Source organism: Lysinibacillus sp. UBA5994 (genome assembly GCF_002429725.1).
GTDB lineage: Bacteria > Bacillota > Bacilli > Bacillales_A > Planococcaceae > Lysinibacillus > Lysinibacillus capsici.
The window spans coordinates 1-115343 of record NZ_DJAU01000057.1 but is presented as its reverse complement, the minus strand read 5'-3'; the positions used below and the strand labels follow the sequence as shown (position 1 = coordinate 115343).

Genomic DNA, 115343 nt, shown 5'->3' with positions numbered 1-115343 from the left:
GGCACATTTTTAAGTAGTATTGCTACTGCTATTGCGATGTATTTCCAAGTATCACAAACAGTAAGTGCTTGGTATAACACAAAGGTACATATGGTAAATATGGATATGCTGATTCTTTCTATTCCATTTGGTTTAACTGGGTTGATCTTGGCTTTATTATCGGCAAAAGCGATTACCATTACTTCATTAGGTGAAGATATTGCCATGGGGCTAGGACAGAAAACAAAAGTAGTTCGTATTATTAGCATGCTAGCTGTCGTATGTTTGACAGGGACAGCGGTTGCACTTGTAGGGAAAATCGCCTTTGTAGGGTTAGTCATACCACATATTACACGCTTCCTTGTTGGTGTTGATTATCGCTATATTATTCCTTGTGCAGCTGTCATTGGAGCCTTTTTCTTAGTGCTTTGTGATGTCCTGAGCCGCGTTGTCAATTATCCATTTGAAACGCCAATTGGTGTCTTAACCGCATTGGTCGGTGTACCATTCTTCTTATATTTAGTTCGTAAGCACGGAGGTGAAAAACGTGCGTAAAAAAACCTCAAGTGTATTCTTTTTAACCATGCTGATGCTTGTTTTAATGATTTTAGTTGCGAGCTATTTACATATTACAAATGGTGTTTTTGATATGTCTGTAATGGATGTTATCAAAACATTGCTGCGGATCGAGTCAAATTCAAAGTTTGATCTTGTTATATTTGAATTCCGTTTACCTCGGATTGTCATTGCTGGACTTGTCGGTATTGGCTTAGGTATGGCAGGAGTTGTATTACAGGGGATTACACGCAATGGACTAGCAGATCCAGGAATATTAGGGATTAATGCTGGAGCTGGTGCAGCAGTCGTACTATTCATGTACTTCTTTCAAGTAAAGCTAGTGAGTGCAGATATGAACAGCTGGATGTCAATTTTAATGATGCCACTATTCGGTTTTATCGGTGGAACAATTGCAGCTATCCTGATTTTTTCATTTGCTTTAAAAAATGGTCATCTGGATATGCAGCGATTAATCTTAACTGGTATAGCTATCAATAGTGGATTTGGAGCTTTGTCCTTGTTCCTATCCTTAAAAATGAGTGCACAAGATTTTGAATCAGCTGCTATTTGGATGGCAGGTTCAATTTATAATGCGAATTGGATCTTTGCGCTTACGATGCTACCTTGGCTTTTGATTTTAGGAATATATGTGCATAGAAAATCATATTTACTCGATTATTTTCAGCTTGAAGAGGATAGCATCACAAGTTTAGGAATAGCTGTTGAAAAGGAGAAAATGAAGCTGTTACTAGCCAGTGTAGGTCTTGTCAGTGCTTGTGTGTCTGTATCAGGGAGTATTGGCTTCATAGGTTTAATGGCCCCCCACATTGCCAAGCAGCTTGTTGGTATTCAGCACCGTTACGTTATGCCAGTGAGTGCTTTAATTGGTGCAGGTCTGTTAATCCTCGCTGATTTTATTGGTAAAACCGTTTTTGCACCATCGGAACTGGCTGTAGGTATTGTTGTTTCAATTATTGGGATTCCATATTTCTTGTATTTACTGGTGAAATCTAAGGCATAGGAGGAAATGGCGTGCAAACTGCATTTAGAATGGAAAATTTGGCTTCAGGTTATGAGCAGGTACGTGTCTTTGAAGGGTTAAATTTAACGATAGAAGAGGGCAAAGTGACTACAATCATCGGTCCAAATGGTTGTGGTAAATCTACACTCCTTAAAACGATAGGACGTATTTTAAAAAAACAACAAGGTACGGTATATTTGCAGGAGCAAAATATGCAAAATTTATCGACCAAAGATATTGCCAAGAAACTAGCAATATTATCTCAAACACCGATAGCTCCTGGTCAATTGAAAGTGGAGGAGTTAATTGCGTATGGTCGCTATCCACATCGCAACAATGTCAATCGTTTAACCAATAAGGATGAGGAAATGATTGAATGGGCTTTAACAGTTACTAATACGATGGAATATCGAAATAGGGAGCTTGCCCAGCTTTCAGGAGGTCAGCGTCAGCGTGTTTGGCTAGCTATGGCCTTAGCACAAGAAACAAATATCTTGCTATTGGATGAACCTACTACTTATTTAGATATGGCGCATCAGCTAGAGGTATTGGACATTGTTAAAAGTTTAAATGAGCACCACAGCTGTACAGTAGTGATGGTTCTACATGATATTAACCACGCGGCCAGATATTCAGATCATCTTATTGCAATGCGTAAGGGTATTATTATGCAAACTGGCACGCCACAGGAAATTTTAAGTGCTGAGGTAATGCGTAAAGTATTTAATATTGATGCACGCATTATGGAAGATCCTGTAACCAATACACCTGTATGTTATGGCTATGAAATTTTGAAGGAGGATATCTAATGAATACAACTAAAGTAGACTACATTACACAACATATGACTTCAAAATTGACAAATTATTTGTACACGATTAATATCTATGTGCCAGAGGAGGAAGCGCCACAAGATGGCTTTCCAGTTTTGTATGTACTTGATGGCTCATCCTATTTTAACCTTGTAAAGGAAGCGGTGCGTCTACAAAGTCGTAATGCACCAAAAACAGGTATCCTTCCAGCTATTGTTATTGGAATTGGTCATGGCGACGATATGCGTGAAAGAAGATTTTATGATTTTACAGCACCTGCGGAGTCTTATATTTATCCAGCAAGATTTAAAGGAAAAGGTCATGAGAAGCTTGGAGGAGCAGTGGATTTTAGTCTCTTTATAGAAGAAGAGCTAAAGCCGACGATTGAGGCACAATATCCAGTAAATCAAGCACAGCAAGCTTTATTTGGTCATTCCCTAGGAGGTTACTTTGCACTGTGGCAACTATTTCACCACCAATCCAGCTTCCAGCGCTATCTAGCTATTAGCCCCTCCATTTGGTGGAATGAGCATGAATTAGTGCAGTGTGCTTCAGTATTTCTGAACGAGCATCAAGACATGAACGAAACTTTGTTTTTGAGCGCTGGTGAACTTGAAACCTTTATGGTGGATGATGCGCGCCAAATGGCGACAGTATTAGAAAAAATAATGAATGTTGAATTTTATGAGGCTTTAAACGAAAATCATGCTTCGATCGTACCAACTGTTATGAGTAGAGCCATACGTTTTATGCATAAATCACATTAATAGTAGACCGCATTGTCTTTTGATAATGCGGTTTCTTTTTTATTTATTAATAAAATTAACGAATGATACGCATAATAAAGGAAATTTGGTCATCTGTCTGGGATAAATGGAGGCGCTGTATGCAAAATAAAATTTTAAGAAACCCAGTATTTCTTATTTCAAGTGGAGCAATTTTTCTTTTGGTCATTATCGGAGCAACGATACCAGAAAAATTTAAGAACGTAGCAAACAGCGTATTTCATATGACAACGGATTATTTTGGCTGGTTTTATTTAATGTCAGTCTTTATTATCGTTATTTTTTTATTTGGCTTGGCAATTAGCAAATATGGTACCATTCGCCTTGGATCGGAAGATGGTCGCCCTGAGTTTAGTTTTATAACTTGGATTTCCATGCTCTTTTCAGCTGGACTTGGTGTCGGTTTGGTCTTCTGGGGAGTAGCTGAGCCAATGAGTCATTATTTTTCACCACCCTTCAGTGACACAAAACCGCTATCAACGGATGCAGCCCGACTGGCGATGGGATATTCATTCTTTCATTGGGGATTAAGCCAGTGGTCTGTTTATGCCATATTGGGCCTTGTTATGGCCTTTGTACAATTCAATAAAAAAAGAAATATGCTCATCTCCACTGCTTTAGAGCCTGTCACTGGAACAAATCGAGTCGTTAAAGGAACGATCGATATTCTTGCAGTAATTGCTACCGTCATGGGGGTAGCAACGTCTATAGGGCTAGGCGTATTACAAACAAATGGAGGTTTGACATTTGTTTTTGGTTTGCCAGATACATTTATCTTGCAAGTGGCCATTATTCTTATCATGTTTATTGGCTATATGTTATCAGCCACAACAGGTCTACAAAAAGGGATGAAGATTCTGAGTAATGTCAATATGACTTTAGCAATCGTCTTACTCTTATTTGTTTTTATTACAGGCCCAACAATCTTTATACTTGAAACCTTTACATTAGCTATTGGTGATTATATTTCAAATTTTATTCAATATAGTTTAAGGATGCAGCCATATGTTGGTGGAACTTGGGTGAAGGATTGGACAATCTTTTACTGGGCATGGGCGATTGCTTGGTCACCATTTGTAGGCTCCTTTATAGCTCGTGTATCCAAAGGCAGGACTATACGAGAATTTATTATAGGTGTATTAATTATTCCGCCCCTCATTGCCTGCTTTTGGATCGCGACCTTTGGAGGAACTGCGATGTGGTTTGATTTACATCAAGATGCACAAATCGCTCAATCTGTTCATAATGATGTAACGGTTGCTCTTTTCCAGCTTTTTGAACACTTACCACTTTCAGTGATTGCATCCACAATTGGAATACTTTTAATCATAATATTTTTAATTACCTCTGCTGATTCCGCCACCTTTATTATGGCAAGTATGACGACAAAAGGATCTTTAAATCCCACCATTTTATCAAAGTTTGTATGGGGTGTTTTGATGGCAGCTATTTCAGGTGTTTTATTGTATACAGGAGGTCTTGAAGCATTACAAACGGCCTCGTTAATTGCTGCATTACCCTTTACAGTGGTGTTACTTTTATTAATGATTTCTTATATTAAGATGATGAAGGAAGAGATTATTCCTCTTAAGAAAAAGGATATCCAACGTTTGAAAATAGCGAGAAAGCATATTGAAAAGGAAGCAAAAGTGAAAGATAAACATACTAAGTAGTAGGCCGTATTCGAAATAATACGGTTTCTTTTTGTTTTAATATGCACTATTATGAATAAAAAACGATAAGAGGTGCTTTAGGATGGAAATTGTTTTAGCACAGAGCAAGGATGCCCCAGTTATACATCAGGTGATGCTACAGGCGTTTCAAGAATATGAAAAGGCTACTCCACCATCCAGTGCACTAAGTGAAACGGTGGATTCTATTGAGCAGGCAATGCAGCAAAGTGAACAAGCGTTTATTGGCTATATCGAAAAACAGCCAGTTGCCATGGTAAGGTTTACCCTCAGTACAAAGGGAATTTATTTTTTTAGACTTTCAGTTATCCCAGAAAGACAGGGACAAGGTTTAGCTAAAACACTAATTTCTTGGCTTGAACAATATACACTATCGAAGGGGATTACAATTAGTCAGTGCAAAGTACGTATGAGTGTTCCACGTAATATTGAGTTATATCGTTCTTTAGGTTATGTTGTAACGAAAGAGGAAATGGTGAAGAATCGTAATGGTAACTCTCTAGTAATAGCAACAATGGAAAAGAGACTTTCCAATGAGGAGGAGTTTAATTGAGAAAAAAGGTCGCCTGCTTGCATGCTCATTATTCCAATATACAATACATTGAGCAGGCTTTTCAAAGCGCTGAAGACATAGAGATACTCCATTTTGTAGACCCTGGCGTGATACAGCACGTGTCTAAAGGTAGTGATGGTTTAGCACGTAAAGTTAAGGAGCAAATTGAATGGATAATTAGCTGTGATGTGGATGCCATTTTAATAACGTGTACAAATTATATTGCTTTATTAGAGGATGAAACTTTGTTCGATCCCTCGATCCCTATCATAAAGATAGATGAGCCCTATTTTGAAAGTATATGTAAGCAACAGCCTCAATTTATTCTTTTTACAAATCCTGCAACTGTCGAAGGAACGATGGCAAGACTTCACCAATATGCTAAGCATCAAGGAGTATCAGTAGATGTAGAGGGAAAAATTATTGAGCATACATTTAATCTCATTATGCAGGGGAAAAAGGAAGCATATGATGATGCTATTTTAAGGGCTTTACATACTTTGTCAGCTGAAGAAAAATCCATATCAGTTGCCCAGCTATCGATGGTGGATGCAGCGCAACGATTTCAAGATCACACGGCAATTACAATTCTCCATCCATTAAAGTCATTAGTTGATATTGTAAAGAGTAAGATAAAATGATAGTTTCATAATTTACAGAATTATCTGTAACAATCTGGTTAAAACAAACGTTTCATAAGAAAGGGGGATGTTATGAAACGAGTTGTATTTGTATGTATATTGCTATTATTTTTAGTGGGTTGTACAGACAAAGCAAATGTTACAATGCCAGAGGATCTACCTGATTTTGTGCAAGAAAGTGATATTGCATCAGTTGATTGGAATCAAAAGGCAGTGGAATTTGGTGATAGAGGCATTATTGGTAATGCTGATAAGTCGGGTGTCATTGGTGCAGATATGCCAAGTTTAAGCACACAAAAATGGATGTGGCATCTATGGGGAATAGATGAAGTACGAGATACAGAATTAACGGTTATTGGATACCATAGAGACTCTAAAGTCATACAACCGATTTTAGTGAATGGTTGGAGCATAGGACTCGGAGGACCTGTTAATGGAGCAGATGCCCATACACCTTCTCATGTGAAAGTTCCTAAGCCTGGTGAATGGGCTATTCTACTGTATACAAATGAAAAATACTTTGATACGTTGATATACGATATCCAGGAATAATAGTAAACCCTTATTTTATAATTATTTATACTTATAAAATAAGGGTTTTTGATGTTTGTATATGTATTGGGAAAGGAGGTGTATGGTGTGCGCATGTAAGCTTGCATTGTGTATTGCTTTCATATTTCTGAAATGCACAAGATGCTGAAGACGCCATTCAGAAAGAATATGTAAATACGAAAAGCTATTGAACATAGATAATTACAGTGCAAGGTTGTAGCAAGAAAAATATTAAATTGGTAAGATAAAAAGTAAAATGGAGGTCAGCAATATGAAAGATTTACGTTATCCTATTGGACAATTCCAATTTCCCAAAGAAATGAATTCACAGCAAGTACTAGAGTGGATTAATGAAATTCGTTTGTTACCAAAACAACTTGCAGAGGCATTAAGTGGTGCAAGCGAGCAAGACTTAGTAAAATCTTATCGTGAAAATGGCTGGACAGTGACACAGCTAGTCCATCATATTGCTGATAGTCATATGAATAGCTATATTCGTTTTAAGCTAGCTTTAACAGAGGATGTACCAACCATTAAGCCATACAATGAGGCAGAATGGGCACAGCTACCAGATTCTGAAATGCCAGTAGCAATTTCTTTTAATTTAATTGAAAGCTTACATGAACGTTGGGTTTATTTACTGTCAAGCTTATCGGATGAACAATTACAAAGAGCCTTTAATCATCCTGATTCAGGCCTGACGACTCTTGAGCATGCAATTGGCCTTTATGCATGGCATGGTAAGCATCATTTGGCACATATTCAGAATGCTTTGGTTAAATAAATATGGATGTTTTATGAAAAAACAAGTGATTTCTGCTAATAAGGAAATCACTTGTTTTCATTTTTTATTTAAGTTTATTTTATACGATAGTAATACCAGCACTTGCGTTACCAGCAAGTGTAGCAGCAACTCCTGTAGTAGTCATAGAGAATACCATTAGTAAACGATCACCAGTACTTACAGGTACTGAAACGTTTGCATTACCACTTGCAATCGTACCTACTGCTAATGCTATTAGTGGTAAAGCTGGTAATAAATCAACAAATGCTGCAGTAGGGCTGAATACATTGCTTCCTTGAACTGCGCGGTAAATCTGTGCTCTGACAGTCGCTGTTCCAGTTAGAGTTAAAGCAGCAGTTGCTGAGATTGTAGCAGAAATAGATGTAATTGTACCTGGACGTGGAACCGTAAATGCTTCAGTAGCAAGACTAGATGTTAAATCGATATTAACGCCAGCAAGAGCAACTCCTGGAACAGATGTACCAAATCCAACAAGACTTACAGTACCAACTAAACCAGTAGCAAGAGACACTAAAGCAACAGGAGTTATTCCTGATGAGAATGGGATAATAGAACCAGTAGCTACTGGTGGAGTAATACATGCAGCGTCAATTGCAACAAAAGGTCCCAGTGCAGTACACTCCCCGTTACCATGACCGTTACCTGAACAGCCACACATTGAGTTATTCAAACACATTTTTACACCCCCTTTCTTCATTATTCTATTCATTTCAGATTAGGGGTTAAGGGCAATTATCTATTTCACCTATAAATTCAATGATTTCTTAATGACTGCTTTTATTTGACACATAAAGACATCCACTATGTATGTTTTGACATAGTGGATGTTTAAGATAATGTTAACTCCATCTTTTAAAGAAATCGAAAAATGAGTTTTTTCCCTTTTTATGGTCTTCCTCAATCGGCTTGTTTACAGATTCAAGTTGCATGATCTCTTCTTCAAAGGACAGATGAACCTCATAGGTTGCATCAGCATGATACACTTCAACATATTCTTCTGTTTCCAATGAAGGAGAATGATCTATAGCTGAAGGTTCTGCTACTGTTTCTGCAATGATTTGGTTGAGAGGCTCACTAGCTATTGCTTCAATGTCTTGACTAACAGGTTCGCTAAGTTGCTCCAAGATAACTTGTTCTATCGATTCATTCGTTACAATGGGATTCTCAAGATTGTTATGTTCATTCTCAATTTTCACAGCCTCCATAGGATTATTTAATGTTTCAGTTTTAGTGCTATCTGATTCATTAACTATAGAAGATTGTAAAGTATCATTCTCGATGTTTTCTTCTCTTGAAGCAGGCTGTACGGCAGATGGATCATATACACTTACTGGAACTTCCTTTGCATCCATGGCATTTTTAAAATGGAAGGTGGATTCAACTGTCGTGTTTCTGTATAAACCATTGTATATTTGGCTGGGGTGCGTATTGATTGATTGGAAATATTGCTGATTAAAATGCCGTTCTTCAGGTTTAGTTTCCGGTAGACCATTCTGAGGAGAGGGACCCCCGATATTTACATTTGGTTGGTGGTTTTTGGCTTTACCTGCCACACTTTGTAGTAGTCTATAAGAAGGTTGTGCTGATGTAATTGTAGTTTGATCTGCTGTCTGTGTCATTCTAGGTTGTCTAGGTAAAAGATTAGAATAGGTTTGAGCAGGCATGTCAATGGAGGGCATTATGGTTTTTGCATCATTTCCTTTAACTGGTAACAGTTTATTTAAAATTGATAAAATCTCTTGGTTCATTCCTTCAATGGTTTGATTCAAAGACTCAAGCTGTGTTGAAAGAACCCTAATTTGATCGTCGTATCCTTTTATATATGAATTTTGTTTAGTATCCAATGTCTCTGTAATCCCTTCTAAATGGGCCATCTGTGTTTTTAGTCCATCAAACTCCTGCTTCATATAAAGGAAATCTTCAATTGACTTCCCCATTTTTAACGAGGTTAACGATTCTCTATAAGATTCAATTTTTTTCTTTAAATTTTCAATTTCTTGAGTGGTATACAATTTTGACTCTTCCATTGTAGTTCACCCCTTTCAGTCCATTATTAGTTTATTAAAAATATTGACTTTCTGTTACAAATATAACGGTTCTTTCAACATTTTGATTCGTCTCGTTAATGAGGGAGGAGTATGAAAACAAATCTTGATTGATTTTAATAAATATCCAATGTAACTATTTGTTAGCCCATGCACTTATAGCTGAAAAACATATGCTACAAACGAAAGATAAAAATTTTATGGAGGTGTCAAAAGGATGCAAGAGCATATGCCATCCCAGGCGCAGGAACTAATCTGTATAAATGTTGATAAGGTATACGACTGGATTGTAAAAGAAATGTCGTTTGATATTTCACCTACTGGACCAATTACATTCCCAGGTGTTACAGCAACTACTGACTTAACAGGTGCTATTGTTACTTGTCGAGTAATTCCAGCAACTACAAATCCAATTGTGATTCTGAACCGTGAGAATCGCCAATTCTCTATTGATGGATCAACTGTTTGTCTGCAACATCTAAATGTTCAAAAGAACTTCATTCTAACAATTGTCGTTACTTTACCTAATGGTACTGTTTTCACAAGCAATAATATTCCAGTTTCTCGCTGTGAGCAAGTGACATTATGTGCACCTAAGGGAACAGACGTTGAAATTTTATACACAGATTTAGATTGCTTCGTTTGTACAACTGGAACACTTAGTGTTGGAACAGGTGCTGCAGCAGGTACAATCACGTTCTCTGCGTTGACAATTACTGTTGCTGTTTGTCAAAGTATTCAATCTACATTCCCAGTTACTGTGGAATTTTTAGCAACTTTCTGCGAACCAAGAGCAGACTTACCATTCTCATGTCCAACTGCGGTTCGTCCACAACAATGCCCAGTTATTTTCCCAACTGTTGGTTAATTGTGATAACAAAAAGAAGAAAGTCATACTATGAAGAGAGGGTAATCCTCTCTTTTTTTAATGGAAATAACAAGGAGGTTTAAAGTGGCAGATCGTATTGAAGACAAGATACAGGCACTAAAAGAACAAACAAATGCCTATGTTCATGATATTAAAAGGTTGGTTGAGGAATTAGCAATTCCGAATAGGATTAACCTCATTAGTTATTTTACAACTGCACTTAATATTTCTTATGATCCTGAGCAAGAGAGTTTATGTTTAGGCTCCTATCATATTCGTAATATTGGTAGTGCAGCCGTCACGAACCCATCTTTGTGTATAACAATACCCAAGGAGTCACCGTTTTATTTTTCAGGGAGATATGTTCATGAAAATTTCACTCCGAATTTTAAAACTCAGGGGCAGAGTCAGTGGGAGCGTTTTAATGACAAATCAAGCAAAGAGGAGTATTGGCTGAGACCAGTTGGTAAATCAACAATCGAACCGAATGAAACCATTTCATTTACCAATTTTCAAATAAAATGGTCCCATAATTTATCATATTCAGGCACGATTATGGGTTTTACATATTGCGATCAGCTCACAGAAGGTGTTGTTGTTTTAAATCCAATTAATCTAAATGGAATGGGCCAAACACAGGAGGAAGACAATGGGTGACAACGAAAAACAAGAGTTTGGTAGTGTAATTCAACAATTAGTAAAGGAACAGCTAAGTCGTCGTAATGAACAAGATAATAGCTTTGCCTTTCTTGAAAAAAGTACATTACAGCTATTAATAGCCTATCTTGTTTCAGACGAAAAGAGTCATGTTGAACAAATAGAGAATTCAAAGTTAGAAGAAAAATGGATGAAGCAGCTGGATGATTTACTAGAGGAAAGTAGAGAGCAGCTTGAAGAGGTGGTCGATTTACTAAAAAGATATTCAGGCTAGGGGGTGTGATGATGGACAATGATATTGTGAAAAACAATGATCCAATACAGCTCCAACAAATGATTATTTTTTTAAGGGCCGAGTTAGCCAAGTACAAAAATGAAGTAAAAAGACTTAGAGATAGTGATTATTATGCTTTGGTTCTTCGACTTGAACGAGAAAATGTTCAATTAACAAGGCATAAAAAAGAACTTTCGATGGAACTCCTAAAGTTGAAAAGAGACTTTGATAAAGAATTGCAAGCTTACGATGAAGAAATTCAGAAGAGAGAAGCGCAAAGAAAAAAGCAAATTGCATCCATTGAGGCATTATTAAAGGAATTGGCAGAATTGCGGGCTGAAAAAAAGTCATTGATGGACAAATTTCAAGCATCAAAGGAGGCTTCGATCGATTCAAATGAAAGGTCTATTGTGGAAGGCATAGATAAAAAGTTAAGTGACTATACAACCATAGCAAGTAAACAAATGGAGAATATTTTAGAGACACTAGAAAAATACCATAGAGAGAAAGTAGAATCAGACAACCTTCATCGACATTTACTAAGTGAGTTAGAGACGAAAAATCTAGATATTGAGAGATTATCCAATGAAATCGTTGCATTAAAGAAACAATCTAAGGATGGTAGCACATCAATGAAACAAGGAGTTAATATTGACGAACAAATAGATTTTAGATTACGCATGCTCGATGAATTAGATGCGAAATTGAATGAACTAGCGTTAGAAATCAATAGTGAGCAGCTTTAGCTATAAAATTTCATCATGACTGTTTCAAAGATATGCCTTTGAAACAGTCATTTTTTGATTTGCATAAAAAGCTTATAAGAAGGTTCAACCGCTCACAAAGAAGAGGAAGGCGCTCCAAAGCAGGTTAACCCCGCTCACAAAGTAGAAGACACCGCTCTAAAACAGGTCAGACCCGCTCATGAGGATCTCATCATGACCCCCCATTCCAATATTATTTTGTTTCTCTATGCAGGGTTACACGCTTTAGGCGAGGGGAGTACTTTTTAAGCTCCAATCTTTCGGGATTATTGCGTTTATTTTTAGTAGTAATATAGTTTTTATCACCTGTTTCAGTACAGGCTAGTGTTACTTGTACACGCATTGAAGGACCTCCTTTTAAATAGTAATTATTACGATTTAAACAATATATTTCTCACTGGAGATTGTCAAGTTTAATTTCACTAGTAATAAAAAGCTTTGCATTTTCCAAAGTAATATGATTTAATTACAAATTGTAAATAGTAATGATTACGATTTAAGGAGTTGTAAGAATGACAAAGAAAATTCCTGTTACAGTATTGAGTGGATATTTAGGTTCTGGTAAGACAACAATGATGAATCATGTATTGCAAAACAAAAAAGATTTACGTGTCGCTGTTATTGTGAATGATATGAGTGAAATTAATATTGATGCGGAGCTTATCGCAAATGGTAGCGGTATATCACGTACAGAAGAGAAATTTGTGGAGCTATCGAATGGTTGTATTTGCTGTACATTACGAGAGGATCTATTGCAGGAGGTGGAACGTCTTTCGAAGCTAGGCAATATTGATTACATTTTGATTGAATCGACAGGGATTAGTGAGCCGATTCCAGTTGCACAAACATTTAGTTATTTAGACGAGGAGCTTGGCATTGATTTAACGAAGTTTTGTCGATTAGATACAATGGTTACTGTCGTAGATGCCCATCGTTTTTGGCATGATTTTCAGTCTGGGGAAAGCTTATTGGAGCGGAAGGAAGCTGTTGGTGAATTAGATGAGCGTGATGTTGCAGACCTTCTCATTGATCAAATTGAATTTTGTGATGTCCTTATTTTAAATAAGTGCGATTTAGTATCCTCAGAGGAGCTTGAGCGATTAGAACGTATTTTACGTGCATTACAGCCTGAGGCAAAACTTATACGTACAACAAATGGTGTTATTGATCCAGTTGAAATTTTAAATACGGGGCGCTTTGACTTTGAACGTGTCTCTGAATCGGCTGGTTGGTTAAAGGAGTTGGAGCTTGGTCATGAAAACCATACACCAGAGACTGAGGAGTACGGGATCTCTTCTTTTACCTATAAACGCAAAAGACCGTTTCATCCGATGCGCTTTGTTGAGTGGTGTGATCACATGCCAGATTCAATAGTACGAGCGAAGGGTATTATTTGGAGTGCAAGACATCAGGAAGTTGCGCTATTATTATCGCAAGCGGGGTCATCTGCAAAAATTGAACCAGTCTCTTATTGGGTAGCGGCACTTTCTCAAGCCCAGCAGCAGGATGTATTCCAGCAAAGCCCTGAAGTATTGGAAGATTGGGATGAAGAGTTCGGAGATCGAATGACACAACTTGTGATTATTGGCATTGATCTAGATCGAGAAGACATCACTAAACAGTTGGACAACTGTTTGTTAACAAATGAAGAGTTTCGGAACCCTTGGGAACGTCTACAAGATCCCTTTAACTGGGAATGGCAATAAAGAAGAAAAGAAGATTTCGGCTAAGACTCCGAAATCTTCTTTTGAAATACACGATTATAATTAGTAGCATCTCGTAATGCTTTTTCTTCTATAGGTATTCGGACAGAAAGCATTGTAATATTGAGTAATGTAAAACAAAATGCTGTAAAGTAAGCCTGAAACATGAGTGGTAGCAAAAGGATTTCTAAACAAACTACCGCATAATTGGGGTGGCGCATATATTCATATGGCCCTTTACGAACAACTTGTGCGTCAGGTAAAATGAGGATTTTTGTATTCCAAAAAGTGCCTAAAGAGCGAATACACCAGATCCGCAAAGCCTGCACTGCTAAAAATAATATAAAAAATAACGGAAATAAGGGCGAGATACCATTGTTGTTTGTGACGATTTCCACTATTAAAAACAGAAAAAAGCTAATATGCATGGCTACCATATAGGGGTAGTGTGAAGCACCTACTTCATAGGCTCCTTGTGAAAGCATCCATTTCTCATTGCGCTTGGCAATCACAACTTCTGTCAATCTTTGTAGAACGACAAGGATAAAAATAAAATAGAAGATCATGTTACTCCCTCCAGTTTAATAATACAGCTTCTGCACAAAAACCAGGGCCAAGAGCTACGAGCAAGCCTGTATCCTCCACTTGTCCTTCATTTAACATAAACTGCTCTAATACGTATAGCACTGTCGGTGATGACATATTACCATGTCGTCTCAATATTTCCCGAGAAATGTCGGTTTTTTGGGGAGATAGATAAAGTGTATCTTCGTAAGCTTTTAATACCTTTTTTCCTCCAGGATGCGCAATAAAATGAGTCAATTGTTCGCTGTACAGTCCTTGTTCCATTAAAAATTGCTCAATGAAAGGTCCGAGCCAATTGGTAATAATAGAAGGAATACTTTTTTGGAAAACGACATGAAGCCCGTTGTTTTTCACATCCCAACCCATTACATTTTCCGAATCTGGCATCCATTTAGAACCTGTAGCTAGAATATTAGGGGTTGGCCTTTTTGTTGCGATAGCTACTTCATCCCCACAAACAAGTATGCATGCTGCACCATCGGCAAAAAGAGAAGCACCAATTAAATTACTTTTAGAAAAATCATTTGGCTGAAAAGTGAGGCTACATAACTCGACACAAACGACAAGTACCTTTGCATGTGGATGGGCTTTACAAAAATCATAGGCTCTGCTTATACCAGCGGCTCCTCCTGCACAACCAAGACCCCATAGAGGAATGCGTTTAAGTCGATCTGAAAAGGGAAGCTTGTTCATAACACGTGCGTCAATGCTAGGTGTTGAAATTCCTGTACTGCTAACAAAAATGATGGCATCGATGTCCTCAGTAGGAATAGGTGAGGATAAAAAAGCTGTATTAGCTAAACATGCTTGAATGACACTTACACTGTATTGTGTAGCTAACTCAATATATAAATTATTACGTTCTTCAAAGGAGTGATTCGTACGATGCCATTCAGCTGGCACACAAAAATGGCGTGTGTTGATGCCACCATTTTCAAAAACCTTTAAGTAGCGCTCTAGTTTTGGAATTTTTGCATAAAAAAGCTCTTTCGTTAGTTCCTCTGCGTTATCTTGCTGTAATGTGTAAGGTGGTTGATATGTGCTAATTGAAATGATTTTAGGCAATCCAACATCTCCTCGCATTTAATGGTTTTGTTCATTGTATGCGTGGATGATTGGAATAAATGCTTATAATATTGTAATTGACAATTTCTGAAAATTTAGCTATATTGATAACAACTAAATGGAAAGTAGGTGATGTGACATGATGAATAGATCTGTAATTAGCGAACTGCAATCCGGTTTGTTCAATTTCACACGCCTAAAATATACAAAGTGACGCCGTGCCATAACTCGGGGTATTTGTGTATCTTTTAAACGTGCCTGTGAAACCTTGTAACTGCCGAATTGCAGCTACAAGGTTTTTTATTGTAGTTCCAAAAGGTGAATTGCGATAGGGCCTCTTGCGGATGACAACTATTTTCGCTGAGGCATCATACGTTTAGGAGGAAAATAAATTGAATTTAACAACATTAGGTTTTACAACATATTTTGAAGAGCAAATGATAGAAATGAAAAAACAGGCTAAATTAAAAAATTGTGTGCCTGCAAGGGTTACTTTAGAGCATAAGCATTCTTATCGGGTGTTAGCTGAAGAGGGAGAATGGCTTGCGACAATTGCTGGTCATTATGCGTATACATCTTTAGCGAGGGAGGACTATCCAGCAGTTGGTGATTGGGTGCTAGTGGAGAAAATGCCCGGAGAGGCACGAGCAATTATTCATCAGCTATTCCAACGAAAATCTGTATTTTCACGTAAAGTTGCAGGAACGGAAATTCAAGAACAGATTGTCGCATCAAATGTCGATATTGTGTTACTTGTTATGAGCTTGAACGCAGATTTTAATATTCGACGTTTGGAGAGATATTTAGTGGCTGCTTGGGATTCAGGGGCAAAGCCCATTATTGTCCTGACAAAAGCTGATTTATGCGAAGATGTTTCGAGCTTAGTACAAGAAGTGGAGTCTGTAGCCTTTGGTGTGGATATCTTTGTAACGAGTGCTCTATCGGGCGAAGGTCTAATGGAAATTCAGACGCTATTCACAGAGGGGGTCACGGGGGCACTATTGGGGTCTTCTGGAGCAGGGAAATCCACATTAACAAATGCTTTATGTGGTGAGATACTGATGAAAGTAGCGGGTATACGTGAGGATGATGCCAAGGGACGACATACAACAACCCATCGAGAGCTAGTAGTATTGCCTGCTGGTGGCTGTCTAATTGATACGCCAGGGATGCGTGAGCTTCAATTGTGGGATCAAGGGGATAGTTTAGCTTCTAGCTTTCAAGATATTGAGGAACTAGCAACAGCTTGTCGTTATCGTGATTGTACACATCAAAAAGAGCCTTATTGTGCTGTCCAGCAAGCTATAGTAGATGGGGACTTGGACCAATATCGCCTACAAAGCTATTTTAAGCTGCAAAGAGAATTGGCTTATATGGAGCGCAAAACAAATACGCAAGCAAAACTTGAGGAGCAGCGCAAGTGGAAGCAAATAGCCAAGGGAATGAAAAAGGGGAAGAAATAATCAATAGGAGCACAACCATGACAATTCAAAACATCAATCATTTATTGTTTTCAGTTTCTAATTTAGAGGAATCCATCACTTTTTATGAAAAAGTATTCGATGCCAAGTTGCTAGTAAAGGGGAACAGCACAGCCTATTTTGATGTAAATGGACTGTGGCTAGCTCTGAATGTAGAAAAGGATATACCCCGTAATGACATCCATCATTCCTATACACACATTGCCTTCACAATCGCTGAGGATGACTTTGATAAGGTGTATGACAGATTGGTGCAGCTAAAGGTCAATATTTTAGCAGGTCGGCAAAGAGATGAAAAGGATAAAAAATCAATTTACTTTACAGATCCTGATGGTCATAAATTTGAATTTCATACAGGAACTTTGCAGGATCGTTTGGATTATTATAAGCAAGAAAAGCAGCATATGGCGTTTTTTGATAACTAATTAAGGAGAGATTTTATGAATAAAGCGTTTATTTTTGATATGGATGGAACATTATTTCAAACCAATCTTATTTTAGAGCCTGCTCTCGATGCAACATTTGATGTGCTGCGGACAAACGGCTTGTGGCAGGGGGAAACACCTATAGAAAAATATAGAGAAATAATGGGGGTTCCTTTACCTGTTGTGTGGGAAACATTATGTCCTATGCATGCTTTAGAGATACGAGAAGAGAGCAATGTATTATTCCATGTAAAGCTGATTGAGCAAATACGTGGACATAAAGGTGCTTTGTATCCAAACGCTGAACAAACCCTTGCAACATTGTCAGAGAATTATCCGTTATACATAGCGAGTAATGGACAGGTTGACTATTTACAAGCAATCGTCGAAACCTATCAGTTGGAGCGTTTTATAAAGGGAATCTATAGCATTCAAGCAATTGCAAGTGGGCATAAATCGGATCTGGTCAAAAGAGTTGTAGATGAAAATAAAATTGATTATGGAGCAGTGGTAGGAGATCGTTCTTCGGATATCCAAGCTGCACAGGACAATCAATTACTATCAATAGGTGTTCGCTTTGACTTTGCACAAGACAAGGAGTTAGAAAAAGCAGATATAGTAATTGATGATTTAACTGCATTGGTAAAGGTTACATTAGATTAACTTAAGAAAGTGTATCAAAATAAGGGATGATTTAGAGACAAACATTGCATTTCCTCACAAGAAGGCGTAAAATAATGCCAATCCTATAGAAAAAGCATTGAGAAGGAAAAGTAAATTGGATTAGCATTTTGTAGAGAGCCTCTGTTGGTGGAAATGAGGTAAGTGAACCCTTTTGAAAATGACCTTTGAGCTTCGTACCGAAAGCTTTTTAGCCAGTAGATTACGACGAGATGGGCACTCGTTACAACAGCGGCAGTATCTCTCTTTTTGAATGAAGACGTACTGATAGAGGCAAATAGTGTGAGCTATTTGTAAATATAGGTGGTAACACGGGTAGACTCGTCCTAATCAGATTTGATTAGGGCGATTTTTTTTTACCATTTTTTCTGTGAGGGGAGCAATTTAGAATGACGATTGTTATTGGAGGCGCTTGGCCGTATGCAAATGGCTCTTTGCATTTAGGGCATGTTGCCGCATTATTACCAGGTGATATTTTGGCTAGATATTACCGACAAAAAGGCGAGCAGGTTTTATATGTATCAGGCAGTGATTGTAATGGTACACCCATTTCTATACGGGCCGCACAAGAGAATACAACGACAGAGGCTATAGCTAATCACTATCATGATGAGTTTACAAGATGCTTTCATGATTTAGGATTTACCTATGATTTGTACACAAGAACGGATGCGGAGCACCACCATGAATCCGTTAAGGCCCTTTTCTTACAGCTACTGGCTAATAATTTCTTATACAAAAAGAAAATTGAACAGGCTTACTGTGAGACGGATAATCAATTTCTACCAGATCGATTTGTCGAAGGTCTTTGTCCAAATTGTGGAGCGAAAGCAAGGGGAGATCAATGTGATAACTGCTCAGAAATTTTAGACCCATTGGACTTAATTGATAAGCGCTGCAAAATTTGTGGGAACGAACCTGTTATTCGGGAAACTGAGCACTTTTATTTTACCTTTAGTCAATTTCAAGGAAGGTTGGAGTCTTATTTAGCACAAGCAAAAGTCGAGAAACGTTGGCGTGACAATGCTTTAGGGTTAACGGAGCGATACTTGGCAGAGGGAGTTCCCGACCGAGCAGTAACAAGAGATTTACCGAATGGCATAGATGTTCCAGTGCCAGGTTTTGAAGGGAAAAAAATATATGTATGGATTGAAGCTGTAGCAGGGTACTTAACAGCAAGCTTAGAATGGGCAAAAGAACATCAAATAGCTATTGAAGATTTATGGAATGAAGAGACCATTTCATACTATGTACATGGGAAGGATAATATTCCATTCCATACAGTTATTTGGCCAGCCATTTTAATGGGAATTGGATCCAAGGCATTACCTACCCATATCGTATCTAATGAGTATTTAACATTAGAAAAACGCAAATTATCTACTAGTCAGAATTGGGCTGTATGGGTTCCTTATATTTTAAGCCGTTATGATGCGGACTCTATTCGTTACTTCTTAACGATGAATGCGCCAGAAAATCGTGATACTGATTTTTCATGGCGGGAATTTATTTATAGCCATAATGGCGAACTACTCGGAGCCTATGGCAATTTTGTAAACCGTACATTGAAGTTTATTGAGAAATCATTTGCTTGTCAGGTGCCACAAGCGGAGGTGGATAGCGACATTCGAAAACAAACCGTACAATTGTTTAATGAAGCGGGTGTTCTTATAGAAGGTGGTCATTTCAAGCAGGCGTTAGAATCCATTTTTGAGTATATTCGCGGTGCTAATCGTTATTTTGATGAACAACAGCCATGGCTACAGGTAAAAGAAAACGTAGAGGCAGGTAATCGTACATTAGCAACTTGCGTCTATATCATTGCGAATTTAGGACAGCTGCTGCATCCTTTCTTACCGTTTTCAGCAAAGAAAGTAAGAAATATGTTAGGTATAAATGAAATGATGTGGCATGAACAGGTAGATCTCCCTAAAGTCATTCGAGAGGTGACACCATTATTTGAACGTCTTGATATCGAACGAATCGATGAGGAATATCAAAAACTAGTTAGGGATAGTCGCTAGGATTGAAAAAGCAGTATGGCGCAAGAGCCATACTGCTTTGCTATTTTCATTTAATTCATAACAGGTGTTAATTTTGTCACTACAATGCTATTAATCGCATTAATATAGGCTAATGCACTTGCCTTAAGAATATCTGTATCTGCTGCTTTTGCAATATACTTTTCGCCTTCATGCTCAATCGTAATTTTTACTTTACCTAAAGCCTCTTTGCCTCGTGAAACACTATTGATATTATATTCCACTAGTTTTACATCCATATTTGTAATTTCTGCAATGGCTGAATAGAGGGCATCAATTGGACCAGAGCCTACTGCACTAGCTTTAAATACTTCGCCGCCTTTTCGAACCTTAACACTTGCTGAAGGGAAGCTTGTATTGCTGACGACTTGGAGATCATCAAAATCAAAGAATTGCTCACTATAATGTGTAGCATTTTTATTATTGGCATCATGTTTTTCATAATAGCTTTCAACAATAACATATAAATCGTGATCATATACTTCTTTCTTCGCATCGGCTAGCTTTAAGAATCCTTCGAAAATACCTTCAAATTCCTCTGTTGAAAGATTAGTAAAACCTAATTTTTCAAGAGCATTTTTCACTGCATGGCGACCAGATCGAGCTGTTAGTACTAGCTCCATATCATCAAGACCTACATCCTCAGGATGGACGATTTCATAAGCATCACGCGATTTTAACAAACCATCTTGGTGAATACCAGAAGAATGGGCAAATGCATTATCTCCTGTAATGGCTTTATTGACCTGTACATCTAAGCCCATAAAGCTAGAAACAAGACGTGAAGTATTCATAATTTCTTTTGTATTAATACGTGTTTCTGCATTGTAGACGGAGCTACGAGTTTTAAGTGCCATGACAACTTCTTCTAATGCAGCATTACCTGCGCGTTCACCGATACCATTGATTGTACACTCTACCTTATCTGCACCATTTTTAATTGCAGCTAGCGTATTAGCCGTTGCCATTCCAAGATCATTGTGACAATGAACGCTTAAAAGAACACTATCATCTAAGTTTTTCATACGGTCATTTAATTTAAAAATCATTTCTCCAAATTCCTCTGGCTCTGCAAAGCCAACCGTATCAGGAACGTTAATCATCGTTGCGCCAGCTCTCATAACAGCTTCAATTGTTTTCCAAAGATATTCAAAGTCAGAACGAGAGGCATCCTCTGTGGAATATTGAACTTGCGGCAATAATGTTTTAGCGTATTTCACAGCATCCACGCCAATTTGTAAAATTTGATCTTTTGACTTGCTGAATTTTTTCTCCACATGAATATCAGAGGTTCCTAGTACCATGTGAATCATCGGGTTTTGAGCATACTTCACAGCATTATAGACAGCATCAATGTCAGCCTTTACAGCACGTGCTAATGCTGTAATCATAATGTCGTTTGTATTGCCAACCTTTTCAGCTACAGCTTTGACGGCATCAAAATCACCTTGAGAGGAAGCGGGGAATCCAGCCTCAATAATATCGACACCTAATTTTTTCAGCTGCTGAGCGATCTCTACTTTTTCATAAAGATTTAGCTTTGCTCCAGGCACCTGTTCGCCATCACGTAAAGTTGTATCAAACACCCAAATTTTTCTTCCCATTTTCAAACACTCCTTTTTAGTGATTAGTATCTAAAATCTACACTTAGGCCAATAAGTCATTAAAAAAATAAAAAACCCGTCTCTATTTAAAAATAGAGACGAGTTTATGCTCGCGGTACCACTCTAATTGACCTTCTCTTTATAGAAAAAGTCCCCTTATCGACAGCTATCACTGTCTATCCTGTTAACGGAGGAAACCGACATCCCTTACTAAAAAGTTCAGGGAGTAGCTCATGGACGAGTTCAAAATGTGTGCCTACCGATTTACACCAACCATCGGCTCTCTACAAGTACACAAACACTTTTACTATTTCCAATCTTGGCCTGCAATGTGTTGTTGAAAGCAATATTACTTGGATATTAACTGCCTGTCAATAATATTCTAAAAATTTATTTAATTCTGTCTTAAGTAATGTCTATTTTATTAAAAATTTGATATTTGGTGAAGTGTAAAATAAAGTAGTGAAGAATGTATTTACTAGGAGAAAATGGTGAGTAGGGTTAGCATACGATAGGTAGAAAAATCATGATATTTTTCTTTGTATGAAGAAACTGCTCGTTTTCTATAAACCTAAAGAAAACGAGCAGTTTTTTATTCTACCTTAAAACGAGAGACTTGCGTGTGAAGTTCTTCTGCCATATTTGAAAGTGTTGCTGCTGAAGCAGCTACTTCTTCGATAGTAGCTAATTGTTCCTCGGAAGCAGAAGCAACATTTTGTAAATTAGATGAGGACATCTGTGCAATAGTTGCAATTTCATCAAAGGAAGCATAGATTTGCTCTGCACTAGAGGACATCTCCTCTGACACTGTCGTTGCTTCTTGGATTTGCATGGATACTTGCTCAATCAGCTCAACAATCTTAGAGAAACCTTCTTCTGCTACCTTCACTACTTGCATACCAATTTGAACCTCTTGAGTTCCAGTATCCATCACCGTTACAGCACGGTTTGTATCCTGCTGTATTTCAGAAATCAAGGTAGCGATTTGCTCAGCGGATTTTTTTGATTGCTCTGCTAGCTTTTTCACTTCATCTGCTACGACTGCAAATCCGCGTCCATGATCGCCTGCACGAGCCGCTTCAATGGCAGCATTAAGTGCTAATAAGTTTGTTTGTTCTGCAATATCAGTAATAATGCCAATGATATTACCAATTTCAATGGAATGCCCGTCTAGATTTTTAACAACACTTGCTGACTCTAAAACAGCCGTGTTGATTGTTGTCATCTGAGAGATAACACGATGTAAAGAATCATTCCCTTTCTTAGCCTCTGAATTTGTTTCGATTGCCAGTTCAGAAACAGCCGCAGTAGTAGAAGCTAATTGTTGTATACCCTTTGTCATGTTTTTCATTGCTTCTGAGCTTTCAGTTGCGTTTTTCCCTTGAGCCTCTGAGCCACTAGCAACCTCTTGAATAGAAGAAGTGATTTGTTCTGTAGCCTGTATAGTTTGCTCTGCACTAGCTGTTAACTCAGCAGCAGAGCCACTTACTTGTACAGTGTTTTGGCGCACATTCGTAATTAAATCCTTTAAATTTGTAGCCATTTGATTAAACGCAAGCGCTAGATCACCTACTTCATCACGATTCTTTATACGAATTTGTTCAGCTGTTAAGTCACCCTCAGCTATTTTTTTCGCAGCTTTAGCCATACCGTTAATTGGACGAGACATTAGACTACCAACAACCATAGCAATTATCAGACTTATGACAACAGCAAAGACTCCAAGAAGCATCATTTGGAGCTTGATGTCTTGAATTTGATTGGATGTAGCAGCCATTTTACCTTCTACATATTCATTTTGATAATTAGAAAGGTTTTCAACACGTTCATCGAATTGTTTAATAATTAAGCGTCCTTGAGTACTATCCAATTTTTCGTACTTCTCTGTTTCTCCAGCAGCTTTTAACTCAAACATACGATCTGCAAATTCTTGCACATTTTGCTCACTTTTATTAATAGCTTCAAGCATCTTAATTGATTTTTCCGAATCTAAAGTAGCCATTAATTCTTCAGATTTTTGTTTGAATTCCTCGCGTGAGGCTTGATTACTTTGAAAGTTTTGTTTGTCACCAAGTAGTAAGTAGCCTCGCATGCTGACAATTTCCTGTTTTGCAATCACCCGTAATTCCTGAATACTTATAGATTTAGTAGTTTGTTCCTCCAATAATGTACGATAGGTCTTATTTACAGAATCAAGCTGTTTTATATTTAAGCCGATTGTTGTAACGAGTACCAAAATAACTATAAAAAAACCGAGTAATAATTTCTTGTAGATAGTAAATCGCATAGTTGAAATATCCTTTCTCAGTAATTAGTAGAAATGTTACAAAATAATGAAATATGTATATATATCATTTATATCAGATTATATGAATTTTACAAAGTATTATGAGTATTTCTACAGTAATTAGCAGTTTGAAAATGGGTATAAATTATATATGAAGTAATAAAAAAAGTAGATTTTATCGCTATAATGCTACTAATAATAGGGATAATTAATGGTGCATGTTGAATATTAAGTCAATTTTCATAAATTTTGAAACTTTAATAGTAGTCATAACGTAGATGTAGTAAAGGAAAAGAACAGGGGTGGAGAAAATGTATAGGCCAATTTTAAAGTTACCTAAAACAAGATCAGAAAAGATATGGGACTATATTGGTGGTAGTATATTTATTTTATCCATCTTTTATATTATATTGGCATGGGGTAAGTTGCCTGATGAAATACCTGGTCATTTTAATGGATTAGGTGAGGTGGATCGATGGGGATCAAAAATAGAATTATTCATTCTTCCGTTCATCGGTTTATTTTTATGGATTGTTATGTGGCTGCTAGAAAAAGCACCTCATATGCATAATTATCCGTCACGTTTGGATGAAAGTAATGTAAAAGTATTTTATTTGAATAGCAGAAAAATACTAAATCAAGTAAAAAATATCTGTCTCATTTTATTTGCTTTTATATCGATTCAGATGGTTCGTATTGGTCTTGGTGAGGTAAATTCATTAGGATGGTGGTTCCTACCCATTGTATTGATAGGAGTATTTATCCCAATTATTAAAGGGTTTATAACAAGCTACAAAATAAAATAGTGAGACTCAAACGCTTAGGTTACCCTTAAGCGTTTTATTTTTGTGAAAAATTTTTATAGTGTGTCACAAATGGCTGTTGATTTCAGTTATATAGGCGAAGAAGGGAAGATATAAAAGATTTCTCCAAGTAACTCGATGACATTCAATAATATTTTTAAGATTTTTTATCTAGTGTCACAAACTTCTAATAATTTCAGTTATATAGATTGGAGAGGGGGGACAACATTGACTACACGAGAACCATCAAAAGAGCGAGCTGATATAGATATTCAATCAATCGTGGAGCAAGTTCAATCAGGGGACACGCATGACTATGCAGAAATCATTCGTTGTTTTCAAAAGCAAATTTATATTTATTGTTACTATATGCTAGGAACCAAAGAGGAGGCGGAGGATGCTTCGCAAGATATTTTTATTAAAGGACTAGAGAATATTCATAAATTTTCTTATACGGTTTCCTTATCGGCGTGGCTTTATAAAATCGCTCACCACCATTGTATTGATGTCATAAAAGCAAAAAATAGGGGCTATAAATTTTGGCTAAGTGTGAAGCGAGAACAGGTGAAGCAGACGCAAGCACCGATACCTGAATATGATGAGATGGTGCATAGGCTACTGGAAAACTTACATGTAGATGAAAAAAGGATTTTACTGCTTCGTTCTATTGAAGAATATAGCTTTGAAGAGATTTCTGAAATTATGGATATGAAACCAGCTACAATAAGAAAAAAATATGAACGATTACGCAAAAAATTAATAAAGGAAAATAAGTTAGGAGGTGGATTTTATGAGCATTCATTCAAAGCAGAAGGATAAAGAAATGGCACGAATAGAGCTGCTAATTCGAGAAACACCTGTAGAAATTGATTTGGTTGATCGTGTAATCAGTAAATATGAACGTAACGAGCAGCCACAAGTAGTAAAGCACCAGAAGAAATGGCACTATAAAGTTGCTTTTGCAACAGCCATGCTAGTTAGCTTACTATTTATTACATCATTTATTTCACCAACAATGGCTGCAACGCTTAAACAAGTGCCTGTACTATCCTCAATTTTCCGTCTCGCTGGTGATTTGGGGTTGCAGATGGCTGATGAAAAAGGACTTTCTACAAAACCACAGACAAGTGTGACACAGGAGGGGTTTACATTAAGTGTATCGGAAGTAGCGTATGACGGTACACGTGTTTCAATTGCTATTGAACGCCCCTATAAAGAAGATCAGAAAGAAGCTTTAATGGATTGTATCAGTAATTATAATTTGTTTATAAATGATGAGCCTATTAATTCTTTTGCTCCGAGTGAGTCCAATTCTATTAGTCGTTTTATGTACCCTGGTAAAGATAATGCTTCTGTTATTATTGAATTTTCGGATCTGAGAAATCAGGGGGGGAAGCCTTTCCCAGAGCAATTTGATTTAACCATTCAAGCTTTTGTCAAAGGTATAGAAAACCCCATTGAAATTGATATTCCTGTGAAAAATAAAGTGAAAGACTATGTAGCTTTAGCACCAAATATAAGTCGACAATATGACAATATTCATTTGACTCTTGAAAAGGTCAAGCTAACACCAGTTACAACAAGTATCACAACACGGATGGTTTTAACTGATAATTCAACGTTCACTGATAATTTAACACTACTAACAATGGGGATAGTTATTATTGATGAGCATGGTCGTGAAATTGAATTAATTGGAGGAAACGGTTGGAACGCTACCAATGGAAACATTCATCTTGATGATCTTCGGTACACTCCTTTTGAATCTGTTCCAAAAACAATAACCTTAAAACCCTATATCCATCTTTTCAAGGAAAACGAAAAAGGTATGTTTCAATTGGATAAAAACGGTTATCCGAAAATTCAATATATACCTGAACTAGAGATCACTATACCAGTTCAACCATAAAAATAATCGAGAAAGTGTAGTAAAAGCTCACTTTCTCAATTTTTATTTTTCTATATTTATATAAAGTAGATGGATATTCAGTTATACTAGCAAAACAAGGCTTTTGAATAATCTATAGTATATGGAGTATATATAAAGAATAAGTTTTCAATCCTAAGAAATAAAGGGGAATAGAAGATGGCAGTAACGTTAGTAAGGCATGATGTGAAGTATGCTGAGGCTATGCATGCGTTGTCTTCTATGCCACAGGTTCGAGATGCCCTAGGCTTACCTGCTGGCAAGGTAGAAGACACAATTCATTTTATTAAGCGTGAACGTATAGATGAAGAAGAAGGTAAGACCGTCCCTCGTGTGATTTTAGATGAGGAGGGGCAAGTCATTGGTGTGACATCATTAATGTTTATCGATCGTCATAAAAAGAGCTGTCATATCGGCTCTTGGCTTGGCTATCAATTTTGGGGGAAGGGCTATAATCTTGAAGCAAAAACGGCTATTTTAGATATTGCGTTTTTTGAGCTGGGATTATCACGTGTTTTTGCAGGAGCCCGAAAGGTTAATATCCGTTCACAAAAAGCACAAGAAAAGCTACCTTTTGTTCGATTAGGGGTGGAAAAAGATTATCCTGAGGAGCATTCGTGGTTAGAAGTGAAGGAAAAGCAACCATGTGTGTTAAATGTTTTTGAACGAGAAGATTATGTCCGTTATCGAACATCCCTAGAAAAGGTAGAAGGAAACCGAGAAGCCTTTTTACCTCAGCTTTTATTAGCTGATGAGAGTGAAGTGGCAGTTCGGAAATATTTAGATAAGGGTACATTATATAAAATTAATTGTGGAGAACTGTTGGTGGGAGTGGCATTAGTCATTCCTCAAACTAATACTACAATTGAATTGAAGAATATTGCTATTGTACCAAAGTATCAAGGGAAGGGAATAGGCAAAGAGATATTGCGACAGCTCACTGAAGAATGTCAAAAGGATGGTTATCAAACGGTATTAGTTGGAACGGCGAACTCAAGTATTGATAATATCGCTTTTTATCAAAAAGCAGGCTTTCGCATGGAGGCTATTGAAAAGGACTACTTCAGTCATTACCCAGAACCAATTTATGAAAATGGTATTCGTGCATTGGATATGATTTTCTTTTCAAAGCAATTATAAGCAAACTTCTAAAAAAAATACCCGTTCAACAAATGTTGAGCGGGTATTTTTATTTACCGAGCAGTAGAGCCATTAATTTTTCCTTAGAATGAAGGAAATCGTCCAAGGTGTATTGATCTAATACTTTCAAATAGGCTTGCAAAGCTTCATACAGTACACCCTTTAATTGACATTCTGGAGCTATTTTACATAGGTTATTTTCTTTATCGAAACATTCTACAAGATGAAAATCCTCTTCTGTATGACGAACAATTTCACCGATGGTAATGGTTTTTGGATCGATAGCAAGGCGAATTCCACCGCCACGTCCACGGATTGTTTCAATGTAACCTAATAACCCTAGTTGGTGTGTCACCTTCATTAAATGGTTTTTCGATATATTATAAGCATCTGAGATCTCTTGAATAGTCGATAATTGACCATCTTCCTTTGCGCCTAAATAAATAAGTGTGCGCAAAGAGTAGTCTGTGTATAAAGTTAAGCGCATCTAAACACCCTACTTTCTATAATTCAAAATAATTATAGCATTTTTACATTGAAGTATAATATCTACAACCTATTTTTAAAGATGTATTTAAAATACATTAATTATGTCTATTTTGTTAAAGATGTATTTTATATATTGCTTTAAGAGAATGAAAGCGTTATATTGTAATCACGAAAGGATGGTAAGCGATATGTTAAAACAAGAAACAATTCAAATTATTAAAGCGACAGTACCTGTATTAGAAGTTCATGGTGTTGAAATCACAAAGACGTTTTACAAAAATATGTTTCAAGCTCATCCAGAATTACTAAATATTTTTAATCACACGAACCAAGAACAAGGCCGTCAGCAAACAGCATTAGCAAATACTGTTTACGCTGCAGCAGTTCATATTGAAAACTTAGAAGCAATTTTACCAGCCGTAATGCTTATTGCACATAAACACCGTAGTTTAGGAATTTTACCTGAACATTACCCAATTGTGGGTGAAAACTTATTAAAAGCGATTAAAGAAGTACTTGGTGATGCAGCAACTGATGACATTATTGGTGCATGGGCCGAGGCTTATGGCGTTATCGCAGATATTTTCATTCAAGTAGAAGAAGAGTTATACCAAAAAACTGAGAACAATGGTGGTTGGCGTCTATTTAAACCATTGAAAGTGGCAAAAAAAGTTGTAGAAAGTGACTTAGTAACTTCTATTTATTTTGTAAATGAAGATGGATCACCACTACCAACTTATGAACCAGGTCAATACATCTCTATTCGAGTGAAAGTGCCAGGAGAAGAGTATTTAATGAACCGTCAATATACACTTTCACAAGCGAGTGCAGAAGATGGCTATCGTATTTCGGTGAAACGTGAAAGTGATCATACGCCAAATGGTAAAGTGTCAAATTATATTCATGATCAATTACAAGTTGGAGATTTGGTAGATGTAAGTGCTCCAGCCGGATTATTTGTGTTAGAAGAAACGGCTGCACCAATTACATTTGTAAGTGGCGGTATCGGTGTAACACCTTTAAACAGTATGCTGCAATCTCTAAATGATAATGCAGTGAATGAAGTGAACTTTATCCAATGTGCTCGTAATGAGAAGGTTGTAGCGTTCAGTGATGACATTCAAAAGAAAGTAAACGTCTTACCGAATGCATCCTATACAGCTTTATACTCTGATGAAGACAAGCTTATTACAAAAGAATTGTTGGCTGAAAAAGTAGCTGATAATGCAGATGTATATGTATGTGGCCCTGTAGGCTTTATGGAAGCGGTTATTAAAAATTTACAGGAAATTGGCGTGAAAGATGAAAAAATTCACTATGAATTCTTTGGGCCAGCCATGCAATTAGCTAAATAAAAATAAACTCCCTGCTATGAGTAATAACTCGTAGCAGGGTTTTTTGTTGAAATAATAAGGAAGCAGATAGATGAGGTTAAAGCGATAGGGAGAACATTGTAACTCGCAATTGCAGCATTTTAAAAAAGATAGAAGCTTTATGTTGACAACATACCTATAGGGGTATAATATAAATCTCGTAAGGAAGTTCAATCTATCGTTTGAAAGGGGGCATAACAGAATGGCGTATGGCTCAAACACTGCAAATCGTGTGAAACGTATGGAAGGTCAAATGCGGGGTATTTTACGCATGATGGAAGAAGGTCAAAGTTGTAAAGATGTGATTACACAGCTATCTGCCGTGCGTTCTGCTGTTGACCGGACGATTGGTGTCATTGTAAGTGAAAATTTATTAGATTGTGTATCGACTGCTGAAGGCAATGCTGAAAAAATGAATGCTGCTATCCAAGAGGCGATGGACTTGGTCGTGAAAAGTCGATAACTTGATATACCCATAATCGTATAAAAAGGAGGACTGGTCATATGGAAATATGGATTATTATCGCGCTTGTGGCAGCCTTTTTCGTTTGGCGAATGAAGCCAGCGAAGGGCGTTCAATCAATTTCTACAGCCCAATTAAAAGATATGCTGAATGATAAGGATAAGATATTTATCGATGTACGCACGCCTGCTGAGTATAAAGGTCGGCATATCTCGCAATTTAAAAATGTTCCGCTTGGGTCGAGCTTTAAAAACCTTCCGAAGGATAAAGAGATCATAGTTATTTGTCAGAGTGGTATGCGAAGTAGTCAGGCTTGTAACCAACTTAAAAAGCAAGGTTTTGAGCGTGTTTCTAATGTTCGTGGTGGAATGAGTGCATACTAGGAGGAGAAAAAAGTGAAAGAAATTACAGCAAAAGAAGTTCAACAAACGATGGAGCAAGGAGGGAAGCTGAATCTTATTGATGTGCGAGAGGTAGATGAAGTAGAGGCTGGCCACATCCCGGGCATTATTCATATCCCGCTAGGTTTATTAGAGTTTCGACTACCTGAATTAAATAAGAGGGAGTCGTATATTATGGTTTGTCGATCAGGTGGACGAAGTGCTCGGGCTACTCAACTATTAGAAAGTAATGGCTTTAATGTAACTAACATGATTGGTGGTATGTTAGCTTGGGAGGGAAAAGTACAGTAATAGGTTAAATCTATATTTTTTTGATTAAAATAATACCCTTATAGGTATATGGAGGTTGTGAAAAGTATGAAGGCGGATTTTCAGCTAGATGCCAAGGGTCTTTCTTGCCCGATGCCGATTGTGAAAACAAAAAAAGCGATGGCTGATTTAGTAGATGGTCAAATTTTAGAAGTAGCTGCGACTGACAAAGGATCTAAAGCTGATATTGCGGCATGGGCTGAAACTGTAGGTCATCAGTATATTGGTACTTTAGAAGATGATGGTGTACTGAAACACTATATTCGTAAATGTACAAACGACCAAATAGAAGAAATGACGTTTGATCAAACAATTGATTTAGAGCAAATCACAAGTCGTAAAGGATTAATTCTAGATGTACGTGAGGAAGCGGAATTCGCTTTTGGGCATATTGCGGGAGCAAAATCGATACCAATGGGCGAACTGGAGACACGACTTTCTGAGCTTGATAAAGAGCAGGAGATATATGTTATTTGTCGTACTGGAAAACGCAGTGACATGGCTGCGCAAAAGCTGGCTTCACATGGTTTTACGAAAGTATTTAACGTCTTACCAGGTATGACATCCTGGTCAGGCGATTTAACAAAAAACATTTAAATTGGAGGAATTTTATTATGTCGAACAAAGTAGCAATCATTGCAAGTAACGGTGGTTTATTTGATGCGTATAAGGTATTTAATATCGCAACAGCTGCGGCAGCTTCTGAGAAAGAGGTAGCTATCTTCTTTACATTTGAAGGTTTGAATTTAATTCATAAGCAAGGTATGCATGCATTACCAATGCCAGCTGGAGCAGAACACTATGCTGAAGGGTTTACAAAAGCAAATGTGCCAGCTATTCCTCAACTAGTGGAAATGGCACAAGAATTAGGTGTGAAATTTATTGCTTGTCAGATGACGATGGATGTTATGGGTTTAACTACTGAAGATTTCATTGAGGGTATTGAAGTGGGAGGAGCCGTAACGTTCCTAGAATTCGCGAAAGACGCAGCACCGTCACTTACATTCTAGTGACCTACCTATAAAAGCGGAGAGGGCACCCCTCTCCGCTATAAAAAACATAAAAACAATACCAATGGGGGTAAAAGAGATGTCAATTCAAAAATGGAGCGCGTCACAAGTAGCTAAAAAGGTTATTCACAATGAAGAGTTGTTTATTTTAGATGTTCGTAATGCGGATGCATTCGAAGATTGGAAAATCGATGGACATCGTTTTGAGTACTTAAATATACCGTATTTTGAACTGTTAGATGGTATTGATAATATTTTACCGAATATCCCAACTGATAAAGATGTATTAGTCGTTTGTGCTAAAGAAGGATCGTCTTTAATGGTTGCTGAAATGTTAGCTGAGGCAGGTATTGAGGTTGCCTATTTAGCTGGAGGTATGAAATCCTGGAGTGAATATTTAGAGCCAATTAAAGTAGGTGATTTAACAGGCGGTGGTGAGCTTTATCAGTTTGTTCGCTTAGGAAAGGGCTGTCTGTCTTATATGGTCCTTTCTGAAGGTGAAGCAGCTATTATTGATGCTGTACGTTTTACAGATGTGTTTATAAATTTTGCAGAACATAAAAATGTCCAAATTAAACATGTTTTTGATACACACTTACATGCTGATCACATTTCAGGTGGGCGCCATATTGCAGAGATGACAGGCGCAACCTATTATTTGCCACCTAAGGACGCTGAGGAAGTTGTGTTCCACTATACACCATTAGTTGATGGAACGACTGTTCAAATCGGTGCATCAAAAATAGATGTAGGAGCTATCTATTCTCCTGGTCATACGATAGGCTCTACTTCATTTGTTGTTGACAGCAAATATTTATTAACAGGAGATATTTTATTTATCGATTCAATCGGACGTCCTGATTTAGCTGGCCTTGCTGATGACTGGGTTGGAGATTTACGAGACACGCTTTACAAGCGTTATCGAGAATTGTCTGATGAACTTATTGTCTTACCAGCACATTTTATGATTATTGATGAGCTGAGTGAAGATGGGACGGTTGCTAGACGACTAGGGGATTTATTTGTACAAAACCATGGATTAAATATTCAAGATGAAGAAGAATTTAGACGTGTGGTAACAGATGAATTACCTCCACAACCAAATGCTTATCAGGAAATTCGTCAGGTGAATATGGGGAAAATCACACCTGCGTTAGATGAGCAAACAGAAATGGAAATTGGACCAAATCGCTGTGCAGTACGATAAAACATGCTAAAGTGCAATGAGTATGCATGTATGCTTATTATATGTAAATTTCGTGAATTGAAGGCGCTCATCCTTCATGAAGATATAAAACAAGAAGAACCGGCAAAATCGCTTACAACTTTTGTCGAGTTGAAGGAGAATATGATGAAATCAAGTTTACAACTAGATGCAAAAGGCCTTTCTTGTCCAATGCCTATTGTGAAGACAAAAAAAGCAATAGATTCCCTAAAGTCTGGGGAAGTTTTAGAAGTTCAGGTGACAGATAAAGGAGCTTTAGCGGATATTCCTGCTTGGGCAAAAGCAGGAGGTCATATCATTTTAGATCAATCTGAAGAGGCTGGCGTTATTACATTTTTCATTCAGAAAGCATAGGGCTGATTGAGGGTTGTCTATTACAGTAGAACAACCCTTCTTTCCTTTTGTTGAATACAGCCAGAAAGAAGGAAAACTAAATGGATATTGCATGGATCTTAACCATTTTACTTATTGGTTTTCTCGGTTCATTTGTATCAGGGATGTTAGGTATTGGCGGTGCCATCATTAATTTCCCGATGCTACTATATATACCGCCATTACTAGGATTTGCGGCCTTTTCTGCACATGAGGTGTCAGGAATAAGTGCGATTCAGGTACTTTTTGCTGCTCTTTCAGGTGTTTGGGTCTATCGTAAAGGTGGGTATTTAAATAAATCACTCATTATCTATATGGGGAGCGCCATATTAGCAGGAAGCTTTGTGGGTAGCTTCGGTTCAAAATTTTTATCTGAGTCTGGTATTAACATGGTCTATGGAATCCTTGCATTGATTGCAGCTGTGATGATGTTCATACCGAAAAAGCAAATTGATGATAAACCGATGCAGGCTGTTACATTTAATAAACCATTGTCGGCCCTATTAGCTTTCGTTGTTGGTATCGGTTCCGGGATAGTAGGGGCAGCTGGTGGATTTTTATTAGTACCAATCATGCTTGTGGTCTTAGGAATCCCTACTCGTATGACCATTGCGTCAAGCCTTGCTATTACGTTTATCTCCTCAATAGGAGGAACTATTGGTAAATTAATGACTGGGCAAGTGGAATATTATCCAGCGCTCATCTTGATTGTAGCTAGTCTAATAGCTGCTCCTCTAGGTGCGAGAATAGGGGGCAAGTTAAATACTAAATTCCTACAAATTATTTTAGCGGTTCTTATATTAGCAACAGCTATTAAAATTTGGATGGATATATTATAAGGGGGTATGGTAATGAAAATTGAAGTTTTCTCTGATTTTACATGTCCATTTTGTTATATTGGCAAGCGAGAACTGGAACGGGCGATTGGCATCGCAGGCTATACAGGATTAGTGGAAATAGAATATAAAGCATTTCAAATAGGCCCAGATATCCCGAAAGTGAATGCACCCTCTTTTTATGAGGCGCTGGCTAAAAAGTATGATGTCACGCTAGATGAAGTGAAAGATATGGTCGAGGGTATAGCTACGAGAGCAACGGAAGTTGGTTTGCATTATGATTTTGCTAAGATGAAAACAGCGCATACAGAAAAGGCTCATCGTTTAGCTAAATGGACGCAGCAATTTGGTAAAGCGACAGCTTATACGGAAGCACTAATGGCTGGTTATTTTAAAGATGGTGAAGATTTGAATAAAGATGAGTTCTTATTAAAAGTTATTGCGCAATTAGATTTGGATAGAGAAGTTGCAGCGGGAATATTAGCTTCAACTGATTTTAGTGAAGAGCTAGACAAGGATCGCTATGAAGCACAGCAACTTGGCGTACAAAGTGTACCGTTCTTTGTATTTGAAAATCGTTATGGTATTAAAGGGGCTGAGCCGAATGAAGTGTTTGTGCGAACTTTGCATCAAGCTGCAGAAATAGCTGGTATTCAGCCAACGATAATGATAAATGGTAATGGAGAATCGGTATGTGCTGATGGACAGTGTAAACTATAAAAGGCTTTAAAGGTGTCGAGTGCGTATGTGTACTTGACGCTTTTTTTTTCGAACAAATGAATACTGCAAGAGGTATTAAGTCTTGTTTTCTGTGTTATAGAACAAAATAAAATGTATAATTTATCCTTTTTTATCATCTGAATGGTTCTATTTTATGGTAGTGTGAGAAAAATCACATCCAATAAATTGTTATGTTGCTAAAATATAAGTGAGAATACAAAGGGGGGTATTATAGATGAAACCTATAGTAGCAGGAGTAGCAGGAACAGTACTGTTAGCAGGCGCCATTTTTGTTGGGACGTTTGTCAGTGACAAAATTACAGTTGATTCGAATGTGAGTGAGAAAGAAGCGACAGTGCAAACACAAATACCAACAACAGCAGCTGCTCAGTCAGTGGTCTATGCTCCGCCAAGTATTGAAGAAGTACCAGATGGTCCAATGAAAGAAGCAATATTAACGGGCTATGAACTTGTTAATAACACACATGTTGCGGCAGATGAATATGTGGGCAACCAATTATCTTGCACAAGCTGTCATGCCGGTGCTGGCTATGACGAGCAAGCCTCATCATTAGTAGGTGTAATGGCAAATTATCCACAGTATATTGGACGCTCAGGTGGTGTAGTTACAATAGAAGAACGGATTAATGGCTGTATGGTTCGGAGTATGAATGGTAAAAAATTCGAAATGAATAGTGATGAACTAGAGGCTATGGTGGCGTATTTCGCTTATATTTCTGAAGGTGTTCCGATTGGAGCAAAACGTGAATGGGCGGGCACAAGTGATATGAAGAATGTGCCGATTCCAAATGTTGCAGATGGTGAGGAGCTTTATGCACAGTCCTGTATAGCCTGTCATGCAGCTGATGGCGCAGGAACTGGTGCTAATACTGGCCCAGCTTTATGGGGAGATAATTCATTTAATGATGGCGCAGGTATGGCACGTATGTCAAAAATGGCTGGCTATATTCAAAATAATATGCCGATAGGTGCAGCGGGAACATTAACAGATCAAGAAGCTGCAGATTTAGCTGCCTTTATTTTATCGCAAGATCGTCCAGAGTGGGCAAACCATGAAAAAGATTGGCCAAAAGGCGGGCGTCCAAATGACATCATGACTAAGGAAAAACGTGAACAAGTTAAAAATGGTACGATTGACTGGGAAAAAGTTTTGTCTACAAATTAACGAAGAAAAGGGATGCTGATAATTGGCATCCCTTTAACTTATTTAAAATTATAAGCAGTTACTATTTTATCTCTGTTCGTTGTGATATCTGTAAAATATTCGTATAAGCAAATCCCTAGGAATGACCCACTTACATTAAAGACGTTAGAAAAACCGCTATTTTGAAGGGCCATAACAGCATTATAGCTACGTTGACCAGATCGGCAATGCACATACACTGCTTGATCCTTCGGAATTTCATCCATTCTTTCCCGAAGTTCACTTAGAGGAATATTGTGTGCATTGATAAGGTGACCGGATTCAAATTCATTTTTTTCACGAACGTCTAAGAAAAAGGCTTGATTTTCAATGAGTTCCCTTACTTCATCAACTTTTACCTGCTTAAAGTGTCCGTGTAATAGATTTTGAGCTACAAGAGCTGCCAAATTAACAATATCACGGGCAGTGTTAAACATTGGAGAATAGGATAACTCTAGCTCCTTTAAATCTTCTAATGTACCGCCCATTGTGATGAGGGTAGCTATAACATCAATCCTCTTATCTGCATTACCTTTACCTATTGCTTGAGCCCCTAGTATTTTACCCGTCGGTGTTTCATAAACGAGCTTAAAGTGAAGTGGATTACTATTTGGCATTAGTCCTACTTTGTCTGGAGCTATCAAATAAACACTTTTTGCTTGAAAGCCATTTGCTAGGGCTGTTTTTTCGTTCAAACCTGTTGTCGCGCATACGAGATCGAAAATTTGTACGCTTGAAGATCCAATGACTCCTTTGTTGTGATGAGGGATGTTATACATATGATTAGCTGCTGCACGTGCTTGTCGTTGAGCGGGACCGGCTAAAGCAAGGCGCGTCTGTTTATGGGTAAGCTGATGGAATACTTCAATCGCATCTCCCACAGCATATATGGAAGGATCAGACGTCACGTAATTTGCATCAACTTGAATACCTCCGAGTTCACCAATTGTTAGCCCGGCCTCTTTGGCTAAGCGGATTTCAGGTCGAACGCCAATTGCTAATACTACTGCTTGGGCTTTCAATTGTTTGCCTGAGTTCAACGTCACATTATTTGGTGTAACCTTTGCAAGACCGTCATTGACAATAACTTGAACCCCTTTATCAGTCATTTCCTTGTGTAAGATTTGAGCCATATCATAATCAAAAGGGACCATAATTTGTTGGCCAAATTCAACTAGAGATACATTATAGCCTGCTAGCTTCAAATTTTCTGCTACCTCTACACCAATGAAGCCTCCGCCGACCACGGCAATATCCTGTACATTATCTGTTTGTAGATACCAATTTAAACGGTCAATATCAGCCACGTTTCTAATGGTAAAGACGTGCTTAGAATGAATGCCCTCTAAGTCAGGGACGATAGGACTTGCTCCTGGGGATAAAATTAACGTATCGTAACTTTCCTCATAATCTCTATTCGTTTTTAAATCCTTAATGGTGATGGTTTTTTGCTCTCTGTTAATACGTACAACTTCTTGCTGAACACGAGCCTCTATATTGTATTTTGTTTGGAAGCCTTGAGGCGTCATTAAAATTAATTTGTCGCTATTTTCAACAATCCCGCTTAAATGGAAGGGGAGAGAACAATTAGAGAATGAAACATTCGGCCCCTTTTCAAATATAATAATTTCTGCCTTTTCATCTAGACGACGAAGACGAGCCGCTGTGGATGCACCACCTGCAACGCCGCCGACTATTAAAAATTTTTTACTCAATGTAAACACTCCTTTTCATAGTAAATACATAATGGGGTATTTAGAGTCTCTTAAATAAAGGTTTTGTTTCTAAAAATAGGAGAATTATGTAGTTTGAATACTACAAATAAATAATATACCCTAAAGGGTATATTATCAAGGTGCCAAATTAATAAATTTTCTGTGGTGTTCCTCGTTCAAGAAAGTTGATGCACAAATTTGCTATACTAACGGTAGTAGGAAATGGAAATGGCACAGGGGGTGACATATTGATCTTTTTGAAATTTTTAACCCAAATCCTCATAGTATCGGGTTTGATTTATATTGTGAGTGGACGATTAATTGGCTCGAATATTAATTTTGTGCGAAGAGTGCTGTCAGTCGTTATTAGTGTGACATTAACCTCTTTTGTGTACTGGTATTCTTATCTACGCCATACAGATTTTTTATCAGAAACGATGATGCAAACAGTAACTGAGGTAAGCACACTAATTTGGATCGGTAGTATGCTACTAATTTCGATGTTGCTTTATTTGGTATTTGAGCTTTTTGACCCTAGTGGCATTACGAATGGAGATCGCCGTCACGGCCAAAAATCTTTACTATTGCGATTGCGTAGCTATTGGCGACAGCAGAAACGCCTGCGTCAGGTATTAAAAATTGCTGTTACAAACGGTGTCGTACAAACGATTAAATTTGCGAGGCAACGAGAAAATGAAAAAGAACTTGCAATTGCTTTGCGCGCAACGTTAGAACAATGTGGTGGGATTTTCATCAAATTTGGCCAGGTACTTTCCACACGAAAAGAGCTTTTTTCACCTATTTTTATTGATGAATTAGAAAGGCTTCAACACCGAGTAAGGCCTTTATCAGAGGAGCAAGTGAAACAAATTTTAGAGAGATCTCTTCCGCAATCAATGGACGAAATATTTAGCCAATTTCAAATGGAACCCATTGCAGCAGCCTCTATTGGCCAAGTGCATAAAGCAAGGCTTAAAAATTATGAAGAGGTGGTAGTCAAGCTATTGCGTCCAGAAGTAAAGGGAATTATGCGCGATGACCTTGAAATTTTAGAGGAATTTGCTAATTGGCTATCCACAAAATCAACCTGGGCAGAATCATTAGGCTTTCGAGAGTTGGCTGGGGGATTTGCAGAGGGGCTACGTGAGGAGATTCATTTAGATATTGAAGTACGTAATACGCTACAGGTGAAGAATGCACTGGCGAAAAGCGATTACAAGGTTCGAATTCCTAAAATATTTACGCCTTACAGTAATGAAAATGTTATTGTGATGGAGTATATTCGTGGACAAAGTGTGGCAGAGGGGGCATCTGAATTTAATCGTTTGTCGATTGATCGTAGGCAATTTGCAAGAACCGTACTCTACTCATTTTTTGAGCAGATGCTATTCTCTGGTATTTTTCATGCAGACCCACATCCGGGAAATATCCATATCGATGAAACAGATGGAACACCAGTCTTGCTTGACTTTGGCGCAGTAGGACGTTTAGGTGCAACACAGCAAGAAGGCTTAAAGTTATTTTTGATGGGCATTCAACTAAATGATTCAAGCGTTTTATATGATGGTTTAACATTATTAGTGGAAAATGCTGATCATGCAGAACGTGGGAGAATGGAGCAGGCAATCGACCAAATTTTACTGAAAATTTCCTATGTTGACCGTATACCTACTGAAGAATTAATTCACGCGCTATTTACAGTGGTAAGAGATTTTGGACTTGCATTCTATCCAGCAGTGGGATTAGCTCTCCGTTCCTTAGTGACGTTAGATGGCACATTACGGGTAATAGATCCACGTTTTGATATCTTTACTGAGGCAAAGGATTTTTCTGCTACATATATGCGTGCCTCTTTCCTTAAGCCTTTTAAAGAACCGATGGCAACTAAGGAGCGGCTGCAAGAAGAATTATCTATGCTAATACCGACTTTGCGTAAAATGCCTAGAAGAGTCGATCAGCTCATTCAGCGAGTTGAGAGCGGAAAAATCATTTTACATCATGATGTCTTTTCGGATGAACATAATTCACGTTTTATTACACATTTGTTTTCTCAATTTGTTTTGCTGCTGGTGGGTATAACTTTTGGTATTATATCTGTCGCTCTTTTAGCTATTTCACAATTTATCCACGATTCTTATGCGGTCTATTTGAACACAGCGGCATATTTAGGTTTATTTTTATGTGCTATTTTGTTAGTGAGATTATCTATACAAGCATTAAGGTCGATGAAGCAATAGGTAGGGAATTTTTTCCCTACCTTTTTCTTTGGCACCCTCAAATATTACAAAAACATTACAAAAGATCTGTTAGGTCTAATGTCGAATTAGCTAATAGTTTCTCTGTGTAGAAGAAAAATGTATTATGTAGAATAATGTAGTTTAAGTGCGAATGTTACAGAAATATTTCGAGTTTTACTAATGTATTAAATAGACATGAAATAGTATAAAAGTTATGTAGAAAATGCTAAACTTTAAAAGGCTAAAATAAATATAAGAACATTTAATTAAAATAGAAATCGTTCAAGTGATTACATAGAATATCGAGAGCGAAATTGATAGATGAAGGGAAATGAAGGTAACGTGGCTAAGCGTAACAAATGGCGTAAGTCGATGGTGCTAGCATTAGCACTAGCTGGCGGCTTATTATTTAATACAATTCAACCAACAGAAGTACATGCCGAAGAAACTTCTCAACAAATGATTGAGAAAAAGGCTGAAATAGATGCACAAATTAAAAAATTACAAGAAGAACTAACGAGACTACAACAAGAGATCGACGCAAAAGTAAAGGTATTTAAACAAGTACAAGCAGATATTAAAGAAGTGGATGCTAGTATTGTTGAAACACAAAAACGTATCGAGCAACGTTCAAAAATTTTAAGTGAGCGTATGGCTGCATATCAAGCGCAAGACAACACTGTAGGTGTTTATTTAAATGTAGTGCTTGAGGCAAAAAGCTTTGCAGATTTAATGGATCGTGTCGTAGCGGTAAAAACATTAATGGATGCTGACCAAGAATTAGTGGATCAACAGGAAGCAGATAAAGCAAGCTTAGAGCAACAAAAAGCTACATTAGATGAAAAACAAAAGGAACTTCAAAAACAATTCCAAGAGCTTCAGCAAAAAGAAAGCGAAATGGAAGTGAAGAAAGCTGAGAACGAAGCGAAATCACTTGCATTAAAAGCTGAAATTGCAACGAAACAAGAAGAAGAACGTTTAGAAGCAGAGCGTAAAGCAGCTGAAGAAGAGGCAGCTCGTTTACGTGCACTTCAAGCAGCTACACCAGTTATACAAGCAACTCAGAATAATGGTGGAGGCGAACCACAAAAAATTATTGTTGGGTCAGGAGCTGGCACTGTTTCTTCAGGAGATGCCATTTCAACAGCTAAACAATTCCTAGGACGTCCTTATGTTTGGGGTGGTAGCAACCCATCGACAGGTTTTGACTGTTCAGGTCTTGTACAATGGTCATATAAGCAAGCGGGTGTTTCTTTACCTCGTACAGCATCACAACAATATTTAGCAACACAACGCATTTCAGCAGGTGAAGCACGCGTTGGGGACTTAGTGTTCTTCAGCTATGGTTCAGGTGTAGCTCACGTAGGTATTTATTTAGGTAATAACACAATGATCGACGCTCAAAACAATGGTGTCGTAATTGAATCACTTGATTGGTGGAATCAATACTTAGTAGGCTTTGGACGTATTCAATAGGCCTCACTAATATATAGACGGTTGAGATAAGAAAAAGGTCATCTTTGTAGAGAAAAATATACAAAGATGACCTTTTTTGTTTTTGGAATGCTATTCTTTCAAAAGAAACAAGACGACTACTTCTATTCTTGAAAAGAGACTTTCCTGCATATTAAATTGATATTAAATTTTAAAATTTACTTTGATGACACCTGTCTCTTTCAAGGCAATAAAGAAAATAATAACGAATGGGCCGACAAGTAAACCGATAATACCAAATAACTGTAGACCTATGAACATGGAAATTAATGTTGGTAAAGTGGATAAACCGATATGGTCTCCCATTAATTTAGGCTCGACTACTCGACGAATAATAAGTAAAATAGCAGCTAAGATGAATAATTTTACAGCTATAGAGGTGTTTCCCATCAACAGGTGGTAAAGTCCCCATGGCGCTAGAATAATGATAGAGCCTAGGAATGGTACAATATCTATTAACCAGATAATAATCGTCATTGTTACTGCATATTTCGGTTGGATTAATAGCAGTCCAATGAGTGTGACGCCTCCAATAATAAAGCTTACAAATAAGTGAGCCTTCATATAGCCAAATGTTGCATCTTTTAAGCGATTTAAAATAATTTTTATCTTCTTTGCTGTATTGGGCTTTAAATATTTATAAGTGATTTGCTTTAACTTAGGCAAATCAAGCATAAATAGGAATAGCGCAATCATATAAACGAGAAGACTGATAAATAGGCTGGGTATCTCTGAAAAGAAGGCAGAAACTTTGCTATAATTAAAGAAGCTTAAAAAGGATTCTTCGACTTTCTTTATGAAATCCATAGTGGTTTTTTGAAGCGAAGCACTTACTTCAGGTGGAAAGTCTTCTGTGTATTTAGAAATATTTTCTTGCATATGAAGCCACATATCTGATAGCTTGGAAATATAATAGGGAGCTTGCTTAGATAGTAAAATTATTTGTGTCATTATTTGTGTAATAGAAAGATAACAAATAATAGATATAACAATAACACTCACTATGTAAATAAAAGCAACTGCTATTTTCCGTGACATTTTCCATTTCCGTTTAAAGAACATGACAATTGGTTCTAAGAAAAATGCACTAATCCCAGCAAGTATTAAAGGCATGGACACTGGGATAACAAAATAGGCAGCTAGAAGTAGTGATATTATCACAATCAACCGAAAAATCAATTTCCTAGCATTAAATTTATTCATAAACTCACCTTCTTTGCGAAAAAATTAAGTTAAGTGTAACCATAAATCAAATTTTATTACGTTCTGAAACAATAAAGGTAGGGATGAATTATGGAAAAAGAGATTTTGCAACTTTTTAGTAATCTAACAGAGCATGATCGCGATATTCAATATGAATCTTACGAGGAATTAATAAAAATTATGCAAGAACCCGTAGATTGGACATATGCAGTTTGGGAACAGCTAATAAAAGCTCTTACATACAATAATGGTTATTCTCGTGCACGTGCTGCACAAATTTTATGCGCTTTAGCTGCAAAAAGTGATCCAGAAGAAAGGGTCTTGGAGGATTTTTTAAAGATTTGGGCTGTGACTTACGATGAACAATCTGCTACGGCAAGGCATGCATTACAAGCAATTTGGAAAATTGGACAGGCGGGTCCAGTACAAAGAGATTTGGTTGTATCGTATCTAGCTAAAAGATTTCAAACATGTATAGATGAAAAACAGCCATCTCTTATTCGTCAGGATATTATAATGTCATTTAAAAAGTTATATGATCAAACAAATGACTCGAAATTATTAGATATTGCCCATCGTTTAATTAATGAAGAACAAGATGCTAAATATAAAAAGAAGTATAAGTCAGCCATCCGTTCAAAGTAGCGAGGTGGTGTTTTTTTGTGCAAATTCTTTGATGAACGATAGAATAGTCAACTATAATGAATGAAAAAAGGGGATTATGCATGAGCATTTATAATTATCTAGTTCGGAAGCCTAATGGCGAAATTTTATCGATGGAAACATATCGTGGAAAAACAATGTTAATTGTTAACACGGCAAACCAATGCCGATTTACATATCAATTTGAAGACTTACAGAAAATGTATGATAGATATGGAAAAGAGAATTTTGTAGTTCTTGGATTCCCTTGTGATCAATTTGGCCATCAAAATCCTGAAGATGGGGAGGAAACTAAGCATCTATGCAAGGTAAACTATGGGGTCACATTCCCGATTTTTGAGCTTGTACAGGTAAATGGAGAGGCTACCCATCCACTCTTTAATTATTTAAAGCATGAAGTGGATTACCGAGAGTTTGGGAAGGCAAGTATGCAGGAGAAAATGTTGGCAGAAGCAATTGTTCAACTTGCCCCAAGCTTTTTAGATGGTCGTAATATTCGCTGGAACTTTACAAAATTTCTAGTAGATGCTAATGGTAAGACCGTCGCACGCTTTGAACCAACAGATTCACAGCTCGATATTGAAAAAGCAATTGAAACACTATTATAGTAAATTTCTTAATAATGTAAAAATTTGTTAGGGTTTTCTCTTCAAGTAGAAATAATGCTATATTTTAAAACTGTGTACAGCTATTTTTTCTGAAGCATATATGATAAACTGCTTTACAAATGAAATATTCTTGCAGAATAAAGGTGCTAATTAGCATAATCGGGAATCCGGTGAAAAACCGGAGCTGTTTCCGCAACTGTAAGTGCAGCCATTATAAAGATTTACCACTGTCTCAAAGAAGATGGGAAGGTCCTTTATAACACATTCGTTTCATGTGACGAACTGTACAAGCCAGGAGACCGACCTTTATTTGAACGTATAAAAACTTCTCGGAAGCTAGGAGGATATACGGCAAATACATAGGCTTTGTCCAGTTTGATGGCTCATTATGTTATTTTTGTCGTTCCTTTGCAAAAAGGAGCGACTTTTTTATGCCTTTCAAATAAGAATTTTTCATTATAGAAAATAGGGGGGAAGCAAGTGAAAAAAGATGCCCGTTATTCTTGTTATCCATTTATGCGTGAGAAAGCTTCAACGGTCGATTTTGAAATTCGAACAGATAGCCTGACAACACATCTAGGAGTTGCATTAGCTGCGGTAAAAAAAGAGGATGTTCAAGTTGTTGCTGAGGATTTATTGCTTATGTTACCTATGGCTTATCATGTGAATGGCTCAGTACGTGGGAAATTAGCAGTAACTGAAGAGGATTTATCTTGGTTAAGTGAACGTTATGATTTTTACGTTCGCCATGTGAAGGAAGAGATTCAAAGTTTTGTTTTACCTCAAGGAACAGAGGCTGCTGCAGCCTTACATCTTTGTCGCAGTGAGGCAAAAAAATCATATCGTACTTTACACAAAGTATCAGAAGAACGAGAGGTTCCAGCTATTCTTTTCGATTACCTTGGTTTATTAGCTAATGTATGTTTTGTCATGGCTGTTTTTATGAATCAGCAAGCTGGAATAGCGGAAATACCGTTTATTAGTAAATCCTACCCAATGAAAAAGAAAAAGGAGAATAACAATGAAAAAAGTATTTAATTTCCAATGGCTATCAGTGCTCTTACTTGCACTGGTATTAGCAGGCTGTGGCACTGCTGAAGATACAAAAAATAAAGATGCTTCGCAAGATACACAACAAGCAGAGAAAACAAGCTATAAAGTGACAGATGACCGTGGAGTGGAAATAGAGTTTAAAGAAGTACCAAAAACAGTTGTATCTTTACAACCAAGTAATACTGAAATTTTGTTTGCTTTAGGTGTTGGCGATAAAATTGTAGGAGCAACTGAGTACGATACTTACCCAGAGGAAGCACAAAAAATTGAACGTGTCTCTGATACTACGAACTTTAACAGTGAAAGAATTATAGCGTTAAAGCCAGATGTTGTCATTGCTTATACAATCGGTGATAAGGATGCCCTAAAGCCGCTTGAGGACGCAGGAATTAAAGTGTTTGTTATTCAATCTGCGACTACTTTCGACGATGTTTATGGAGATATCGAACAAATTGCTGCTGTGATGGATGTTCCTGATAAAGGAAATAAATTAAACGAAGAGATTAAAGCGAAAATTGCTGAAGTACAAACGAAGGTGAAGGATGTAAAAACGCCGAAAAATGTTTATTTAGAGGTTAGCCCTAAGCCAGATATATATACAGCAGGCTCTAGCACTTTCCAGCAAGAAATATTAGATGCAGCTAATGTTAATAATGTTTTTTCTGACTTGAATAGCTGGGCAAAAGTGAATGAGGAAGATGTTATTGCGAAAAATCCAGATGTTATTTTAACAACAGTAAACTATACAGAAGATCCAATAGGAGAAATTCTTGGACGTGATGGTTGGAATACTGTGAAAGCTATTCAAAACAAAGCGGTATTGTCCATTGATACAGATATCTCTAATCGACCTGGTCCGCGTATTGGTGAAGCTGTAGAATTAGTAGCGAAGGCTGTGTACCCAGAGTTATTTAAATAAGAAATGTTTCCATGCTAGCTGTCAGCCATTCAGCTAGCATTTTTTATGTGGTTTAAATTATTACCTAGCGTGAAAATTGGAATTAATGTAGTTTGTTCTTTAAAATAAAAGTAAGTATGCTTGATAATCTTAGGAGGTGTAGTGATTGGAGCAATTAGAGACAAAGGTAATTCCATTTGAAGCAGTCTATAATTTCCGAGACATGGGTGGATATAAAACAAAAGATGGGCGTAGGGTAAAGAACGGTTTATTTTACCGCTCAGCTGCCCTTGGAAAAATGACACTGTCGGATAAAGAGCTATTTGAAACGTTAGGGATTAAGACCATTTTTGATTATCGCGATAACAATGAGGCGTATCATAATCCTAACCCAGTGTTCTCGCATGCTCAATATATACAAATCCCAGCGAAGGGTAATCATGCTTTTGAAATGCCAACCAATGCTGGTGGTAGAGATTTCTATAAAGTGGTAAGCCCTGAGATGTTTCGGGATTTTTATGCACAAATGCCTTTTAACAATCTTTCATTTAAAGAGTTAATGCAAACGATTCAAAATCCTAATAATCTAGGTCTTGTACATCATTGCGCAGTTGGTAAGGACCGAACGGGTATTGGAGGAGCACTTATTTTACTAGCTTTAGATGTACCCGTGGAGACTATCATGGAGGATTATTTAGATACTAATATACATTTACGTCCAATGGTAGAACGAATGGCTCAGGCTATTCAGCATCAGTATAATGAGCAAGAACTACAGCAATTTTATGCATTAATGTCCGCCCGTGAAGACTATTTACAAGCAGCATTGGATGCGATGGATCGTCGCTATGGTTCTAAGACTGGGTTTTTAGAGCAGGAATTTGGCCTAACAATTGAAAAACGAGAGCAATTACAATCTTATTGCTTAATTTAAAAATGAGCCCTTTCACACGATGTGAAAGGGATTTTTTATGTGGAAGCACTGTCTTCCTATAAATCTCTTTACAGTCTGAATATTTGTGATAAGATACAATAGATTTTTAAGAAAAAATAGGAGAAGTGAAAGTATTGGCAGACACAATTAAAGAGACAAATAAGTTAAGTCTATTCCATTTAACATGGCCAATCTTCTTAGAAGTTTTTCTATTTATGTTGATGGGACTAGCCGATACTTTTATGCTCAGTGCTTTATCAGATAATGCTGTATCAGGAGTAGGTGCAGCCAATCAATATATCCATATTGCCATCTTGATTCTGGAGGTAGTGGGCAATGGTGCATCTATTGTTGTTTCTCAGTATTTAGGCTCCAAACGCTTTTTTGAAGCGGCCAAGATCTCGGCGTTAGCGGTCACGATGAATTTGGTCGTTGGGCTTTTAATGAGTATTTTATTTTTCTTCTTTGCGAGACATTTAATGACAATGATGAACTTGCAGGGAGAAGTACTCCACTATGCACAAAGTTACTTAGCCATCATTGGGAGTTTTATTTTCCTACAGGCTATTATTAATGCACTCGCTGCAATTATTCGTGTACATGGTTGGACAAAACAAACTATGTACGTTTCGCTTGGCATGAACGTCTTACATGTTGTGCTAAACTACGGTCTTATTTTTGGGAATTTAGGTTTACCAGAGCTTGGTGTGAAAGGAGCGGCTATTTCCTCTGTCATTAGTCGCGGATTAGCCGTCCTAGTATTTTTCTGGTTGCTGTATCAGGTAATGGAAGTGCGCGTAAAGTTACAATATTTTTTTGAGTATTCAAAGGAATATGTGAGAAAAATATTAAACATTGGTTTACCATCTGCGTTTGAACAGGTACTTTATCAATTTTGCCAAATCATCTTTTTATATTATGCGACTTACTTAGGAGCAGAAACACTAGCAGCACGACAATATGCTATGAATATTTCGATGTTTACGTATTTATTTGCAATTGCCATTGGTACAGGAACAGCCATTATTATTGGTCGTCATGTAGGTGCAGGAGAAAAAGATGAGGCGTATCATCAGCTATGGAAAAGTGTTCGTGCAGCATTTGCTTTTACGATTATTATGGTCGCAGTCGTTACGCTATTCCGTAAGCCACTTATGCAGGTATTTACTGATAATCCAGAAGTCATTAAGATTGGGGCATCCGTGTTAGCATTAAGTATTTTGCTAGAGACTGGTCGCACAATGAATATCGTTGTCATTAACTCTTTACGCGCTTCTGGGGATGCTAGATTCCCTGTGAAAATTGGTTTTCTATCAATGGTTTGCATGAGCCTGCCGCTTGGCTATTTATTTGTCTTTGTATTGGATTGGGGCTTGGTCGGAATTTGGCTAGCCATTTCAGCAGATGAATGGGTGCGGGCAATTATCGTATACTTTAGATGGAAAAGTCGTAAATGGGAGCGTTATGCTCTTGTATCACCGAACGACAAAAAGGAGGCATAGAAATGGGCGCATTATCGAAACGTGCTATCGGGGCGGCATTAATGGATCAACATATCACCCTTTTTGCTTGTCCAATCTGTCAGCAATCAATGCATGTATATGAGCAGGGGAGATTGGTTTGTACTTCTAACCATTCCTTTGATATTGCGAAACAAGGCTATGTCAATATGCTGACACATAACGCCGCTTCTAAATATAGTAAGAGCCTTTTTGAATCCCGCAAGGCTGTTATTGATAGTGGGATTTATGATGCTGTAGAAGCCCGAATCGGTGAGCTTATAAGCTCTGCAAAAACGGTGCTCGATACTGGTTGTGGAGAGGGCTCACATTTAGCTCGCATTATGAATGATAGAGATCATGGTATTGGCGTTGGAATTGACATAGCGAAGGAGGGCATTTTGGCTGCAGCACGTCATTATCCTCAACAAATTTGGTGTGTAGGGGATTTAGCTAAAAGTCCATTTGCTCAAGCGAGTTTCGATGCCATTTTAAATATACTATCACCAGCAAATTATGAGGAGTTTAAACGACTTCTTACACCGAATGGCTGTCTTGTGAAGGTTGTACCGCAAAGTGGTTATTTGCGGGAACTGCGTGCTCAATTATATGCAGATTCAAACAAGGAAACTTATTCTAATGAACAAATTGTAGCTCGTTTTCAAGAAAGTTTTTGTGAGGTAAACGTAGAACGTGTAACTTATACTTTACCGCTTTCAGAAGAGCTAGTACCCGCTCTATTAGAGATGACACCAATGGGTTGGCATAAAGCAGAACAAACAGCCGTTGAACTAAATGAAATCACGATTGATGTGGATCTATTAGTAGGGAAGGTTTAAGTTGGTCACCTGCAATTGCAGTATACTGGTATTTTCGATTACAATGGGAATAACTATTGAATAAGGTAGGAATGTAACAGTGTATAAACTAGCAGCAAATGTTGTCAAAGTAATATTAAAATTAATGGGTTCAAAGGCTCGTGTATACGGAGAAGAAAACTTGCCGAAAGAGGGTGGGTTTATTATAGCTTGTACACATACTGGCTATGTGGATATTTTAAACCTTGGTGTAGCCATGTACCCTCGTGAAATTCACTTTATGGCGAAGAAGCAATTATTTGAAATGAAAGGGCTTGGCTGGCTTGTTAAGCATTTAAATGCTTTTCCGGTAGACCGTGATAATCCTGGACCAAGCGTGATTAAAATTCCTTCGCAGTTATTGAAGGAAGGTAAAATTGTAGGGATTTTCCCCTCTGGGACACGTAGTGCAGAAGGAACAGATTTAAAACAAGGGGCTATTACCATTGCACAGTTGGCAAAGGCGCAAATTGTTCCAGCTGCTTATGTTGGTGCACGTAATGTGGGTGATGTAATGAAGCGAGGCAAAGGCTATTTAATTTATGGTGAGCCTTTTTATGTAACAGGCAAGGGTAAAGAAGGTCGTGAGCAGTTTACTCAACACCTTGAGCATGAATTAGTTGCTCTAACAGAAGAACTACAGAAACGTATTCCCGTAAAATAAAAGCAAACGGCACTCAGAATCAAATTGATTTTGAGTGCTTTGTTGTAGGAGGAAAATAAAATGATTCGAGTACTTTTCGTATGTTTAGGTAATATCTGTCGCTCACCCATGGCTGAGGCGGTCATGCGCGACATGGTGAAGAAAGAGCATTTAGAAGATAAAATTGAAGTGGATTCCGCTGCTACTAGCTCATGGCATATTGGCGAACCTCCACATAGAGGTACACAGGATAAGCTTAGGGAATATGGTATTTCTACAATAGATATGCAAGGTCGACAATTACAAAAGTCTGATTTTGAAAAGTTTGCTTATATTATTGGAATGGATGAAAGCAATATTCGTAATATCCGCACAATACTAGGCAATCCAAACTCGCCAAAGATTTTTCGTTTTTTAGATTTAACAGCGCATCGTAAGGATGTCCCGGATCCTTATTATACAGGTGATTTTCAGGAAACCTATGAATTGGTGCAAGAAGGCTGTCGGGCATTGCTAGCAAAAATTAAACAAGAGCTGTTGTAAGATGGCGCTAAAATCGTAAATTTTAACAGCCATTTTTTTAGAAAAATGCTACCTTAAACATTGGTATATCTAGCTTTGTAAGCATCATTGTGTTATTATTTGCAGAGTAAAGATACGATAAGTATTTAATTACCATTTACAGATATACAACTGTGTATCTATTATTTTTATAAATTTATCTTTTGAAAGAGAGTGGAAACAATGGGTCGTAAGTGGAACAATATTAAAGAAAAGAAAGCGTCTAAAGATCAAAGCACAAGCCGTATTAATGCAAAATTTGGGCGAGAAATTTATGTGGCAGCTAAATCGGGCGAACCAGATCCAGAGTCAAACCGTGCACTTAAAGTAGTGCTTGAACGCGCAAAAACATACAGTGTTCCAAAACATATTATAGAAAAAGCCATTGATAAAGCAAAAGGTGGCGGTGATGAAAGCTTTGATGAATTACGTTATGAAGGCTTTGGACCAGCCGGCACAATGATTATCGTGGATGCTTTAACAAACAATGTAAATCGTACAGCATCAGATGTACGTGCAGCATTTGGTAAAAATAACGGCAATATGGGTGTCAGTGGATCTGTAGCTTATATGTTCGATTCAACAGCAGTTATTGGCTTAGAAGGTAAAACCGCTGATGAAGTACTAGAGATTTTAATGGAAGCTGATATTGATGCTCGCGATATTCTAGAAGAGGAAGAAGCGGTAATTATTTATGCAGAGCCAGACCAATTCTTTGCGACACAAGAAGCATTAAAGGCTGCGGGCGTAGAAGAATTTACAGTAGCAGAGCTTTCTATGTTGCCTCAAACAGAAGTGACTTTAACTGGCGACGATGTAGCGAAGTTTGAAAAACTAATTGATGCATTAGAAGATTTAGAAGATGTACAGAATGTTTTCCACAATGCAGATTTAGGCGAATAAATATTAACAAAATGAGTAAACCAGTAGCATTTAAGCTACTGGTTTTTAATTAGGGAGGAAAACGATGCAGACTGCTTTAGCCATTATTTTATTTTTAGTCACATTATTTTTTGTCATAGTGCAACCACGAAAACTATCAATTGGCTGGTCAGCCTGTATAGGAGCAGCTATTGCGCTATTAATAGGTGTAGTAACCTGGCATGATGTGTTAGAGGTAACGGGGATTGTTTGGAATGCAACGCTATCATTTATTGGTATTATTTTAATTTCACTCATCTTAGATGAAATTGGCTTTTTCGAATGGGCTGCTCTACATATGGCACGACTTGCAAAGGGAAGTGGAATTCGCTTATTTGTTTATATTAGTTGCCTTGGAGCTGTTGTATCGGCTTTGTTTGCGAACGATGGGGGTGCTTTAATTCTAACGCCGATCGTTTTAGCGATGGTGAGAAAACTGAACTTGAGTGAAAAAATGATCTTTCCATTTATTATTGCAAGTGGATTTATAGCAGATACAACCTCGTTACCGTTCGTTATTAGCAATTTAACGAATATCGTATCAGCTGACTTTTTCGATATAGGCTTTATAGATTATGCAGTTCATATGCTTGTACCGAATTTCTTTTCGTTAGTGGCAAGTATAGTAGTACTTTACATTGTTTTTCGCCGTTCCATACCACAACATTATTCTCTTGAGGCCGTTGAGCAACCAAGTCAGGCAATCCGAGATCCCAAATTATTTTCGATCGCTTGGTATGTAATTGGGATTCTATTAGTGGGCTTCGTAGCTGGTGAGGTTTTACACATCCCTGTATCTTTTATTTTATGTGGGGTCGCTGCAATATTCTTATGGCTAGCACAGCGTAGCTCTGTGGTAGATACAAAAAGAGTTGTAAAAGGAGCGCCATGGAATATTGTGTTCTTCTCAATTGGCATGTATGTGGTTGTCTATGGGTTAAAAAATGTAGGGATGACAGGAATGTTAGCAAATTTATTTGAACTAGCTATACAACAGGGCTTCGTAGTAGCAACGATGACAATGGGATTTGTCGCTGCCATTTTGTCTGCTGTCATGAACAATTTACCTACTGTTATGATAGATGCTTTGGCGATTTCAGAAACAAGTGCATCGGGCATGATGAAAGAAGGACTGATTTATGCAAATATAATTGGTACGAATTTAGGTCCAAAAATGACACCGATTGGTTCACTGGCAACATTGCTATGGCTTCATATATTAGCCCAGAAAGGCATTAAAATTAGCTGGGGACAATATTTTAAAATCGGTGTTATTCTTACCATTCCGACACTGTTCGCCACTTTAATTGCATTAATTATTTGGATATGCTTAATATCATAGATTTATTGTCGAAATAGTTGAAAAAATAGTACAATAGGAACTATTAAGATATTAGTATATCAGTATATTAAAGGAGGAAAGTATGCGAGCGACAGGCAAATTAAGCAATAAAATAGTGTTAATGTTATTGGTAATGTTAGTGGCTTTGTTATCTTTTTTCGTTATAACAACTATCTACACAGCAAAATCATCTGTTAATAAAACCATGGGGTCACAGGCAGTTGCAGTTGCTGAGAATATTGCAAAACATCTAAATGCTGCTGAATATGAACAACTCTCAAAGGAACCAAAAGAATCTGAGTTATATTGGCGACTTCGAGAAGAGCTCAACGAATTACGTGAAATAAATGGTGTTCTCTATGCCTATACTTTCGCAGTACCACAGGAAGATAAAAAGGTACGTTTTTTAGTGGACGGTATGCCAGCAGATGATCAAGAAAATGCTGGAGCTATAGGAGATGAGTCCTCCACCACATACTACAAGGATATTGAAAAGGTAAAGAATACAGGAAGTTATTATTCCGCTATTTTACATAGTGATTTTGGAGATTATTTATCTGGTACTGTTCCATTAAAGGATGAGGCAGGGAATACTGTTGCCTTTGTTGGGGTCGATATAGAAGCAACAGAGGTAAGCAATGTTGCGAATGCCGTATTAACGGCTATTTTACCTGCATTAATTATTGTCATATTAGCTTTAACAGGTATTGTTATGTTCATCCTATATCGTTATATTAATGGAGCGTTAAAACCTCTTGCACATTTAGGTGATGCAGCACAAAGTTTTGCTCAAGGTGATATTGCTAAGGCAACGATAGCAGTGGAGAAAATCCAGCTAAAAGGAGCAAATGAAATTACAATATTTGCACAATCCTTCAGAGAATCACTACAAAAATTAAAAGAAACTTTCCATACGATTCAACAACGCACATTTGCTTTACAAAATGTTGTTCAAAAAATTGATGAGACTTCTCAGCATGTGGAAGAATCAAACGCTCAAATTGCAGATCGAATTATTGAAATTGCTGCTGGTAGTGAGCAACAGCAGCAAAATAATCAAGAGGTTGTATTAACTATGAATGAGATGTCGATTGGTATTCAACGACTGGCTGATACAACTTCAGAAATTGCAGAGTCATCATCAGCAATGACGGGACTTGTGGAAACAAGTGTTAGTCATTCTCAAGAAGTTGTATCACAAATTCAAAACGTAGAATCTTCTGTTTTACGTACGGCTAATCATGTCGAGGAAATGGGTGATAAGTTCCGATCAATTGAAGAGATGGTGACCATCATTACGAGTATTGCGGATCAAACCAACCTACTAGCTTTAAACGCGGCAATAGAAGCAGCTAGAGCAGGAGAAGCTGGTAAAGGATTTGCGGTCGTGGCAGATGAAGTTCGTAAACTTGCAGAGATGTCTAAAGCATCTGCTGACGAAATACACATGCATTTAGAAAGCTTTAAGAAAATTACTGATCGAGCGTTACAAGAGATGGCTAGTAGTACCATAGATGTACAAGCAGGCAATAAAGCAGTGCAACACATAGGTGAAAGTCTAGAGAAAATATTGCAATCTGTCCTTGAGGTGAATAATAAAATTCAAGATGACTCTGCTGTCATTGAAGAAATGTCAGCAGGCTCTGAGGAAGTATTAGCTACTACCGAACAGATGAATGCTATTGCGAAGCATAGTGTCCTAGGAACAAAGGAAGTAGCAACTGCCTCAGATTTACAAGTAACGATGGTTTCTGAATTAAATGAAGTTGTAACAATATTAGATCAAACATCGAAAGAGGTTATAGAAACGATTAATACATTTAAATTATGATTAGTTTAGAACTATTTCTCTATAAGCTTATGTCTTGTGGAGAAATAGTTCTTTTTATTTTTGGCATTTAAAAATTTAACTGGAGATTAGCATAAAACAAACCATATTAAGGGAAATAAGAAAATAATTTGTGCTTTACCCATTGTGAAAACTTTCAAACCATAACATAATATAAAGTAATATATTGTTGAACGAAGAAAATAGGGGGGGCTAAAGTATGAAGTTTTTACGTTCAATACAGGGGAAATTGATTATTATTTCATTGGCACTACTAATTATTCCAAGTTTAATAATTGGTATAGTTAGTTATGGTAAGGCTAAGAATGGGATGGAGGATATAGGAGAACAGGTACTTTACAATAGTGTTGAATCTGCTTTGCAATTAATCGAGCTCGCAAACGAGAGTGTTGAAAAGGGTGACATACCCTTAGAGGTTGCACAGGAACGAGTACGTGAAGCATTTCTTGGTCCGAAAGATAGCGAAGGAAAACGGCCTATTAATTATCCGGGTGATTTAGGGGAATATGGCTATATCTATGTGTTGGATGATAAGGGAACATTAACAACACATCCAACACGAGAAGGAGATAATCTTTGGAATGACCAAGATAGCAGTGGCAATTACTTTATTCGAGAAGTAACTGAAAAGGCACTTGATGGTGGTGGTTTTACACAATATGAATTTGAACTACCAGGTCAGGATGTCTTAGCGGATAAAATTATTTATTCTGAGAAAGATCCACATTGGGGATGGATTATTGCATCAGGTACATATATGCAGGATTTTAATGCAGAGGCGAATTCTTTATTGCTAGTAATTGGTTTGACATTAGTAGGTGCCATAATTATTGGGACAATCGTTGTCATTCTTGTATCAAGACATCTGGCATTACCAGTTCAAAAATTATCTAAACGTGTACGTGAAGTAGCAAAAGGGAATTTAACGGTTGAAATTGAGCATTTACAGCGCTCGGATGAAATAGGACAGTTAAATGATGGCTTTAATGAAATGGTACAACAACTTAAAACACTTATTTCAGATGTGGAGGAAGCGATTGTAGAAATACAATCAACTTCAGCAAATTTAACCGCAGTAGCTGAAGAGACAAATGCCTATGGTGATGAAATCGTCAAAGCAATCAATGAAGTATCCAAGGGTGCAGTCAAGCAAGCATCTGATGCAGAGGATACAAACCGAACGGCTATCGAGTTTGCGCAGCAAATAGAAGGATTGCATGATAAAAATGAATTAATGTTAGATGCCTCACAGCATATGAAAAAATCAAATGAAGAAGGCCTAGTTAATCTAGAAAGCTTAAAGGATAAGTCGCGGGAGTCTTCAACTCTCGTTCAGAATATTCAGTCTGTATTTGGTAGTCTAATTGTCAAGGTACGTGAAATTGAAGGCATCGTGGGGACGATTACGGAGATTTCAGATCAAACGAATTTACTTGCACTTAATGCCTCTATTGAAGCAGCAAGAGCGGGTGAACATGGTAAAGGATTCGCAGTTGTCGCGGAAGAGGTACGTAAACTTGCTGATCAAACCTCTGTAGCAACTGAGCTAGTACGCACGACGCTAAAAGGCATTGAAAGTGAAACAAACTTAGTCAATGGTGAAATGCAGAAAACCCATATCATTGTAAGTCAACAAAATGATTCTGTCATGGTAACAGAATCATCCTTTAAAGAAATTAAATTAGCTGTTGAAAAAATCATAGCCATTATAGGCGATACAACAGATAGCGTAGAATATTTAAATAGCTCTAAGAATACGATTATGCAATCGATTGAAAGGATTGCGATGATTAGTGAAAAGAATGCTGCTGCGTCTGAAGAGGTAACAGCATCTGTAGATGAGCAACAACGCGCAATACAACTCGTTAGCGAATCTTCCAATGATTTAACTGATGAAATATCTGCCTTACAGGAGTCTATTAAACGATTTATATTGAGATAATATCTTTCAGGGTGCTTGCTTAACAAGCATCCTTTTCTTTTTATCATCGTTAATAAAAGGTAAAGGAGGAATGATTTGTGAGAAGGTGGCTGATGACAATTGGTGTTATTTTAATCGGTATTGGAATCGTTCTTTATATTTGGCTGGGAAAAGAAATTGATCAGGGTATGGAACCGAATGCCAATGGTTCAGCTGATTATATGATTATATTGGGAGCAAAAGTAAGGCCAGGTGGTGTACCATCGCTTTCATTAAAAAGTAGATTAGAGGTGGCTGTTCCATACTTAACAAAATACCCACATGTTAAGGTCATTGTGTCAGGTGGACAAGGACCTGATGAAGATCGTACAGAGGCATCTGTAATGCAAGACTATTTGGAACAGCATGGCATCGATGTCGCGAGAATTATCATAGAAGATCAATCTACATCTACTTATGAAAATTTAGTATTCTCTAAAGAATTATTACCAAAAGAGACAAAGAAAATTACCATCGTTTCAAATGACTTCCATTTGAAACGTGCAAAATATCTTGCTGAATCGTTAGATTTTGAAGTAGATGTTCTATCAGCAAGAACACCAAAATCAGTAGAAGCAAAATTAAGAATAAGAGAAAGAGCGGCGTTATTAAAAACATATATTGTGGGCTATTAAAACAACAACGCCATTATATTTAGGAACTGCTTCTTTCTCAAAAAATCATGGAACAGAAAAGAGATAATTGTTTCTTAATAGATTCTATTTGGCATATAATAGAAATATTACGGGGTATAGGACAGAAAGAGGGGACTTTTATGACAACGTTTAAAGAATATCAATACAGCCGTCCAAATGTGGCATCAATGAAAGAGCAGCAGTTAGCACTCATTGAGCAATTTAAACAAGCACAATCGATGGACGAGCAAAGTAATATCATTGAAAAGCACAATGCAATTAGTAATGACTTTGCGACAATGGCTAATTTAGTATATATTCGTGCTTCAATCGATACGAACGATGAATTTTATCAAGCAGAACGTGACTATTTCGATGAAGTAGGTCCTGAGCTAGAAGAAGTAACGACGGAATACTATAAAGCTCTAATTGATTCACCATTTCGTGAGCAATTAGAAGAAAAATGGGGACAACAATTATTTGATCTAGCAACTTATCAAATTAAAGGCTTCTCACCAGAAGTTATTGATTTGATGCAAAAAGAAAACAAACTTGTTTCTGAGTACAATAAGCTTGTTGCATCTGCACAAATTGACTTTAATGGGGAAACATTAACACTCGCTCAACTTGGTCCGTTTGCAGAGTCAACGGATCGAGAAACACGTAAGGCGGCAACGGATGCTCGCTTTGGCTTCTTTGCACAGCATGAAGATGAATTCGATCGTTTATATGATGAACTTGTCAAGGTACGCCATGAAATTGCAATTAAACTTGGCTATAACAACTATGTTGAACTAGGCTATATTCGTATGAATCGGATTGATTACAATGCTGATATGGTTAAAAAATTCCGTGATCAGGTACGTGATTTAATTGTGCCTGTTGCAACGAAGCTTTACGAGCGTCAGGCAAAGCGAATTGGCATTGAAGATTTTAAATTTTATGATGAAGCACTTAACTTCTTATCAGGTAATGCTACACCAAAAGGGAATCCTGAGTGGATTGTAGCAAACGGTAAAAAAATGTATGAGGAACTTTCACCTGAAACAGGAGAGTTCTTTAATTTCATGATTGACCATGACTTAATGGATCTTGTAGCGAAGAAAGGGAAAGAAAGTGGTGGTTATTGTACGTTTATTGAAAACTATCATTCCCCATTCATTTTCTCAAATTTTAACGGTACTTCAGGTGACATCGATGTATTAACACATGAAGCTGGACATGCTTTCCAAGTTTATTCAAGTCGTAACATTGGCATTCCTGAGTATTTATGGCCTACCTACGAATCTTGTGAAATTCACTCGATGAGTATGGAATTCTTTACTTGGCCTTGGATGGAGCTGTTCTTTGAAGGTGATACAGAGAAATATAAATTTACACATTTAAGTAGTGGTCTTTTATTCTTACCATATGGTGTGGCAGTAGATGAGTTCCAGCATGTTATTTATGAAAATCCAACAATGACTCCTGCTGAACGTAAAGCTGCATGGAAAAAAATTGAGGAAACGTATTTACCACACCGTGACTATGATCATAACAGCTACCTAGAGGCTGGGGGCATTTGGCAACGTCAGGCTCACATCTATGCAAGTCCGTTCTACTACATTGATTACACGTTAGCACAAATTTGTGCCTTCCAATTCTGGAAACGCTCACGTGAAGAATTTGAAGCGGCTTGGAAAGACTATATTCATCTTTGTGGTTTAGGTGGCTCTATGTCCTTTACAAAGCTTGTAAAAGAGGCAGGTTTAATCTCGCCATTTGAGGATGGCTGTGTTGAATCGGTTATTGGAGAAATTGAGACATTCTTAAATTCCATAGATGATTCTTCTCTATAATTGATGACTTAAATTCGTTTCACTTCCACGATAACTATTATTGGGGAAGTGAGCGAATTTTTTAGTTTGTCAGAGGAGTTCTGTAAAAAAATACTAGGATACTTGCGAAATGGTTAATATATCAGTAGTATTTTCAGTAACTGCTATTAAAGGAAGTGAAAGAAAGTGACAAGGAAAGTTTGGTTTCAAGTAGGGGTAGGGATACTACTTACACTATTAATCATTAAATATTTTATAGAAATTCATTGGATTTTTTCACCGCTTGTCATCATATTAAAAGCCATTTTTGTGCCTTTACTACTTGGTGGTGTTCTCTATTATGTGACGGAACCAATTCAGAGATTTTTAGAAAAACGTAGATTTCCTCGATGGGGAAGTATATTGACGATTGTGTTCGGACTAATAGCAATGGTAGGTATTTTTGGCTGGATTATTGGTAACCCGATTGCCGAGCAGGTCAATAAATTAGTGAAAAATGCCCCTATGATTAGTACGAGTATTAGTACGAGCATCCAGCAATTAACAGACTATGTAACGCAAAATAAGGATAACTTCCCTGAGCAATTAAATGATGTTATCGAAAAAATGGCGAATTCGGTTCAAGATATTGCAGTAGTGGCGAGTAAAGGTTTTGTGTCCTTTTTACAATCCATTGTATCTGTGTCGTTATTAGCCATTTTAATTCCGTTCTTCTTTATTTTTATGCTGAAGGATCATGAGAAGTTTGCTCCATCCATCTATAAATATTTCAGTGGTGAACGTCAGCAATGGGTAAAGAAAACGTTAAGTGAAATTGATGATGTATTACGTACCTACATTCAGGGCCAACTGCAAATTAGTTTTTTATTAGCACTAATAATGTATGTAGGCTATTTAATTATAGGTTTAGACTATTCGTTATTACTAGTGATTTTTGCATTCTTTATGAATATGATTCCATTTATCGGGCCTTGGATTGCCTTTGCGCCAGCCCTGATTGTGGCAGTTATTCAAGATCCAATTTTAGTGGTGTGGGTTTCGGTTGTGACGCTGGTTGCTCAGCAAATAGACAGCAACTTTATTACACCTAATGTCATGGGGAAATCACTTGATATCCACCCCCTTACCGTTATTACAATTATTTTAGCGGCAGGTAATATAGCAGGTTTTATTGGTATTATTATCGCTGTACCATTTTATGCAGTCTTAAAGGTTATCGTATCCAATATTTATGATCAACGTAATGCAATTAAGAAAAAAGCGACGAAGTCAGTATAGGAGTCGAAACAATGGAACAAGAAATTGTAAAGGTATTTAATGAACAGCATGAGCAAATTGGGACAGCTACGAGAGCGGAAGTGCATGAAAAGGGGCTTTGGCATGAGACTTTTCATTGCTGGCTTGTAAATGAAGACTATATTTATTTTCAAGTACGTAGTTCACAGAAAAAGGATTATCCAGGGTTACTCGATATTACAGCAGCAGGACATCTTTTAGCGATTGAGACAGTAGAGTCAGGCATTCGAGAAGTAAAAGAAGAATTGGGACTTAATATTGATGTCCATGAAGTTGTCAAAATGGGCATGACATCTTGTAGTATCGTTTCTGAAAATATGATCGACAATGAATTTTGCCATGTCTACATATATCCTTTCAAGCATGATTGGGATTCCTTTGCTTTGCAGTATGAAGAAGTATCGGGTGTAGTTAGAGCGAGGCTAAATGAGGCGGAGGCTTTCTTCTTGGGAGAAACGACGACACTTAATATTGAAGGGTATGAATATTTCCCTGATGGTCAACGTGTGAGAATTGTCAGACCAGTAGGTACTGCACAATTTGTTCCTTATCGGGAATTGTATGTTGCACAGGTGATAAAATTCACACGTGAAAAAATATTTAATCAAACCTCATAAGTTTAAATAGGATAAGCTAATATTAGCTTGTCCTATTTTCTTGCGCAAAAATGATTTAGAAACGACACGATACAATAGGAAAAAATGAGTTATACTGATAGATAGATTGTAAAGAAAAGGAGCATTTTTTATATGCTAACATTTGAACAAAAACAAGCGATTATTGAATCGTTTTCTGAGCTAACAAAAAAAGAAATTTCTTTAAAGCGCCTAAATTATCATTACATGGACAGTCTTTACGAAAAGACGATTGTAGTTGAGAAATTACATCCAAACGGCAATGGCTTTGTCTTTGTAGGAGATTTATTACGCTATGAGAATGAGGCTAATGATAAAGGATTAGTAAATATCCGTGATTACGATGAACAACAACTTCGTGAAATTATTGAAGACGCAATCCAATATTTATCTGAAGAAGTAGAAGAGCAGGAGCCAATTGTAGAGATTTGGCATAGTCGCGATGGTAGTCAGTTACAGCTAGCTTTTGAGCAACGTTCGTGGAACGTGTATCATGGAGACAATCTGGAAGAGGCATTTGGTACGTATGAGGCAGCAAAGGAATATTTACTAGAAGAAGGCTTTCGTACAAAGAAATAAGAAATACGGGGGATCATGATAGATGAACGGAAAAAAATTAGTGGGAATTGTTATTGTTGTTGTGATTGCGGCATGTTTATTTTCAGTTTATACCATTACTAATTTTTATAAAAATCACGAAGAACAGCCAAATCGTGAAAATCGTGAAATTAATAAGTCAAAGAGCTTGAATTTAATTTTGCCACAGGCTACAATTATCTCGAATTCAAGATAATTGAGAGGTGACTGTCAGTGCAACATATTTTTTATAAAGGTACAGACGAAACAAAGCCGACATTATTATTGCTACATGGTACAGGTGGTAATGAGGAAAGTCTTATTGGGCTGGCAAAAGAAATAGATGAAACAGCCAATATTTTAAGTGTTCGCGGAAATGTACTTGAGCATGGAATGCCACGATTTTTCCGCCGATTAGCCGAAGGTGTCTTTGATATTGAGGATTTAATCTTTCGTACAAAGGAGCTTCATGAATTTTTACAGACGTCAGCACAGCAATATGGCTTTGATCGCCAACGAATTGTAGCAATAGGGTATTCGAATGGTGCTAATATTGCAGCAAGCTTATTATTCCACTACGATGATGCGTTAGCCGGAGCTATTTTGCATCACCCAATGGTACCAAGACGTGGTATTGAATTACCGCAACTTTCTCCAACACCTGTGTTTATCGGTGCGGGTACGAATGATCCGATGTGTACAGCACAGGAATCTGAGGATTTAGAAACCCTTTTAAGTTCTGCAGGCGCAACAGTAACGACGAAATGGTTTAATTTTGGTCATCAACTAACAATGCCGGAAGTACAAGCTGCAAAAGAATGGTATAAAAGCATCTACGCTTAATTGAAAAATCCACCTCTTTTATAAGGGAGGCGGATTTTCTTTATGTTATTTACTTTTCTTTGAGAAAGGAAGCCACCAGTTCCAATCACCAAACAGCTTCATGAGACTAGGCACAAGCATAAGACGAATAATTGTTGCATCAATGGCAACAGCAATAGCGATACCCACACCAATTTGCTTCACAGGCATTACATCTGTGAAGGCAAATGCACCTGTAATAACAATCATGATAAGCGCTGCCGATGTAATTATTCGGCTAGTGGATGTTAAGCCATCAATTGTTGCACGCGTATTATCGGAGCCCTTTAAATATTCCTCTTGGATACGAGAAATTAAAAAGACTTCGTAGTCCATACTTAAGCCAAATACAAGACAAAAAACAATAACTGGAATGATTAGCACGATGGAGCTTGCTTCAATACCAAAATGACCATATTGGAAAATATAAACGAGTATCCCGAATGCAGATGAAAGTCCAATAATGTTCATGATTATTGCCTTTAACGGAATTAAGATAGAACGGAATGCCAACATTAAAATAAAGAATGTAGAAACGATAATAATTGCTATAGCTAAAACAATTTTATTAGCAATTTCATCAAAGATTTCTTGGTTGAATTTAGCTGGTCCACCAAGTGCAAAATCCACGCCCAGGTCTTTGTCCATCCATGTTCGGGCAAATTTTTGAGCTGTAGAGGAAGAACCTGCTGCATCAATTGTAATTGGAACAAATAGCTGTGTATCCTTTGAAAATGAATTAATAACAGGTTTTAATTGTTCAGCAACCTGTGGAATAGCTAAAGAAGCAGAAAGCTCCTCTGGTGTTTGAATGTTAGCAGCTGTATAAATAGTTGAAACATTAGTCACTAATGGGTCCTTTAATAGCTTTTCTTGAATAGTATAAATTAGCTCTCTACCCTCAGTATCCTCCCAGCCATCTTTTCGTTCAGCCAACAAATATAATGTAGAAGATTCACCTAGTCCAAACGTTTCATCTAATTTATCGTATGCTGAACGAGCATCATATTTCGTAGGTAAGGAGTCCACCTGTGGAATGGTTAATTGGATATCCTTTAAAGGGATCATGCCGATGCCTAGTAATAATAATGCTGAAATCACTATAGCTACTGGATGCTTCATGACAAAACCTGCAAAGCCACGCCAACGATTTGCCCCACCTGGTTTAACGCGTATTAAGCGCCATTTATTAAGTCTATCTCCTAATAGCATCATAGTGGCAGGAAGTAATGTTAAGCCAGAAAGAACGGCTAACAGGACGACTATAGTGCCTCCTAGGGCGATATTATGAAAAATTTCTACATCAATGACAATCATCGCACCTAAGCCAATCATGACACAGACTGCGGAGAAAATGATAGAACGACCTGCTGTCTGAATAGCAGTTTGAATGGCTTGAGCAATAGAAGTATGTGTGCGTTCTTCTCTGTAACGATTAATAAACAGCAACGCAAAATCAATACTTAAAGCCAGCCCAAGCATTGGAACAATATTTAAGACGAAAATAGATAGATTTACATTAGCACTGAGCAGTGTCATCATACCAAAGGCGGTAACCACTGTCACAACACCAATGACGATTGGCAAAATAGAAGCAACAACTGTACCGAACGCTAATAAGAGAACCACGATGGCAATTGGCAATCCAATGGCCTCAGCTGATGCCAAATCCTTTTGACTAGCAGTATTTATGTCAGCAGAAATAACAGGCCCTCCAGTGATACTAATTCCGTCTTTTTCAATTAATGAACGGAATTCCTCAACAATGTCAGGAAGGTTTTCTACATCGTTCTTTATGTGAACCATAGCATAGGCAATACCATCTTTCCGTAAAGAGGAGTCTTCTAAAGGTGATTGAATAGAATGAATCTCTTTTATGCTATCTAATTTTTTTAAAGTGTCTTCAATTTTCTGATCTTCAGCTGGATCAAAGACAACCAAAATCGTATTAGATGGTAAATCAAATTTTTCTGCTAGCTCGTTGGTAACATAGGTATGATCTGCTTCGACAAAGAAACCATCACCTTGAAGTTTGCCTGGAAGCTGTAAAGCAAAGTACGCCATTGCTAGAAAAATAATAAGCCATATGACTACGATTGCTTTCGCATGTGCTGTAATAAAAGCTGAAAAAGTTTTCATAGTTGTTTATACATCCCCCTTTTCAATTAGTGTAAAGGATGTGTCACATTTTGTCGTGTGACAAAGTAAAGACTCCCATCCACTTTTTGGACAGGAGTCTTACTATTAAAAGAATAATGATAATATGAAATAAATAACAGATGCCATAACGGCAGAAATTGGCATTGTAATCACCCAAGTAGTAACAATCTTTCGAGCCATACCCCAGTTTACACCACGCACACGCTGTGCTGAACCGACACCCATAATGGAGGAAGAAATGACATGTGTTGTTGAAACTGGTAAGTGGATTAGCGTAGCGCCAAAAATAACAGTAGCAGATGCTAAATCTGCCGCAACACCATTAACAGGGCGGATTTTCATAATCTTACCACCAACCGTTTTAATGATTTTATAACCACCAATTGACGTACCTAGCCCCATTGCTGTAGCTGCAGCAGCACGCACCCAGAAAGGTATTTCATCTCCAGTGTGCAAGCCACCAGCGATTAACGCCATCGTCATAATCCCCATCGCTTTTTGCGCATCATTTGTACCATGGGTGAACGATTGGATGGCAGCAGTAAAAATTTGCATTGTACGGAAACCTTTATTCGTCCTATATAAATTTAAATTTTTAAACCATAGTTTAAAAAGAGTCATCATAATAAAGCCTGCACAAATAGCAAGTAAAGGTGAAAACACTAAAGCCATGATGATTTTAGTAAAGCCGCCATAGTTTAACACATTAAAACCAGCGGATGCGATTGCAGCACCGGCAATAGACCCAATCAATGTGTGTGAAGAACTTGACGGAATACCGAAATACCATGTCAATAAATTCCAAATTATAGCTGAAATTAATGCAGCTAAAATAACGACTGAGCCAGTTGTGTCTCCTTCAAAAGCATTTAATGCAAAAGGATCTACAATATCTTTTGTTAGAGCTTTTGCAACCCCTACAAAGGTGATAGCACCAATAAAGTTCATAGTTGCCGCCATAATGATTGCCGTGCGTGGCGGCAATGCTCTAGTAGAAACCGAAGTTGCAATAGCATTTGCTGTATCATGGAAGCCATTGATAAAGTCAAATGTTAGGGCAAAGATGACGACCAGTACGGTTAATATAATGATTGTGTTCATTGTAAAGTGCCCATCTCCTAATTATGCGTTACGCATGATAATTGTTTCCATAGTATTAGCTACGTTTTGACAATGATCAGCGATATCTTCAAGTTGTTCATAAATATCCTTAAATTTAATGAGGCGGATTGGATCTTTTTCATTTAAAAATAACTTCTTAATAGAAGTACGTTGTACCTCATCACATTCACGTTCATAGTCTTTAATAAGAATTGCGTGTGGACGCATGCCAATTAGATTCTTTTTCTTTAACTCTTCTGTCGCTTTGACTATTTCATCAGCACTTTTTGAAATAAACCCTAAGAAAATGCGCATAGATTCATCAATCTCAGTGAGCGAAAACATTTCAAAGTGTGCAATACAGTGTTCTGTTCCATCTAAAACATCATCCATACGAATGGCGAGCTCTAAAATATCCTCACGTTCAATAGGTGTCATGAATGATTTGTTTAACATGACAATCAGTTCATGAATAAGCTTATCACCAGCAGTTTCATAATTTTTCATTGTAATGCTAATCTCTTTTAGGTCAGCTACACTGTTAATACGAAAATCATTTGCGTAATGTACAGCCTCTCTCATATTTTCTGCAATTTTATGCAATGCAATAAAGAAAGGGTCTTGTTTTTTTGAGTTAAGCATGTAAATCGAATCCTCCTGGATATAAATAAATTAATCGACCTCTAAACTTTACTATCATAACAAAATCTTTAATTTATCTACATAAAAATTTACTAATCGACATGAAAATTTACATTGCTGTAATATACAATTCGTTCACAAAATATAAGGTAATCCAGCTGTATTTATTTTTATGAGTACAGATAAAACCTTGTTATAAATGGCTATTCTTCTGTAATGGTGACTTATTAGTACAGATTAAGACACGAAAGATAATAGAAGGTAATAAAAATAGCGCATTCGAATTGTAAAGGTATTGTAAATTCATTTGATAACCAGAAGAGTACTTCTTATTCTTAAGAATATCTTCATTTTTATCCTCCCTCTTTATTAAGAATTGTTTACTACAATGGAAAATGAATAGGAAAGGAGCGTTTATTAACTAATGATTCAGGTTGAAAACTTACAACATACATTTTTAATTGGAAAACGAGGGAAGGAAAAGCAAGTGCCGGTATTGAAAGGTGTGAACTTCGAGGTCCATAAAGGAGAAATTGTGGCCATTGTAGGTAAAAGTGGCTCAGGAAAATCGACCTTATTACAAGTTCTAGCTGGTTTTATGAAGGCTGAACAGGGCTCTATTAAAGTAAATGGAAAGGAAACAGCCCATCTAACTGAAACAGAAAGTGCTGCCTTCCGTTTACGTCAATTCGGTTTTATTTTTCAAAACTTTCAATTGATGCCTGGTTTAACTGCTTTTGAAAATATCGAATTACCTTTAAAGCTACAGGGTTTGCGTAAGGCTATGCGCAAAGAAAAAGTGAAGAAATTAATGGACAAGGTTGGTTTGACAGAAGTAGCAGACCATTATCCCAATGAATTGTCAGGCGGACAGCAACAGCGTGTCAGCATTGCACGAGCCCTTATTACGAATCCTCCTATATTACTTGCTGATGAGCCAACAGGGAGTCTCGATTCAGAAACCGAGCAGGATATCTTATTGCTTATTCAAAGTTTAAATCGGGAATTAGGGCTAACTTTTGTCATTATCACGCACGATGAAGAAGTAGCTACTATCGCACATAGACGCTTCCGCATGTACGATGGAGAACTTGTAAAGGAGGAAGCTTAACATGTTATTTAAGGATCAATTAGATTTTGTAACACAGCATATCAAGAAAAATAAGCTGCGTGTGTTTATGACGATACTAGCTGCAACGATGGGCTGTGCCTTTTTAATCGTGCTAGCATCCGTTGGTTTTGGTTTACAGGAATCTTTACGTAATGAAATTCTTTCAAACGAAACAGTTACAAAAATTCAAGTATATGGCGATAAGCAATTAACTGAAGAACAAGTACAAGAAATTAAAAAAATGGAACATGTAGAAACGGTGCTTGAAACAATTAGTGTCAATGCTACCGCACAATCATTTTTTGAAGATCGTGATACTACTTCTAATTTAATATTGTCAGATATGCAGGACTTTGAACAGGTAAATGGAAAGCTTGCAAAAGGGCGTTATCCAACGGAATCTAATGAAATTGTTGTAGGGTATCATTTTGCTCAAACATTATTGAATGAAAGAGAACGTGATGTCATTGCGGAAAAAAGTAAAAAGGCTGAAGCAGAGGGTACGTATTATGATGGTAGTGAAGAGGGCTATAAAGAATCATTGATTGGAAAGAACATAGATCTGTCCTTAGTTCCTCACACGGGTACAAATGATGAAACGCAAAAAATGAGCTATACAATTGTTGGCGTAATGGAGAAACCTTCTTATGATTGGATGGTTGATAACGCTATTCATATGGACAAAGAGCAAAAAGCAGTATGGGTTGAAAATTTATCTACAGATAGTAACATGGCAGAGGATGAGCTGTTTTACTCTGAATTTAATATTTATGCGGATACATTAGAAAACGTAAAGTCGATTTTAGAGAAGTTAAAAGATAAGGGCTATAGCGTATATTCAGTAACAGAGCAACTAGATCAAATGAATGTATTTTTCCTTGTCTTAAAAATTGGCTTAATCTTTGTTGGTACAATTGCTGTGTTGATTGCTTCCATTGGTATTTTTAATACAATGACAATGGCTGTGACAGAGCGAACACGTGAAATTGGTGTATTAAAGGCAATTGGGGCAAGTCCGAAGCTTATACAACGGTTATTTTTAATGGAAAGCACATTTATCGGTATTTTTGGTACGCTAATTGCTGTTGTCATCTCGTATGCTATTAGCTTTGCGGCTAATGCAGCATTACCATTAATTCTTAAGGCGGCAACAGGGGAGGAAGCTTTTGCAACAAATGATATAACATTTTCTCTTATTCCATGGCAACTAGTCATTATTGCAGCAGCCATTAGTGTTGGTGTAGCGATGATTTCAGGTTATCGCCCAGCACGTAAAGCAACAAAAATCGACGTTATTCAAGCTTTACGACAAGAGTTATAATAAAAAAGGCGGTCCAATCAACATTGGATCGCCTTTTATTTGGATTGAAGTACATCTGTATGTTATAAATACTCTTTTAACTCATTCGCTAAAAATGGTGTTGCATTCAATAATTTTAAGAAGGCATCATAGCTGGCACGTTGCTCTTCATTTGGTTTTTTACCTGTTTGATAGGCTCGAATTAATATGTTTTTAGGTGTATTCTCCATATCGATAAACTCTAAAAGCTGTGCCTCATAGCCAACAAGCGATAAAATTTCAGCTCGAATAGCATCTGTAGCAAGTGCCGCAAATCGCTCTCGAACAAGTCCATGTTGCAACATAATATCGAGAGCAGGTGTATTTAGTTGACGATTTAATTCATGCTGACAGCAAGGCACACTTAGAATGACACTTGCTCCCCATTTCACAGCACGAGCCAAGGCCATATCTGTCGCTACATCACATGCATGGAGTGTCACCACCATATCCACAGCACTTTCATCATTATAATCATTGATATCTCCTACAAGAAATTCTAGCTGATCATAGCCTAGATCCTGTGCTATTCTTGAGCACTCTTCAATAACCTCTTTTTTTAAATCTAAACCAGTAACACGAATGTCTAAGCCTTTTTCAATTTTTAAATAATGATACAAAGCAAAGGTTAAGTAGGATTTTCCTGAACCAAAATCTAAAATCCTCACCTGTCGATCCTGAGGTAAATAGGTTAAGGCATCATCTATAAATTCAATGAAGCGGTTAATCTGTTTAAATTTATCATACTTTTGTTTCTTAACCTTTCCTTCTTCTGTTTGTACCCCCAGTCGAATTAAAAATGGATAGGGTTGATCATCAGATAGTAAATAATTTTTTTTACGATTATGGCTTAGATGGACTTGTTTAGGTGAAGCTGTTTTATCTGATTTCCAAAGGACTTTGTTCTTTTTTGATAATTGTACTTGTACCGTTTCATCTACGAAATCAATATGAGCTTGACGATAATCCTCAAAAAACGCGTCAAGCTTGGAAGGTAAATGAGCCAATAGAATATTTTCATGTTTTAAAATTCGTTCATATTGGTATTCAATTTGTATATGGTACTGATTTTTTAACATTAATGGTTTTAATTTTATACGTTTTATTTCATTTGATTTCATACGTGGTTGACTGATTGTAGCTGTCACAAGCTTTTGTTGCAAAATTTGCTCAGTGAGCAGAGCTTTCATTTCTTCAAATGTCATACATTTTCGCCTACTTTATTGTGTTATAGATGGCACTAGTTTAACACATTTTATAAAAGACAATGGCATCTTTGGTATTCGGAATAAATTTAATAAAAATTCCGAGTATTTATAGGTTGAATTGTATATTCGTGGTATCTTAAATACAGTAATTCTTTTTAAATTGGTGATACTAAGGATTAATAAGGAGGAGAAAATATGTCGGATAACATGTATCAATTATTAGCGATTGTTATTTATATGATCGCCATGCTAGCAATTGGCTGGTATGCATTTGTTAAAACATCTAATTTAACAGATTATATGCTTGGCGGTCGTTCCTTAGGTCCAGCGGTTACTGCGCTAAGTGCGGGTGCTGCGGATATGTCTGGCTGGCTCCTAATGGGCTTACCAGGTGCGATATTTTTATCAGGTCTTGTGGAGGCTTGGATTGCAATTGGATTAACAATAGGAGCTTACCTAAACTGGCTACTTGTGGCACCACGTTTACGGGTATATACACAGGTTACAAATGATTCCATTACTATTCCAAGTTATTTGGATAATCGATTACGTGATCATACGAAGCTTATTAGAATTGCTTCAGGTATCATCATCCTCATATTCTTTACATTTTATGTATCGTCAGGAATGGTAGCAGGGGGCAAGTTTTTCGATAGTTCATTTGGTTATGAATACCATACAGGCTTATTAATTGTGTCAGCTGTAGTTGTAGCATACACTCTTTTTGGCGGATTTTTAGCGGTAAGTTATACAGACTTCTTACAAGGTCTTATTATGTTTTTAGCACTTATTATGGTACCGCTATTTGGTTTATTTGTAACAGGTGGTATAGGTGAAACCATTTCATCTATTAAATCTGTTGATCCAGATCTTCTAAATTTATTACCAGCCACTGCGACAGCAGCAGGGATCATTTCTTCAGTTGCTTGGGGATTAGGCTATTTTGGACAGCCTCATATTATCGTCCGCTTTATGGCGATTAGTTCCGTTAAAGAAACGAAGCAAGCTCGACGCATTGGTATTGGCTGGATGATGTTAAGCTTATTTGGAGCTATTGGAACTGCCTTGGTGGGTGTAGCCTATTATCAGCAAAATGCTGGTGAGCTAAAAGACGCTGAAACAGTATTTATTGTACTTGGTCAGATTTTATTCCATCCATTTATAGCAGGTATTATGCTGGCGGCTATTTTAGCAGCTGTTATGAGTACAATTTCTTCTCAATTAATCGTAACTTCTTCAGCACTTGTAGAGGATATTTATAAAGCATTATTTAATAAAACAGCAGACGATAAGCATTACGTTTTTGTTGGGCGTATGGCTGTATTAGTTGTTGCAATTATTGCAGCAATTCTAGCGTGGAATCCAGATAGTTCTATCTTAAGCTTAGTTGGCTTTGCTTGGGCAGGATTCGGTGCAGCCTTCGGACCTGTTATTTTACTTTCTTTATATTGGAGAAGGTTAACGAACTACGGAGCACTTAGCGGAATGGTAACAGGGGCTGCAACTGCGTTTATTTGGGGTAAAGTAGATGCTTTATCAAGTGCGTTGTACGAAATTGTTCCTGGCTTCATTGTTTGTTTAATTGTTGCGGTTGTTGTCAGTATACTGACATATAAACCAAATAAAGAAATTGAAGAAGAGTTCACACGCTCAGAAGCCCTGCTAAAAGAAGAAAGAAAATAGTTGAGATGCGCCTTTACATGAGGCGCATTTTTTAGGAAAGTTAACGATGATCTTCAAATACGAAAAAGGGTATATTATGGTAAGATGAAGAAAATTTGTCGTAGCGACACCAAGCTTTGGTGGGAGGTTTCTAATGGATAGAATTAAGGAAGTTGATGTATTAATTGAAAAGGCCATACTAGTTGGCGTGAATTTACGAAATGATGAGCACTTTGACTATTCTATGGAAGAGTTACAAAATTTAGCTGAGGCCTTGCATGTAGAAGTGGTTGGGACTGTCACGCAAAATTTGGAACGTGTGACACCTTCCCATTATGTGGGTACAGGTAAAATAGAAGAAATCAAAAATTTTTATGAAGAAGCACAAGCAAACCTCGTGATTTTTAATGATGAACTGTCTCCTTCGCAAATCCGTAATTTGGAGCGTGATTTAGCAACGAAGGTCATTGATCGAACAATGCTTATTTTAGATATTTTTGGAAGGCGCGCAAAAACACGTGAAGCCCAAATGCAGGTGGAATTAGCACAGCTTCAATATATGCTACCTCGTTTAGTGGGTTTGCATGCCTCTTTAAGCCGTCAGGGTGGAGGTACTGGGGGAGGCTTTAAAAACCGTGGTGCTGGTGAGACAAAGCTGGAATTGGATCGACGAAAAATTGAAGATCAAATTGCTAAAATTAAAAAGGATCTAGAGCACGTTAAGGAACAGAGAGAAACGCAGCGTAAACAGCGTCGTAAAAACGCTCTTCCAGTTGTATCGATTGTAGGCTATACAAATGCTGGGAAATCAACGATTATGAATCAACTGCTTACACAAATAGGACAAGAAGAGCACAAACAAGTCTTTGAGAAGGATATGCTTTTTGCTACCCTTGAAACTTCTGTTCGTCAGATTGAACTACCTGATAAGAAGACCTTTTTACTGACAGACACTGTAGGCTTTGTTAGTAAATTACCTCACCATTTAGTGAAGGCATTTCGCTCCACTTTGGAAGAGGCGCGAGATGCGGATCTTTTACTCCACGTGGTGGATGTTTCGAATACAGAGCACGGATTTATGATGGATGTAACGAACGAAACACTTAAAGCAGTTGGTGTTGAGGACATTCCTACAATCTATGTATACAATAAAGCAGATATAGCAGATGTTCCATATCCTGTGGTAAGTGGAGATAATATTTGGATTTCAGCAAAGCAGGGGGTTGGTTTAGAAGAATTAGTACAGCTAATTCGTCAACACATCTTCTCGCATTACGTAACGTGTGAAATGTTAATACCTTATGATCATGGGAACGTTGTTTCTTATTTAAATGAGAATGCCTCTGTTTTTAATACAGCCTATGAAGAGGGTGGGACATTATTGTCTCTTGAAGTAAAAGCAGCAGATTACGCAAAGTATCAGCACTATGTAATTAATTAAAAAATGTACTTCCCAAAGCATGCCAAAAGATTTTTGGCATGCTTTTTGTGATTAGAGGGAATAGTAGAATCTAGAACAAAGGTAAAACATGTAGTCAAGAAATTGTATTAATTTTCAAGTAAAGTAAGGAATCTGAATTTTAAATATTTTAGAATAATTCATTGTAAATTTAAAAATCTTTTAGGTATAAAGTGTGAGAAAACTTAGATATATCAAAGGATTTAATAATTTATCTAATAATCAATCAGAATTTATAGAAAAATGACAAATTTTCAACATTTTTTAAAACTCTTGCTAAAGTGTATAAAACGCTTTAGTATGATGAAACAAAGTTTTTTTATCCTTATATTAGGGTAGTTGTGTTTTTGTAGAATAATTTTTTATTGGGAGAGGGTATTGTATGTCTAGTAAAGATGAAGTTGTAAAATCTGTCCCTCAAAATGGTTTTGTTGGACACCCTAAAGGGCTCTTTACTTTGTTTTTCACAGAATTTTGGGAACGTTTCTCGTACTATGGTATGCGAGCAATTCTTATCTTCTTTATGTATTACGAATTACATGACGGGGGCTTAGGTCTAGACCGCGGAACAGCAAACTCTATTATGGCCATCTACGGCTCACTTGTTTATATGTCTGGAATTATAGGTGGATGGATTGCCGACCGAGTTTTAGGAACACGAAAAACCATTTTTTATGGTGGCGTGTTAATTATGATTGGTCATTTACTGCTAGCATTGCCTGGTGGTGTGAGCATGTTATTTGCTTCCATGGCATTTATCGTTATGGGTACTGGTTTATTAAAACCGAACGTTTCAAGTATTGTTGGGGACATTTATGCTGAAACAGATAGCCGTCGTGATGCAGGTTTTTCTATTTTCTATATGGGTATTAATATGGGAGCATTTATTGCACCTTTTATTGTCGGAACAATTGGACAAAAATATAGCTTCCACCTTGGTTTTGGTTTAGCGGGTCTAGGTATGTTTATTGGTTTAATTGTTTATAAATTAACAGAGAAAAAATATTTAGGCTTAGCGGGCTTACAAGTAAACAACCCATTAAAGCCTGAAGAACGTAAAAAAGTCTTTACGCAATTCGGAGTTGCAGCTTTACTTATTATCATCTTGGGTGCTATCGGTATTAAAACTGGTACTTTAACAATGAATGTATTTAGTTTAATCATCACAGCTCTAGGTGTATTAATTCCAACTGCATTCTTTATTTATATGTATCGCAGTAAAAAAACAACAAAGGATGAAAAGTCTCGTCTACTTGCTTATATTCCTTTATTTTTATCAGCTGTAATGTTCTGGGCTATTCAAGAACAAGGAGCAACTATTTTAGCGACTTATGCAGATGAGCGTACACAGCTAAGTTTTGGTGGTATTCAGCTTCAATCTTCTTGGTTCCAGTCATTGAACCCATTATTTGTTATTACAATGGCACCATTATTTGCGATGCTATGGCTTAAATGGGGAGACAAGCAGCCAACAACACCACGTAAGTTCTCATATGCATTGTTCTTTGCGGGTCTATCGTTCTTAGTGATGATGATTCCAGCACACCTGTCTGGTGGAGATACATTAGTGAGTCCTTTATGGTTAGTATTGTCATTCTTCTTAGTGGTTGTTGGTGAGTTATTATTATCACCAGTTGGTCTATCTGCCACAACGAAATTGGCACCACAGGCATTCGCAGCGCAAACGATGTCTTTATGGTTTTTAACAAGTGCGGCAGCACAAGCAATTAATGCGCAATTAGTTAAGGTCTATGAAGTTGTAAGCGAATTCACATACTTTGGTTTCTTAGGTACCTTATCTATTGTAGTCGGGATTATTATATTGGTGCTTTCACCAATTATTTCAAAAGCGATGAAGGGTATTAATTAAATGAAAGATGCAAGTACAGTTATTAAAAAAACTGTACTTGCATCTTTTTTTGTATCTAAATAAAAGTCTATCTAAGAGGCTGAGAGCGAAATATATTATCGTAAGTAGTTATTTTGTTGAATGTGGGTATAAGTTTCTATGTAGAAAATTATCATTTTCGTTATAATAATTTTAATAATATGAAAATTTAAGGGGTTGGAATCTATGAAGGAAGAGTTAGATTATTTGAGGCCAAGATTAATGGAGATTTTTACGTATTTACATGCAAATCCAGAAATCAGCTGGCATGAAGTAGAAACCACCAATTATATAGTGGAGCTATTAACGCAGGAAGGCTTTTCCCCTAAACGATTTAAAAATTCCACAGGATTATATGTTGATGTAGGCAAAGGTAACCCCAAAGTAGGACTAAGAACAGACATAGATGCCTTATGGCAAGAAGTAGATGGTCATTTCCGTGCGAATCATTCATGTGGACATGACGGTCATATGACGATGGCCATTGGTACACTATTACTTTTAAAAGAACTACAGCAATCTATTAATGGTACAATCCGCGTTATTTTCCAACCTGCTGAAGAAAAAGGAACTGGAGCGTTATCTGTATTAGAAGAAGGTGTTATTGATGACTTAGATTATTTATTTGGTGTCCATGTAAGACCTGTTCATGAGCTAGAGGACGGCACTTATTGTGCAGCCTTATATCATGGTGCCTCTCGTTTACTTGAAGGCGAAATTATCGGAGAGGATGCTCATGCTGCAAGACCGCACCTAGGTATTAATGCCATTGAAGTAGGTGCAACAATCATCGAAGATTTGCGAACCATTCATACAGATCCTATGGTTCCTGTATCTGTAAAGATGACGAAATTCCATGCTGGGGGAGATTCGGGCAATATTATCCCAGGTAATGCCTCATTTACGATTGATATTCGTGCACAACAAAACAAGGTGATGGACGATTTAGCACAAGGCGTAAAGCGTGTGATCGATTCCTCTAAATTGTTGCATAAAGTACAAATTGAATTACGTACGGTGGCCAATATCGTAGCTGCTGAAGTTGATACAAGTGCTCAATATTTAATGGAGCAGGCAATTATACAGGCTGCTGGATTATCAAATTTAAGAAAGCCTGTTCATACACCTGGAGGAGAGGATTTTCACCATTATGCTGTACAACGGCCGCATTTAAAAACAACCATGCTGGGCTTGGGTTGTGGATTAACACCAGGCTTGCATCATCCGAAAATGAAATTTAAACAAGCAAGACTTGTCACGGGAGTGGAGATACTTACAAGAGCAGTTTTATTAGCTTTGGAGTCAGGGCATAAAAAGGAGGCGTCAGCGTAATGTTAGAGCAAGTGCGAATTCACAAAGTAACGACACCGAAAGAAATTGCAGAGATCCAAAAATTAAATGCTGAAATATGGGGCAGTCAAGCAATCCCCTCCCATCAATTACTAGCTGCTGTACAAAATGGGGGAATCGTATTAGGAGCGTATTTAGAAGAAAAGCTAATTGGCTTTAACTATTGCTTCGTTGGCTATCGGAATAGAGAAATGTACTTACATTCGCACATGATTGGTGTAGAAAAAGCATATCGTGAACAAGGTGTGGGTGAATTATTGAAGCATGCCCAACAAGAATATGCAAAAGAGCATGGTTTTCAACTTGTCCGCTGGTTAATTGACCCATTAGAGGCGCGTTTAGCGAATCTAGCATTTCTAAAACTGAACGCCACTAGTTATCAATATGAAAATGATTATTATGGTCCACTTCGAGATGACTTTAATGAAGGACTACCTTCAGATAGACTTGTCGTTGAATGGTGGATCGAGCGTGATCAAATGGCAGATAGCCTTGATGAATTAGAAGAAGTAGCACAGGAAATTGTACCTTGGACATTAACAGTAGACGGATTACCAGTTCTAGATGTAGAAAATACATTTCAGTTAAATCAATCTTTTTATAAAGATGCCTATCTTTTACCGATCCCTCAATCTCTACAGAAAATGAAAGTGGAAAGTCCAAAACTTGCAGAGGACTGGCGTTATAAAATTCGCACAATCTTAACAACATTATTTAACCAAGATTATGCCATCGTACGCATGAAGAAACATCCAGAATATGTTCATAGCTATCTGTTAGTCAGACGCTCCTTATTAGCTTTATAATAATGATAAGGAGTGAACAATGTGAGATTAGAAAAGATTACATTAAGGCATTTAAAAATGCCTATGAAAGCACCATTTACTACGAGTTTTGGCACAGTTGATGAAAAGGAAATGTTACTGATAGAAGCAAAAGATGAATCAGGGACGACGGGGTGGGGAGAAACTGTTGCTTTTGTAGCACCATGGTATACGGAAGAAACATTAAAGACAACATGGCATATGCTACAAGATTTTTTGATACCCATCTTGTTACATAAAAAGATTGGGCATCCAGATGAGGTAACCTCATTATTTGCACCTATTCGGCGAAACTGCATGGCGAAAGCTTCAATTGAGGGTGCTGTATGGGATATCTATGCTCAGCAAACAAAGCAATCACTTGCACAGGCGTTAGGTGGTCAAAAACAACGTATTGAAGTAGGAGTCAGTGTGGGTATTCAACCCTCTATTGCTCAGTTAATTGCATTAATAAAAGGTCATATTGAAAAAGGCTACAAAAGGGTGAAGATCAAGATAAAGCCTGGAGAGGATGTAGAGATAGTACAGGCAATTCGTGCGGAATTTCCAAATTTACCCTTGATGGTTGATGCAAACTCTGCTTATACATTAGAGGATATAGAAATACTACAGCAGCTTGATGATTTTAATTTATTAATGATCGAACAACCATTAGCTACTGATGATATTGTCGATCATGCAGCATTACAGAAAAAGTTAAAAACGCCTATTTGCTTAGATGAAAGCATCACATCATATGAGGATGCCAGACGAGCAATTGAACTTGGAAGCTGTGGTGTCATAAACATCAAGATTGGACGAGTAGGTGGTTTAACGGAAGCAATACGAATCCATGACCTATGTAAAGCAAACCATATTCCAGTTTGGTGTGGTGGTATGTTAGAGGCTGGAATTGGACGAGCACATAATGTTGCCTTAACGTCTCTTAGTCAATTTATTTTACCTGGCGATACAGCAGGTTCTAGTCATTATTGGTACGAGGATATCATTGATCCTGAAGTAAAAGTTAAAGATGGTTATATTGAGGTACCCCAGTCGGTAGGTATTGGTTATAAGCCTAATATGGCTGTTATTGATAAATTAACAATTAGCAAAGAAATCTATCAATAAGGGAGTACTTAGTCGATCATTTAGTATAAGGAAAACGAGGAGAGAACTGATTGAAAAAAAGCTTGCAAATCGGTGGTGCCTATGTGGGGATTATCGTTGGAGCAGGATTTGCATCAGGGCAGGAAATTGTCCTTTATTTTACAAGCTATGGCTTTAAAGGAATATATGGAGCATTGTTAGCTATGGTTGGTTTCTCAATTGTTGGAATGTGTGTTGCTCAAGTGAGCTCTAAGCTTCGCACATCGTCCCATAAGGATTTGATTTATCAAATTTCAGGGAATACTATGGGCTTTGTCTTGGATTTAGTGCTATCACTCTTTTTATTTGGTGTAGCTGTCATCATGTTTGCTGGCGCTGGTGCAACATTTCAGCAAATGTTTGGACTGCCTTTTTGGCTAGGGAGTATTTGTATGATCTTGCTTACAGTAGCCACTGTCATGATGGATGTGAAAAGCATCATTAATATTATTGCACTAGCAACCCCCTATCTACTAACCGTTGTCTCCATCATCGCTATCTATGCTATTGCAACGATGGATTTTACCTTTGCAGAGCAAGCTGTTATTGCTCAACAGGCTCAAATAAGTGAGAAAAGTTGGTGGGTAACGGCTTTATTGTACATGTCGTTCAATGTAGGGGTTAGCTTCTCTTTACTGACTGTTATGTGTGGATCCATACGCAATCATAAGGTAGCTGGCATGGGTGGTATAATTGGTGGGATTTTGTTAGGTGCTTTAATCTTACTTGTGAATTTCTCCCTTTTAGCAAAGATGAATATCATTGTTGGATTAGACATTCCGATGCTAGCGTTAGCGAATGAAATTCATCCGATTGTTGGAGTATTAATGACTATTTCTCTTTTGGGAATGATTTATAATACGGCAGTAGGGATGCTATATTCCTTTATGGTAAGGTTTTTCGAGCCTAGTAGAGCAAGCTTTAGGATTGCAGTTATATTTATAGGTGGTCTCGGTTTTCTAGCAAGTCTTGTAGGGTTTACAACGCTAGTAGCTAAACTATATGCAGTGATGGGCTATGTTGGGTTAGTATTAATCATATTCATTATTTCTGCATGGTTAAGAGGCACTAAAAAAATTATCTAATATAGAAATGGTAATTGAGGGATAGATTTTATTCTCAATTACCTTTTTATTTGGATAAAAATATTGTAGAAATAGTGAATTATTTCTGTTGATTAATTTACGGTAATGCTGATATTTCGTTAATTTGGCATATTTTTTAGTTAATCATTAATAAAACGAGAATAATTCTCATTTGCTGGTTGACTGAGAATAAAATCATGCTTATAATGGAAATCGTGAGTAATGATAATCATTTTCACTAATAAGTGAGTTACACACAAAAATGAAATCTACCGGGGATTACTATGAAAATAAGATATCTTTTAACAGCAACTGTTTTGCTGTCTATTGTGTCGCTCTTTATCGGAGTAGTAGATATTAAGCCTAGCGACCTATTAGACTTCCAATCAGAAGAAGCTAGACTATTTTTAATTAGTCGTGTACCTAGACTTGTTGCAATCTTGCTAGCGGGTGCAGGTATGAGTATTGCTGGTTTAATTATGCAAAGCTTAAGTAGGAATAAATTCGTTTCACCAACAACAGCTGGTACATTAGATGCCACACGGTTGGGTGTATTGATTTCCATGATGTTCTTTACGAACGTTACGTATTTCCAAAAAATTTCCTTCGCTTTCATATTTGCTTTAGCCGGCACATTACTATTTATGCAAATATTAAACCGAATTAAGTTTAAAGATGCGATTTTTATACCGCTTATTGGCTTAATGTTTGGGAATATTTTGTCCTCTGTTACAACATTCTTTGCATATAAGGCGAATATTATCCAAAACATTTCTGCATGGTTACAAGGAGATTTCTCATTAATCATGAAAGGCCGTTACGAACTGTTATACGTAAGTGTACCAATACTCATTTTAGCTTACATTTACGCAAATCGTTTTACAGTAGCTGGGATGGGAGAGGATTTTGCAAAAAATCTTGGTCTATCCTATAAATTTGTAGTCAATTTAGGCTTGGTGTTGGTAGCTCTTATCTCCACGACAGTGGTGTTAACAGTCGGTATCATTCCATTTCTTGGTTTGATTATTCCGAACATTATTTCTCTGTTTAAAGGTGATAATCTGGCAAAAACCTTGCCGCACACAGCATTACTTGGTATGTCATTCTTGTTATTCTGTGATATTTTAGGACGAGTACTGATTTTCCCTTATGAAATACCAATAAGTATGACTGTTGGTGTAATTGGAAGTGCCATCTTCCTATTCATGTTGTTTAGGGGGAGAGCATATGCGTAATCGTACAAAAATGTTCATTTTACTAGGTCTCGCTGTTATAGCAGTTGTCCTATATTTATTTTGGGAACTCAATGGTAATTATCACTATGCTTTTCCACGCCGTGTCATAAAGGTTGTGGCAATGGCATTAACGGGTATAGCGATTGCCTATTCAACAGTAGTTTTCCAAACAATTACACATAATCGAATTTTAACGCCAAGTGTCATGGGTTTAGATGCTTTGTATATGTTAATTCAAACATGCATCTACTTCTTCTTTGGCTCTACATCCATATTAGTTATTAATATCTACTATAATTTTACGCTTGCAATTGGAGCGATGATTCTATTCGCTTTAATTTTTTACCGAGTATTGTTTAAAGAAGGAAAGCGACCGATTTATTTTTTACTGCTTGTTGGGATGATTGTTGGTACGTTCTTAGGAAGTATTACAACGTTCTTCCAAGTATTAATAGATCCGAATGAGTTTTTAGGCTTACAAAGTAAAATGTTTGCAAGTTTCAATAATGTTAATTCAGATTTAGTTTGGCTAGCAGGCGTTATCATTTTAATAACATTTATCTACGGTGCTCGTCATATGAATCAATTAGACGTCATGTCTTTAGGACGAGACACAGCTATAAATTTAGGTGTACCTTACGATAAGCTGGTACAACGTATGTTAATTTTAGCTTCAATTTTGATTGCTGTTTCAACAGCGCTTGTTGGTCCGATCACGTTCTTTGGTTTAATCGTTGCAAATTTATCATATCAGTATTTCAGAACATACAAGCATTCCATCTTAATTACTGGCTCCTGTGTAATGAGTGTTGTAGCTTTAGTCGGTGGACAGTGGATGGTTGAACGTTTATTTAGTTTCACTACTACACTTAGTGTCATTATTAATTTTGTGGGTGGGGTTTACTTCATCTACTTATTATTAAGAGAAAGTAGGTCAGCAGGATGATACAAGTCAAAGAAATTACAAAGTTTTTTGGTAAAAAACCTGTCGTTCAAGATGTAAGTGTTGATATTGTCTCAGGAAAAATCACATCGTTTATTGGACCCAATGGTGCAGGGAAGTCCACGCTACTTTCTATGGTGAGTCGTTTACTGAATGCAGATACTGGTGAAGTACTACTCGATAAGGCAGATGTACGTAGCTGGAAATCAGATGATTTCGCTAAACGTGTATCGATTTTAAAGCAATCAAACTTTATGAATGTTCGTCTAACGATTCGTGAGCTTGTATCTTTTGGCCGTTTCCCTTACTCAAAAGGACACTTAAAACCTGAAGACGAAGAAAAAGTGGATGAAGCTATTCGCTATATGAATTTAGAAGATATGCAACATAATTATTTAGATGAGCTTTCAGGTGGTCAACGTCAGCGTGCATTTATCGCAATGGTTATTGCCCAAGATACTGAATATATCTTACTGGACGAACCATTAAATAATTTAGATATGAAGCATTCTGTCCAGATTATGAAGATTTTACGTAAGTTGGTTGATGAGTTAGGCAAAACAGTGGTTATCGTTTTACACGATATTAATTTTGCTTCTGTTTACTCTGACCATATTGTTGCATTAAAAGATGGCCGTGTTGTTAAAAATGGTCCTACAAATGACATTATTAACTCACATGCATTGAAGGAAATTTATGATATGGATATTCCTGTTCAAGAGCAGGATGGCTGTCGAATTTGTGTTTATTTTAATTCGTAAAAATAGTCCAGATGATGAACATCTAACTATCAAATCATTTAATTAAAGGAGAAATTTCACAATGAAAAAATGGAAATTACTTACAGTATTAATGGCAATGATGCTATTAGTATTAGCTGCTTGCGGTTCGAAAGATGAAGCAAAAGAAGATGATAAAGGTACTTCAACTGACAAACCAGCTGAGGAACAAAATGAAGAATCATCAGTATATCCACTAACAATTCCAGGTAGCACAGTTGAAGGTCGTGACGGTAGTACAACATTTGAAGAAGTAACACTTGATAAAATGCCAGAAAAAGTTGTCGTTTTTGATAATGGTTTCTTAGATACATTAGATGCTTTAGGCGTTAATCCTACAGCAGTGGTACAAGACTCATTACCAGCATATTTAAGCAAGTTTAAAGATAGTACTTATGTAAACGCAGGTACATTATTCGAGCCTGATTATGAAAAATTATCTGAAATTAACCCAGATATTATTTTCATCTCTGGCCGTGCTTCAGCAGCTTATGCTGAATTATCTAAAATTGCTCCTACAGTATACATTGGTGTAGATAATACTAACTTCTTAGAGTCATTCAAAGCTAATACAGAATTAGCTGGTAAAATCTTTGGTAAAGAAAAAGAAGCGGCAGATGCAATTGCTGCATATGAAGCAAAAGTAGAAGAAGTAAAAGCTAAGGCTACTGCAACAGAAGAAAAAGCGTTAATCGTTTTAGGTAGTGAAGGTTCATTATCAGTATTCGGTCCTGGTTCACGTTTCGGTGTGATTCATGATGTATATGGTGTAAAAGCTGTAGCTGAAGCTAGTGGCTTCAAAATCGAATCACATGGTGATAATGCAAGCTTTGAATTTGTACGTGAGAAAAATCCAGATATCTTATTCGTTATTGACCGTGACGCTGTTGTAAATGAAAACGGTGAATCAGGTACAAAAGCTGCAATTGAAAACGAAATTGTAAGTGCAACAAACGCTGTGAAAAACGGTAAAGTATTCTACTTAGATCCAGAAATTTGGTACCTTTCAGGTGGCGGTTTACAATCAGAAACACAAAAAGCTGAAGATGTATTAAAGGCGTTCAACTAATATGTTTGTACAAATTAAACGTATTGTTGTGACAGAAGGGAATTCGGATAAGGTTGTGGAACGTTTTGGTGCTAAGCCAAATGGTCCCTCATTACTTGAACAACAACCTGGCTACATTGATAAGCAGGTACTTGTAAAGAAAGTTCGCCGCGGTGATGAAGAAGTGCTAGTGATGGTTCGTTGGGAATCAGAAGAAGCATGGAAAAATTGGGAGAAGAGTCCTGAGCATATTGCAGGCCATAAGGCAAGTGCAGGTAAACCGAAGCCTGATCATATCATTGAAAGCGGACAAGAAGTTTATTATGTAAAAGGTTAATCATCTAAAGGTGTCTCAAGGGATTGAGACACCTTTTCTTGTTGTTGAAAAAAGAATGTCACTAGCAGAAAAAGCCCTTTTAGCAAGGTGAGGGGTTGATTTCCGTTCCGCCAGCGTCCTTTCCAGGGGGCGTCCGATGAGCCGCTTCACTCACTTGCGCTCGCTCCAGGGTCTCCTCAGTGACGCTAAATCCCCTAGGAGTGACGCTGGCTCCACTCCAATCAACCATTCTGCAAAGTGTCTTTACTTTTTTCATAGTAGCATAACAATCAAATAGCCCATTATCTGTATTCTTAGAGGGGATAAGCTCTTATTTTCAATGTGGAGAAGTGATGCGTGACAACACCTCTTCATAAAGAGTAATGAACACCTTCACTTTATTTGAATACCTTTGCTAAAAAGCGGTTTATAGTGGTGGGCTACTGGACTACCATGGAATAGCGAGACAGGCAAAACTTTAAACGGAGCAGTAGCGGAGGAAGCGATTCGGCGCTCGCCTACAGGAAAGCAAGTAGCCTGCAACGGAAATTCATTTTCATCTTTTATAAAAATGCTATTGATTGCTTTGTTTATCAACACTATGTAGAGATGTCGTTTTATTACTCAAAAAGCAGGTCACAATCAGTGTGACCTGCTTAGCTAGGGGTATAGGTTAATGTGTAATAGATGGTTTTCTCCATTTACTAAATGTCGAATCCATATTAAAGGATATGGTGTTCTCATTAATGGACAAGCCTGAGATACTGGTATTACAGAGCTCATCCAAACTATCAGAATGATTGTTATTATTAGATGCATTAGCCGCTATTACTAGCCCTCTTGCATTAATAATTGTGTCATGTGGCGTTACATACACTATAGGGGAATCTATATTTAATCCAAAAGTGAAAGGATTGACTAATGACATAGTAGAAATACTTTCGTTTGATATTCTAATAATGCCATATTGCTCAATATAATAATCTCTTTTTTGTTGAAATGTATCCTCAAATCCAGGAATATCACTAATATATTTTGAATAGGGTGAAATATTTTTATATGCAGCCAGTGTATCTTGATAGGCTTTTACTTCAGATTGAATAATAATTTGTTCAATTCGTCGTTGATCATTGCTAGGCTGTTTAATTGTAATTTCTTCAGCTGAGACAGAGATATTACATGAAAAAGTAGCCGTAAGTATGAAAACAGTTTCATTCAATTTTAAGTCACTCCCAGTACAAAAAGATTTCATGTTCATCAATCTATCCTGACTTTATAAATATATTTTATTGCTAATCTAAGCGTAACATCTGTTAGAGCGCCATTTCAATGGTAAGTTTACGCCACTTTAATGGCGGTACTTGGTTCTCTACCGCCATTTTTTTAGTAATAATTAGCAAAAATCTGGCGTGATTTGCATGAATAACGCCATTTTTTGGCGGTCTCTCTCTTTATAAAGGAATTAATGGTATTTAATGTATTATAAAACGCTGTGACTAGTATTAATTCCCACTAATCTATATAATATCTAGTAATACACCAGATAGGAGAGAGGACTATTGAAGGATTTAGATGTACACATCAATGAATCATTAGACATCCTTATAGAAAATGAACTATTACTTGGACCAGAGCTAAAATTAATGCTAAAAAGCTTTAAAGAAGAAAAAACAACAGTAGGTTTTTCCTTTGGTAAAATGTGTTTTTGGCATTATGAAGCATTTTCAAGTAGTATAAATCCAGATATCTACAAGGTAGCTGCTGCAATTGAACTTTTAATACTGTCTTTTGATATTATTGATGATCTGCAGGATAAAGATTCAGACTATAGTTGGAACAAAACACCTGAATTATCATTAAATGTTGCTTTAGCTATGCTGGTCATGGCATCTAAAACAATAGATGAAACCTCTTTTGAACATAAAAGAGCGGCTATAAAGCTAGTTGATGAATACGCATTAAAAAGTATAAATGGACAGCAATTAGACTTATTAAATAGTTGTCGCGATGAAGATTCCTATGTAAAAATGATTACCTTGAAATCCGGCTCATTAACAGCGATGGGTTGCTTGGTTGGCGAAGTACTTGCAAAAGGAGAAATATCTCAAGAAGTAGAGGAATATGGGAAATACATAGGGATCATCCAACAAATTAAAAATGATATTCAAAGCTTAAAGGAGTGGGGTCCTAAAAATGATCTGCTAAATAAAAGGTATTCTCTTCCTATTATTTATCTATTATCACAGAAAAATGATGTTTCAAAATCTGTTTCTAGCTATTATAATAATGATATAGTTACAGATTTGGATAATAATGCAACAGAAGACGCGTTGACAAATGGTGGGGCGATACGTTATGCCATTACCATAAAAAACGTCTATAAATTTAAAGCATTGAATTACCTGGAAAATGTAGCTATAAATCAGGTAGGTAGAGAATACCTACAAAAACTATTGAAATGAGGAGAGATAAGAATGATTAATGTAATCCAATATTTAGAGCAAAATCCAAGCCTAGTTGCACTATTAAAAGATCAAAAAGCCTCATTAGTTGGAATTTCATCTGTAGAGCAAACAGCAATTTTAGAAGCGTTTAACGGTGAAATGAATACAGAAAGTGATATTTGGAACTAAGAAAGTTGCGAAGTAAGTTGTTTTGGCCCGCTATAATTCTCTATTTAATTATTGGTTTTTATTTAAATTATGTGAATTATAGCGAGCCTTATATACAGATTGGGGTAGAAGAAGAGAATGACAAATGGGTCATTTCTCAACTTTATTATAAAGACTGGGCAGAGGGTCAAAATATTTCTGTTGGTGATGCAATTTTAACTGTAGATCATGAACCCATCAATGAATTAAATCAACTGAGATATAAATCTAAAATTTTATCAGCTAATGAAATAACAATACTGAAGCCCGATGGAGATCTAATCAATATACATATTAAGCATTTGGATATCCCTCAACAATTTATCTATGTATTAATCATTCCAGCTTGTTATTATTTATTAACATTATTTATAGCGTTTTATTTACATTTCAAACAAAGGAATACAAAATTAGCTGACTTACTAATTCTTTTTATGTTAACGGTTTCTTTGGCCTATGTAAGTAGTGGTGTCTCTGGTAGAATGGATACGATTGGCATTATCGTAAATCGAAGTAGTATGCTGTTATGTTTAGTTATACTGTTACATTTTTTGAGAAATTATTATTCATTTGTGAAAACAAATTGGGTGTTTACAAATAATATCAAGCTCTTTTATATACTTCCTTTCATAGCTTTTGTATTAGGATGTATGGGTACTATTTATCCTGCTTCAAATGATATTCTTTCCAATGTTATATTGGCTATTTTCTTTATTCTCCTAGTGATCATCCTTAGTATTTTATTAATAAGCTATTTTAAGTACAGCTCACCTCAGTTGAAGATTTTATTAAATAGTATATTAATTCCGTTTCTACCATTTCTTTTTTTATATGCACTCCCTAAAATTTTTTTTCATACGTATATACTTTCATCTGAGATAAGCTCATTATTTTTATTGCTTATACCCTTTAGCTTTATTTTTACGCAATTAGCAGAGAGATTATTTGATATTGAGTACCATATTACAAGATTACGTTATTATGTTATATTCTCTTTAATCTTTACTGTATGGTTTACAGTGGGACTATATTTTATTGCAGGGCGTTATTTAACCATGACGGTTATGTCAGGGGTATCTTTCTTTACATTTTCTTCATTAGTCATACTTTTTTACGTAAAAGAGAAGGTCGATTATCGCAAGCGGAAAATATTATTTTCCACAAAGGGTGACTATATTCATCAGCTATATACAGCCGTAGATAAAATTGGGAAAACAATTAAAATTGACGAACTTTTAGAAAAGTTTGCTTATGAGGTTTCCATGCATCTGGAGTTAGAGGATGTTTTTGTCTTAACATATAACTATGACAAAAATGAATTCATACCAATAGCTGGTGAAAGTATTACGATAGATCCTGACATAATGGAAGATATCAGATTAGGTGAAATACGCAAAATTGACAAAGTTTATATAGCATTCCTCCATCAGGATGCACATTTTAAAAGAGCTTTAGTGCTAGGGCATAATAATACGATTCATTTAAAAGATGAGGAGCTTTTATGGCTTGAACTGCTCTTATTATATGTAAATAATTTTATTGAAAATACCAAGATGGTGGAAGAACTGCTAGAGGAACTAAAGCATATGAAGCAAGCTGATGATGGTCAGTTACCATGGCTGAATAAGCTATTATGGCTAAGATTTGAAGAAGAAAAATACCAGTTAGCTCAAGAGTTACATGACACCAATTTACAGGAGCAACTTCATATAGCCCGCGAGGTGGATGTCCTAGTAAATGCAAAAAATACAACGGATATTCAAGAAAAGCTTGCGAAAATTCATAAACAAATGGTTGCATCCTTACATGAATTACGTACTTATTGTGAAAACCTAAAACCACCGTTATTAGATACATTAGGTTTAAATGCAGCTTTGGAAAAATTGATTCGGAAAGTTCAAGAAAGAGCTAACTTCGTGCTTATTTACACCATTGACCGCCTTTATTTAGAGGATGAGCGTATGAATTTAATGATTTATCGTTTATTCCAAGAGTTACTTAATAATGCGTTGAAGCATTCTTATGCAGCATCAGTTGAAATTCATTTAAAAGAAATGAACGATGGTTTCGAAATCATTTATAAAGATGATGGTGTAGGCTGTAATGTAGAGGACATTATAGTAGCCGAATCAATGGGCATTCAAGGTATGCAGGAGCGTGTAAAAGCGTTTAACGGACAATTTACTATTGACTCGAATATCAATGAAGGGATGTTTATTAGAATCATGGTGAAAGAAGGGAGTGAAACACTTGATTACGATGCTCATAGTGGATGATCACCCTATAGTGTTAGAGGGAACTAAAAATTTATTTCAAGAGAATGAAGATATTATCATCGATACGGAAAGTGATGCAACTTGTGTCATTCAAAGGATAAAGAATAAACCGTACGATATCTATCTAATAGATATCAATATGCCATTAGAAAATGGAATTAACCTAGCCCGTAATATCAAGGCTATTCAGTCAAATGCTTCAGTTATTCTTTACACAGGTGATGATATTACGGATTATTATCCACTCATTTTAGAAAGAAAAATAGAAGGTATTTTAGCTAAAACAGCTTCGAAAGAGCAAATATTAAGAACAGTAAGGGCAATTGCAAACGGTGAAATTGTTTTACCTAAAAATTTCTTAGATTTTCTGGATGATAAATTTAAACTGCAAGGTGCTAAAGATATTCACTTAAATGAAAAGGAAAAGAAAATTCTAAGACTCATTGCAGAGGGCCATACAAATAAAGCTATCGCTATTGAATTAAATATTCCTCAACGTACAACGGAAAGATATTTAACTCAACTCTTTTCTTTGTTAAATGTAGATTCACGAACAGAAGCTGTAAATCTTGCAGAGAGAATGAATTTACTCTAAACTATTTCTATGTTATACTGTTGGTATATTTTTCAATTAATAGGGGGCATTATGGGAATTAAATATCCTATATATTTCCTTAGTAAAATAAAACCATATCCCTGTACTAAATTACCTATAAAATATGATAGACACCGCCAAAAAAGTGGCGGTGTTTTTTTGTAACCGCCAAATCACGCCAAAAACTTGTCTGAATCACGCCAGAAAATTGGCGTAAACCCGAAGTTGAAATAACGGTATAACTACTGGTACGCTTAAATTAACAGTGGTTAAGTAGATTTGCTTTAGTGAGTAATATATAAATCATTTTATTAAATAAGCAGCCTGACTATCTATGAATAAAGTAGCGTTAGTAGATTGTAGAATGTTACTAGCTAGTCAATATACTTCACCATAAAACTTTATAAAGGTAGGCGTGTATTGTGAAAGTAGAACTTGAAAATTTGTTTTCCATAGATGAAACTAGTCAAGATCAAGTTATTAACGTTTATAATCGTCATGGTATTGCTATTGGTGCGCCTGAATTGAGAAAAAGAAACTTAAAAACTAAATTTAATCCTATTTTTACATTAAATGAAGATGTAACATACGAGCAGGTAACAGCTTTATATGAGTCATTAGAGCGTGAATTTGGAATCGTTTCAATTGGAGAACGTTTTTATTTTGAATTTTCAGATTTAGAGTATGAACGAGCACCATTATTTACTTTAAATTCAACAGGTAATTCACCAGAAATGTTCTTAGAAGATAAGGGGACACTATTTTCTTTGAGTACACATTGTAAGTGTTGTGGGCTCATGGATAAAGAGCAGTTATCACCAATAGTTATCGATACTACGCAGATGAAAGATCGTCATTTAGTGCATGTAAATGGTTATTGGGTAGCTTCTGAGGAACTAGTATCATTAATGAAAAGAGAAAAACTAGAAGGCTATGAGCTTTTAGAGGTGATCCATCAAGGTCCGGAAGAAGGCAAACAGCCAGCTTATCAAATTATTCCTATACAAATGCTCCCTGAGTGTAGTAAGGACAGGGTTAAATTATACTTTGCAACTGAGCAACCTCCGTGCAGTTGTGGTTTAAATGGTGTCATTAATGGTCCTGATATTTATCATCATGAAGATTTGGAAAACTTAAAAGGGGATGTTTTCTACTCAGCCGAGTGTAGTCATGATGGAAGATATCTATATAGAAAGACTTTGTTTAGTAAAAGATTTAGAGAAACTATTATAAAATATGGTATTTCACGTGAGGTTAGAGGAGAAAAGGATGCAAACTTTGGTCCAAAAGATTGGCTTTTTGATCCAGTGCTAATTAAGTAGTCAAATTTGGACTAGTAAAAGAATAAGGGAGTGTTTAGGATGTTTAGAAGAATACTACCTATAGTAGCCATTTTATTCATTGTTGCATTGGCCGTTTCCAATTACTTTAACAAACCAGAAGAAGAATCAGTCACTATTTATCAAGAGGTCAATGGTGTATACCTTTCTTAAAATGATGGCCTATATTTCATTCAGAAAAGATTTATTTGTGTTATGATGTGAAGGACATAGCATGAATGTTTTTTGAGGTGAAAAAATGAAAAAATGGGCATATCCATTAGCAGTCTTAACGTTAATTGTCTTTATTGTATTAAGAGCCACCTATCAAAGTCAGCTGATGAATACATTTGATGCAAAGATGGCAGAGCTTTTTTTTGGTAATCGATTTATTGAGATTTTTCATTATATAGGTGAGCCTAAATTTGTTGTTGCTGTTGCAGTAGTTTTAATGGTGTATTTAGCTTGGAAGGAAAAAAATTATCGAGGTATGCTATTTGTTGTCCTAACTTTTGCGGCAGGCAATGTTCTGAACCAATTGCTAAAAAAATGGGAGCAGCGTCCACGACCTGAAATTGAGGATCAACTGACATCCTTTAGTTTTCCATCTGGACATTCGATGACTGGTATACTTTATTTATTTACACTTGCTTATATTTTAGCGGAGAATAGTAGTAAAGGACGTAAAATCCTTCTGTGGCTTGGGGCAACAATTTTAATGGTGCTTATTGGTTTATCACGTATTGCAGGAGCTCGACATTTTGCTACAGATGTACTTGCTGGTTGGAGCATCGGCTATACTTGGTTTATCATCTGTGTCATTTGGTACGAACGTCGTAAACGTTTATTTCAATCTAATCATAAATAAAAAGACAGGCAGTATCTATTTCTATAATAGATACTGCTTTTTTACATTTTACCGAGACATTGTAAAGAATGATATTTGCCTCATAAAAAAGAATTGCGTATAGGAAACTTCTACGTTAAGATGAGTACAATAAGAAAAAGAGCAAAGGAAGAAGGGTATGGACGGAAATGTTTTACTGGCATTAGGATTAACTCTGTTTGCTGGACTTGCAACAGGTGTAGGTAGTTTAATAGCATTTTTTACATCAAGAACAAATACAAAATTTTTATCATTAGCATTGGGGTTTTCAGCAGGGGTGATGATTTATGTATCCCTTGTAGAAATATTTGTGAAAGCTAAAGATGCTTTAACCAATGCATTAGGTACAACTAATGGCTATTGGATGACAATCCTTGGATTTTTCGGTGGGATGTTGTTTATTGCCTTAATTGATAAATTCATTCCGAAGGCAACTAATCCTCATGAAGTAAAGCTGGTAGAGGATGTTAATGCCATCAAACCACAGGTTAATGAAGAACATTTGATGAAGATGGGCGTTTTTACAGCCCTGGCGATTGGCATTCATAATTTTCCTGAGGGGATCGCTACATTTATGTCAGCTATTAATGATCCGAATGTAGGAATTGCTATTGCCATTGCAGTTGCTATTCATAATATTCCAGAAGGCATTGCTGTATCTGTTCCTATTTTCTTTGCAACAGGTAATCGAAGGAAAGCCTTTAAATTATCCTTTTTATCAGGATTGGCAGAGCCTGTAGGTGCATTAGTAGCTTTTTTGCTTCTTATGCCCTTTTTAACAGATGTCATGTTTGGGATCGTTTTCGCTGGGGTTGCAGGGATAATGGTCTTTATTTCACTAGATGAATTGCTACCGGCTGCACAAAGATATGATGAAACACATTTGTCGATGTATGGTCTAGTAGGGGGAATGGCAGTCATGGCCATTAGCTTAGTATTATTAGCATAAGTAAGTAGGAAAAGGGAGACATCTTTGTAAAAGTGGCTCCTTTTTCTTTTTTCTATTAGCGTGTAACAACAGCTTCTTTTGACTCCACTAGCTCTTGTACTATTTTTAGACAATCATGAAATGTGGTAAAAGGTCTATATGGAACATGAAGCTCTTCACAGCGTTGGATAAGATGATCTCTAGCTAAAACAATATCTGCTAGTTTAGCTGCCTCAAAATCTGATAGAGAATCACCAATTACAATTTTATAATGATCCTCCTTGGCAACCTTCCGCATTACGCTTGGTTTACAGCAGCCGCATCCTTGTGTGTTGTATTTAGCGCATTCCTCATCGCAGCTATTTGGGTAGATCAATTCTATTTGTTTACCAGAGAAATCTGCTCTATTACAGTAAATGCCTGAAAAAGGACCAAATTTTTCAACTAAAGGCTCGATGAAAAAATCAACTCCGCCACTTACAATATAAAATGGAATATCGTTGTTTTGAGCATAGCGGGCAAAATCACCAAATCCCTCACGTATGACTGCCGACTCCATCAGGTATTGAATGACTTCATCTTTTTGATGAGTAGAAAGTAGGTGAAACATTGCTGATAGCCCATCTTTAAATGAAATGGTTTGTTCCATCATCGCTTGAGCAATTTTCTCAGATTCTTCTGGTACAAATTCAGTCATAAGTGAAAAGATGTTATCTGTTTCTGTTATCGTGCCATCGAAATCACAGAATATAATGGGTTTCAAAATAATTCCTCCTTAGGAAAGCGCGTATAAAAAGTTTAATTCTATACTTCTATAATATTAGTTTTATCCAATCTTGCTTTCAAGAAAAAACGCCTACTATTAAAGTAGACGTTTCACACATTCATTGACTTGTACACCATGTTCATCAGCATTTGTTAAAATAATTTGATGCTCTGGGAATTGCTTTTTCATTAATTCAACGAAGTCAGAGGCAATAGCAGAAGGAATAATAGAAATCATTGTTGGTCCAGCGCCACTTAGAGCAGTACCGTATGCACCGTTCGATTTTGCAGCCATACGAATTTCTTCATAAGCAGGAATTAGCTTTGCACGAAACGGTTCATGAAATAAATCTTCCTCCATATAACGCCCAGCACGTTCAAAATCTCGCGTCATTAAAGAAGCGGCTAACATATTTGCATTTGCTGAGGCATGAACAGCATAGGAACGGTTAAATTGCTCTGGTAAAACAGAACGGGATTCGCTTGTTTTTAATTCAACATCTGGTACATATACCACAAAGGAGGCATCGATATCATTGATGTGGAATGTATCGACTATGCCATTGTCATCCATCGAAGAAATCGTTAATCCTCCTAAAACTGAAGCAGTTGCGTTATCTGGATGTCCTTCAATTTGTGAAGATAGATTGAGTTTATCTTGAATTGTTAATTCCAGCTCGCAGACTTGGTTAGCAAGCTCAATACCTGCAACAATAACTGCTGCACTGCTGCCAAGTCCACGTGCCAATGGAAGTTCACTAGCCATCTCCACACGACAAGCCGGTAGCTGTTGACCATATAGATCTGCAGTTTTTTTAGCAATGACGTATAGTAAGTGTTCTTCAAGCTCAAACTCTTTAGGACCATTATCATCAAGATGAATAATTTCCCATTGTTCTTGCAAGGTAACAGAAAGCTGTAAGTAAAGAGACAAGCCAAGTCCTATTGAATCAAAGCCTGGACCTAAGTTGGCTGTGCTTCCAGGAACTGAGATTTGCCACATTTTACTCATAGTACACCCTCAATATATGCACGAATTTCTTCTTCATCGTTTTTAAGGGATACGACCTCTACAGTGGATACATTCATGGCTGTATCAGGATCTTTCAGGCCATTCCCTGTAAAGATTGTTACAACTTTGGCGCCTTGAGGGATTTTTCCATTTGCAACAGATTTCATAACACCAGCTAAAGAAGCAGCAGAGCCAGGCTCAACAAAAATGCCTTCTGTACTTGCGATTAATTTGTAGGCTGCTACAATTTCTTCATCTGTAACAGAATCAATGATACCACCAGATTCATCTCGAGCAGCTTCTGCCAATGTCCAGCTCGCAGGATTGCCAATACGAATGGCAGTTGCCACTGTCTCAGGATTAGCAATTGGCTCACCTTTAACGATTGCTGCAGCACCTTCAGCTTCAAAGCCATACATTTTTGGTAGACCACAATTTTTTGCAGCGTGATATTCTTTAAACCCTTTCCAATATGCAGTAATATTACCTGCGTTCCCAACTGGAATACACAAATAATCAGGTGCTGAACCTAAGGCATCTACGATTTCAAACGAAGCCGTTTTTTGACCTTCGATACGGTATGGGTTTACAGAGTTAACAAGTGCAACTGGTGTCGTTTCACTTACTTGGCGAACGATATTGAGTGCATCATCAAAGTTTCCATCAATTTCAATGATCTTTGCCCCATACATTGTTGCCTGTGCTAGCTTTCCAAGAGCAACTTTACCTTTTGGAATAACAACGATTGATTGGATGCCTGCACGAGTTGCATAGGCAGCCGCAGCAGCGGAAGTGTTTCCTGTAGAAGCGCAAATAACGCATTGACTTCCATCCTCGATAGCTTTTGCAACAGCAAATACCATTCCTCGGTCTTTAAATGAGCCAGTTGGATTTGCACCCTCAATTTTTCCGTAAAGCTCAATGCCTAGTTTCTTAGATAAATTCACTAAATGTATAAGAGGCGTATTGCCTTCGTTTAAAGTTAAAGCAGGTGTGTTTTCAGTTACGGGTAAAAATTGTTTATATTCTTCAATAAGGCCTTTCCACATAACGTAACGATCTCCTTTTGTTCTTATAGAAAGAACAGTTGTTTTTGTATAAAAGACATTTTAACGCAAATAGCACTATTATTTCAATACCATTTCATTAATTGTCGAAACAATTCGGTAATTTGAATAGTACTTGTCACTTTCTTGAAACAACTGTATAGTAATCTTGTAATGTAAAGTCATGTGTAAAGACAGGTGGTTAGAATGACAATAAATACAGTAGTAACAAAGAAACCTCAGCAATCCATTTCCAGAAATAAGTTATTGGGTGTAGCGGGGGTTGGGTGGCTCTTCGATGCAATGGACGTTGGTATATTATCCTTTGTCATTGCAGCATTGGCCGCTGAGTGGGGACTATCACCAAGTCAATCTGGTTGGATTGGTAGTATAAATTCTATCGGGATGGCTGTAGGAGCTCTGTTTTTTGGTGTGTTTGCTGATAAAGTAGGTCGCAAGCAAATATTTATGTGGACACTTGTCCTTTTTTCTATTGCAAGTGGTTTATCCGCTTTTACAACAACATTAACTGCATTTTTAATTTTACGGTTTTTAGTAGGGATGGGGCTAGGAGGAGAATTGCCTGTAGCTTCAACACTTGTATCTGAAAGTGTGGCTGCCAAAGAAAGAGGTCGTGTGGTTGTATTACTTGAAAGCTTTTGGGCAGCAGGTTGGTTAATAGCGGCACTTATTTCGTATTTTGTTATTCCCACATGGGGATGGCGAGTAGCCCTTATACTAACAGCACTTCCAGCGTTTTATGCTATTTATCTTCGTTGGCATTTGCCAGATTCACCTCAATTTACGGTGAAGGAAGAAGCGAAAAAACGGAGCATTGGTCAAAATATGAAAGAGGTTTGGTCAAAAAAGTATGCTCGTTCTACATTTATGCTGTGGCTATTATGGTTTACGGTTGTATTTTCGTATTATGGCATGTTTTTATGGTTGCCAAGTGTGATGGTAGGGAAGGGCTTTGACATGATTACAAGCTTTAAATATGTTTTGATCATGACTTTAGCTCAATTACCAGGTTACTTTACAGCCGCTTGGTTTATAGAAAAGTTTGGGCGTAAGTTTGTCCTTGTTTCCTATCTAATTGGTACAGCAGCGAGTGCTTATATTTTTGGAAATGCAGATACTTTAGCCGTATTGTTAACTTCAGGGATGTTTTTATCTTTCTTTAACTTGGGGGCTTGGGGAGCATTATATGCTTATACACCCGAACAATACCCATCGGTTATACGTGGAACAGGTGCTGGTATGGCAGCAGCGGTTGGACGGATTGGTGGTATTTTTGGGCCGTTGCTCGTTGGGTTTTTATTAACGGCAGGCTATGATATAGGTTTTATCTTTGCCATTTTCTGTGGAGCGATTATTATCGGTGTTGTAGGGGTCATCTTCCTTGGTAAGGAAACGAAGCAGCTTGAATTAGAATAGTATGAAATAGAATGTCCTGGATCAAAGAATTGATCTAGGACATTTTTGTCTGATTTCGCTTAAATAATACATAAAAATGAGTTTTTATTAATTTTTATTCGATTTTACTGACTTATTTGTTAAAATGACAAATCAATATAAAATGGTTAAAGAGTAAATCAAATTGTTTTATTAGCAGGTTAATGCGATGAAGATTTTTCAGAAAAGTCATTGTATTCAAATTGTAATCGTGATACTGTATTTTTAATCGAATTTTGAGTCAGTAGGAAACAATCTCCCGTTCGTGATAAGGTCATTGAAAGAAAGGTTGTTAGGAATGAGTATTCATGAAGATATAAAGAAAAGGTTTGTAAGGCTGTCAAAGGGCCAGCGTAAAGTAGCACAATTTGTAATGGATAATCCCACAACAGTGATTGCTAATGGAGCAGCAGAGGTTGGCAGATTGGCTAATGTAAGTGAATCAACCGTGATTCGATTTTGTTATGCTATGGATTTGTCAGGGTATGTAGAACTACAAGAGGAAGTTAGAGGCTTTATTATGTCTCAAGATGTAGGTGCAAATCTACAGCCTACATATACTGCTAAGAAGCTGACTAATTCTAGCTTTGGTAAGGTGATGCAACGAGATAGCCAAAATATTCAAGAAACAATTCATTTGATTAACGATCAGCAGATCCAAAAATGCTCAAAATGGATGCATGAAGCAGACAATATATATATTCTAGGTACTCGTCACAATGCATCTGTTGCAAATTGGCTATCTAATACATTGAAAACACTTCGTGCTAATATTAAGCAGCTTCGTTTAGACTCAGATGATTTAGTGAATCAAATAAACAGTATGGGCGAACATACGACTTTAATTGTACTATCTTTTGATAAACAGATTGTGGATATTAAAACGATTGTTGAAATTGCAAAGGTAAAGAAAGTGAAAATTATTGCCATTACAGGTTCTGCATTTTCGCCTATTCGAGAATATGCCAGTGCATTATTTACCCTCGGTACCAAGAATCATTCTTCTCTAGACATTGCCCCAGTCTTGATTTCATTTTTGCATGCGTTGATAGAGGAAATGATAAGCCAGGATAAAGACCACTATGATAAATATCAGCAATTGTATGAGCAAGTTGAAAGTAATGTATTATTCTTAGATGCTATTAGAGAAAAGCAGGTATTTTAATGTAACTACGTATAGATAGTTGTTGAAACACACTATCTATGCGTATTTTTTTGAAATTTTCTATATAAAAAGATGTCCAAATAGTATTTAGACATCTAGGAAAAGTGAATTATAGAATTTTACTCAAGCTATATTCATTAATATAAGTATCATTTAATTTAATGGCATTTTTTCGAATGCCCTCCTGATGAAATCCTAGCTTTGTAAAGAGGTGTAAAGCTACATTGTTATGCTCCATAACAGATAACTCTAAACGAGAAATATCATGTTGTTTAGACCAACTTTCAACAGCTTTCATCAGTGCGGAGCCAATACCTTTTTGTTGATACTCTTCTTTCACAGCTAAACGAATAGAGGCAACATGTCTAGCTTTAGATTGTTTATATCCATGAATAACCGCATAACCCGCAAAAATTCCGTTTAGTACACAAAGTAGTATAGTACGGTTTTTTAATTGCTTCCAATAGGTTAAATTTTTACGAAGTTGTTGGACCGTGAGATCTAGCTCGTTTTGAACATTATACATGAAGTCAGTTTCTTGAAAAATCTCCTCTTGTAAATGAATGAATGATCTAGCATCAGATGCTTCAATTCCTCGTATTATGTATGCAGATGAATTCTCCTCACTATTAGAAGTGTTGTTTTCGGTAGACTTCATTTGCGTACGTGAGAAAGATACACTAGAACCTAGTTTAACATCAATGACATAATAGCCTGCATTTGTCCATGATAAATAATGTGAGAGAGGGGGCTTAGTTTTTTTCCACCAGCTTTTATTTAAGTAGGCAGCGTTCGGTAATGCTTGTCCCATAATGTTTTCTAATTCACCAAAGGATAAAGTAATTTCTTGTTGTAAAGCTACATCAAAATAGTTAGCTAAAGGAATGTACTTTTTTTCTATCTTCTTCGTCATCGTAATCCCCATTTCCTGAATATCCAAAAATATAGACTACCTGATGATAGCATAAAATTATGATGACTTAAATATGAAAACCCAACTAAATATCTATATAAACTAATTATTTTATAAAAAAGAGGCATTTTTACTATTGAATGTTAAAAATAGGTTGGTAAAAATAGAGAATTTTATAGAAGTAATTAGACCTATTAAAAGTATACATAGCAGCTTAAGCTAGTTATAATATAGATATCTTATTTGAAAAGTATGTATTTAGAGCGCTATCATTATATTTGCATAATACAGGTTAACCGCAATTAAGCCTGTATGTTATTTCGAGAGTGAAGGTCAATGGCAAATACGCTGAGGCGAAATTGTTCCAAAGTTTCACTTTATCACTTGTCAGGCTATAAGGTATGATAAAATAAAATATAAATGTAAGTGCCATTTTAGGAGGAATTAATTCAATGAGTAAAGTATTAGTTTTTGGACATAAAAACCCAGATACAGACACAATCACGTCTGCAATTGTATATGCCTATTTAAAACAACAAATTGGTGAAGAAGCTGAGGCTGTACGTCTTGGAGATGTTAATAATGAAACTCAATTTGCATTAGATAAATTTGGCTTTGAAGCGCCTCGTTTAATCTCTTCTGTAGTTGGTGAAGCGGACAAAGTTATTCTAGTAGACCACAATGAATTCCAACAATCGGCTGACGGTATTGAGGAAGTGCAAATTGCAGAGGTAATTGATCACCACCGCATCGCCAACTTCCAAACAGCTGATCCACTATATTATCGTGCAGAACCAGTAGGCTGTACGGCTACTATTCTTAAGAAAATTTTTAGCGAAAACGGTTTAGACATACCTGCGAACATTGCTGGTTTAATGTTATCTGCAATTGTTTCAGATACATTATTATTCAAATCACCGACTTGCACAGAGCAAGATGTAAAAGCTGGTGAAGAGCTAGCAAAAATTGCTGGTGTGGAAATTGCAGAGTATGGCTTAGCAATGCTAAAAGCAGGTGCTGATTTATCTGATAAATCATTAGAAGATTTATTATCATTAGATGCAAAAGAGTTCCAATTTGGTGAGTACAAATCTGTTGTAGCTCAAGTTAATGCAGTTGATGTTAATGATGTTCTTAATCGTCAAGAGGAGTTAGAAATCCTACTCAATAAAAATGTTGCAGAAAATGGCTTAGATCTATTCTTCTTCGTTGTGACTGACATTTTAAATAATGATTCAACAGCTGTTGCAATTGGGCAAGTAGCAGAAGCAGCAGCAAAAGGATTCGGTGCTGATCTTATCAATAACCGTGTTGTATTACCAGGTGTTGTTTCTCGTAAGAAACAAATTGTTCCAGTATTAACAGAAGCTCTAAAATAAAAAATACAAAAGAGGTTGTCTATTTAGACAGCCTCTTTTTTTAATCAAGTTTTAAAGGCTGTACAGCAGGGCCTTCAAGCACCTCACCCTTAGCGTTAAAACGGGAACCATGGCAAGGACAATCCCATGTTTCATCAGCTTCATTCCATTTTGTTTTGCAGCCTAAATGAGTACAGGTTGGAGCAGTGGCATTCCTCATATACCCAGCTATATATTCCTTGGCAACAAAGCCTCCTACTTTCAGCATTTGCATGAATTGGGCACCGAATTTAGTACGTGATGGTGAATAAAGAGCGATAGCACCTTCTTCAATCTTTGAGCCTGTTAAAAGAGACGATAAGATATCACCTGCGACAAAGGAATTGGAGATTCCCCATTTTCGATAGCCAGTGGCAATTAATACGTTAGGTAAGGAGTTTGTAATTCTCCCAACATAAGGGACAATATCAGGTGTTTCTATATCCTGGGCTGACCATCGATAAAGTGGCTGTTGTTCAAAATGCTCCTTCATTTCACTGGAAATGGCCTCATAATATGGCTCAGTATGAACGGTCTCGCCAGCGATATGATTCGCCCCTCCTAAGACTAAATAATTTTCCTGATTGATCGTGGCAGTCCGTATTGAACGGGAAGGAAAATCAACTGATAAATATTGACCTTGCATAGTCTCAGAGGTTTTACTTGCAACCATATAGGAGCGACTATTGGATAATTTAAAAAGTTTAAGTCCTTTAAATGCTTCAATGGGATAATGCGAACATAAAATAAGTTTATTATATTGAACCGACATATTTTTTTCGGTATATAAGTTATTCTGTGATATGTTTAATTGCTGAACACGGGTATTTGCATAAAGTTTTGCGCCCATCTTCTGCGCCTCTTTCGCAAGAAAATTACTTACTTCAACAGGATTTATTTGTGCTTGTTGTGTCATACATAAAGCTTTTGTAATAGGGAATGGGAGCTCTGTGTCAGAGGTAAGGTTAGACTTAATGTTTAAAACCTTATAGGCATTCCATTCTTTTAATAATTGTGCATAGCCTTCTTTTGTTTGACAGTATAACAGTGAATCCACCGAACGAACCCTGTCTGGTGGGAGTATTTGTCTAGCTTTATCAATGGCTTGTTGATTCAGTTGATAATAAAGCTGTGCCTCTTCCAAAGATAATTTTTCTAAAAGATTTGCATAGACAATGCTATGTTGGGCTGTTAATTTTCCTGTTGAATGCCCTGTCGTACCGTGACCAAAATGGGTATTTGCTTCGAGAAGAACTACATCCACACCTGCTTTTGCTAAAGTATAGGCAGTATATAAACCAGTTAAGCCACCACCGATTATACATACATCGCATGTTGTTGAGGAAGTAAGAGAAGATAAAGAGACAGACTCAGTTGTAGCAAGCCAAAGAGATTGTGTCATATAGAAACCTCACATTGTTTTTGTGTTCAGTATGTAGAAGAACTTGAAAATTTATGCAGTGAGGCATTAAAATTGCCTTGTGATTTCAACTATCGCTACAATGTAGCAAAAGGAGTGAGTATGAAATGAAAATTGAAATTTGGTCTGACTATGTATGCCCATTTTGTTATATTGGTAAAAAACAATTAGAGAAAGCGATTGAGGATACTGGCTATTCGGGGCAGGTGGAGCTTGTCTATAAAAGCTACCAACTAGATCCAACTACTCCAATAGATTCGCATAGTACTGTCTATGAATCATTGGCAAAGAAATATGGAATGTCCTTAGAGAAGGCAAAGGAAATGACAGTGGGTGTAACAGAGCGTGCGAAAGAAGTAGGGCTAAACTACGATTTTAGCAATTTGATGGAAGAGAATACGCTAAAAGCACATCGGCTTGTAAAATGGGCTGAACAACAGGGAGATGTTACAGCTCTAGTGGAGTCACTTTTACACAGTCATTTTATTGAAGGAAAGCGTATCGGTCAAGATGATGTTTTATTAGAGATAGCTGAGAAAGTGGGCCTAGAGCGTGAAGAAGTTGCAAAGGTTCTTGCTGATGATGGTTATAAAAATGAGGTAGAAGCGGATATTCAAGAAGGTCTCCAGCTTGGTGTACGAGGGGTACCGTTCTTTGTCTTAAACCGTAAATATGGTATTTCAGGTGCACAACCGCAGGAGGTATTTGAGGATACATTGCGTAAAGTTGCTGAAGAAGAGGGCTTACAACCATCACTAAAGATGGCTGGCACAGGTGATGCGGGTATTTGTACAGACGATAACTGTAAATTTTAGCTTACTAGAGAGAGGAGTAAGACTTTCAACTCCTCTTGTTAGAATGGATGAAAGATAGAATATTTCAGTCAAAAGTCTGAGGCAAGTAGCATTGACATTTTAGATGAAATTTTTTAAGATAAACACATATCTTGAATTCGAGATATTAGATTTTGAAATTTAAGGGAGATTTTATATAATGAACGTTTTAGTAGTAAAAGCTAACAACCGTCCAGACGGTATTTCAACAAAAATGTATGATACTTTCATGGAAAATGTACAAGGTGCCAACGTAACAACTTTTGACGTATTTGCAGAAGATATGCCTTATTTTGGACAAGATCTTTTCAATGCTTTTGGTAAAGTACAAAATGGTGGAGAGTTAACAGACATTGAATCACGTCTATTAGCTGCAAAACAAAAAGCAATGGATGCATTAACTGCAGCTGATTTAGTTGTATTTGCATTCCCACTATGGAACTTAACAATTCCAGCACCTTTACAAACATTTATTGACTATGTATACCAAGCAGGATTCACATTCAAATATGGCGAAAATGGTCAATTAATTAGCTTAATGACTGACAAAAAAGCGATTATTTTAAATGCTCGTGGTGGCTACTATTCATCACCTGAAGCTCAACCAATGGAAATGTCAGTAAACTACATTAAAAACGTAGTAGGTGGCGTATTCGGGATGGAAGTTATTGAAGAAGTGATTATTGAAGGTCACAATGCTTCACCAGATAAAGCGCAAGAAATTATTGCAAATGGCCTAGAAGAAGTGAAAAAGGTTGCTCAATCACTACAAACTGTGAATGCATAAAAATTATTTTTTATTAAAAGTCCTCTCAATTTTGGGAGGGCTTTTTTTATTTTGTTAACAGATGTATGGTGTGGTATGGAGGTCGGACATATTGACAGTAACTAATTATTTTGAATTTACATTTACTAACATCCTATTTAATAGAAAAATAAAGAATGGTAGAAATCTATGATTTGGAGGGAAAGTAATTAACCATTCTTTTAAAAATACATATAATTAGGACTATATATTCAGTAAAAATTAGAATGGTTTTAATATAATAGAATTTGTAGGAAAATACTAGATTATTAAGGAGGTTGTTGTATGAATAAGAAATTAATAACTAATTTCTTGGCGACGTTACTAGTCCTTTTCGCGTTTATACCATTTGGAATTTCTGCTGATGCTGCTTCCAATGATGTAACACGCGCAGATTATGTAAAAGAATTAGTAGAAAATTTAGATGTAGAGATGGGTGACGGCTCTTCGCTTGCCTTTAACGATGTCTCTAAGGATTTAGCACCTTATGTAGAAAAAGCTGTTCAATTAAAACTTATTAAAGGGAAAACAGCAACGACATTTGGCCCAGATGACAAATTAACACGTCAGCAAGCATTTGTTATCTCTGCTCGTGGACTTGTTAGTGAAAACGCTTCCCTCAAAGTTTTAGAGCAATTTAAGGATGCAGATCAAATTGCAACGGCATATAAACAAGATTTAGCGAATGCTGTTGCAGCAAACATTTTACAAGCATTTGAGGATAATACTATTCGTCCTCGTGACTATGTGACAAAGGAACAGATGGAGAGTATTGTGGAGCGCTTTGTAGCAGAATACAAAGCACCTTCAACTGGTGTATCAGTTGATCTTCAGATTTTAGGGACAACAGATATTCATACCAATTTAGCTAATTACAATTACTATTTAGATGCTCCATCATCAGAGCTTGGGTTAGCTAATACAGCAACACTAATTGAGCAAGCAAGAGCTAAAAATCCAAACACATTACTATTTGATAATGGTGATTTAATTCAAGGCACACCACTTGGCTCATATAAAGCATTAGAAAGTGTTTTAAAGCCAGGTGAAGTTCATCCAGCTATTGCTGCACTTAATGCATTGAAATACGATGGTGGAACTTTAGGAAATCATGAATTTAATTATGGTCTAGACTTTTTAGATGAAGTATTAAACGATGCAAAGTATCCAGTCGTAAATGCTAATACCTATGATGCAAAAACAAAAGAGCGTATGTTTACACCTTATGTCATTCTTGATAAAGAAGTGGTAGATAGTTCAGGCAAAAAACATACACTTAAAGTTGGTGTAACAGGGATTGTTCCAACGAAAATTGTTGAATGGGATGCCATTCATTTAGCAGGTAAAGTTGAAATGCAAGAGCCAGTCGAAGCTGTGAAAGAGGTAGTACCAGAAATGCAAAATGCTGGAGCAGACGTGATTGTCGTTCTGTCACATTCAGGTATAGGTGAAGATACTTATGTGAAGGGTGCTGAAAATGTTGGTTACCAATTAGCAGAAATTGATGGTATTGATGCTTTAATTACAGGACACTCTCATTTAACATTCCCTGGTGACTATAAGGATTTGAAAGATGTTGACCAAGAAAAGGGTACAATTCATGGTGTTCCTACTGTTATGGCAGGTAGCTATGGTAGTCATCTTGGTGTAATTGATTTAAAACTAGAACAACAAGGATCAGAGTGGGTAGTGGTAGATGGTAAAGGTTCATTGCAATCGATCAAGCAAGAAGGTTTACAACCATCCACAACGGTTTTAGAGGCTATTAAAGAGGCACATGATGGCACATTAACGTATATCCGTCAGCCTGTTGGAGAAACAACTGCACCAATCCATAGTTATTTTTCAATGGTGCAAGATGATCCATCCATTCAAATCGTAACACAAGCTCAAAAATGGTTTATCGAACAAGAGCTAAAGGGTACGGCTGATGAAAAGACACCAATTCTTTCAGCAGGAGCACCTTTCAAAGCAGGATCACGTAATAATCCATTAGATTATACAAATATTCCTGTAGGACCGCTTGCTATTAAAAATATGGCCGACATTTATCATTATGACAATACTGTTGCTACGATTAAAGTGACAGGCGCACAAGCAATCGAGTGGTTAGAGATGGCTGCTGGTATTTTCGCAACAATTGATCCGACTAAAACAGAAGAGCAAAATATTATCGATGCAGAAGCACGTTCTTATAACTTTGATGTGTTAGATGGCTTAACATATCAAATTGATGTCACATCGCCAGCAAAATATGACCGCCGCGGTAATCTTACTGATGAAAAGGCAAATCGTATTAAGAATGTACAATATAATGGTAAACCAATCGATTTAAAACAAGAATTCATCATCATTACAAACAATTATCGTGTTGGTGGATCATATGGGGCGACATTTAAAAATGCAGAAGGCTCTAACATAACTAACTATGCTTATGAAAATCGACAAGCTGTTGTAGATTATATTATGGCGAATAAAACAATTAACCCAGCTGCGGATAATAACTGGTCATTTGTACCGTTCCCAGCCAATACAAAGGTTATCTACCTATCTGCAAAAGATGCACAAAAGTTCATACCAGCAGGTAGTGGTATTGAATATTTAGAAGATACAGAAGCTGGATTTGCTAAATATTTAATTAAATAAAAGAATAGGAAAAGGAGAGTAACGATAATCGCTACTCTCCTTTTTTATGTCTGTTGAATGAATGATACCGTGTACCTTGATAGGTTAAAATGCCAAGATCACCTTCTACAAGCTGACCATAATCGTAGCCATTCATCTTTAGTTCATGCCGTTCTCCGTTTTGCTCTTCAAACGTAACGTAGTAGGACGTAGATGCCCCAGTATTGTTAGATCCCCCACGTATATTCGTACGCTTTGTCACAACCTTAGCGGGTACCGTTAATATTGGTGAACGGTTGTTTTTAGACCAAGTGATAATACCGTTTACAATCATAAAGGCTATGCTCCCAAAAACAATAAAGAAGATGATGGTAATAAAAGCAGAGCCAAATAAAAAATCATTATCAAACCAAAACATAAATTCCTCCCTTTCTTTAAGGTAGAAACAATACTTAAAGAGGATTTAATTCAAGATCTACTATCACGTCTATTTCATCGCTAATCAATACACCACCTGTTTCTAAAAAGGTATTGTAGACTAGATTAAAATCACGACGATCAATTTGGGCTTTAGCTTGGAAGCCAAAAACTTCTTGTGCCCATGGATTCACACCTTTTCCTGTATATACTGTTGTAAATACGATAGGTCTTGTTATGTTTTTGATGGTTAAATCCCCATGAATAGCAAAATTTTTATCATCAAGTTTATCAATATATGTAGAGGTAAATACTATTTTTGGATAGACGTCTGCATCAAAAAAGTCAGGAGACACAAGGTGGACATCACGATCATGATTCTTGGTGGAGACACTAGCCACTGTAATCGTGATAGAAATGTTTGCATCCTGCATTTGTTCGATATTGGATGTAACTATTTCACCGCTGTACGATTCAAACGTACCATGAATACGAGAAATCATCATATGTCTTACGGAAAACCCGATCGTTGAATGACTGAAATCAATAGCATATTTTTTCATTTGAAAACCTCCTAAAACAGCATTCTACAACGAATGATAAAGTAAACAAATCGCATATTCAATGAATTTTTTATAAATGTGGAAGTATTTCCCTCTATAAAAGTGTAATCTGTGAACATGAAACAGAACATATTTAAAATCGAATAGGCATATTATTGGAAATATGTGCATTTTATTAAGATAGCGTTTAGTCTAAGACATTTTATGTTCCCTTGTTAGATATGTCCAACATTGAAATTATGAGTTACTATTTGTAATTAAATATATAAAAGTTAATAGATTATTTTACGTAAATAAGTTACTTCAAATTTACATTTAGTGCATTAATCGTTACAATAGTTACATAGAGGTGAAAAATTATGAATGAGACAACTTTGTGTCCTCGTTTAGCTAAAGCAATGGATTTAATCGGAAAACGATGGACAGGGTTAATATTATATCAATTACTAGATGGACCACAGCGCTTTAATGAAATCGAATCTGCACTACCTGTCAGTGGACGTTTATTATCAGAACGTTTAAAGGAGCTTGAAAAAGAGGGGCTTGTTGAACGTAAAGTATATTCAGAAGTACCGGTACGCGTTGAGTATTCATTAACAGATAAAGGTCAGGCACTTGAAGGTGCTATCCGCAATATCGAAACATGGGCAAGTAGTTGGCTCTAGGGTGAATGGATTATTTTACTAGATAATACAATGAAATAGTGTCCTAAAAACGACACTTGGAATGACTGTCAATTTTCTTTATAATATTCATCATCTCTGCACAGGTCTTACCTGTCTTTTAATATGAGATAAAAATACCCTTCATTTTACTTGTCAAATTGGGGTTCTAAATCCATACTGGTGTAGAGTAAGAAGGACGTTAGAAAGGAATTAGCTCTCATGACAAAAGAACAATGGGCGATGGATTTAGCAAAAAGTATTAATCCTGCCAATATTAAGTTAAATGAATCATTACAGCAATACACAATGACAAAATTAGGTGGCAAAGCAGATGTTTTTGTTCTTCCTGAAACAGAAGAAGAGGCGGCATCCGTTATTCGCTATGCATATATAAATAATATTCCTTTATTAATGTTAGGTAACGGATCTAATATGGTTGTTCGAGATGGCGGTCATAGAGGAATCGTTGTAACATTTTCACGCTTAGATGAGATTCGTATTACTGGTGAGCATGTATATGCTCAAAGTGGTGCACTGATCAAAGATGTATCAAAGCTATCAGCGCAAGCATCCTTAACAGGTTTTGAATTTGCATGTGGTATTCCTGGATCAATTGGCGGAGCAATGGCTATGAACGCAGGTGCCTATGGCGGTGAGATTAAAGATATTATTGTTTCATCGAAGGTGTTAACAAAAGAAGGGGACATTTTAATATTAGGTAAAGAAGACCTTGAGCTAGGATACCGACAAAGCATTATTGCCAAAAAGGGTTATTATGTGCTGTCCTCTGAATTTCAATTAGCGGTTGGCGTACAGGAGGAAATTGATGCGAAGATTGCTGATTTAACCTTCCAACGTGAATCAAAACAGCCTTTAGAATATCCATCTGCTGGAAGTGTATTTAAACGCCCACCTGGTCATTTTGCTGGAAAACTTATTCAAGATAGTGGCCTACAAGGTAAAGGTGTTGGTGATGCTGAAGTCTCTACCAAGCATGCAGGATTTATTGTCAACAAAGGAAATGCTACTGCTTCAGACTATATTAAGACAATCCAAATGGTTCAACGTGTAGTGAAAGAAAAATTTGGCGTTGAATTAGAGACGGAAGTCAAAATTGTTGGTGACGATCTATAATAGGATGCCCTTCGCATAAGCCGAAGGGCGTTTTTTTAGGAGTGTGGATAAAATGAAATTTATATCATGGAATGTTAATGGGATACGAGCATGTCTAGGTAAAGGCTTTTTAGAGTTCTTTCATCAAATAGATGCAGATTTCTTTTGTATCCAAGAAACAAAATGTCAGGCTGGACAAGTTGAGCTCTCTATCGAAGGTTATGAGCAGTATTGGAATTACGCGCAGAAAAAAGGGTATTCTGGAACAGCAATTTTCACGAAACACACGCCATTGTCTGTTAAGTATGGAGTGGGCGCCGAAGATTCTCAGGATGAAGGCAGAATTATAACATTAGAATATAAGAATTTCTATTTAGTAAATGTTTATACTCCAAATGCACAGCGTGATTTAGCGCGGTTACCATTACGTTTACAATGGGAGGATCGTTTAGCTAGCTATTTACAAGAACTAAATAGTCAGAAGCCAGTGGTTTATTGTGGTGATCTAAATGTTGCACACACGGAAATGGATTTAAAAAATGCAAAATCTAATATTGGAAATTCGGGCTTTACATATGAAGAGAGAGCAAAATTTTCAGCGTTATTGGAAAGCGGTTTTGTAGATTCTTTTAGATACAAGCATCCCGAGGAAACTGACCACTACACATGGTGGTCCTATATGAATAAAGTGCGTGAACGTAATATTGGTTGGCGTATCGATTATTTTGTTGTATCCAATCAATTGAAGGAACAAATTGAAAGCGCAACAATTCACCCACACATTATGGGCAGTGATCATTGTCCAATTGAATTGCAATTACAATGCTAGTACTTAAATCGTATTTTCTAAATGGAAATACGATTTTTTGTATTTGTAACTTAATAAGGTGACTTTTAAAAATGTGAGATTTGGCAATGCCAGGGGGGTACCTTCAAAGTGAGGAGTAGACGCTACAATCACATGGGAACCCGCCCTAAAGTAGGGAAGAACGCTCCAATCATGTGGGAATCCGCTTCCACCATATAAGTCCGCTCCACGAGAGAAGATAAAAGAAAATATACTCTATAGAATCATTATACCTCTATGAACATACGAATTTTTAACATTACTCAGTAGCCTTCATAATTCCTATTGATTATACTATTCTAATAGCGGATAAATATAAAATTTTGTATTTAGAGACAATTTTATATACATAAAATAAGAAATTTCGCTAAAAAATTTTGCGTTTCAAAGCGGGTTTGGGAAGGTAGTACGGGAATATAGTGCAAAAAGGGGGTTATTCAGTGGGGAAGAGAAAGTTTAATTGGAAAAAGTGGCTCATTGTCATAGCTGGGATAATAGCTGCTTTGGCTCTTGTGGCTTTTATTGGATTTACATGGTTTATGAATAAATCTAAGCCGGTGATTGATGGTGAATTAGCTGTTACTATTCTGGATCAGGATGTGACAGTCACGAGAGATGAAAAAGGGGTTCCGCATATTTTTGCCAAAACAGATGCGGATTTGTATCGTGCACAAGGTTATGTCCAAGCACAGGATAGACTATTTCAAATGGACTTAGCACGAAGGCAGGCAAGTGGTCGATTATCTGAAATTATTGGAGAAGCAACGGTTAATACCGACAAACATTTCCGTACATTTAGCTTACGAGATGCTGCAGAGAAGTCATTAGCTGCCTATGATGACGAAAGCAAACAAGTACTTGAATGGTATGCTGAAGGAGTAAATGCTTTTATTGCACAGGCAAAGGAAAGCAATACACTAAGCTATGAATTCGCTTTGTTAGGCTATGAGCCTGAGGAGTGGACAGTTGTTGATTCCTTAACCATTGGAAAATATATGGCCTATGATCTGGGTGGAAATTGGAATACGTTAGCTTTTCGTCATTGGGCACTACAGAATTTTGATGAAGAAAAGGCAAAAGAATTATTTATTAAATATCCAGAAAATGCTTCGGCGATTATCGAGGCCAATATCCAAAATCCTGTAGCGGTAGCTGGGCAATTCAGTGCGGAAATGTTACCAAACGAATTTAACGGAAGTAATAACTGGGTAGTTTCAGGTGATAAAACGAAATCAGGAACGCCTATTTTAGCAGATGACCCACATTTAGGGTTAAGCACCCCTTCTATTTGGTATCAAATGCATCTGCAATCACCACAGCAAAACGTTAGTGGCGTTATCTTTGCAGGGATTCCAGGTATTATTTTAGGCCATAATGATGAAATTGCTTGGGGGGTAACCAATGTGGGTCCAGATGTACAGGATTTATATATTGAAATACCAAATCCAGATAATCCAACACAATTTCGATACGATGGAAAGTGGGAACAAGCAGAGGTACGCGACGAATCAATTAAGGTAAAAGATGGAGAAACGGTAGATTTTGAAGTCGTTGTTACACGTCACGGCCCTATAATGACAGATTTAGCTTTTAAAGATACAGAGCCAACCGCACAATTTTCGATGCAGTGGACAGCACTACAACCGACAGCTGAACTAAGAGCAGTGCTTGGTTTTAATAAGGCAAAAACTTGGGGTGATTTCGAAAAAGCATTAGAAGACTTTAAAGCGCCAGCACAAAATTTTGTATTTGCATCAAAAGACGGTACGATTGCCTATAAAGCTAATGGTCAAATACCTATTCGTAAGCAAGGTGAGGGCCAATTACCAGTTCCAGGTGATTCGAGTGACTATGGCTGGGAGGGCTTTATCCCATGGGATGAATTACCAACTCTAGTAAATCCAAAAGAAGGTTTTATTGCAACGGCAAATAACCAAGTAATAGGAGAGGACTACCCTTATCACATAACTGATTTCTGGGCGCAACCTTATCGTTTCGAAAGAATTAAAGAAGTGTTAGAGGCAAATGATGCGATTACAGTAGAAGATATGATGGCTTTGCAAATGGATCAGCACAACCTCTATGCGAGAGAATTTCTGCCTGATTTATTAACATCTTTAAAAGAAAAAGATCAGGATGGGAAGTATGCCGAGATTATAGCCATGCTAGAGAAGTGGGATATGGTAGACGCAAAGGAATCAGGTGCACCACTTGTGTTCCATACATTAATGATTAAGCTACAGGAAGTTTTGTTTAAAGATCAAATGCCTGAAGATATGTATGGCATCATGTATGGGAAGTTTAATATTACAGACCAGCTCTTACGTACAGCCTATTCAGGAGAGAAAAGCATTTGGATTGAGGAGCAGGGTGGCATTGATGAAACCATATACAAGGCATTTGAGCTAACAATTGCACAATTAGAAGATCAATTCGGAAAAAATTCCTCGAAATGGCAATGGGGTGATTACCATCAGCTTACTTTTGACCATACACTAGGAAGTGCATCGCCTATTCTTGCAGCCTATTTTAATGCTAAAAAGGTTCCTATTGGTGGATCAAAAGTTACCGTACAAGCAGCAGATAATGATTTAGCTGGTAATGTAGATCACGGTGCATCTTGGCGTTTTGTGGTGGATGTAGGTGATTTAAGCTCAGCCTATCATATTGTTGGTCCTGGTCAAAGTGGTCATGTAAAATCTGATTGGTATCAAGATCAGGTGCTGGATTGGGCAAATGGTGATTACCATCAAACATTTATTAAACAGGAAGAGATAAAAGGGAAAACATTACAATTAATAGCGAAGTAATAAAAGAGTTAGCGTACAGAAAGTGCGCTAACTTTTTTTATTGAAGGATATACATCCTAACATTCAAATATTCGTTTGAATATGATGGAATAATATGTTACATTGAAAACAATCAAACGAATATTTGAATGAGGTGAGAAAAATGCCGAAAGAAATATGTGAGGTGACGCATGTACATGAAGAAGCAGTCACAAAGGTGAAACAACAAATGCCTGATTTATCAGGTGTAGCCAAATTTTTAAAAGCGTTATCTGATGAAACTAGACTTAAAATTGCCTATGCTTTAACGGTGGAAGATGAACTATGTGTTTGTGATGTTGCAACTATTATTGGTTCTTCAGTTGCTACAGCATCCCATCATTTACGATATTTGAAAGATAATAATTTAGCGAGATCACACCGCAAAGGTAAGCAAATGTATTACTCTTTAGCGGATGAGCATGTATATCAAATTGTAACAATTGCCTACGAACATGCGAAAGAGGGGATTGCGAATGGCAACGACGCCAATTAAACAAGAATACAGATTGCAAAATTTATCTTGCGCTAGTTGTGCTGCAAAGTTTGAGAAAAACGTAAAGGCTATACCAGAAGTACAGGATGCACAAGTGAATTTTGGTGCTTCTAAAATTACAGTAATCGGTGCTATTAGTGTAGACCAAATTGAAGAAGCAGGTGCCTTTGATGGCATTAAGGTTACACAATCGGCAGCAAAAGCACTTGAAAATACTACACCTTTTTATCGTAAAAAGGAAAACGTTTTAGCAGGAATTTCATTGCTTTTTGTCATTCTAGGTTATCTATTTGCGGGTATGAATGGGGAATCGAGCCCGCTACCGATTTCCATGTTCATTATAGCTATCCTTGTGGGTGGAGTGGGTATTTTTAAAATAGGCTTCCGTAATTTAGTTCGCTTTGAATTTGATATGAAGACGCTTATGACAATCGCCATCATTGGAGCTGCTATTATCGGTGAATGGGAAGAAGCGGCAGTGGTCGTATTTTTATTTGCTGTGAGTGAGGCACTTGAAGCGTATTCAATGGATAAGGCACGTCAATCTATTCGTCAATTAATGGATATCGCTCCACCAACAGCGATTATCAAAAGAGCCCACGGTGAACACTACCATGAGGTTGAGTTACCTACTGAGGATATAGAAATAGGAGATATTTTGATTGTAAAGCCTGGGCAAAAGATTGCGATGGATGGCATAGTCATTAGTGGGTTGTCTGCAGTCAATCAGGCAGCTATTACAGGTGAGTCGATTCCCGTAAATAAAACAGTAAATGATGAAGTATTTGCTGGGACTTTAAATGAAGAGGGTGCTCTTGAAGTACGTGTGACAAAGCGTGTAGAAGATACTACTATCGCTAAAATAATTCATCTAGTGGAAGAAGCACAAGCAGAAAAGGCACCTTCTCAGCAATTTGTAGATCGCTTTGCAAAGTATTATACACCAGCGATTATGGTTATTGCTTTTTTAGTAGCTGTAATTCCACCTTTAATAGTAGGTGATTGGCAGCATTGGATTTACCAAGGGCTAGCTGTTTTAGTAGTAGGATGTCCTTGCGCACTGGTCGTCTCTACGCCCGTCGCCATTGTTACAGCCATTGGTAATGCAGCAAGGCAAGGTGTACTGATCAAAGGTGGTGTTCATTTAGAGCAGCTAGGACATATTGAAGCTGTTGCCTTTGACAAAACAGGAACATTAACGAAGGGGCAGCCAGCAGTAACAGATATCGTAACGACTGAAAACTGGTCAGAGGACTATGTGTTACAACTAGTGGCAGCGGTAGAAAAACAGTCACAGCACCCTTTAGCTAAAGCAATTTTAAATAGATTACACGATAAAAAATTATCTGAGCTAATACCAACAAATTTCCAATCAGTAACAGGAAAAGGTGCCTATGCTACCGTTGATAATCAGATTATTTATGTAGGTAGCATGAAATGGGCTACTTCATTAACTTCTGTAGATCAAAACATAGAAAGTCAGGTTAAGAATCTGCAAGAACAGGGTAAAACAGTAGTAGCAGCTGTTTCGAATAATCAACTTATTGGACTGGTTGCAATTGCTGATCAATTACGTCATGAAAGCAAGGATGTATTGAACAAATTAAATGCCTTAAAAGTAAAGCATATGGTGATGTTAACAGGCGATGCAGAGCCTACTGCGCAAGCCATTGCTACTTCATTAAAGATGACAGATGTGCGCGCTGGCTTGTTACCAGAAGAAAAATTAAAGGCGATTAAGGATTTACGTAAACAATTTGGTGCTGTAGCAATGGTTGGAGATGGTGTAAACGATGCACCAGCATTGGCCACTGCAAATGTAGGAATTGCCATGGGTGGAGCAGGAACAGATGCAGCTCTTGAGACAGCAGATATTGCCTTAATGGGTGATGATTTAACAAAGCTTCCTTACACTATTGGATTGAGCAGAAAAACATTACGTATCATTAAAGAGAATATTATATTTGCCCTAGTTTTAAAATTAATTGCATTGCTACTTGTCATACCTGGTTGGTTAACATTATGGATAGCAATTTTTGCCGATATGGGTGCGACACTATTAGTTGTGTTTAATTCATTAAGACTAATTAGAGCAAAAAAGTAGTAAGTAAGGTGTAGAACAATCTGAAAAGGTAGGAAATTAATCTTGCTTTGACACAAGGGATTTTATGTGAATAGATGCTACTTGTGATTCTTGAAAAAGACTTTTTTTAAGGCTATTATAGTTTCAGGAGTAATGTAACAATTAAATATAAATGAGGCGAAAGTTTGAATATGTCAGATCCTATTTTAGTAAATGTTACAGAAGAAATTGTGCGTGGTTTAGTAAGCTTTTTACTACGAGGACCAGAATATCAAACATTTTGTAAATGCGAAATCTGTGAATTAGACACGGTGGCACTTACACTAAATGCATTGCCAAGTAAGTATGTTACATCTATGGAAGCTAGAGATGAGGCATTTAAAGAAATGAATACTCCTGGAAACATTGAGCGTATTAATAAAGAGATTATTCATGCGTTACATGTGGTAAATAAGTATCCTCGACACAAAATAGAGCCTACTTCTTAATAGAAGAGGCTCTATTTAAGTTGTATAGGAAGTGTTTTTCTAGGCAATGTATTTTCAGTTAACTTTT

Annotated in this window: 112 protein-coding genes, 1 riboswitch and 2 other annotated features (1 of these 115 running past the window's edge); of the genes, 90 read left to right on the top strand and 22 right to left on the bottom strand. The window is 36.9% G+C overall.

Annotated features, from left to right (window positions below; all coding sequences use genetic code 11):
- The 9 genes from B3D98_RS19410 to B3D98_RS19370 all read left to right on the top strand — a co-directional run.
- Positions 1-534, top strand: the 3' portion of a protein-coding gene (locus B3D98_RS19410; RefSeq protein WP_048394088.1) for a FecCD family ABC transporter permease. Its footprint begins 474 nt before the window's first position; only the last 534 of its 1008 coding nucleotides appear in the window; the start codon falls outside the window, past its left edge; the stop codon is at positions 532-534.
- Between the two features lie 28 nt (positions 535-562).
- Positions 563-1558, top strand: a complete 996-nt coding sequence (locus B3D98_RS19405; protein WP_016993066.1) for a FecCD family ABC transporter permease — start codon at positions 563-565, stop codon at positions 1556-1558.
- A gap of 29 nt (positions 1559-1587) precedes the next feature.
- On the top strand, positions 1588-2367 hold the full coding sequence (locus tag B3D98_RS19400) for an ABC transporter ATP-binding protein (RefSeq protein WP_048394302.1): 780 nt from the start codon (positions 1588-1590) through the stop codon (positions 2365-2367).
- Entirely contained in the window at positions 2367-3137 is a 771-nt protein-coding gene (locus tag B3D98_RS19395) for an alpha/beta hydrolase (RefSeq protein WP_048394090.1), read from the top strand. Before B3D98_RS19400 ends, B3D98_RS19395 begins: the two co-directional genes overlap by 1 nt.
- A 119-nt stretch (positions 3138-3256) precedes the next feature.
- Positions 3257-4828, top strand: coding sequence for a BCCT family transporter (locus B3D98_RS19390; protein WP_288585401.1), 1572 nt, complete (start codon positions 3257-3259; stop codon positions 4826-4828).
- 82 nt (positions 4829-4910) lie between these two features.
- A complete protein-coding gene (locus tag B3D98_RS19385; RefSeq protein ID WP_048394093.1) occupies positions 4911-5399 on the top strand; it encodes a GNAT family N-acetyltransferase in 489 nt (162 codons plus the stop codon).
- The gene (locus tag B3D98_RS19380; protein WP_054549655.1) at positions 5396-6040 is read left to right on the top strand and encodes a hypothetical protein; all 645 of its coding nucleotides are present in this window, start codon (positions 5396-5398) and stop codon (positions 6038-6040) included. Before B3D98_RS19385 ends, B3D98_RS19380 begins: the two co-directional genes overlap by 4 nt.
- A gap of 72 nt (positions 6041-6112) precedes the next feature.
- A complete protein-coding gene (locus tag B3D98_RS19375; RefSeq protein ID WP_054549654.1) occupies positions 6113-6592 on the top strand; it encodes a hypothetical protein in 480 nt (159 codons plus the stop codon).
- Positions 6593-6863: 271 nt separating this feature from the next.
- Positions 6864-7376 (top strand): YfiT family bacillithiol transferase, encoded by a 513-nt coding sequence (locus B3D98_RS19370; protein WP_048394098.1) that lies wholly within the window; start codon positions 6864-6866, stop codon positions 7374-7376.
- A gap of 79 nt (positions 7377-7455) precedes the next feature.
- Here the strand turns inward: B3D98_RS19370 and B3D98_RS19365 are convergent, their stop codons facing one another.
- Together B3D98_RS19365 and B3D98_RS19360 are read right to left on the bottom strand one after the other, a co-directional pair.
- Positions 7456-8073 (bottom strand): exosporium glycoprotein BclB-related protein, encoded by a 618-nt coding sequence (locus B3D98_RS19365; protein WP_054549653.1) that lies wholly within the window; start codon positions 8071-8073, stop codon positions 7456-7458.
- A gap of 163 nt (positions 8074-8236) precedes the next feature.
- Positions 8237-9424: a hypothetical protein gene (locus tag B3D98_RS19360; protein ID WP_054549652.1), complete on the bottom strand. Its 1188-nt coding sequence runs from the start codon at positions 9422-9424 to the stop codon at positions 8237-8239.
- A gap of 235 nt (positions 9425-9659) precedes the next feature.
- Between B3D98_RS19360 and B3D98_RS19355 the strand changes: the two genes are divergently transcribed.
- The 4 genes from B3D98_RS19355 (at position 9660) to B3D98_RS19340 (ending at position 11987) form a co-directional block, all read left to right on the top strand.
- Positions 9660-10310: a hypothetical protein gene (locus B3D98_RS19355; protein ID WP_004231775.1), complete on the top strand. Its 651-nt coding sequence runs from the start codon at positions 9660-9662 to the stop codon at positions 10308-10310.
- Between the two features lie 84 nt (positions 10311-10394).
- The gene (locus B3D98_RS19350; protein ID WP_048394104.1) at positions 10395-10967 is read left to right on the top strand and encodes a hypothetical protein; all 573 of its coding nucleotides are present in this window, start codon (positions 10395-10397) and stop codon (positions 10965-10967) included.
- A complete protein-coding gene (locus tag B3D98_RS19345) occupies positions 10960-11241 on the top strand; it encodes a hypothetical protein (RefSeq protein WP_048394106.1) in 282 nt (93 codons plus the stop codon). Before B3D98_RS19350 ends, B3D98_RS19345 begins: the two co-directional genes overlap by 8 nt.
- 11 nt (positions 11242-11252) lie before the next feature.
- The gene (locus tag B3D98_RS19340) at positions 11253-11987 is read left to right on the top strand and encodes a hypothetical protein (protein ID WP_054549651.1); all 735 of its coding nucleotides are present in this window, start codon (positions 11253-11255) and stop codon (positions 11985-11987) included.
- Between the two features lie 211 nt (positions 11988-12198).
- Here B3D98_RS19340 and rpmG read toward each other — a convergent pair whose 3' ends face one another.
- Positions 12199-12348, bottom strand: a complete 150-nt coding sequence (gene rpmG, locus B3D98_RS19335; protein ID WP_004231780.1) for a 50S ribosomal protein L33 — start codon at positions 12346-12348, stop codon at positions 12199-12201.
- A gap of 169 nt (positions 12349-12517) precedes the next feature.
- On the opposite strand from rpmG, the gene B3D98_RS19330 reads away from it, so the two are divergent.
- A complete protein-coding gene (locus tag B3D98_RS19330; RefSeq protein ID WP_054549650.1) occupies positions 12518-13711 on the top strand; it encodes a GTP-binding protein in 1194 nt (397 codons plus the stop codon).
- A gap of 20 nt (positions 13712-13731) precedes the next feature.
- Here B3D98_RS19330 and B3D98_RS19325 read toward each other — a convergent pair whose 3' ends face one another.
- Positions 13732-14274 carry an isoprenylcysteine carboxyl methyltransferase family protein gene (locus tag B3D98_RS19325; protein ID WP_036079526.1) on the bottom strand — a complete coding sequence of 181 codons (543 nt, stop codon included), beginning with the start codon at positions 14272-14274 and terminating at the stop codon, positions 13732-13734.
- 1 nt (position 14275) lies between these two features.
- Complete coding sequence (locus B3D98_RS19320; protein ID WP_054549649.1) at positions 14276-15358, bottom strand: type III polyketide synthase; 1083 nt, start codon at positions 15356-15358, stop codon at positions 14276-14278.
- 392 nt (positions 15359-15750) lie between these two features.
- Here B3D98_RS19320 and rsgA point away from each other — a divergent pair, with 392 nt between their 5' ends.
- From rsgA to metG, 4 genes are all read left to right on the top strand, one after another.
- On the top strand, positions 15751-16821 hold the full coding sequence (rsgA, locus tag B3D98_RS19315) for a ribosome small subunit-dependent GTPase A (RefSeq protein WP_103118927.1): 1071 nt from the start codon (positions 15751-15753) through the stop codon (positions 16819-16821).
- Positions 16822-16838: 17 nt separating this feature from the next.
- Positions 16839-17264: a FosM family fosfomycin resistance protein gene (fosM, locus tag B3D98_RS19310; RefSeq protein WP_054549647.1), complete on the top strand. Its 426-nt coding sequence runs from the start codon at positions 16839-16841 to the stop codon at positions 17262-17264.
- 15 nt (positions 17265-17279) lie between these two features.
- Positions 17280-17927, top strand: coding sequence for an HAD hydrolase-like protein (locus B3D98_RS19305; RefSeq protein WP_054549646.1), 648 nt, complete (start codon positions 17280-17282; stop codon positions 17925-17927).
- An 88-nt stretch (positions 17928-18015) separates the two neighbouring features.
- Positions 18016-18277: a binding site (T-box leader), on the top strand.
- Between the two features lie 57 nt (positions 18278-18334).
- On the top strand, positions 18335-19969 hold the full coding sequence (metG, locus tag B3D98_RS19300) for a methionine--tRNA ligase (protein ID WP_054549645.1): 1635 nt from the start codon (positions 18335-18337) through the stop codon (positions 19967-19969).
- A 50-nt stretch (positions 19970-20019) separates the two neighbouring features.
- Here metG and B3D98_RS19295 read toward each other — a convergent pair whose 3' ends face one another.
- Together B3D98_RS19295 and B3D98_RS19290 are read right to left on the bottom strand one after the other, a co-directional pair.
- Positions 20020-21591: a 2-isopropylmalate synthase gene (locus tag B3D98_RS19295; RefSeq protein WP_036079516.1), complete on the bottom strand. Its 1572-nt coding sequence runs from the start codon at positions 21589-21591 to the stop codon at positions 20020-20022.
- 91 nt (positions 21592-21682) lie between these two features.
- Positions 21683-21921 (bottom strand) — a binding site (T-box leader).
- A 262-nt stretch (positions 21922-22183) separates the two neighbouring features.
- Positions 22184-23878 carry a methyl-accepting chemotaxis protein gene (locus B3D98_RS19290; RefSeq protein WP_103118926.1) on the bottom strand — a complete coding sequence of 565 codons (1695 nt, stop codon included), beginning with the start codon at positions 23876-23878 and terminating at the stop codon, positions 22184-22186.
- A 311-nt stretch (positions 23879-24189) separates the two neighbouring features.
- Between B3D98_RS19290 and B3D98_RS19285 the strand changes: the two genes are divergently transcribed.
- From B3D98_RS19285 to B3D98_RS19270, 4 genes are all read left to right on the top strand, one after another.
- Positions 24190-24684 carry a DUF1648 domain-containing protein gene (locus B3D98_RS19285; RefSeq protein ID WP_103118925.1) on the top strand — a complete coding sequence of 165 codons (495 nt, stop codon included), beginning with the start codon at positions 24190-24192 and terminating at the stop codon, positions 24682-24684.
- A gap of 225 nt (positions 24685-24909) precedes the next feature.
- Complete coding sequence (locus B3D98_RS19280; protein ID WP_048394121.1) at positions 24910-25500, top strand: RNA polymerase sigma factor; 591 nt, start codon at positions 24910-24912, stop codon at positions 25498-25500.
- Positions 25472-26590 carry a DUF4179 domain-containing protein gene (locus tag B3D98_RS19275; RefSeq protein ID WP_103118923.1) on the top strand — a complete coding sequence of 373 codons (1119 nt, stop codon included), beginning with the start codon at positions 25472-25474 and terminating at the stop codon, positions 26588-26590. The genes B3D98_RS19280 and B3D98_RS19275 overlap by 29 nt, the downstream gene beginning before the upstream one ends.
- A gap of 177 nt (positions 26591-26767) precedes the next feature.
- Positions 26768-27748, top strand: coding sequence for a GNAT family N-acetyltransferase (locus B3D98_RS19270; protein WP_103118922.1), 981 nt, complete (start codon positions 26768-26770; stop codon positions 27746-27748).
- Positions 27749-27797: 49 nt separating this feature from the next.
- On the opposite strand, the gene B3D98_RS19265 is transcribed toward B3D98_RS19270, so the two are convergent.
- Positions 27798-28235 carry an Rrf2 family transcriptional regulator gene (locus B3D98_RS19265; protein WP_048394127.1) on the bottom strand — a complete coding sequence of 146 codons (438 nt, stop codon included), beginning with the start codon at positions 28233-28235 and terminating at the stop codon, positions 27798-27800.
- Positions 28236-28425: 190 nt separating this feature from the next.
- On the opposite strand from B3D98_RS19265, the gene hmpA reads away from it, so the two are divergent.
- The 11 genes from hmpA (at position 28426) to B3D98_RS19210 (ending at position 36132) form a co-directional block, all read left to right on the top strand.
- Positions 28426-29592 (top strand): NO-inducible flavohemoprotein, encoded by a 1167-nt coding sequence (gene hmpA / locus B3D98_RS19260; RefSeq protein ID WP_054549641.1) that lies wholly within the window; start codon positions 28426-28428, stop codon positions 29590-29592.
- 220 nt (positions 29593-29812) lie between these two features.
- Positions 29813-30073 (top strand): metal-sensitive transcriptional regulator, encoded by a 261-nt coding sequence (locus B3D98_RS19255; RefSeq protein WP_048394130.1) that lies wholly within the window; start codon positions 29813-29815, stop codon positions 30071-30073.
- 41 nt (positions 30074-30114) lie between these two features.
- A complete protein-coding gene (locus tag B3D98_RS19250) occupies positions 30115-30456 on the top strand; it encodes a rhodanese-like domain-containing protein (protein ID WP_103118921.1) in 342 nt (113 codons plus the stop codon).
- Between the two features lie 12 nt (positions 30457-30468).
- Entirely contained in the window at positions 30469-30765 is a 297-nt protein-coding gene (locus B3D98_RS19245; RefSeq protein WP_048394133.1) for a rhodanese-like domain-containing protein, read from the top strand.
- Between the two features lie 66 nt (positions 30766-30831).
- Positions 30832-31380: a sulfurtransferase TusA family protein gene (locus tag B3D98_RS19240; RefSeq protein WP_048394135.1), complete on the top strand. Its 549-nt coding sequence runs from the start codon at positions 30832-30834 to the stop codon at positions 31378-31380.
- A gap of 17 nt (positions 31381-31397) precedes the next feature.
- Positions 31398-31793 (top strand): DsrE/DsrF/DrsH-like family protein, encoded by a 396-nt coding sequence (locus tag B3D98_RS19235; protein WP_048394137.1) that lies wholly within the window; start codon positions 31398-31400, stop codon positions 31791-31793.
- Positions 31794-31872: 79 nt separating this feature from the next.
- Positions 31873-33000 (top strand): MBL fold metallo-hydrolase, encoded by a 1128-nt coding sequence (locus tag B3D98_RS19230; protein ID WP_054549638.1) that lies wholly within the window; start codon positions 31873-31875, stop codon positions 32998-33000.
- 141 nt (positions 33001-33141) lie between these two features.
- Positions 33142-33372 (top strand): sulfurtransferase TusA family protein, encoded by a 231-nt coding sequence (locus B3D98_RS19225; RefSeq protein WP_103119113.1) that lies wholly within the window; start codon positions 33142-33144, stop codon positions 33370-33372.
- Positions 33373-33452: 80 nt separating this feature from the next.
- Entirely contained in the window at positions 33453-34229 is a 777-nt protein-coding gene (locus B3D98_RS19220) for a sulfite exporter TauE/SafE family protein (protein WP_103118920.1), read from the top strand.
- Between the two features lie 12 nt (positions 34230-34241).
- The gene (locus B3D98_RS19215; RefSeq protein ID WP_054549636.1) at positions 34242-34946 is read left to right on the top strand and encodes a DsbA family oxidoreductase; all 705 of its coding nucleotides are present in this window, start codon (positions 34242-34244) and stop codon (positions 34944-34946) included.
- Positions 34947-35181: 235 nt separating this feature from the next.
- Positions 35182-36132 carry a c-type cytochrome gene (locus B3D98_RS19210; protein ID WP_004231872.1) on the top strand — a complete coding sequence of 317 codons (951 nt, stop codon included), beginning with the start codon at positions 35182-35184 and terminating at the stop codon, positions 36130-36132.
- Positions 36133-36170: 38 nt separating this feature from the next.
- Here B3D98_RS19210 and B3D98_RS19205 read toward each other — a convergent pair whose 3' ends face one another.
- A complete protein-coding gene (locus B3D98_RS19205; protein ID WP_103118919.1) occupies positions 36171-37865 on the bottom strand; it encodes an FAD-dependent oxidoreductase in 1695 nt (564 codons plus the stop codon).
- Positions 37866-38113: 248 nt separating this feature from the next.
- On the opposite strand from B3D98_RS19205, the gene B3D98_RS19200 reads away from it, so the two are divergent.
- Positions 38114-40102: an ABC1 kinase family protein gene (locus B3D98_RS19200; RefSeq protein ID WP_288585343.1), complete on the top strand. Its 1989-nt coding sequence runs from the start codon at positions 38114-38116 to the stop codon at positions 40100-40102.
- A 321-nt stretch (positions 40103-40423) separates the two neighbouring features.
- Positions 40424-41578 (top strand): C40 family peptidase, encoded by a 1155-nt coding sequence (locus B3D98_RS19195; RefSeq protein ID WP_288585341.1) that lies wholly within the window; start codon positions 40424-40426, stop codon positions 41576-41578.
- 162 nt (positions 41579-41740) lie between these two features.
- On the opposite strand, the gene ytvI is transcribed toward B3D98_RS19195, so the two are convergent.
- A complete protein-coding gene (gene ytvI, locus B3D98_RS19190) occupies positions 41741-42799 on the bottom strand; it encodes a sporulation integral membrane protein YtvI (protein ID WP_048394150.1) in 1059 nt (352 codons plus the stop codon).
- A gap of 90 nt (positions 42800-42889) precedes the next feature.
- Here ytvI and B3D98_RS19185 point away from each other — a divergent pair, with 90 nt between their 5' ends.
- From B3D98_RS19185 to B3D98_RS19090, 20 genes are all read left to right on the top strand, one after another.
- Positions 42890-43444, top strand: a complete 555-nt coding sequence (locus B3D98_RS19185; RefSeq protein ID WP_054549633.1) for a hypothetical protein — start codon at positions 42890-42892, stop codon at positions 43442-43444.
- A gap of 80 nt (positions 43445-43524) precedes the next feature.
- Positions 43525-44070 carry a glutathione peroxidase gene (locus tag B3D98_RS19180; RefSeq protein WP_103118917.1) on the top strand — a complete coding sequence of 182 codons (546 nt, stop codon included), beginning with the start codon at positions 43525-43527 and terminating at the stop codon, positions 44068-44070.
- A 124-nt stretch (positions 44071-44194) separates the two neighbouring features.
- A riboswitch (cobalamin riboswitch) is annotated at positions 44195-44392 on the top strand.
- 158 nt (positions 44393-44550) lie between these two features.
- Positions 44551-45108 (top strand): hypothetical protein, encoded by a 558-nt coding sequence (locus tag B3D98_RS19175; protein ID WP_004231886.1) that lies wholly within the window; start codon positions 44551-44553, stop codon positions 45106-45108.
- Positions 45092-46042, top strand: coding sequence for an ABC transporter substrate-binding protein (locus B3D98_RS19170; protein WP_103118915.1), 951 nt, complete (start codon positions 45092-45094; stop codon positions 46040-46042). The genes B3D98_RS19175 and B3D98_RS19170 overlap by 17 nt, the downstream gene beginning before the upstream one ends.
- A gap of 145 nt (positions 46043-46187) precedes the next feature.
- Positions 46188-46955, top strand: coding sequence for a tyrosine-protein phosphatase (locus B3D98_RS19165; RefSeq protein WP_048394158.1), 768 nt, complete (start codon positions 46188-46190; stop codon positions 46953-46955).
- Positions 46956-47089: 134 nt separating this feature from the next.
- Entirely contained in the window at positions 47090-48457 is a 1368-nt protein-coding gene (locus B3D98_RS19160; protein ID WP_103118914.1) for an MATE family efflux transporter, read from the top strand.
- Between the two features lie 2 nt (positions 48458-48459).
- Positions 48460-49293: a putative RNA methyltransferase gene (locus B3D98_RS19155; RefSeq protein WP_048394161.1), complete on the top strand. Its 834-nt coding sequence runs from the start codon at positions 48460-48462 to the stop codon at positions 49291-49293.
- 79 nt (positions 49294-49372) lie between these two features.
- Positions 49373-49975, top strand: a complete 603-nt coding sequence (locus tag B3D98_RS19150; RefSeq protein WP_048394163.1) for a lysophospholipid acyltransferase family protein — start codon at positions 49373-49375, stop codon at positions 49973-49975.
- A gap of 60 nt (positions 49976-50035) precedes the next feature.
- Entirely contained in the window at positions 50036-50497 is a 462-nt protein-coding gene (locus B3D98_RS19145) for a low molecular weight protein-tyrosine-phosphatase (protein ID WP_066037998.1), read from the top strand.
- A gap of 201 nt (positions 50498-50698) precedes the next feature.
- Positions 50699-51418 (top strand): YebC/PmpR family DNA-binding transcriptional regulator, encoded by a 720-nt coding sequence (locus B3D98_RS19140; protein WP_004231899.1) that lies wholly within the window; start codon positions 50699-50701, stop codon positions 51416-51418.
- A gap of 64 nt (positions 51419-51482) precedes the next feature.
- Positions 51483-52778, top strand: a complete 1296-nt coding sequence (locus tag B3D98_RS19135) for an arsenic transporter (RefSeq protein ID WP_269897948.1) — start codon at positions 51483-51485, stop codon at positions 52776-52778.
- 82 nt (positions 52779-52860) lie between these two features.
- The gene (locus B3D98_RS19130) at positions 52861-54609 is read left to right on the top strand and encodes a methyl-accepting chemotaxis protein (protein WP_288585323.1); all 1749 of its coding nucleotides are present in this window, start codon (positions 52861-52863) and stop codon (positions 54607-54609) included.
- A 217-nt stretch (positions 54610-54826) separates the two neighbouring features.
- Positions 54827-56569, top strand: coding sequence for a methyl-accepting chemotaxis protein (locus B3D98_RS19125; protein ID WP_288585321.1), 1743 nt, complete (start codon positions 54827-54829; stop codon positions 56567-56569).
- 92 nt (positions 56570-56661) lie between these two features.
- Positions 56662-57222, top strand: a complete 561-nt coding sequence (locus tag B3D98_RS19120) for a YdcF family protein (RefSeq protein WP_312143947.1) — start codon at positions 56662-56664, stop codon at positions 57220-57222.
- Between the two features lie 140 nt (positions 57223-57362).
- The gene (locus tag B3D98_RS19115; protein WP_257961901.1) at positions 57363-59060 is read left to right on the top strand and encodes a M3 family oligoendopeptidase; all 1698 of its coding nucleotides are present in this window, start codon (positions 57363-57365) and stop codon (positions 59058-59060) included.
- A 165-nt stretch (positions 59061-59225) separates the two neighbouring features.
- Entirely contained in the window at positions 59226-60317 is a 1092-nt protein-coding gene (locus B3D98_RS19110; protein WP_048394176.1) for an AI-2E family transporter, read from the top strand.
- Positions 60318-60328: 11 nt separating this feature from the next.
- Complete coding sequence (locus B3D98_RS19105; protein ID WP_036079462.1) at positions 60329-60952, top strand: NUDIX hydrolase; 624 nt, start codon at positions 60329-60331, stop codon at positions 60950-60952.
- A 132-nt stretch (positions 60953-61084) separates the two neighbouring features.
- Positions 61085-61549, top strand: a complete 465-nt coding sequence (locus B3D98_RS19100; protein WP_004231915.1) for a hypothetical protein — start codon at positions 61085-61087, stop codon at positions 61547-61549.
- A gap of 22 nt (positions 61550-61571) precedes the next feature.
- On the top strand, positions 61572-61763 hold the full coding sequence (locus B3D98_RS19095; RefSeq protein ID WP_004231917.1) for a hypothetical protein: 192 nt from the start codon (positions 61572-61574) through the stop codon (positions 61761-61763).
- Positions 61764-61780: 17 nt separating this feature from the next.
- Positions 61781-62389, top strand: a complete 609-nt coding sequence (locus B3D98_RS19090) for an alpha/beta hydrolase (RefSeq protein ID WP_288585310.1) — start codon at positions 61781-61783, stop codon at positions 62387-62389.
- Between the two features lie 45 nt (positions 62390-62434).
- On the opposite strand, the gene B3D98_RS19085 is transcribed toward B3D98_RS19090, so the two are convergent.
- The 3 genes from B3D98_RS19085 to B3D98_RS19075 all read right to left on the bottom strand — a co-directional run bounded on the left by B3D98_RS19085 (position 62435) and on the right by B3D98_RS19075 (position 66310).
- On the bottom strand, positions 62435-64546 hold the full coding sequence (locus tag B3D98_RS19085) for an MMPL family transporter (protein ID WP_288585308.1): 2112 nt from the start codon (positions 64544-64546) through the stop codon (positions 62435-62437).
- Between the two features lie 105 nt (positions 64547-64651).
- The gene (locus B3D98_RS19080) at positions 64652-65668 is read right to left on the bottom strand and encodes an inorganic phosphate transporter (RefSeq protein WP_004231925.1); all 1017 of its coding nucleotides are present in this window, start codon (positions 65666-65668) and stop codon (positions 64652-64654) included.
- 21 nt (positions 65669-65689) lie between these two features.
- Positions 65690-66310, bottom strand: a complete 621-nt coding sequence (locus B3D98_RS19075; RefSeq protein ID WP_004231927.1) for a DUF47 domain-containing protein — start codon at positions 66308-66310, stop codon at positions 65690-65692.
- A gap of 424 nt (positions 66311-66734) precedes the next feature.
- Between B3D98_RS19075 and B3D98_RS19070 the strand changes: the two genes are divergently transcribed.
- Positions 66735-67421 (top strand): ABC transporter ATP-binding protein, encoded by a 687-nt coding sequence (locus B3D98_RS19070; protein WP_048394180.1) that lies wholly within the window; start codon positions 66735-66737, stop codon positions 67419-67421.
- Between the two features lies 1 nt (position 67422).
- Positions 67423-68742 (top strand): ABC transporter permease, encoded by a 1320-nt coding sequence (locus tag B3D98_RS19065; RefSeq protein WP_288585301.1) that lies wholly within the window; start codon positions 67423-67425, stop codon positions 68740-68742.
- A gap of 62 nt (positions 68743-68804) precedes the next feature.
- On the opposite strand, the gene B3D98_RS19060 is transcribed toward B3D98_RS19065, so the two are convergent.
- The gene (locus tag B3D98_RS19060) at positions 68805-69965 is read right to left on the bottom strand and encodes a class I SAM-dependent methyltransferase (protein ID WP_054549619.1); all 1161 of its coding nucleotides are present in this window, start codon (positions 69963-69965) and stop codon (positions 68805-68807) included.
- A 198-nt stretch (positions 69966-70163) separates the two neighbouring features.
- On the opposite strand from B3D98_RS19060, the gene putP reads away from it, so the two are divergent.
- The 12 genes from putP (at position 70164) to B3D98_RS19000 (ending at position 83706) form a co-directional block, all read left to right on the top strand.
- Positions 70164-71651, top strand: a complete 1488-nt coding sequence (gene putP, locus B3D98_RS19055) for a sodium/proline symporter PutP (protein ID WP_269897941.1) — start codon at positions 70164-70166, stop codon at positions 71649-71651.
- A 133-nt stretch (positions 71652-71784) separates the two neighbouring features.
- The gene (hflX, locus tag B3D98_RS19050; RefSeq protein ID WP_066038006.1) at positions 71785-73071 is read left to right on the top strand and encodes a GTPase HflX; all 1287 of its coding nucleotides are present in this window, start codon (positions 71785-71787) and stop codon (positions 73069-73071) included.
- A gap of 400 nt (positions 73072-73471) precedes the next feature.
- Positions 73472-74959 (top strand): peptide MFS transporter, encoded by a 1488-nt coding sequence (locus B3D98_RS19045; protein WP_048394189.1) that lies wholly within the window; start codon positions 73472-73474, stop codon positions 74957-74959.
- A 204-nt stretch (positions 74960-75163) separates the two neighbouring features.
- Entirely contained in the window at positions 75164-76309 is a 1146-nt protein-coding gene (locus tag B3D98_RS19040) for a M20 peptidase aminoacylase family protein (RefSeq protein WP_048394190.1), read from the top strand.
- Positions 76309-77133, top strand: coding sequence for a GNAT family N-acetyltransferase (locus tag B3D98_RS19035; RefSeq protein WP_066038007.1), 825 nt, complete (start codon positions 76309-76311; stop codon positions 77131-77133). The genes B3D98_RS19040 and B3D98_RS19035 overlap by 1 nt, the downstream gene beginning before the upstream one ends.
- Positions 77134-77154: 21 nt before the next feature.
- On the top strand, positions 77155-78261 hold the full coding sequence (gene menC, locus B3D98_RS19030) for an o-succinylbenzoate synthase (protein WP_288585292.1): 1107 nt from the start codon (positions 77155-77157) through the stop codon (positions 78259-78261).
- A 50-nt stretch (positions 78262-78311) separates the two neighbouring features.
- The gene (locus tag B3D98_RS19025; protein WP_288585289.1) at positions 78312-79364 is read left to right on the top strand and encodes a hypothetical protein; all 1053 of its coding nucleotides are present in this window, start codon (positions 78312-78314) and stop codon (positions 79362-79364) included.
- A 284-nt stretch (positions 79365-79648) separates the two neighbouring features.
- Positions 79649-80599: an ABC transporter permease gene (locus tag B3D98_RS19020; RefSeq protein WP_048394199.1), complete on the top strand. Its 951-nt coding sequence runs from the start codon at positions 79649-79651 to the stop codon at positions 80597-80599.
- Positions 80592-81545: an iron chelate uptake ABC transporter family permease subunit gene (locus tag B3D98_RS19015; RefSeq protein WP_004231949.1), complete on the top strand. Its 954-nt coding sequence runs from the start codon at positions 80592-80594 to the stop codon at positions 81543-81545. Before B3D98_RS19020 ends, B3D98_RS19015 begins: the two co-directional genes overlap by 8 nt.
- On the top strand, positions 81542-82303 hold the full coding sequence (locus B3D98_RS19010; protein ID WP_048394201.1) for an ABC transporter ATP-binding protein: 762 nt from the start codon (positions 81542-81544) through the stop codon (positions 82301-82303). Before B3D98_RS19015 ends, B3D98_RS19010 begins: the two co-directional genes overlap by 4 nt.
- 61 nt (positions 82304-82364) lie before the next feature.
- Positions 82365-83390, top strand: coding sequence for a siderophore ABC transporter substrate-binding protein (locus B3D98_RS19005; protein ID WP_054549615.1), 1026 nt, complete (start codon positions 82365-82367; stop codon positions 83388-83390).
- 1 nt (position 83391) lies between these two features.
- A complete protein-coding gene (locus B3D98_RS19000) occupies positions 83392-83706 on the top strand; it encodes an antibiotic biosynthesis monooxygenase family protein (protein WP_048394205.1) in 315 nt (104 codons plus the stop codon).
- 652 nt (positions 83707-84358) lie between these two features.
- Here the strand turns inward: B3D98_RS19000 and B3D98_RS18995 are convergent.
- Positions 84359-84904, bottom strand: coding sequence for a hypothetical protein (locus tag B3D98_RS18995; RefSeq protein ID WP_103118905.1), 546 nt, complete (start codon positions 84902-84904; stop codon positions 84359-84361).
- A gap of 340 nt (positions 84905-85244) precedes the next feature.
- Here B3D98_RS18995 and B3D98_RS18990 point away from each other — a divergent pair, with 340 nt between their 5' ends.
- From B3D98_RS18990 to zupT, 8 genes are all read left to right on the top strand, one after another.
- Positions 85245-86147, top strand: a complete 903-nt coding sequence (locus B3D98_RS18990) for a polyprenyl synthetase family protein (RefSeq protein WP_048394209.1) — start codon at positions 85245-85247, stop codon at positions 86145-86147.
- A gap of 12 nt (positions 86148-86159) precedes the next feature.
- Positions 86160-86318 carry a competence pheromone ComX gene (gene comX, locus B3D98_RS18985; RefSeq protein ID WP_048394211.1) on the top strand — a complete coding sequence of 53 codons (159 nt, stop codon included), beginning with the start codon at positions 86160-86162 and terminating at the stop codon, positions 86316-86318.
- 5 nt (positions 86319-86323) lie between these two features.
- Positions 86324-88612 carry a sensor histidine kinase gene (locus tag B3D98_RS18980; RefSeq protein WP_231595687.1) on the top strand — a complete coding sequence of 763 codons (2289 nt, stop codon included), beginning with the start codon at positions 86324-86326 and terminating at the stop codon, positions 88610-88612.
- Complete coding sequence (locus B3D98_RS18975; protein ID WP_225341057.1) at positions 88596-89207, top strand: response regulator transcription factor; 612 nt, start codon at positions 88596-88598, stop codon at positions 89205-89207. The genes B3D98_RS18980 and B3D98_RS18975 overlap by 17 nt, the downstream gene beginning before the upstream one ends.
- A 422-nt stretch (positions 89208-89629) precedes the next feature.
- Complete coding sequence (locus B3D98_RS18970) at positions 89630-90529, top strand: hypothetical protein (RefSeq protein WP_048394215.1); 900 nt, start codon at positions 89630-89632, stop codon at positions 90527-90529.
- A 39-nt stretch (positions 90530-90568) separates the two neighbouring features.
- Entirely contained in the window at positions 90569-90700 is a 132-nt protein-coding gene (locus tag B3D98_RS18965) for a hypothetical protein (protein ID WP_255349868.1), read from the top strand.
- An 85-nt stretch (positions 90701-90785) separates the two neighbouring features.
- A complete protein-coding gene (locus tag B3D98_RS18960) occupies positions 90786-91394 on the top strand; it encodes a phosphatase PAP2 family protein (RefSeq protein WP_048394216.1) in 609 nt (202 codons plus the stop codon).
- 157 nt (positions 91395-91551) lie between these two features.
- Positions 91552-92361, top strand: a complete 810-nt coding sequence (zupT, locus tag B3D98_RS18955; RefSeq protein WP_016992734.1) for a zinc transporter ZupT — start codon at positions 91552-91554, stop codon at positions 92359-92361.
- Positions 92362-92416: 55 nt separating this feature from the next.
- Here the strand turns inward: zupT and B3D98_RS18950 are convergent, their stop codons facing one another.
- From B3D98_RS18950 to thrC, 3 genes are all read right to left on the bottom strand, one after another.
- On the bottom strand, positions 92417-93103 hold the full coding sequence (locus B3D98_RS18950; protein ID WP_048394218.1) for an MtnX-like HAD-IB family phosphatase: 687 nt from the start codon (positions 93101-93103) through the stop codon (positions 92417-92419).
- Between the two features lie 99 nt (positions 93104-93202).
- Complete coding sequence (thrB, locus tag B3D98_RS18945) at positions 93203-94117, bottom strand: homoserine kinase (RefSeq protein WP_288585270.1); 915 nt, start codon at positions 94115-94117, stop codon at positions 93203-93205.
- Positions 94114-95166: a threonine synthase gene (gene thrC / locus B3D98_RS18940; protein WP_004231969.1), complete on the bottom strand. Its 1053-nt coding sequence runs from the start codon at positions 95164-95166 to the stop codon at positions 94114-94116. The genes thrB and thrC overlap by 4 nt, the downstream gene beginning before the upstream one ends.
- A gap of 204 nt (positions 95167-95370) precedes the next feature.
- On the opposite strand from thrC, the gene B3D98_RS18935 reads away from it, so the two are divergent.
- Together B3D98_RS18935 and B3D98_RS18930 are read left to right on the top strand one after the other, a co-directional pair.
- Positions 95371-96600, top strand: coding sequence for an MFS transporter (locus tag B3D98_RS18935; RefSeq protein ID WP_054549607.1), 1230 nt, complete (start codon positions 95371-95373; stop codon positions 96598-96600).
- A 316-nt stretch (positions 96601-96916) separates the two neighbouring features.
- Positions 96917-97783 carry a MurR/RpiR family transcriptional regulator gene (locus B3D98_RS18930; RefSeq protein ID WP_066038016.1) on the top strand — a complete coding sequence of 289 codons (867 nt, stop codon included), beginning with the start codon at positions 96917-96919 and terminating at the stop codon, positions 97781-97783.
- Between the two features lie 109 nt (positions 97784-97892).
- On the opposite strand, the gene B3D98_RS18925 is transcribed toward B3D98_RS18930, so the two are convergent.
- Positions 97893-98696, bottom strand: coding sequence for a GNAT family N-acetyltransferase (locus B3D98_RS18925; RefSeq protein WP_048394306.1), 804 nt, complete (start codon positions 98694-98696; stop codon positions 97893-97895).
- Positions 98697-99148: 452 nt separating this feature from the next.
- Here B3D98_RS18925 and B3D98_RS18920 point away from each other — a divergent pair, with 452 nt between their 5' ends.
- Positions 99149-100075, top strand: a complete 927-nt coding sequence (locus B3D98_RS18920) for a manganese-dependent inorganic pyrophosphatase (protein WP_054549605.1) — start codon at positions 99149-99151, stop codon at positions 100073-100075.
- 40 nt (positions 100076-100115) lie between these two features.
- On the opposite strand, the gene B3D98_RS18915 is transcribed toward B3D98_RS18920, so the two are convergent.
- Positions 100116-101495, bottom strand: coding sequence for an FAD-dependent oxidoreductase (locus B3D98_RS18915; protein WP_279493281.1), 1380 nt, complete (start codon positions 101493-101495; stop codon positions 100116-100118).
- 125 nt (positions 101496-101620) lie between these two features.
- On the opposite strand from B3D98_RS18915, the gene B3D98_RS18910 reads away from it, so the two are divergent.
- The 3 genes from B3D98_RS18910 to B3D98_RS18900 all read left to right on the top strand — a co-directional run bounded on the left by B3D98_RS18910 (position 101621) and on the right by B3D98_RS18900 (position 105797).
- A complete protein-coding gene (locus B3D98_RS18910) occupies positions 101621-102328 on the top strand; it encodes a DsbA family oxidoreductase (protein WP_269897931.1) in 708 nt (235 codons plus the stop codon).
- Between the two features lie 178 nt (positions 102329-102506).
- Positions 102507-103133 carry an FMN-dependent NADH-azoreductase gene (locus B3D98_RS18905; protein WP_048394231.1) on the top strand — a complete coding sequence of 209 codons (627 nt, stop codon included), beginning with the start codon at positions 102507-102509 and terminating at the stop codon, positions 103131-103133.
- Positions 103134-103436: 303 nt separating this feature from the next.
- Positions 103437-105797: a bifunctional 2',3'-cyclic-nucleotide 2'-phosphodiesterase/3'-nucleotidase gene (locus B3D98_RS18900; RefSeq protein WP_288585257.1), complete on the top strand. Its 2361-nt coding sequence runs from the start codon at positions 103437-103439 to the stop codon at positions 105795-105797.
- A gap of 31 nt (positions 105798-105828) precedes the next feature.
- On the opposite strand, the gene B3D98_RS18895 is transcribed toward B3D98_RS18900, so the two are convergent.
- Together B3D98_RS18895 and B3D98_RS18890 are read right to left on the bottom strand one after the other, a co-directional pair.
- Positions 105829-106194 carry a DUF2500 domain-containing protein gene (locus tag B3D98_RS18895; RefSeq protein WP_004231978.1) on the bottom strand — a complete coding sequence of 122 codons (366 nt, stop codon included), beginning with the start codon at positions 106192-106194 and terminating at the stop codon, positions 105829-105831.
- Positions 106195-106228: 34 nt separating this feature from the next.
- Positions 106229-106756 (bottom strand): YceI family protein, encoded by a 528-nt coding sequence (locus tag B3D98_RS18890; RefSeq protein WP_048394236.1) that lies wholly within the window; start codon positions 106754-106756, stop codon positions 106229-106231.
- A gap of 359 nt (positions 106757-107115) precedes the next feature.
- Here B3D98_RS18890 and B3D98_RS18885 point away from each other — a divergent pair, with 359 nt between their 5' ends.
- The 7 genes from B3D98_RS18885 to B3D98_RS18855 all read left to right on the top strand — a co-directional run bounded on the left by B3D98_RS18885 (position 107116) and on the right by B3D98_RS18855 (position 115276).
- Positions 107116-107421 carry a winged helix-turn-helix transcriptional regulator gene (locus tag B3D98_RS18885; RefSeq protein ID WP_004231981.1) on the top strand — a complete coding sequence of 102 codons (306 nt, stop codon included), beginning with the start codon at positions 107116-107118 and terminating at the stop codon, positions 107419-107421.
- A gap of 219 nt (positions 107422-107640) precedes the next feature.
- Complete coding sequence (murB, locus tag B3D98_RS18880; RefSeq protein ID WP_048394238.1) at positions 107641-108555, top strand: UDP-N-acetylmuramate dehydrogenase; 915 nt, start codon at positions 107641-107643, stop codon at positions 108553-108555.
- Positions 108556-108607: 52 nt separating this feature from the next.
- Positions 108608-109363 carry an exodeoxyribonuclease III gene (locus B3D98_RS18875; protein ID WP_281217145.1) on the top strand — a complete coding sequence of 252 codons (756 nt, stop codon included), beginning with the start codon at positions 108608-108610 and terminating at the stop codon, positions 109361-109363.
- Positions 109364-109821: 458 nt separating this feature from the next.
- Positions 109822-112191, top strand: coding sequence for a penicillin acylase family protein (locus B3D98_RS18870; protein ID WP_083225398.1), 2370 nt, complete (start codon positions 109822-109824; stop codon positions 112189-112191).
- A gap of 142 nt (positions 112192-112333) precedes the next feature.
- Positions 112334-112705 (top strand): ArsR/SmtB family transcription factor, encoded by a 372-nt coding sequence (locus tag B3D98_RS18865; RefSeq protein ID WP_054549600.1) that lies wholly within the window; start codon positions 112334-112336, stop codon positions 112703-112705.
- Positions 112686-114809, top strand: coding sequence for a heavy metal translocating P-type ATPase (locus B3D98_RS18860; RefSeq protein WP_066038024.1), 2124 nt, complete (start codon positions 112686-112688; stop codon positions 114807-114809). The genes B3D98_RS18865 and B3D98_RS18860 overlap by 20 nt, the downstream gene beginning before the upstream one ends.
- A gap of 170 nt (positions 114810-114979) precedes the next feature.
- Positions 114980-115276: a late competence development ComFB family protein gene (locus B3D98_RS18855; protein WP_369700627.1), complete on the top strand. Its 297-nt coding sequence runs from the start codon at positions 114980-114982 to the stop codon at positions 115274-115276.
- The last annotated feature ends 67 nt before the right edge of the window (positions 115277-115343 follow it).

What these genes read in the sequence shown, in the direction of transcription:
- B3D98_RS19405 (WP_016993066.1), top strand. Translation starts at nt 563, where the DNA reads ATGCTGATGCTTGTTTTAATGATTTTAGTTGCGAGCTATTTACATATT.
- B3D98_RS19400 (WP_048394302.1), top strand. Translation starts at nt 1,588, where the DNA reads ATGGAAAATTTGGCTTCAGGTTATGAGCAGGTACGTGTCTTTGAAGGG.
- B3D98_RS19395 (WP_048394090.1), top strand. Translation starts at nt 2,367, where the DNA reads ATGAATACAACTAAAGTAGACTACATTACACAACATATGACTTCAAAA.
- B3D98_RS19390 (WP_288585401.1), top strand. Translation starts at nt 3,257, where the DNA reads ATGCAAAATAAAATTTTAAGAAACCCAGTATTTCTTATTTCAAGTGGA.
- B3D98_RS19385 (WP_048394093.1), top strand. Translation starts at nt 4,911, where the DNA reads ATGGAAATTGTTTTAGCACAGAGCAAGGATGCCCCAGTTATACATCAG.
- B3D98_RS19375 (WP_054549654.1), top strand. Translation starts at nt 6,113, where the DNA reads ATGAAACGAGTTGTATTTGTATGTATATTGCTATTATTTTTAGTGGGT.
- B3D98_RS19370 (WP_048394098.1), top strand. Translation starts at nt 6,864, where the DNA reads ATGAAAGATTTACGTTATCCTATTGGACAATTCCAATTTCCCAAAGAA.
- B3D98_RS19365 (WP_054549653.1), bottom strand. Translation starts at nt 8,073, where the DNA reads ATGTGTTTGAATAACTCAATGTGTGGCTGTTCAGGTAACGGTCATGGT.
- B3D98_RS19360 (WP_054549652.1), bottom strand. Translation starts at nt 9,424, where the DNA reads ATGGAAGAGTCAAAATTGTATACCACTCAAGAAATTGAAAATTTAAAG.
- B3D98_RS19355 (WP_004231775.1), top strand. Translation starts at nt 9,660, where the DNA reads ATGCAAGAGCATATGCCATCCCAGGCGCAGGAACTAATCTGTATAAAT.
- B3D98_RS19345 (WP_048394106.1), top strand. Translation starts at nt 10,960, where the DNA reads ATGGGTGACAACGAAAAACAAGAGTTTGGTAGTGTAATTCAACAATTA.
- B3D98_RS19340 (WP_054549651.1), top strand. Translation starts at nt 11,253, where the DNA reads ATGGACAATGATATTGTGAAAAACAATGATCCAATACAGCTCCAACAA.
- rpmG (WP_004231780.1), bottom strand. Translation starts at nt 12,348, where the DNA reads ATGCGTGTACAAGTAACACTAGCCTGTACTGAAACAGGTGATAAAAAC.
- B3D98_RS19330 (WP_054549650.1), top strand. Translation starts at nt 12,518, where the DNA reads ATGACAAAGAAAATTCCTGTTACAGTATTGAGTGGATATTTAGGTTCT.
- B3D98_RS19325 (WP_036079526.1), bottom strand. Translation starts at nt 14,274, where the DNA reads ATGATCTTCTATTTTATTTTTATCCTTGTCGTTCTACAAAGATTGACA.
- fosM (WP_054549647.1), top strand. Translation starts at nt 16,839, where the DNA reads ATGACAATTCAAAACATCAATCATTTATTGTTTTCAGTTTCTAATTTA.
- B3D98_RS19305 (WP_054549646.1), top strand. Translation starts at nt 17,280, where the DNA reads ATGAATAAAGCGTTTATTTTTGATATGGATGGAACATTATTTCAAACC.
- metG (WP_054549645.1), top strand. Translation starts at nt 18,335, where the DNA reads ATGACGATTGTTATTGGAGGCGCTTGGCCGTATGCAAATGGCTCTTTG.
- B3D98_RS19295 (WP_036079516.1), bottom strand. Translation starts at nt 21,591, where the DNA reads ATGGGAAGAAAAATTTGGGTGTTTGATACAACTTTACGTGATGGCGAA.
- B3D98_RS19290 (WP_103118926.1), bottom strand. Translation starts at nt 23,878, where the DNA reads ATGCGATTTACTATCTACAAGAAATTATTACTCGGTTTTTTTATAGTT.
- B3D98_RS19285 (WP_103118925.1), top strand. Translation starts at nt 24,190, where the DNA reads ATGTATAGGCCAATTTTAAAGTTACCTAAAACAAGATCAGAAAAGATA.
- B3D98_RS19275 (WP_103118923.1), top strand. Translation starts at nt 25,472, where the DNA reads ATGAGCATTCATTCAAAGCAGAAGGATAAAGAAATGGCACGAATAGAG.
- B3D98_RS19270 (WP_103118922.1), top strand. Translation starts at nt 26,768, where the DNA reads ATGGCAGTAACGTTAGTAAGGCATGATGTGAAGTATGCTGAGGCTATG.
- B3D98_RS19265 (WP_048394127.1), bottom strand. Translation starts at nt 28,235, where the DNA reads ATGCGCTTAACTTTATACACAGACTACTCTTTGCGCACACTTATTTAT.
- hmpA (WP_054549641.1), top strand. Translation starts at nt 28,426, where the DNA reads ATGTTAAAACAAGAAACAATTCAAATTATTAAAGCGACAGTACCTGTA.
- B3D98_RS19255 (WP_048394130.1), top strand. Translation starts at nt 29,813, where the DNA reads ATGGCGTATGGCTCAAACACTGCAAATCGTGTGAAACGTATGGAAGGT.
- B3D98_RS19250 (WP_103118921.1), top strand. Translation starts at nt 30,115, where the DNA reads ATGGAAATATGGATTATTATCGCGCTTGTGGCAGCCTTTTTCGTTTGG.
- B3D98_RS19240 (WP_048394135.1), top strand. Translation starts at nt 30,832, where the DNA reads ATGAAGGCGGATTTTCAGCTAGATGCCAAGGGTCTTTCTTGCCCGATG.
- B3D98_RS19235 (WP_048394137.1), top strand. Translation starts at nt 31,398, where the DNA reads ATGTCGAACAAAGTAGCAATCATTGCAAGTAACGGTGGTTTATTTGAT.
- B3D98_RS19230 (WP_054549638.1), top strand. Translation starts at nt 31,873, where the DNA reads ATGTCAATTCAAAAATGGAGCGCGTCACAAGTAGCTAAAAAGGTTATT.
- B3D98_RS19225 (WP_103119113.1), top strand. Translation starts at nt 33,142, where the DNA reads ATGATGAAATCAAGTTTACAACTAGATGCAAAAGGCCTTTCTTGTCCA.
- B3D98_RS19220 (WP_103118920.1), top strand. Translation starts at nt 33,453, where the DNA reads ATGGATATTGCATGGATCTTAACCATTTTACTTATTGGTTTTCTCGGT.
- B3D98_RS19215 (WP_054549636.1), top strand. Translation starts at nt 34,242, where the DNA reads ATGAAAATTGAAGTTTTCTCTGATTTTACATGTCCATTTTGTTATATT.
- B3D98_RS19210 (WP_004231872.1), top strand. Translation starts at nt 35,182, where the DNA reads ATGAAACCTATAGTAGCAGGAGTAGCAGGAACAGTACTGTTAGCAGGC.
- B3D98_RS19195 (WP_288585341.1), top strand. Translation starts at nt 40,424, where the DNA reads ATGAAGGGAAATGAAGGTAACGTGGCTAAGCGTAACAAATGGCGTAAG.
- ytvI (WP_048394150.1), bottom strand. Translation starts at nt 42,799, where the DNA reads ATGAATAAATTTAATGCTAGGAAATTGATTTTTCGGTTGATTGTGATA.
- B3D98_RS19185 (WP_054549633.1), top strand. Translation starts at nt 42,890, where the DNA reads ATGGAAAAAGAGATTTTGCAACTTTTTAGTAATCTAACAGAGCATGAT.
- B3D98_RS19180 (WP_103118917.1), top strand. Translation starts at nt 43,525, where the DNA reads ATGAGCATTTATAATTATCTAGTTCGGAAGCCTAATGGCGAAATTTTA.
- B3D98_RS19170 (WP_103118915.1), top strand. Translation starts at nt 45,092, where the DNA reads ATGAAAAAAGTATTTAATTTCCAATGGCTATCAGTGCTCTTACTTGCA.
- B3D98_RS19155 (WP_048394161.1), top strand. Translation starts at nt 48,460, where the DNA reads ATGGGCGCATTATCGAAACGTGCTATCGGGGCGGCATTAATGGATCAA.
- B3D98_RS19145 (WP_066037998.1), top strand. Translation starts at nt 50,036, where the DNA reads ATGATTCGAGTACTTTTCGTATGTTTAGGTAATATCTGTCGCTCACCC.
- B3D98_RS19140 (WP_004231899.1), top strand. Translation starts at nt 50,699, where the DNA reads ATGGGTCGTAAGTGGAACAATATTAAAGAAAAGAAAGCGTCTAAAGAT.
- B3D98_RS19135 (WP_269897948.1), top strand. Translation starts at nt 51,483, where the DNA reads ATGCAGACTGCTTTAGCCATTATTTTATTTTTAGTCACATTATTTTTT.
- B3D98_RS19130 (WP_288585323.1), top strand. Translation starts at nt 52,861, where the DNA reads ATGCGAGCGACAGGCAAATTAAGCAATAAAATAGTGTTAATGTTATTG.
- B3D98_RS19125 (WP_288585321.1), top strand. Translation starts at nt 54,827, where the DNA reads ATGAAGTTTTTACGTTCAATACAGGGGAAATTGATTATTATTTCATTG.
- B3D98_RS19120 (WP_312143947.1), top strand. Translation starts at nt 56,662, where the DNA reads ATGACAATTGGTGTTATTTTAATCGGTATTGGAATCGTTCTTTATATT.
- B3D98_RS19115 (WP_257961901.1), top strand. Translation starts at nt 57,363, where the DNA reads ATGACAACGTTTAAAGAATATCAATACAGCCGTCCAAATGTGGCATCA.
- B3D98_RS19105 (WP_036079462.1), top strand. Translation starts at nt 60,329, where the DNA reads ATGGAACAAGAAATTGTAAAGGTATTTAATGAACAGCATGAGCAAATT.
- B3D98_RS19100 (WP_004231915.1), top strand. Translation starts at nt 61,085, where the DNA reads ATGCTAACATTTGAACAAAAACAAGCGATTATTGAATCGTTTTCTGAG.
- B3D98_RS19095 (WP_004231917.1), top strand. Translation starts at nt 61,572, where the DNA reads ATGAACGGAAAAAAATTAGTGGGAATTGTTATTGTTGTTGTGATTGCG.
- B3D98_RS19085 (WP_288585308.1), bottom strand. Translation starts at nt 64,546, where the DNA reads ATGAAAACTTTTTCAGCTTTTATTACAGCACATGCGAAAGCAATCGTA.
- B3D98_RS19080 (WP_004231925.1), bottom strand. Translation starts at nt 65,668, where the DNA reads ATGAACACAATCATTATATTAACCGTACTGGTCGTCATCTTTGCCCTA.
- B3D98_RS19075 (WP_004231927.1), bottom strand. Translation starts at nt 66,310, where the DNA reads ATGCTTAACTCAAAAAAACAAGACCCTTTCTTTATTGCATTGCATAAA.
- B3D98_RS19070 (WP_048394180.1), top strand. Translation starts at nt 66,735, where the DNA reads ATGATTCAGGTTGAAAACTTACAACATACATTTTTAATTGGAAAACGA.
- B3D98_RS19065 (WP_288585301.1), top strand. Translation starts at nt 67,423, where the DNA reads ATGTTATTTAAGGATCAATTAGATTTTGTAACACAGCATATCAAGAAA.
- B3D98_RS19060 (WP_054549619.1), bottom strand. Translation starts at nt 69,965, where the DNA reads ATGACATTTGAAGAAATGAAAGCTCTGCTCACTGAGCAAATTTTGCAA.
- putP (WP_269897941.1), top strand. Translation starts at nt 70,164, where the DNA reads ATGTCGGATAACATGTATCAATTATTAGCGATTGTTATTTATATGATC.
- hflX (WP_066038006.1), top strand. Translation starts at nt 71,785, where the DNA reads ATGGATAGAATTAAGGAAGTTGATGTATTAATTGAAAAGGCCATACTA.
- B3D98_RS19045 (WP_048394189.1), top strand. Translation starts at nt 73,472, where the DNA reads ATGTCTAGTAAAGATGAAGTTGTAAAATCTGTCCCTCAAAATGGTTTT.
- B3D98_RS19040 (WP_048394190.1), top strand. Translation starts at nt 75,164, where the DNA reads ATGAAGGAAGAGTTAGATTATTTGAGGCCAAGATTAATGGAGATTTTT.
- B3D98_RS19035 (WP_066038007.1), top strand. Translation starts at nt 76,309, where the DNA reads ATGTTAGAGCAAGTGCGAATTCACAAAGTAACGACACCGAAAGAAATT.
- B3D98_RS19020 (WP_048394199.1), top strand. Translation starts at nt 79,649, where the DNA reads ATGAAAATAAGATATCTTTTAACAGCAACTGTTTTGCTGTCTATTGTG.
- B3D98_RS19015 (WP_004231949.1), top strand. Translation starts at nt 80,592, where the DNA reads ATGCGTAATCGTACAAAAATGTTCATTTTACTAGGTCTCGCTGTTATA.
- B3D98_RS19010 (WP_048394201.1), top strand. Translation starts at nt 81,542, where the DNA reads ATGATACAAGTCAAAGAAATTACAAAGTTTTTTGGTAAAAAACCTGTC.
- B3D98_RS19005 (WP_054549615.1), top strand. Translation starts at nt 82,365, where the DNA reads ATGAAAAAATGGAAATTACTTACAGTATTAATGGCAATGATGCTATTA.
- B3D98_RS19000 (WP_048394205.1), top strand. Translation starts at nt 83,392, where the DNA reads ATGTTTGTACAAATTAAACGTATTGTTGTGACAGAAGGGAATTCGGAT.
- comX (WP_048394211.1), top strand. Translation starts at nt 86,160, where the DNA reads ATGATTAATGTAATCCAATATTTAGAGCAAAATCCAAGCCTAGTTGCA.
- B3D98_RS18975 (WP_225341057.1), top strand. Translation starts at nt 88,596, where the DNA reads ATGCTCATAGTGGATGATCACCCTATAGTGTTAGAGGGAACTAAAAAT.
- B3D98_RS18965 (WP_255349868.1), top strand. Translation starts at nt 90,569, where the DNA reads ATGTTTAGAAGAATACTACCTATAGTAGCCATTTTATTCATTGTTGCA.
- B3D98_RS18960 (WP_048394216.1), top strand. Translation starts at nt 90,786, where the DNA reads ATGAAAAAATGGGCATATCCATTAGCAGTCTTAACGTTAATTGTCTTT.
- zupT (WP_016992734.1), top strand. Translation starts at nt 91,552, where the DNA reads ATGGACGGAAATGTTTTACTGGCATTAGGATTAACTCTGTTTGCTGGA.
- thrB (WP_288585270.1), bottom strand. Translation starts at nt 94,117, where the DNA reads ATGAGTAAAATGTGGCAAATCTCAGTTCCTGGAAGCACAGCCAACTTA.
- thrC (WP_004231969.1), bottom strand. Translation starts at nt 95,166, where the DNA reads ATGTGGAAAGGCCTTATTGAAGAATATAAACAATTTTTACCCGTAACT.
- B3D98_RS18935 (WP_054549607.1), top strand. Translation starts at nt 95,371, where the DNA reads ATGACAATAAATACAGTAGTAACAAAGAAACCTCAGCAATCCATTTCC.
- B3D98_RS18930 (WP_066038016.1), top strand. Translation starts at nt 96,917, where the DNA reads ATGAGTATTCATGAAGATATAAAGAAAAGGTTTGTAAGGCTGTCAAAG.
- B3D98_RS18925 (WP_048394306.1), bottom strand. Translation starts at nt 98,696, where the DNA reads ATGACGAAGAAGATAGAAAAAAAGTACATTCCTTTAGCTAACTATTTT.
- B3D98_RS18920 (WP_054549605.1), top strand. Translation starts at nt 99,149, where the DNA reads ATGAGTAAAGTATTAGTTTTTGGACATAAAAACCCAGATACAGACACA.
- B3D98_RS18915 (WP_279493281.1), bottom strand. Translation starts at nt 101,495, where the DNA reads ATGACACAATCTCTTTGGCTTGCTACAACTGAGTCTGTCTCTTTATCT.
- B3D98_RS18910 (WP_269897931.1), top strand. Translation starts at nt 101,621, where the DNA reads ATGAAAATTGAAATTTGGTCTGACTATGTATGCCCATTTTGTTATATT.
- B3D98_RS18905 (WP_048394231.1), top strand. Translation starts at nt 102,507, where the DNA reads ATGAACGTTTTAGTAGTAAAAGCTAACAACCGTCCAGACGGTATTTCA.
- B3D98_RS18900 (WP_288585257.1), top strand. Translation starts at nt 103,437, where the DNA reads ATGAATAAGAAATTAATAACTAATTTCTTGGCGACGTTACTAGTCCTT.
- B3D98_RS18895 (WP_004231978.1), bottom strand. Translation starts at nt 106,194, where the DNA reads ATGTTTTGGTTTGATAATGATTTTTTATTTGGCTCTGCTTTTATTACC.
- B3D98_RS18890 (WP_048394236.1), bottom strand. Translation starts at nt 106,756, where the DNA reads ATGAAAAAATATGCTATTGATTTCAGTCATTCAACGATCGGGTTTTCC.
- B3D98_RS18885 (WP_004231981.1), top strand. Translation starts at nt 107,116, where the DNA reads ATGAATGAGACAACTTTGTGTCCTCGTTTAGCTAAAGCAATGGATTTA.
- murB (WP_048394238.1), top strand. Translation starts at nt 107,641, where the DNA reads ATGACAAAAGAACAATGGGCGATGGATTTAGCAAAAAGTATTAATCCT.
- B3D98_RS18875 (WP_281217145.1), top strand. Translation starts at nt 108,608, where the DNA reads ATGAAATTTATATCATGGAATGTTAATGGGATACGAGCATGTCTAGGT.
- B3D98_RS18865 (WP_054549600.1), top strand. Translation starts at nt 112,334, where the DNA reads ATGCCGAAAGAAATATGTGAGGTGACGCATGTACATGAAGAAGCAGTC.
- B3D98_RS18860 (WP_066038024.1), top strand. Translation starts at nt 112,686, where the DNA reads ATGGCAACGACGCCAATTAAACAAGAATACAGATTGCAAAATTTATCT.
- B3D98_RS18855 (WP_369700627.1), top strand. Translation starts at nt 114,980, where the DNA reads ATGTCAGATCCTATTTTAGTAAATGTTACAGAAGAAATTGTGCGTGGT.